We start from the raw sequence: 112072 nt of genomic DNA on the forward strand, positions 1-112072 counted from the left end.
GGCATACGGCGGGCCGATGACGACCGGCGGTTGGCCGAGGAAATTCATGATCCGGGCATTCGGTGTGCCGAACAGGACGACCGCCGCGACATGGGCAGCAATCTCGGGTGGCAGTGAATCGGGCACGGTCGCGGGATCGACACCGTCGGGAATCTGACCCGAGGTGAGGTAGCCCATCAGGGTGGCGCCCTGGGAATAACCGCTCAGCACCATTCTGGTGTCCGGGCACTCCGCCGCCATGGAGGCCACGTGAGCGGCTCCGTCCCTGATGCCGTCGATCCCGGTGGGCCAATCGCCGCTGGCGGGATAGCTGACGGCGTACACCCCGACCGAACTCTCGTCGAGGCGCGACCGAAGGCTGTCGACGAACGGCGCCCCGACGCCGCCGAGCCCGGGCGCCTCGCCGGTACCGCGGGCGAACACCACCTGGGCAAAGGGGCACGAGCCGGCGGTTGCGGACGGGATCGGCGCGGCGAGCGGGGGGCCGATGGTTACGACCCCAGCCGCCATTATTCGCACGATGCGCGACGCACCCACGTCGGGAACATGCCCCCGGCGAGACGTCGCCAACCTTAGAGCTCTCTGTGGGTATCGCTGCGGCCGCACGTTCGTTCCACCGAGCTTCCCGGCGATCTCGTTGAGTCGGAAGGCAATAAACGCGGCGGTATGGCGTTGCCACCGACCACTGCGTCCCTCACATCGTTGCCGACTAGACTGACCGGGCTGCTCAGGATGTCGGGACCGCTTGATGGGAGTGTGCGCTTTGCAGACGGCCTACCGTTGCTACATGGCGGCGATGGTAGCCGTGCTCGTGGCGCTCATCAGCGTCCCAGCCACTGCTCTCGCCGATGCCCGGGTCCCGCTGGGCGGCGGTGCGGGCATCGTCATCAACGGCGACACCATGTGCACCCTGACCACCATCGGTGGCGACGCCGCGGGCGAACTCATCGGATTCACCTCCGCGCATTGCGGGGGGCCCGGCGCTCAGGTCGCCGCCGAGGGCGCCGAAAACGCGGGCGTGTTGGGCACCATGGTCGCCGGCAACGACAACCTCGACTACGCGGTGATCAAGTTCGATCCGGCCAAGGTGACCCCGGTGGCGAACTTCAACGGCTTCTTGATCAGCGGCATCGGTCCGGACCCGGCCTTCGGCGAGATCGCCTGCAAACAGGGCCGCACGACCGGGAATTCGTGCGGGGTCACCTGGGGGGCGGGGCAGAATCCCGGCACCATCGTGATGCAGGTCTGTGGTCAACCCGGTGATTCCGGGGCGCCGGTCACCGTCAACAACGAGCTGGTCGGGATGATTCACGGCGCGTTCAGCGACAACCTGCCGACCTGCATCGTCAAGTACATCCCGTTGCACACGCCGGCCGTCGTTCAGTCCTTCAACGCGATCCTGGGCGACATCAACGACAAGCACCGCCCCGGTGCGGGGTTCAGCCCGCTGCCGGCCTGAACGCCACCGGCTACTTGGCCGCCCTGATCGCGTCGAACACGCCGGGATCGAGCAGCGTTGACGTGTCGCCCAATTCGCGGTTTTCGGCGATGTCCCGCAACAGCCTGCGCATGATCTTGCCGCTGCGGGTCTTGGGTAGCTCTGGCACCACGTGCACCTCGCGCGGGCGGGCGATGGGGGAGATCTCCCGGGCCACCTCGACGCGCAGGTCGTCGACGATCCCGTCGTGCACCTCGAAGTCCGCGCACAAGACGACGAACGCGCAGATGGCCTGACCGGTCGTCTCGTCGGTCGCGCCCACCACCGCCGCCTCGGCCACCGCGATGTGGCCGACCAGCGCTGACTCCACCTCGGCCGTGGAGAGCCGATGTCCGGACACGTTCATGACGTCGTCAATGCGGCCGACGACCCAGATGGCGCCGTCGGCGTCGTAATAGGCGCTGTCACCGGCGAAATACCAGCCCTGCTCGGCGAATCTGGACCAGTAGGTCTCGACATAGCGTTGCGGATCGCCCCAAATGCCGCGCAGCATCGACGGCCACGGTTGGTCCAGCACCAGGTAGCCGGTGACGTGCTCGCCCTTGTTGTCGCCCGGCGGCGGCAGCTCCTCGCCGTGGTCGTCGACGATCTTCGCCGACACCCCGGGCAGCGGCCGCATCGCCGAACCCGGTTTGGCCGCAGCGACTCCCGGCAACGGGGAGATCATCGTGGCGCCCGTCTCGGTCTGCCACCAGGTGTCGACGATCGGAAGGCGCTCGGCGCCGATCACCTTGCGGTACCAGCGCCACGCTTCGGGATTGATCGGTTCGCCGACCGACCCCAGCAGCCGCAGGCTGGACAGGTCGTGCGCGTCGGGGATCTCGCGTCCCCACTTCATGAGCGTGCGAATCAGTGTGGGAGCGGTGTAATAGATTGTGACGCCGTATTTTTCGATGATCTCGAAATGGCGGTGTTGCGACGGGCTGTCGGGTGTGCCCTCGTAGAGCACCTCGGTCACCCCGTTGGCCAGCGGAGCGTAGACGCCATAGGTGTGCCCGGTGACCCAGCCGATGTCGGCGGTGCACCAGAACACGTCGGTGTCGGCCTTGATGTCGAAGACGTAGTAGTGCGTGTAGGCGGCGTGCGTCAGGTAACCGCCGCTGGTGTGCACGATGCCCTTGGGCTTGCCGGTGGTTCCCGAGGTGTACAGCAGGAACAATGGCTGTTCGGCGTCGAACGGTTGTGGGGTGTGTTCGGCCGACGCGGCGTCGACGACGTCGTGCCACCACAGGTCGCGGTCATCGTTCCAGGACACGTCAATTCCGGTGCGCCGCACCACCACAACGTGTTCGACGGGGCTGTTCGGGTCCGAGACCGCCTCGTCGGCGGCGTCCTTGAGGGGCGCGGGCTTACCGCGGCGGAACTGCCCGTCGCTGGTGATCAGCAGCTTGGCGTCCGCGTCGGCGATGCGGGCCTGCAACGCTTTGGCGGTGAAGCCGGCGAACACGACGCTGTGCATGATGCCCAGCCGCGCGCAGGCCAGCATCGCGATCACCGCCTCGGGGATCAGCGGCAGGTAGATCGCGACGCGGTCACCGGCCACCAGGCCGAGGTCGGTCAGCGCGTTGGCGGCCTTGCAGACTTCGGCGTGCAGCTGCGAGTAGGTCAGGCTCCGCTGGTCGCCGACGGGCTCGCCTTCCCAGTGGATGGCGACCCGATCCCCGTGGCCGGCCTCCACGTGGCGGTCGACGCAGTTGTACGCGACGTTGAGCTTGCCGTCGGCGAACCACTTGGCGAACGGCGCGTCGGACCAGTCCAGCACCTCGGTGAACGGCGTCGCCCACGCCAACCGCTTGGCCTGCTTGGCCCAGAAGGCCAGCCGGTCCTGCTCGGCTTCGCGGTACAGCTCCTCGCCCGCGTTGGCCTGTTCGACGAATTGCGCCGACGGGGGATACGACGAGGGGCCCGCGGGGTGGGTTGCGGTCACTGGCTTCTCCTGTGTCGAGACTTCGCCGTGGGGCGGCCGACTGCGAGCCTAGCTGTGTGGGGCGTGGCTCTGCGAGCGGTAGCTGTGCGCCCGAATCCGGGGTCAAAGTGTGCCCCCAGGGCGGATAATCACCGTGTGCCGGGTCATGGGCGGAGCATCCGCCGACTAGTCCCCAGCCTTGCCGTGGCCGCAACGAGTTACGCCGCCGCCACGGTGCTGGGGTGGCCCGCAGCGGCCATGCCGGCCGACACCATCGACGCGCCGACGCCGTGCTGGTCGGATCAGATCGCCGTGTCCGCCGCGCCCACCGTGGGCGCGATGGGGCATCGCGCGGTGACCCTGATCTTCACCCTCGCCGGCGGCGCGGAGCCCTGCACCATCGCCGGATACGCCGGCGTCGACTCGGGCGCGGGCGGCCCGTTGGTGCACGCGCGGCCCACCCTGCGCGGGTACCTCGGCGGCCTGCCGGCCGGCGACACCGTCCCGCCCGCCGTCGTCCTGTCCATCTCGACCCAGGGCCAGGCGATCGTCGAGGGCGTCGCCGTCGACGGCGAGGGAAAGCCGTGCCCCACCTACACGGACCTGCTCGTCAATCCGCCCGGCACCACCAACGTCGTGACGGTGTCGGCCACCATCGAGGCGTGCGAGTTACAGGTGCACCCCGTCACCGCGGTCTGAGGGTGTCAGTCGGCTCTGGCCACGCAGTAGACCCGCGCGGGGACGGGGTAGGCGATGCCTTTGCTGTCCGGCGGGCACCGAGTTTTGTCCGAGCTGCCGTCGATGCGCTGACTGACTCTCACGTGCATCGGGCTTGATTTGTTGCAGTCGTCCGGTTTCATACTCACGGCTTTGCCGTCGCGGATCACCTGGTAGCACTGGTCTTGCCGCAGGTTGATCATGAAGCACAGGAGCGTCGAGTGGTTGCTGGTGCGCTCATAGATCGAGTGCTCTCGTTTGCCGTCGGGGCAGCTCTCCGAGGCGCCCCCCTTGAACGCGAGTTCGTAGGTGTTCGCCGGGTTGGCGCAGCCGCCGTTCGCGGGGACATCGAAATGGTCTGCTGCATAATCACTTTCGGTGATGCATTGGCCTACCCTCAGCAGGGCATCGGCGCGATGGCCGATCAGGACGCGCGCTGCGTTGCCGAAGATGCCCAGCACAAGCAGCACGGCACCGATAGTGATGAGGATGGTGGCCGACTTCGGCGTGCGCGGTCGCGGCGCAGAACCGGGTGCGTAGCCCGGATAAGCCGGATAGGGCGGAGCGCGATAGCCCGGCGGCGGGAAGGGGTAGCCGGGGTTGACGGGGAAGCTCGGTGGGTACTGCGGGTACGCCAGCGGCCGTCGCCGGCTGCGCGCGCGCTCCACTAGACCAACGACCAGGCAGACCAAACCGATTGCGGGCCCACCCAACGAGAACAGCAAACGGCCCGCCTCATAGGCGGCCCCCTCGGCGGCGAGGTGGGCGACGGTCACAGCCCGAGTTTAAGTCGGCATGCCTGGCCCGGGCACTTCACCACTTCGCCGCCACAGGCCCTAGGGTCGGTTGTCATGCGTCGGATGCGGACCCTGTCGGCCTCGCTGGTGCCGCTCGCCGTCGCAATGCTCACGGTCGCTTCGCTGGCGGGTTGCGGCGGCGGTGTGCTGAGCCCAGACCTGGTGGTGGTCAACGGCGGGGAACCACCGAACCCGTTGATCCCGACCGGTACCAACGACAGCCAGGGCGGCCGCATCCTCGACCGGCTCTTCGCCGGGCTGATGTCCTACGACGCCGCCGGGCACCCGTCGTTCGAGGTCGCCCAGTCGATCGACACCGTCGACAACGTCAACTACCGCGTCGTCCTCAAGCCCGGGTGGACGTTCACCGACGGCTCACCGGTGACGGCGCATTCGTTCGTCGACGCGTGGAATTATGGGGCGTTGAGCACCAATGCCCAACTGCAGCAGAGCTTTTTCAGTCCGATCGATGGCTTCGACGCGGTCGCCGGCCTCACCGGCGACGGCAAGCCGACCGCGGCCACCATGTCCGGGCTGCGGGTGGTCAACGACCTGGAGTTCAACGTCCGGCTCAAGGCGCCGACCATCGACTTCACGTTGCGGTTGGGGCACAGCGCCTTCTATCCGCTGCCGGAGGCCGCCTTTCGGGACATGGGCGCGTTCGGGCAGCACCCGATCGGCAACGGGCCGTACCAACTCGCCGAGGGCCCCGACGGGCTCGCGTGGGAGCACAACGTCCGAATCGACTTGCGGCCCAACCCCGCATACCACGGCAATCGCAAGCCTCACAACAAAGGGTTGAGGTTCGAGTTCTACGCGAACCTGGACACCGCCTACGCCGACCTGTTGTCGGGCAACCTCGACGTGCTGGACACCGTCCCGCCCAGCGCCCTTCCGGTCTACAAGCGCGACCTCGGCGACAAGGTCACCAGCGGTGCGGCCGCGATAAACCAGAGCCTGGACACCCCGTTGCGGCTGCCGCATTTCGGTGGCGAGGAGGGCCGGCTGCGCCGCCTGGCGCTGTCGGCCGCCGTCAACCGGCCACAGATCTCGCGACAGATATTCGTCGATACCCGCAGTCCCGCACGCGATTTCACCGCTCGATCCCTGCCCGGGTTCGACCCGGACATCACCGGCAGTGACGCGCTGGACTTCAATCCCGAGCGGGCGCGGCAACTCTGGGCGCAGGCCGATGCGATCTCGGCGTGGAGCGGGCGTTACGCGATCGCCTACAACGCCGATGCGGGACACCAGGACTGGGTCGACGCCGTGGCCAACAGCATCAAGAACGTGCTGGGCATCGACGCGGCCGGAGCGCCGCAACCCACCTTCGCAAGCTTTCGCACCCAGATCACCAGCCGCACCATCGCCACCGCGTTTCGCGCCGGATGGCAAGGCGACTACCCGTCGATGATCGAATTCCTCGCGCCGCTGTTCGCCACCGGCGCCGGATCCAACGACGTCGGCTATTCCAGCCAGGAGTTCGACGCCGCGCTGGCGACCGCCGAAGCCGCGCCCGACATGGCGCAGGCCACCAAACTGTCCAACGACGCCCAGCGAATCCTGTTCCACGACATGCCCGTTGTCCCGCTATGGAACTACATCAGCGTGGTCGGATGGTCGGCTGAGGTCAGCCACGTCACCGTCACCTGGAACGGGCTGCCCGACTACGAGAACATCGTGAAGGCCTGAGATGGGTTGGTATATCGCGCGGCGGATCGCCGTCATGGTGCCCGTGTTCCTGGGCGCCACGTTGCTGATCTACGGCATGGTCTTTCTGCTGCCCGGCGACCCGCTGGCCGCGATCGCCGGCGATCGCCCCCTGACACCGGCCGTCGCTGCGCAACTGCGCGCCCGCTATCACCTCGATGACCCGTTCATCGTGCAGTACCTGCGCTACCTCGGCGGTGTTCTGCATGGCGACCTCGGCCGCGCCTATTCTGGGCTGCCCGTCAGTGACGTTCTCGCACACGCGTTTCCGGTCACCCTGCGGCTGTCGTTGATCGCGCTCGCGGTCGAGGCGGTGCTGGGCATCGGGTTCGGACTGATCGCGGGCCTGCGGGCGGGCGGCCTTTTCGATTCCACGGTGTTGATCACCGGTCTGGTCATCATCGCGATCCCCATCTTTGTGCTGGGCTTCCTGGCGCAGTTCGTGTTCGGCGTCCGGCTGGGCATCGCCCCCGTGACCGTGGGGCACCGAGCCACCTTCACCCGCCTGCTGCTACCCGGAATCGTGCTGGGTTCGGTGTCTTTCGCCTATGTGGTGCGGTTGACCCGGTCGGCGGTGGCCGCCAACGCGCACGCCGACTACGTGCGCACCGCCACGGCCAAAGGTTTGTCGCGGCCCCGCGTCGTGACGGTGCACATCCTGCGCAACTCGCTGATCCCGGTGGTGACGTTCCTCGGAGCGGACCTGGGCGCGCTGATGGGCGGCGCCATCGTGACCGAAGGCATCTTCAACATTCACGGGATCGGCGGCGTGCTCTATCAGGCCGTCACTCGCCAAGAGGCCCCCACCGTGGTCTCGATCGTGACCGTCCTGGTGCTGATCTACCTACTCACCAATCTGATGGTCGACCTGCTGTATGCCGCGCTCGATCCCCGGATCCGTTATGGCTGAGCGGATCACCGCGCGGGGCGGATTCTGGCGCGACACCTGGCGTCGGCTGCACCGACGCCCGAAGTTCATCGGTGCGGTCCTGCTGATCGCGTTCGTCGTGGCCGTCGCGCTGTTTCCGGCGCTGTTCACCACAGTCGATCCGACCTACGCCGATCCCAGCCAGAGCCTGCTGCCCGCCTCGCGCGCGCACTGGTTCGGCACCGACTTGCAGGGCCACGACGTGTACGCCCGCACGGTGTACGGCGCGCGCGCCTCGGTCACGGTCGGCCTCGGGGCCGCCGCGATCGTGTTCGTCGTGGGCGGTGCGCTGGGTGCGTTGGCCGGCTTCTACGGCGGCTGGATCGACGCGGTGGTCTCCCGCGTCACCGACGTGTTCTTCGGGTTGCCGTTGCTGCTTGCCGCCATCGTCCTCATGCAGGTCCTGCACCATCGCACCGTGTGGACGGTGATCGCGATCCTCGCGTTGTTCGGCTGGCCCCAGGTGGCCCGGATCGCGCGCGGTGCGGTGCTCGCGGTGCGCGGCAGCGATTACGTCCTCGCCGCTAAGGCATTGGGGATGAGCAGGTTTCAGATCCTGCTCCGGCACGCGCTCCCCAACGCCCTGGGGCCGGTCATCGCGGTGGCCACCATCGCCCTCGGCCTTTTCATCGTCACCGAGGCCACACTGTCCTACCTCGGGGTGGGATTGCCGACGTCGGTGGTGTCGTGGGGCGGCGACATCAACCTCGCCCAGGCAAGGCTGCGGGCGGGCTCACCCATCCTCTTCTATCCCGCCGGCGCCCTGGCTCTGACCGTGCTGGCCTTCATGATGATGGGCGACGCGTTGCGCGACGCGCTGGATCCGGCATCGAGGGCGTGGCGGGCATGAGCTCCACCGCCGAGCCGCTGCTGTCGGTGGAGGGCCTGGAAGTCAGCTTCGGCGAGCAGGCCGCGGTGTGCGGCCTGGACCTGTCCGTGTTGCCCGGTCAGACCGTCGCCGTCGTGGGCGAATCGGGATCGGGGAAATCCACCACCGCCGCCGCGATCCTCGGGCTCCTTCCGCCCGGCGGGCGAATCACCGGCGGGCGCATCATGTTCGACGGCGCCGACATCTCGGCCGCCGACCGCCGGGCGATGCGTGCGATTCGGGGCCGAGAGATCGGCTACATTCCGCAGGACCCGATGACCAACCTGAACCCGGTGTGGAAGATCGGCTTTCAGATCAGGGAAGCGTTGCGGGCCAACACCTCTGACCGTCGCACCCGGGAGCGTGCGGTGGAGCTGCTCGCCGCGGCGGGGATGCCGGACCCGGCGAAACAAGCCGGGCGCTACCCGCATCAGCTCTCCGGCGGCATGTGCCAGCGTGCGCTGATCGCGATCGGGTTGGCGGGCCGGCCGCGACTGTTGATCGCCGACGAGCCAACGTCCGCGCTGGACGTCACGGTGCAGCGGCAAGTGCTCGATCACCTGCAGCGGCTTACCACCGAACTGGGCACCGCGCTGCTGCTCATCACGCACGATCTGGCGCTGGCCGCGGAACGGGCCGAGACCGTGGTCGTCGTCCATCGCGGTGTTGTCGTGGAATCCGGTGCAGCACCGGCGATCTTGCGGAACCCGCAACATGAATACACGCGGCGGCTGGTCGCCGCGGCGCCGGCGCTGGCGGTGCGGGGCGCTGCACGGTCGCGTCCGAGAGCGGTCCGGCCGGACGAGGGGGCCGACGATATCCTCGTCGCCTCCGCGTTGACCAAGGTCTACCGCGAATCCCACGGTGTTCCCTGGCGCCGCAGCGAATTTCGTGCGGTCGACGCGGTGTCGTTTCGGCTGCGCCGGGCGAGCACGCTGGCGATCGCCGGGGAATCGGGATCGGGAAAATCGACCCTGGCGCGGATGGTGCTCGGCCTCCTGCCGCCCACCTCGGGCGCGGTGGTCTTCGACGGCACCCGGATCGACGACGCGACGCCCCGGGACGCACAGCTGGCGTTCCGCCGGCGGGTGCAGCCGGTGTTTCAAAATCCCTACAGCAGCCTGGATCCCATGTACTCGGTGTTTCGCGCCATCGAGGAACCGTTGCGGATTCACCGGGTCGGTGATCGCAGGCAGCGCGCACAAGCGGTGCACGACCTGGTCGACCAGGTGGCGCTGCCGTCGTCGGTGTTGGACCGCCTACCCCGCGAACTGTCCGGCGGCCAACGCCAACGCGTGGCGATCGCCCGCGCGCTGGCGCTGCGCCCCGAGGTGCTGATCTGCGACGAGGCGGTGTCGGCGCTCGACGTCCTGGTTCAGGCGCAGATCCTGGATCTGCTGGCCGATCTGCAGGCCGAACTGGGCCTGGCCTACTTGTTCATCAGCCATGACCTCGCGGTGATCCGGCAGATCGCCGACGACGTCTTGGTCATGCGCGCGGGCCGCGTGGTAGAGCACGCGCCCGCCGACGAGCTGTTCACTCGTCCCGGTCACGAGTACACGCGGCAGCTGTTGGACGCCATCCCGCGCGCGGGGAGAATCCGACGGAGATAGGTTGTCAAGCTGTGACGGCTGACCCTCTGGCCCCCCTGATGGAACTGCCCGGCGTCGCCGAGGCCAGTGACCGCGCCCGCGAGGCGCTGGGGCGCGCCCATCGCCACCGCGCCAACCTGCGCGGCTGGCCCGTGACCGCCGCCGAGGCCGCGCTGCGGGCGGCGCGCGCGTCGTCGGTCCTCGACGGTGGGCCCATCCGGCTCGAGGACCTCGCCGACGCCGGAAAGGTCAGCGATCCGGTGTTCGCGGGCGCACTCCGGGTGGCGCAGGCGCTCGAGGGGGGCGAGGGTCCCGTCGTCGGCATCTGGCGGCGCGCACCCCTGCAGGCGCTTGCCCGTTTGCACATGCTGGCCGCGGCCGACCAGGCCGACGCCGAGCATCTGGGTCGCCCCCGCGCCGATGCCGGGGTAGGTCCGCGGCTGGAGGTGTTGGCGGAGCTGGTGAACGGCCGCACCCAGGCGCCGGCCCCGGTGATCGCGGCGGTCGCGCACGGGGAGTTGTTGACACTGAAGCCATTCGGTAGTTCCGACGGCGTGGTCGCGCGCGCGGTGTCGAGGTTGGTGACCATCGCCAGCGGGCTAGACCCACACGGGTTGGGCGTGCCCGAGGTCAGCTGGATGCGCCAACCCGCGGCGTATCGCGACGCGGCTCAGGGGTTCGCCGACGGCACCTCTGAGGGCGTGGGCGCGTGGCTGATGCTGTGTTGTCGGGCGATGCAGGCCGGCGCGAAAGAGGCTTTGGCGATCGCCGACTCGATGTCGAATCGGTAGCTGAACCAGTGGCCGAAAGTCCGGGAAATCGGCACCGGATGGGGGCCGGAAAAATGTAGAGCGGGCGACGTTCCGAATGATCGGTCCGCCGCCCGCTAGCACGGGACTCGGTTACCAAGCGTGCATTTCTGGGCTGCGTGGGTTGGCCTCGGCGATCTTGCGACGCTTCTGGTTGCAGCCCCACCCAAAGGGCCGTCGACACTTCCGCTCTTCGCAATTACGCAGGCCCGCAACACTTCTGCCATTTTCGCGGCTATGACTCCGCGTGGGTGCCGGGCACCGTGCTGGGCGCCCGGATCGGGAGATCGAACCTTCTCTTCCGGATCGACCTAGGCCTCACCGGGCTTCCGTGGTTCCTTTGTACTACTAGACCCTTAGCACAGCAAGAGCCAATTCGCGAAATGGCGCCGAATCCGTTGTGGAATGCGCGTATAACGAGTTTGCTGACTGGTCGCCCTGGCCTAGAACGCGTAGCGGCGCAACAGCGAATAGGTGACCGCGCCGGCGGCCAGCGCGCTGATGCCCACCGCGGCGGTGGTGGCGATCGCCGCGCCGGACGGCGCCGGGATCCGGTCGCGCAAGGACACCGGCCGGGAGAACGACATCACCGGCCAGCCGCGCTCGACGGCCTCCCTGCGCAACCCGCGATCGGGATTGACGACGCTGGGGTGGCCGACCGATTCCAGCATCGGCAGGTCGGTGATCGAGTCGGAGTAGGCGTAGCAATGTTCCAACGGATAGCCTTCGCGAGCGGCCAGCTCGCGGATCGCCTGGACCTTGCCCTCGCCGTAGCAGTAGAACGCGATCTCTCCGGTGTACCGGCCGTCCTCGACGACCATGCGGGTCGCCATCGCATGGGTGGCGCCCAGGGCGCGGGCGATCGGAGCGACGATTTCCTCGCCCGAGGCCGACACGACCACGACGTCGCGCCCGCACAATTTGTGGGCGGCGATCAGATCGGCGGCTTCGGCGAACACCAGTGGGGTCACGATGTCGTGCAGCGTCTCGTTGACGATCGACTTGACCTGTTCCACGTCCCAGCCGGTGCACATGTTGGTCATGTGGGCCCGCATCCGATCCATCTGGTCATGATCGGCACCGGAGAGCAAATAGATGAACTGTGCGTAGCTGGACTTGAGCACGGCGCGGCGATTGAGCAGGCCCTGTGCGAAAAACGGTTTGCTGAACGCCAGCGTGCTGGACTTGGCAATGATCGTCTTGTCCAGATCGAAGAAGGCCGCCGTGCGAGCGTGGGGAGTGGTGCTTGCCGCTGAATGCCCCGCGGCTGACTGCTCCGCAGCCGGGTCGAAGACGGTCACCGACCCAGCATAGGTCGGCGGTGCCGTCGGGCCGCGATCCCGCACCGGAAATGGCCGCTCAGGGCCATGCGGGGGGTCGGTGACACAGTGTTTTCGCGGCTCAAGGTCATTTTTCAAAAAATGATCTCTTGCGTTATTGCGGACTGTCATGTGTATAGTAAGCATTACTCGGCCTGAGCCGAGGGTGTATCAGCCCGACCCCCCGGGGCTGATGCACGACGACCCTCGCCTCCTCCCCCCCTGGCGGGGGTCGTCCCTTTTCTCGGGTCTTTTTGGGCCATTTCCTCCCGTTTTCGCGCGCTCGGACCGCCCCTCGACGCGTTGCGGGAGCGTCGTCCGTCGTCGCTGGCGCCACCCGTTCGAAACCGCTTTGTGCACAGTCGCGTCTCTATCCCCAAATCGGCGTTTGGGACTGGTGTGCCAAGGTTGGGGCCCTGCACAGTGGGCGGATGACTGGCGCATCCGGAGCACATCCCTCCCCTGGCGCGGGTGTGTTGGCGCTGCTGGCGGAGCCCGAACTGCGCGCCGAGGTGGAGCGGGTGGCGGCGGCGGCCGGCGTTCGTGTGGTGCATGCCGGCGACGTGGCGCCGGTGAGTCGCAAGACCTGGGTGGCGGCCGCGGCCGTCGTGCTGGACGCGCGGGCCGCCGCGCGCTGCGAGCGCTCGGCGCTGCCACGCCGCGATCACGTGACCGTGCTGACAATGGGCGAGCCCGAGCCGACGACGTGGGCGGCTGCCGTCGGCGTCGGCGCCGAGCACGTGCTGCGACTGCCCGGGCAAGCGGCCGACCTGGTTGGTGAACTCGCCGACGCCGCCGAGTCGTCGCGCGACGACGGGTCGCGCGGCCACGCGGTCGCCGTGATCGGGGGCTGCGGCGGCGCCGGCGCCTCGTTGCTCGCGGTCGCTCTGGCTCAGGCCGCCGCCGACGCGCTGCTGGTGGACCTCGACCCGTGGGGTGGCGGCATCGATCTGTTGCTCGGCGGTGAGAACGCGCCGGGGTTGCGCTGGCCGGACCTTGCGCTGCAGGGCGGGCGGCTCACCTGGCCGGCGGTGCGCGACGCGTTGCCGCGGCACCGCGGAATCAGCGTGCTGTCCGGAACCCGGCGCGGGTACGAGCTGGACGCCGGCCCGGTGCACGCCATCGTCGAGGCGGGCCGCCGCGGGGCGGTCAGCGTGATCTGCGACCTGCCCCGCCGCTTCACCGACGCGACCCAGGCCGCGCTGAGCGCCGCCGATCTCGTCGTGGTCGTCAGCCGTTGTGATGTGCGCGCGTGCGCGGCGACCACGGCGATGGCGCCGGCCCTGGCCGCCATCAATCCCAACGTGGGCCTGGTGGTGCGGGGTCCGTCGCCGGGAGGACTGCGGGCGGTCGAGATCGCCGAGATCGCCGGCGTGCCATTGCTGGCCGCGGTCAGAGCGCAGCCGCAACTCGGCGAGCAAATCGAACGTGGCGGCCTGCGGTTGGGCCGGCGGTCTGCGCTGGCGGTCGCGGCCCGCTCGGTGCTCGGGGTGCTGCCGCCCACCGGCGCATCGACGGCGCGGAACGGGCGTGCGGCGTGAGCGGTTCGCTGATCGAACGTGTCCGCGAGCGTCTGGCCGCCGAAGCCGGCCCGCTGGGTCCTTCGGTGGTGGCCGCCGCGATCCGGGCCGAGTCCGGCGGGATGCTCGGCGACACCGAGGTGCTGGCCAATCTCCGCGTGCTGCAGACCGAACTGACCGGGGCCGGCATTCTCGAACCGCTGCTCTGCGCGGACGGCACGACGGACGTCTTGGTGACGGCACCGGACGCGGTGTGGGTCGACGACGGCAACGGTTTGCGGCGCACCGGGCTTCGCTTCCCTGACGACGCGGCGGTGCGACGGTTGGCCCAGCGGCTGGCGCTGGCGGCCGGCCGGCGGCTGGACGACGCGCAGCCATGGGTGGACGGCGAGCTGAGCGGTTTCGGCGGCGGGGGGTTCGCGGTGCGACTCCATGCGGTGCTGCCGCCGGTGGCCGCCGCGGGCACCTGTTTGTCGCTGCGGGTGCTGCGGCCGGCCAGCCAGGACTTGGCGGCCCTGATCGCCGCGGGTGCGATCGAGCCCGCGGCCGCCGCGCTGGTCGCCGACATCATCGCCGCCCGACTGGCGTTTTTGGTGAGCGGCGGAACCGGCGCGGGCAAGACGACTCTGCTGGCCGCGATGTTGGGCGCCGTGCCGGCCGCCGAACGGATCGTCTGCGTCGAGGACGCCGCCGAATTGGCGCCGCGGCACCCGCATCTGGTGAAGCTCGTCGCGCGGTGCGCCAACGTCGAGGGCGTCGGCGAAGTGCCGTTGCGTCAACTGGTCCGGCAGGCGCTGCGGATGCGCCCCGACCGGATCGTGGTCGGCGAGGTCAGGGGCGCCGAAGTGGTGGATCTGCTGGCCGCGTTGAACACCGGGCACGACGGGGGAGCGGGCACCGTGCACGCCAACAGCCCGGGCGAGGTTCCCGCCCGCCTCGAGGCGCTCGGCGCGCTCGGCGGTCTCGATCGTGCGGCGCTGCACAGCCAACTCGCCGCCGCCGTGCAGGTGCTGCTGCACGTCGAACGCGACCGCACGGGCCGGCGCCGGCTCGGTGAGATCGCGGTGCTGCAACCGGTCCGAGGGGAGGTCCGGGCGGTCACGGTGTGGCAGGCGGATCGGGGGATGACGGACGGCGCCCCGCAACTGCGGCGCGTCCTGGAACGTCGGATGCCGACGTGAACGGCCCGCAGATCGGCGCGCTGCTGTTGTCGCTCGCGCTGGTGATCGGTCGCCCCGCGCCGCGGCGCCGGCTCCGCCCGCCGGCGTCACCGGGGTGGCGGCTCCCGTCGCGCGGGCTCCGGTCGGCGGGCTGGGTGGCTGGGGGTGTCGGCTGCGCGGCCGTGGTCTTGCTGCCGCTGGCGACCGTGCTGTGCGTCGCGGTCGTGGGCGCGACCGTGAGTCTGCGTTATCGCCGTCGCCGGCGCATCCGGCGCGCGACCGGTGAGGGCCACGCGCTGGAAACCGCGCTCGACGTGCTCGTCGGTGAGCTGCGGGCGGGCTCGCATCCGGTGCGCGCGTTCGGCGTCGCCGCCGACGAGTCCGCCGACGAGTCCGCCGGCGCGGTCGCGGCCTCGCTGCGTGCGGTGGCGGCGCGGGCCCGCCTGGGCGCCGATGTCGCCGCCGGGCTGGCCGCCGCGTCGCGCAACTCGGCGCTCCCCGCGCATTGGGAGCGACTCGCGCTGTGCTGGCGGCTGGCCAGTGACAACGGGTTGGGGATAGCGACCCTGATGCGCGCCGCCCAGCGCGACATTGCTGAGCGGCAACGATTCTCGTCGCGCGTCGCGTCGAGCCTGGCCGGTGCGCGCGCGACCGCGACGATACTGGCCGCCTTGCCGGTACTCGGTGTGCTGCTGGGCCAACTGGTCGGGGCCCAACCGCTGGCCTTCCTGCTGGGTGGACAGGTGGGCGGGTGGCTCTTGCTGATCGGGTCAACGCTGGCCTGCGGCGGGCTGCTGTGGTCGGACCGCATCGCCGATCGGGTGGTGCCATGGAACTAGCAGCGGTGCTGCTGGCCGCGGCGCTGTGGATCGCTCCCGGCCCGTCGCTGACGCGACGCCGTGCCGGGATGCCGGTGGGCGGCCGGTCACGGGGGACGGCCACGCCGACGGATGGCCCGGATCCGATGGCGGTCGCGTCCTGTCTCGATGTGCTGGCCGTGTGCCTGCGGGCGGGCATGGCGGTGTCGGGCGCCGCGGCGGCCGCCGCGCCGTCCGCGCCACCGCAGCTGGCCCGCGTCCTGCGCCGCGCCGCCGACCTGCTGGCACTGGGCGCCGATCCCGCTGTCGCGTGGGCAATTCCGTCGGACCGACCCGCGCGCCCGGTCGACACGCACATCGAGGCGCTGCTGCGGTTGGCCCGGCGTTCGGCGTCCTCGGGCGCGGCGCTGGCCGGCGGTGTGGCCGAGCTGGCCGACGAGTCCCGCCACGACGCCGCGCATGCGGCCAGCGCCGCCGCCGAGCGGGCGGGGGTGCTCATCGCCGGGCCGCTGGGCCTGTGCTTCTTGCCGGCGTTCGTCTGCCTGGGCATCGTCCCGGTGGTGGCCGGTCTGGCCGGTGATGTGCTGCAGTCGGGCCTGCTGTGAAACGAAAGGAAATCCTTGATGATCAACATGTTTCGCGAACTCGCCGCGCGCGCGGCCGTGCTGGCGACCGACGAGTCGGGTATGTCGACGGTCGAATACGCCATCGGTACCATCGCGGCGGCGGCGTTCGGCGCGGTGCTGTACGCGGTGGTGACCGGCGATTCCATCGTGTCGGCGCTGACCAACATCATCGGCCGCGCCCTCAACACCAAGGTCTAGCCGGCAGTGCGGGCGCGAGCACTGTCGAGGCGGCGCTGGGCATCGCCTCGCTCGTCGTCGTGCTGGTGCTGTGCCTGGCCGGAGTCAGCGCCGTTTCGCTGCAGGTGCGCTGCATCGACGCCGCCCGCGAGGCCGCCCGGCTGGCCGCCCGCGGCGACGAACGCTCCGCGATGGCCGCCGCCGCCCGGCTCGCCCCCGCCGGGTCACGAGTCGACCTGCACCGCGACGGTGAATTCCTGGTCGCCACCGTGGCCGCGCATTCGAAGTTCTTGCCCGCCTTGGATATTGGCGCGAAAGCAGTCGCCGCGGCGGAGCCGCCGCGATGAGCGCGGTTCGGCCACGCTGGTCGCCGCCTGGATGGTCGTGGTGCTGCTCTGGGCGACGGGTGTCGCCGCCTACCTCGGCTCGGCGGTGGTGGCCCGTCACCGCGCGCAGGCGGCGGCCGACCTGGCCGCCCTGGCCGCGGCGGGCCGCCTGCCCTCCGGATCCGACACGGCCTGCCTCAGGGCCGCGGCCGTCGCCCGCGAGATGCGGGTCGACGACATCGACTGTGCGGTCGAAGGTCTCGATGTGCTCATCACGGCGCGAGTGGCGGTCGTCGTCGTCGGTACGGCGCGGGCCACCGCGCGGGCGGGGCCCGCGGTCGCCTAGAAGTGGCTAGGGCGCTTCCGGCAGCCCCGCGGCCACCAGCTCGTCATCGGTGGGCAACCGCAGGGAGACCAGCCCCGCGTACGTATCCGGCTCCAGCTCCACCCGGTTGACGGTCACGTGCACCGGCACCCAGTCCCCGTCGTGGCCGGGCATACGTAACACCCTGCTGGTGGCTCCTCCGCCGAATTCCGTTGTCATGGTGGACATCACATCGTGATCATCGGGATGAACACGCGGCTTTCCCGTCTCACTGCTGCGCCAGTCATAGAAGGTGCAGGGCTCGTCCAGCCATTTCAGCAGGGTCCAGTTGTTGAGGTCGATCAGCGCGCGGTGCACTCCGGCCTGGGCGAGGCCGCTGAGGATCCGTTGCGCCAGATCGTCGGTCGACACCGCCGGGCCTTTGAGTTCGGACTGCCAATTGATCGCCCGCGCCACCAAGTGCTCCCGGCCGTCGGGCCCCGGCTCCAAAATCGTGCGCGCGACAAAACCTATCCGAATGGACTTTCCCCGCCAGTCAGTGAGATCCCAGGTGCTGCACAATGTTTGGTCGGGCTTGGCCTTGACCGCCATCGCGAGCACCTTGGTTTCGTTCGGGTTGAGTTCGCGCGACGGAAGGTCTTCGGCGAAAGCCCTGCCGAAGGTCACTTCGACTTCGGGATTCTTGCCGCTGTTGATCAGCGATTCGCGGGTGTCGGTCGCCACCCCCAGGGTCAGGTCCCACTTCAGCGGCCCCGGAATCGGGCGCTCGGGCGGGTCGATGTCGGAGGGCCCGGTCCACACGTGCACGCCGTGGATGAGACCGTCGGACATCACCACCGGTTCGGTGCGAATGATGCGATCGCGCTTGGGCGTGATGCTGGTCAGGGCCTGCCCGGTCTGCACCGATTCGGAGATCGCCGTTCGCACCGCGGCGAGATAGGGGCTGCGGCGCAGGAAGGTGGTGATCGGGACCAGATTCTTCAGTTGGCGCCCCTGCGCCACAACGGTGGGATCACCCCCGAGCGTCTCCACGAGCAACCAGTCGTGGGCCATGCGGCTGATTTTACGGCGACGCGATGGGTCGGTGGGAGCGGGTGAACCGACGGGCGGCTCGCCGGTTTGCTCAGCGTGACCGTCGCCCGAGCTCCGCGAGGACCAGCCGCAGCACCAGCACCGCGCCGGCCTTGTCGAGCGGATCGTTACCGTTGCCGCACTTGGGCGACTGCACGCACGACGGGCACCCCCGGGGGCATTCGCACGCCTCGATGGCGGCGGCCGTCGCGGCGAGCCACGTGCGGGCCTGACGAAAGCCCCGTTCGGCGAATCCCGCGCCGCCCGGATACCCGTCGTAGACGAAGACGCTGGGCAGCCCGTCGGGCCCGGGTCCCACCGCGGTGGACAACCCGCCGATGTCGCCGCGGTCGCAGCTGGCGACCAACGGCAGCAGCCCGATCGCGGCATGTTCGGCCGCATGCAACGACCCGGGAATCCGCGTGCCGTCAATGCCGTTGCGCAGCAAGGCATCTTCGGTGATGGTGTACATCGCCGCAGTGGTGGCCAGCGTGTGCTCCGGCATGTCCAACTCGATGAAGTCGATCACCTCCCCGGAGAGCCGGCGGCGCAGATACCCCACCACCTGGTGCGTGACCCGCACCGGGACGAGCCCCAGCGTGACCGGCCCGAAGGCCAGGCGCTCACCGGTGCCGGTGATGGCGATGTCGGTGATCTCACGCGCGAACGTCGCATAACCGGGGTCCTCGGCGTGGACGAAGGCGATGCCCTCCTCGGTGTCCAGCGAGTCCACCACGTAGCTGTCGCCCTGGTGCAGATACACCGCTCCCGGGTGCACCGAAACCGGTGCCTGGCCGACGTCGGCGCTGCCCAGCAGCCGCCCGGTGTCGGCCTCCACGATGACGATCTGCCCGCCCGTCGAGCCCCGGATGTCCACCGCGCCATGCGGTTCCAGGCCGGGCACGGGAAAGTACTTTCCGCTTCGCCGTCGTAGCAGCCCGTCATCGACCAGTCCGTCCGCCACGTCGGTGGCGCCGAGTTCGCGCACCTCCGCCTCGTCAAGGGGCAGTTCGGTTGCCGCGCAGAGCAGTTGGGGCCCCAGGATGTAGGGGTTCCCCGGGTCGATGACGACCCGCTCGACCGGCTTGTCCAGCAGCGCGGCCGGGTTGTGCACCAGATACGTATCCAGCGGGTCGTCGCGGGCGATCAACACCACCAGCGCGCCCTGGCCGCGCCGCCCGGAGCGGCCGGCCTGCTGCCAGAACGAGGCGACGGTGCCGGGGAAACCCGCGAGCACCACCGCGTCCAATCCGGCGATGTCGACGCCCAACTCCAGCGCATTGGTGGTGGCCAGCCCGCGCAACCGGCCCTCGGCCAGGGCACGCTCCAGCGCGGTGCGGTCCTCGGCGAGATACCCGGCCCGATACGACGCCACCGTCCGGGATAGCTCTGGGGCGATGTCTTCCAACCTCGCCTGGGCGCCCAGCGCGGTCAATTCCGCGGCGCGGCGCGACCGCACGAAGGTCAGCGCCTGGGCGCCCTCGGCGATGAGGTCGGCCATGACGCGCGCCGCCTCCGCGCCCGCCGAGCGGCGCACCGGTGCGCCGTTCTCGCCGACCAGGTCGGCCCGCAGCGCCGGTTCCCACAACGCCACGGTCCGCGCCCCCTGAGGGGACCCGTCTTCGGTGACCTCCTGAACGGGAAGCCCGATGAGCTCGGCGGCCGTCGCGCCCGGGGAATCCGTTGTCGCGCTGGCGAAGATCACCGTCGGCGCGCTCGAATAGCGGGCGCACAACCGCAACAGGCGACGCAGCACCATCGCCACATTCGAGCCGAACACCCCACGGTAGTAATGACATTCGTCGACAACCACGAAGCGAAGGCCCCGCAGCAGGACCGCCCAGCGGGCATGGTTGCGCAGGATCGACAAGTGGATCATGTCGGGGTTGGAGAACAACCAGCGGGAGCGTTCCCGCGCGAAGCGGCGCACCTCGTCGGGGCTGTCGCCGTCGTAGGCGGTGGGAGCGACGTCGTGCAGCCGGGGAATCGCCGCGGTCAATGCGTGCGCGGCCCGCAGCTGGTCGTGTCCCAGGGCCTTGGTCGGGGACAGGTAGAGCACCCGGGCCCGCGGGTCGGTCGCCAGCGCATTGAGGACGGGCAGCTGATAGGCCAGCGACTTGCCCGACGCGGTGCCGGTGCTCACCACCACATGCCGGCCCGCGTAGGCCAACTCCGCGGCCGCGAACTGATGCGACCACGGTGAGTCGATCCCGCGGTCGGCGAACGCCTTGACCACGTCGGCCTCGGCCCACGACGGCCAATCGTGCGGCCGGCCGGTGCGCGGCGGCAGCTCGGCGACGTGGCGCAGCGGGTGTTCGTCCGTCGCGGTTCCGGCGAGCGCGGCGGCCAGCAGCTCACTGCCGAAGCTCGCCATCTCACCCCGCTCGGAATCGCTGTTCGAATCGGGCAAACACACAAGTCTGTCGCCGACGCGATGAACATGGTTGACTAATTGCGGTCGCAGCTTCTGTGTTCGTGTCAAACTTTCGCAGGATCGACGTTGCGGCCGCGGTTCCTGCGAGGTTAATCGGTCGGGTGAAGTTCCGGCGACTCAGCGAGGTATGGCGGTCGTACCAGGCCCGGGGCATCGAAAGGCGATGCCCCGCACCCAGAAGAAAAGGAAAGATCGAGAGATGCCACAGGGAACTGTGAAGTGGTTCAACGCGGAGAAGGGCTTCGGGTTCATTGCCCCCGAAGACGGTTCCGCGGATGTGTTTGTCCACTACACGGAGATCCAGGGTTCGGGCTTCCGCACCCTCGAAGAGAACCAGAAGGTCGAGTTCGAAATCGGCCACAGCCCGAAGGGCCCCCAGGCCACCGGAGTCCGCTCCCTGTAGAGAAGAGCAGACCTTAACGGATACCCCCCGTGCAGCCCCGCCCCGCGGGCGCAGCCGGGGGGTTTCCTCTTTCTCCCGGTTTTCGTCTGCTTCTTGCGCCACGCCGGTGGACGCCCCCGCCGCGCCGATTGCCTCAAGACGCGGATGGGCGAGAGGGCCTACTGTCGGATGGCGTGAGCCAGCTTTCCTTCTTTACAGCGGAGTCGGTGCCGCCCGCGGTCACCGATCTTTCCGGGGTGCTGGCGACATCCGGGCAGATCGTCACCGTCGGGGGTCCGGAGGCCCACGGCGCTCGGCTCTCGGTGGTCGTGGACGCCCCGTGGCGGGCCTCGGCGCTGGCGGAGATGATCCGCGAGGCCGGTCTGGTGGCCGAGATCGGCCGGACCGACGAAGACACCCCGCTGGTGCGGACGGCCGTGGACCCGTCGTTGAGCACGCTGGCCGCCGAATGGACGCGCGGTGCGGTCAAGACCGTGCCGCCGCGCTGGCTGCCCGGGCCGCGCGAGCTGCGGGCGTGGACGCTGGCGGCCGGCAACCCCGAGGGAGAGCACTACCTGCTGGCGCTGGACCCGCACGCGCCCGACACTCACTCGCCGCTGGCGTCGGCGTTGATGCGCGTCGGGATCGCGCCCACCTTGATTGGCACCCGCGGCGGCCGGCCGGCCCTGCGCATCACCGGTCGCCGCAGGCTATCGCGCCTGGTAGAGAACGTGGGGGAGCCGCCAGACTGCGCCGAGGCGCTGTCGCGGTGGCCGCGGGTTTAGGCGGCGGACAAGGGACAAACTTGCGTGGCGTTCTCGAGCGTCGGTTTGCGCAGGCCCGCCCGAGGGTGCGAAATTGTCAGGTGCCGCAGGGCGAAGGAACGGTCGCGTACCTGAATTTCACCGGAATTTTCGAAGCCGACCTGTCATTCTTCCTGCAGGTGGTCTCGCAGGGGGGACCAATCACGGATGGAGCGTAAGGGCAGTTGGCTGACCCGAAACTGAAGGACAGCGCCGGCGGCGGCAACGGAAGCCGCCGGCGACTCGTGATTGTCGAGTCGCCGACCAAGGCGCGCAAACTGGCCGGCTACCTGGGCTCCAGCTACATCGTCGAGTCGTCGCGCGGCCACATCCGCGACCTGCCCCGGGCCGCGGCCGACGTGCCCGCGAAATTCAAGTCCGAGCCGTGGGCGCGGCTCGGCGTCAACGTGGACGCGGACTTCGAGCCGCTCTACATCATCAGCCCCGAGAAGAAGAGCACCGTCAGCGAACTCAAGGGCTTGCTCAAGGATGTCGACGAGCTCTATCTCGCCACCGATGGTGACCGCGAGGGCGAAGCCATCGCCTGGCACCTGCTGGAAACCCTCAAGCCCAACATCCCGGTCAAGCGGATGGTGTTCCACGAGATCACCGAGCCGGCGATCCTCGAAGCCGCCGAAAACCCCCGCGACCTGGACATCGATCTGGTCGACGCCCAGGAGACCCGCCGCATCCTGGACCGCCTGTACGGCTACGAGGTCAGCCCGGTGCTGTGGAAGAAGGTCGCGCCCAAGCTGTCGGCGGGCCGGGTCCAGTCGGTGGCCACCCGGATCATCGTGCAGCGCGAACGCGACCGCATGGCGTTTCGCAGCGCGTCCTACTGGGACATCGTGGCCCAGCTGGACGCCAGCGTCTCCGACCCGCAGGCGTCGCCGCCCACCTTCACCGCGCGGCTGTCCGGCGTCGACGGCCTGCGGGTGGCCGCGGGCCGCGACTTCGACTCGCTGGGCCAGCTGCGCAAGGCCGACGAGGTCGTCATCCTCGACGAGGCGCAAGCGACCGAGTTGGCCGCCGGGCTGCGCGGCGCCCAGCTGTCCGTCGCCTCGGTCGAGGAAAAGCCCTACACGCGGCGGCCGTACGCGCCGTTCATGACGTCGACGCTGCAGCAGGAGGCCGGCCGCAAGTTGCGCTTCTCCTCCGAGCGCACCATGAGCATCGCCCAGCGGCTCTACGAGAACGGCTACATCACCTATATGCGTACCGACTCGACCACGCTGTCGCAGTCGGCGATCAACGCCGCGCGCAACCAGGCGCGTCAGCTCTACGGTGAGGAGTACGTCTCGCCGTCCCCGCGTCAGTACACCCGCAAGGTGAAGAACGCCCAGGAAGCGCACGAGGCGATCCGGCCCGCCGGCGAGACGTTCGCGACCCCGGACGCGGTGCGCCGCGAGCTCGACGGCGACGAGTTCCGGCTCTACGAGCTGATCTGGCAACGCACGGTGGCCTCGCAGATGGCCGACGCGCGCGGCACCACGCTGAGCCTGCGGATCGGTGGCCGCTCCGGAGAAAGGCAAGTCGTGTTCTCCGCCAGCGGTCGCACCATCACGTTCGCGGGCTTCCTGAAGGCCTACGTGGAGACGGTGGATGAGCTGGCCGGCGGCGAGGCCGACGACGCCGAGAGCCGGCTGCCGCAGCTCACCCAGGGCCAGCGGCTCGATGCCATCGCACTCACGCCCGACGGTCACGCCACCAACCCGCCGGCGCGCTACACCGAGGCGTCGTTGGTCAAGGCGCTCGAGGAGCTGGGCATCGGGCGGCCGTCGACGTATTCGTCGATCATCAAGACCATCCAGGACCGCGGCTACGTGCACAAGAAGGGCAGCGCCCTGGTGCCCTCCTGGGTCGCGTTCGCCGTAACCGGTTTGTTGGAACAGCATTTCGGCCGGCTGGTCGACTACGACTTCACCGCCGCGATGGAGGACGAGCTCGATGCGATCGCCTCCGGCCAGGAACGGCGCACCGACTGGCTCAACAACTTCTACTTCGGCGGCGAGCACGGGGTGGCCGACTCGATAGCCCGTTCCGGTGGGCTCAAGAAGCTGGTGGGCGTGAATCTCGAGGGCATCGACGCCCGAGAAGTCAACTCCATCAGGCTCTTTGACGACGACCAGGGCCGCCCCGTCTACGTCCGGGTGGGCAAGAACGGGCCGTACCTGGAGCGCATGGTGACCGGCGAGGACGGCGAGCGCACGCCACAGCGGGCCAACCTCAACGACTCGCTGACCCCCGACGAATTGACCCTCGAGCTGGCCGAGCAGTTGTTCGCCACGCCGCAGGAGGGCCGGGTGCTGGGTGTCGATCCCGCGACCGGTCACGAAATCGTCGCCAAGGACGGGAGATACGGCCCGTACGTGGCCGAAATCCTCCCGGAGCCGCCGCCCGGGGACGACGACGGCGGCGCCGCGCCGGCGAAGAAGGGTAAGAAGCCCACCGGCCCCAAGCCGCGCACCGGTTCGCTGCTGCGCACCATGGATCTGCAGACGGTCACGCTCGAGGACGCCCTGCGGCTGCTCTCGCTGCCGCGGGTGGTCGGCGTCGACCCCGAATCCGGCGAGGAGATCACCGCGCAGAACGGCCGCTACGGCCCATACCTCAAGCGCGGCACCGATTCTCGTTCGCTGGCCACCGAGGAGCAGATGTTCGACATCACCCTCGAGGACGCGCTGAAGATCTACGCCGAGCCCAAACGCCGCGGCCGCCAGGGCGCCGCCGCGCCGCCGCTGCGTGAGCTGGGCGCCGACCCGGCGACCGGCAAGCCGATGGTGATCAAGGACGGCCGATTCGGGCCGTACGTCACCGACGGCGAGACGAACGCCAGCCTGCGCAAGGGCGACGACGTGCTGTCGATCACCGACGAGCGCGCCGCCGAACTGCTGGCCGACCGCCGGGCCCGTGGTCCGGTAAAGCGTCCCGCCAAGAAGGCCGCCCGCAAGTCACCGGCCAAGAAGTCGGCGGCCAAGAAGACCGCCAAGCGCAGTTAACTGCGTGCGTCGCTGGAAACCTCTTGCGGCGCAACCTCTTCCAGGGCGGCCAGCTTCACCGGGCGGGCCAGCTGGGTGGGCGCTCGGCGGCCGCGCAGCTCGACCACCTCGCCGACATCCCAGCACAGGGCCTCGGCGTCCAACGCGCCGCTGACGGCGATCGCCGACGCGAGCACGTGGCCGGGCTCGAGCTTGGCCAGTTCCGTCAGCCGGGCGGCCTCGTTGACCGGGTCGCCGATCACCGTGTACTCGAAGCGCGCCTGCGCGCCGATGTGGCCGGCGATGGCCCGGCCGGACGACACCCCGATGCCGAACTCCGCCGAACCGATCACCGGGAGCAACTCGTCGTGCAATTCCCGGGCGGCGGCCAGCGCCCCGCCGGGTGAGTCGGGGTGCTCGATCGGCGCGCCGAAGATGGCCAGCGCGGCGTCACCCTGGAACTTGTTGACGAAACCGCCATGGCGGCCCACGGTTTCCACCACCACCCGGAAGAACTCGTTGAGCAGGTGGACCACCTCGGCGGGCGGACGGGTCGAGGCCAGCTGGGTCGAGCCGACCAGGTCCACGAACAGCACCGCGACGTCGCGCTCCTGGCCGCCCAGCTCGGTGCCGCGCTCGAGCGCCCGCCGGGCGACGTCCTCCCCGACGTAGCGGCCGAACAGGTCGCGCAGCCGCTGCCGCTCGGACAGGTCGCGCACCATGTCGTTGAAGCCCGCCTGCAGCAAGCCCAGCTCGCTGGCGTCGTAGATCTGCATGTGCGCGTTGTAGTTTCCGCGCTGCACCTCGCTCAAAGCCCAGCGCAGCTGGCGCAGCGGGTCGGCGATCGACATGGCCACCAGCAGCGTGCTGATCAGCCCGACGCCCAGCGCGGTCAGCGCCAGCAACAGGATGGGGTTGAACAAGCTCTCCGGTGCGGCATGCAGCAGCGAAGCCTTGTCGGCCACCACGGCCAGCACGATCGCCATCAGCGGCACCGCCGTGGACAGCATCCAGGTCAGGATCTGGCGCAGGATGACGCCGGGCGCCTTGACGTTCTCCGGCACCCCGCTGCGCAGGGCGGCGACCGCCACCGGCCGCAGCACCCGTTCGGATTGCAGGTAACCGATGATCGCGGTGGCCGCGGCCCCCAGCGCGGTGGCGACCGTGACGACGGGCGCGGCGAACTTGGCCACCGACCAGCTGGCCACGATGAACACCACGCCGCCGATGCACCAGTACACGACGGTGCTCAGGGTGCGGTAGTACGGCATGCGCAGGGCGCGGCTGCGGGCGAGTTCGGTGGCGGCCGGATCGGTCTCGGCGAGCATGTTGTCGCGGCGCTGCCAGCGGAAAACCGGCATCAACAGCTTGAGGTTGACCACGACGCCGACCAGGAACAAGACGACCAAGGAGCACGCGAAGATCGCCAGGTTCAGCGTCGGCAGGTCCTGCAATTGGATGCGGTCCTGCGGCGGCAGGCCGTAGCGAAGGAAGCCGAGCACGAACAGCGCGCCGATGATGTCGGCCTGCAGCATGCTCAGCGAGAACAGCGGCCAAGGGGTGCGCACCACCCAGCGGACGAATGCGCTGATCCGCCCCGGTAGGCCCGCCGCCGTAGTCACCAACCCACCGTATCGGGCGGCGGCGACGTCCCGGAAACTTAATAGCGATCTCGGCAGGTCACTCGCGGGGCTCCCGTGACCGCAAAGATCACGGAATGGTCGCGGTACGGTAGCCGATCGGTATCCGTCGGCCCCGCTGTCTACTGTTACCGATGATGTCCGGGGTGTTTGCGCGGCTGGTAGGCCAAGACGCGGTGACGGCCGAGCTGCTCGCCGCCGCCAGAGCCTCCCGCGGTGACCCAGCCCACAGCGAGGCGGGCGCCGGGACTATGACACATGCCTGGCTGATCACCGGGCCGCCGGGTTCCGGGCGCTCGGTGGCGGCGCTGTGCTTCGCCGCCGCACTCCAATGCACCTCGACGGTTGCCGACGGGGGCCCGGGCTGCGGGCGCTGCCACGCGTGCACGACGACCATGGCCGGCACCCACGCCGACGTGCGCCGCGTGATCCCCGAAGGCCTGTCCATCGGCGTCGACGACATGCGCGCGATCGTGCAGATCGCGTCGCGGCGCCCGGCCACCGGGCATCGGCAGATCGTGGTGATCGAGGACGCCGACCGGCTGACCGAGGGCGCGGCCAACGCGCTGCTGAAGGTCGTCGAGGAACCGCCGCCGTCGACGGTGTTCTTGCTGTGCGCGCCGTCGGTGGACCCCGAGGACATCGCCATCACGTTGCGGTCGCGGTGCCGGCACGTGGCGTTGGTGACGCCGTCGACCGAGGCGATCGCGCACGTGCTCGTGGACAGCGACGGCCTGAGCGCCGAAACCGCGGACTGGGCGGCGTCGGTCAGCGGTGGCCACGTGGGGCGGGCGCGCCGGCTGGCCACCGACCCGGAGGCGCGGGCGCGCCGCGAGCGGGCGCTGGGACTCGTGCGCGACGCCGCGACCCCGTCGCGGGCCTACGCCGCCGCCGAGGAGTTGGTGGCCGCGGCCGAGGCCGAGGCGGTGGTGCTGACCGCGGACCGCGCCGAGGCCGAGACCGAGGAGCTGCGCACGGCCCTCGGCGCCGGCGGCACCGGCAAGGGCACCGCGGGCGCGATGCGCGGCGCGGCCGGGGCGATCAAAGACCTTGAGCGGCGGCAGAAGTCGCGCCAGACGCGGGCCTCGCGCGACGCGCTGGACCGGGCACTGATCGACCTGGCGACCTATTTCCGTGATGCGCTCCTGGCCTCCGCGAACGCCGGGGCGGTGCGGGCCAACCATCCGGACATGGCTGAGAAGGTCGCGGCGCTGGCCGCCCACGCCCCGCCCGACCGGCTGCTGCGCTGCATTGAGGCGGTCCTGGAATGCCGCGAGGCGCTGGCGATCAACGTCAAGCCGAAGTTCGCCGTCGACGCCATGGTCGCCACGATCGGTCAGGAACTGCGTGCCCAGGAACCGCGCGACTGATTTCGTGGTGCCCGCCCGCCTGCCGTAGACTCGTGCCGCCCGGGAGAGGGCACGCCGCCTTAGCTCAGTCGGTAGAGCGATTCACTCGTAATGAATAGGTCAGGAGTTCGATTCTCCTAGGCGGCTCCATGTTTCTGGCCTCAGGCTGGTGGCCTCAGGCCGGGGCCAGGAATCCCACCGGACCCGACGCGATGCACAACGCCAGCGCGGCGGTGTTGGCCCGCACGGTGATCGCGTCACCGGCGCCCGGCAGGCGAGCGAAGACCCGGTTGAGTCCGGGATGCACCGGCACTTTGACCTCGGGCCCCTGCGTCATCGACAGCATCATCGACCCGTCGCTGTTGGCCAGGTAGTTCAGTTCGACCGTCCAGTCGGCGGGGAGCAGCGGCCCGTCGAGCACCAGGCGCGCGGGTTTGTCCGGCTGCGCGAAATAGCCGCACTGCGGCATCGGGCCCGGCGCGATGGTGCGGATCCAGGTCACCCGCGCCCTGATCAGGTGACCGGAGCTGTCCAGCATGCGCAATTGCGTTGTCGCGGGCGCGAATTCGGGCCTGTCCCGCAGCAGGGCGAACAGGTGGCTGGCCAGATTCTCCGGTGCGGCCACCCGTTGCAGCACCAGCGGATCGACCTCCTGATCGAGCAGCGGTGCGTCGGAGGCGGCGTGGGCCGCGGCCAGCGAGGCCTGGGCGGTCCGCAGATAGGGCTGGGCCGGGTTGTCGCGCCAGCTGGTCAAAAACGTGGCAGTCGAGTACAGGCTGCTGGCCACGAACAACGTCGCCAAACCCGCGGTCACCGCGGCGCGTTTCGGCGACGCGTCGAGCCAGCCCGGCCCGGCCGGCCGGTTCGGGGCGCACAGCGCGACGGCGGCCAGCAGCGCCAGCACGACGACGAGGTCCGGGAAATACCGCAGTGTCTGCGCGAGTTCGAGCGCGGTCTGCTTCGACGAGCGCATCAGGTAGATCGGCACCTGGCACGCCACGGCGTAGCCGGCGGCGGTCAGCCACACCGGACCGATGCGCCGCTTGCGCGCCAGCGACACCGCCAGCGCGCCGCCCAGCACCAGCCAGCCCAGCGCCATCGCCGACGCCGGCGGCGTGGCCCACGGTGATGCCGGCGCCCACCGGTCCCAGTGCCAGGGTCCGCCGGCCAGCCCCGGCACGATGCCGTGCGTGATCGATCGGACCAGCAACCGCCCCGTCATCGACAGGTCGGAGCTCCACCGCTGCTGATTCACCACCCCGAGATAGAGCGCGACCCAGGCGGCGGTGAGCGCCAGCGCCGCCACCCACAACCGCGCCCCGGCCCGCCACGCCGTCGCGAGCGCCGATCCCAGGCCCCCGTCACCGGTGACGTGGCACAGCAGTGCGGCGACCGCGAACGCGACGAACGGGATCACCGCGGCCTTCTCGAAGAACAGCAGCCCGCCGAAGTAGACCAGCACACCGGTCACCGCGTAGCGAGGATTGCCGGTGCGCACCAGCAGGACGGCGTCGGCGCACACCCAGGCCAGCGCCGCCAGCATCGGCAGCGAGTTCAACGCGGCCGCCCACCACGCGAACCCGGGCACGGCGAGCGGGGTGAACAACGCGAACGTCAACGGGATCAGCAGCACCGGCCGCCAGCCTCCGATGACGTGCAGCGCGCGCAACAACGCCAGCGACGCCAGCAGCTGCAGTACCACCAGGCTGAGCGCCGGCCAGGTCCAGTCCAGCGGCGCCAGCCGGATGATGGTGCCCGCGAGCAGAAATGCGCCCGGCATGACGTGGCCGTCGTGATCGTGGAACAGGTACGACGGCGCGAGCAGGTTATGCGTGCCGGCCTTGCCGATCAGAATCAGGTCGTCCCAATAGAAGTAGCCCCCGAACGCCAACGCCGCACGGACCGCCAGCTGCACGGCGATGAGCGCCGCGGCCGCCGACGCTATGTATGGTGGGCCGGTGCGTGCACTGGTTACCGGGGCAGCCGGATTCATCGGCTCGACGCTAGTCGACCGTCTGTTGGCCGACGGCCACGCGGTCGTGGGGCTGGACAACTTCGCGTCCGGCCGCGCGAGCAACCTCGAGCACCTGGCCGACAACCCGGCCCACGTCTTCGTCGAGGCCGACATCGTGACCGCCGACCTGGAGGCCATCCTCGATGAGCACCGCCCGGAGGTGGTGTTTCACCTGGCCGCCCAGATCGACGTGCGGCACTCGGTGGCCGACCCGCAGTTCGACGCCTCGGTCAACGTGATCGGCACCGTGCGCCTGGCCGAAGCCGCGCGCCGGGCGGGGGTGCGCAAGGTCGTGCACACCTCGTCGGGGGGTTCGATCTACGGCGTCCCGCCGCGGTACCCAACGCCCGAGAGCGTGCCGACCGACCCGGCGTCGCCGTACGCCGCGGGCAAGGTGGCCGGCGAGATCTATCTGAACACCTTCCGCCATCTCTACGGCCTGGACTGCTCGCACATCGCGCCGGCCAATGTCTATGGCCCCCGCCAGGATCCGCACGGGGAGGCCGGTGTGGTGGCGATTTTCGCCCAGGCACTGCTATCGGGTAAGCCCACCAGGGTTTTCGGCGACGGCGGCAACACCCGCGACTACGTTTTCGTCGACGATGTGGTGGACGCGTTCGTCAAGGCGTCCGGGGACGCCGGCGGCGGGCAGCGCTTCAACATCGGCACCGGCGTCGAAACCTCGGACCGCCAATTGCATTCGGCGGTGGCCGCCGCCGTCGGGGGGCCCGACGATCCGGAGTTCGCGCCGCCGAGGCTCGGTGACCTCAAGCGATCCTGTCTCGACATCGGTTCGGCCGCACAGGTTTTGGGCTGGCGGCCGAAGGTCGAGCTGGCCGAGGGTGTGCGCCGCACCGTGGACTACTTCCGGGGGACGCACGCCGGTTAACCGGCCTCGGGCGCCTGGGCGGAATCCATCGCGATCGCCCGGGCCAGCCGCGCGTAGCGCAGCTCCAAGTCCTTGAACCGCATGTAGGTGCTGAGGGTGGTGAAACAGAACGCCATGACCAGCGCGTAGAGCATCAGGTCGGTGCCCCGGCGTACCCCGAACCACTGCGCCACGACGGTGGTGTCGTCGGGCCGCAGCACGGCGTAGATGCCGGCCAGCACGAACACCACATAGCCGACCTTGACCCAGGCCCGGGACCGCGCGTTGCGGCGCGACCGCAGCAGATAGACCAACAGCGCGACGATCGACCCGATCAGCAGCACCTGGATCCAGTTCATGGTGTCCTCCCTCGCAGGAACCCGTCGAAAATGATGTTCACGCCGTTGAGCAGGGGCTGCCCCTTCGACTTCGAGTAGTCGGTGTAGAGCACCTCTATCGGTTCTTCGGTGACGCGCCAATGGTTTTCGTCGATCAGCATGACGAACTCGTTGGCGTGGCTCATGCCGCTCATCGTGATGTCCAGCCCGTCGGCAACCTTCTTGTTGAACACCCGCAGCCCGTTGTTGGTGTCGGTCAGGCCAAGCCGGCGACCGCGCCGGCTCAGCCGCGCCGCGGTCTGCAGCACGATCCGTTTCAACAGCGGCGGCCGCGCGACCTGCTGGGTGCCGAACCGGGTCCCGATGACGACGTCGACGTCCCCGGCGCGCAGCCGGTCGACCATCGCGGCGAGGTCTTTGACGCGATGCTGGCCGTCGGCGTCGAACGTGGCGAAAACCTCGGCCCCGGGCTGCTTACGGGCGTACTCGACGCCGGTCTGGATGGCCGCGCCCTGCCCGAGGTTGATGGGATGGCGAACCAGGTGAGCGCCCGCGCGCCGGGCGATCTCACCGGTGCCGTCGGCGCTGCCGTCGTCCACGCAGACGACGTGGTCGAATACCGAGCGCACGTCGGCTATCACCTCGGCGATGACAGCTGCTTCGTTGAAGGCGGGAATGACGACCCAGACGACCGAATAATGCGTTTCCGTACCCATCTAAGCCCACAAGGTACACGCTGGTGCAGGGCGGATCAGCCCGATCAGCGCGTGGCGCGCGACAGCGCCACCAGATGGACGCCGATGCCCACCAACGGCCCGCACAGCAACCCGACCACGGTGCGCGTCTGCAGCGACAGCGGGAGCAACAGCAGCAAACCCGACGCGACCGTGGCGCCGACCCAGCCCAGCGAGTAGGCGCGGTGCAGCGCGGCGGCCACCGCCGCGGCGCCGGTCAGCGTCAGCATGGCGATCGCCACCGCGGCCGCGGTCAGCCACGCCAGCAGGGCGCTGCTGGCCTGGTACTGCGGCCCGAAGGCGATCCGCAACAGCCAGGGGCCCACCGCGCCCGCGGCGGCCACCCCGACCGCGCCGATGCCCGCGACGATCCCGGCCGGGGCGATGAGCGCGCGCAGCCGGTCGCTGCGCTGGTCGACGAAATGCGCAATCAGGTTGCCCTGCATGGCCGTCAATGGCACCAGCAGTGGCGCGCGGGTCAACGTGACGGCCAGGATGATCACCCCGCCCTCGGCGCCGAGCTCGGCGCTGGTCAGCTTCAGCAGCACCGGAAAACCCATTACCAGGATGGCGCTGGCGCCGGCCGCGGTGATCGAATGCGCGGCGCCCCGCAGGAAGGTCGCGGTGCCGCCCGGGGTGAGCAGGCGCGCGGCGGCGCGGGTGGCGGGCGAGGCCACCAGCAGGATCAGCCAGGCGATCGCGCCGCCGACCGTCGCCCACAGGAAGCCGGTGAGGTGCCAGCCCAGCACCACGGTGGCCGCCGCGATCGCGACGCGGATGACCGCGTCGGTCACCATCAGCGCCCCGTACTGGGTCCACTGATTGATGCCGGCCAGCATGCCCAGCAGGGTGGTGTGCACACAGAAGCCGGCCAGCCCCGCGCACAGCAGCGCCACCGACAGCCAGCGTGACTCGACGAAGACCCGCCCGCTCCACAGGGGCGCGGTCCCCGCGATCACGACGGCCGCGGCCACGCCGATCAGCGCGGCGACCCGCAGCGGGTGGGTGCGCTTGGTCGGCGCGACTTCCAGGTAGGGCCCCCCGACCGAGCAGGCGCGGACCTCACGAGTGGTCTCTTGCAGCAGCCCGAATGCGGCGCCGCTGACCAGCCCGAACGCGCCCCAGAACACCCCGAACACCGAGAAGCCGCTGGGCGCCAGGTCGCGGGCCGCCAGGTAGATCACGCCGTAACCGCACAGGGCGGTCACGGCGGTCGCGGTGCCGACGCGGGCCATGCTGCCGCGCGCCACCGGCCCCTGTGAGGCGCTGATTTCGGTCACCGGGGCAGCGCTTTCAGCGGACCGCACCGATGTATCGCCACAATTTGAAAATAGTAAGTGTCCGCACCGATCGCCCGGCGCGGCGATCGGGTTCGCTAATGTGAGCGGCTGTCGGAAAGGACCCATGGCCGCCTACCGCATCTTCGGCATTTCGCTGTTGCTCTCCGTGGTGGCCCTCGTGCTGGGGTATCTCCACGGTGGCCCCAAAGACCTTTTCCTGCTGCTGGTCCTGGCCGTCCTCGAGGTGTCGCTGTCGTTCGACAACGCCATCATCAACGCCTCGATCCTGAAGCGGATGAGTCCCTTTTGGCGGCAGATGTTCTTGACCGTCGGGATCCTCATCGCGGTGTTCGGGATGCGCCTGTTGTTCCCGTTGGTCATCGTGTGGGCGACCGCGGGGATCGGCCCCGTGCGCGCGCTCGAACTGGCGCTGCACCCGCCGCCGAACGGCGCGCTGGAGTTTCCCGACGGCTCGCCGAGCTACGAGAAGATGATCCTGTCCGCCCATCCCCAGATCGCGGCGTTCGGCGGGATGTTCCTGTTGATGCTGTTCCTGGATTTCGTCTTCCACGACCGAGACCTCAAGTGGCTCAAGTGGATTGAGGTCCCCTTCGCCCGCATCGGGCGGCTCGGTCAGGTGTCGGTGGTGGTGGCCGGCGCCGCGCTGGTGCTGGTCGGCTCACAGTTGACGCATTCGGCCGACGAGCGTGCCACGGTGCTGACCGCCGGGGTGCTGGGCCTGGTGACCTACCTGGTGGTCAACGGGTTGAGCCGCGCGTTCCGGCCGGAAATCGTCGAGGGCATGTCGGTCGGCGAGGCGGTCGGCAGGGCGGGTTTCACGCTGTTCCTCTATCTCGAGGTTCTCGACGCCGCGTTCTCGTTCGACGGGGTCACCGGCGCCTTCGCGATCACCTCGGACCCGATCGTCATCGCGCTGGGGCTCGGGTTGATCGGCTCGATGTTCGTGCGGTCCATCACCATCTACCTGGTCAAGCAGGAAACCCTGGACCGGTACGTGTACCTGGAGCACGGCGCGCACTGGGCGATCGGCGCGCTTGCCGTGATCATGCTGGGATCCATCGATCCCGGTTTGCAGGTGCCCGAGGCGGTCACCGCCTCGGTGGGGGTGGTCTTCATCGGGGCGGCGCTGGGCTGGAGCCTGCTGCGCAACCGGCGCAGGGCCAGTGGCGGGTCGCCACCATCGGGCTAGTGCCCCTCAGCCTTGAACCGTTCTACCGAGCGCTGAATCTCGGCCTCGGCCTCCGCGCGGCCGACCCAGTCCGCCGCCTTGACGAACTTGCCCGGCTCCAGGTCCTTGTAGTGCACGAAGAAGTGCTTGATCACGTCGAGCTCGAACTCCGGCACGTCGCCGATGTCCTGGATGTGGTCCCAGCGGTGGTCGCCGGCCGGCACGCACAAAACCTTGTCGTCGCCGCCCTTTTCGTCGGTCATCCGGAACATGCCGACCGGACGAGACTCCACGATCACCCCGGGAAACACCGACTGGTGCAGCAGCACCATCGCGTCCAGCGGGTCACCGTCCTCGCCGAGGGTGTCCTCGATGAAGCCGTAGTCGGTCGGGTAGGCCATGGCGGTGTACAGGTAGCGGTCCAGACGCAACCGTCCGGTCTCGTGATCGACCTCGTATTTGTTGCGCTGGCCTTTGAGGATCTCGATCGTCACGTCGAATTCCACCGCGTCGGCTCCTTGTCTGGGTGTCTGCCTGGGCAGGCCAATTTTGCTCTGCTACACCCTAGTCGAGCCCATCGGCGCCGATTCGGCAGAATGGGTTCGGAAACAGTCAGGAGAGTCATGGCCCGTACTCGCTGGCAAAAATCCACCCCAGTGTTCATCGGGTTGGGCGTGCTGGCGTTCGTCGCTGCCGTGGTGGTGGCGGCGACGTTTTTCACCACGACCGGGCACGGCGCGGGCAGCGCGCGCGCCCCGATCCCGCCTCCGCATGCGCCCACGGTCAAGCCCGGCATGGTCCCGGTGAGCGACTCCGCCGAGTTACCCAGCGGCCCCGGCGTCAGCGCCGCGCTGGCACCGGTGGCGGGCGATCCCAACCTGGGCAGGCTGGGCGGCCGGATCACCGACGCCCTCACCGGAAAAGAGCTGTGGCAGGTCGCCGACGACATGCCGCTGGTGCCGGCGTCGACCAACAAAGTGCTGACGGCCGCCGCCGCCCTGCTGACGCTGGACCGCCAGGCCCGGATCAGCACCCGGGTGGTGGCTGGCAGCCAAAACGCCCAGGGCCCCGTCGTGCTGGTGGGCGCCGGCGATCCGGTGCTGTCCGCTGCGCCGCCCGGGCAGGACACCTGGTACCGGGGCGCGGCCCGCATCAGCGACCTCGTCGAACAGATCCGGCGCAGCGGCGTGACCCCGACCGCGGTGCAGGTGGACACCTCGGCGTTCAGCGGCCCGACGATGGCGCAGGGCTGGGATCCCGCCGACGTCGACAACGGCGACATCGCGCCGATCGAGTCGGTGATGATCGACGCCGGACGCATCCAGCCGACCACGGTCAACTCCCGGCGGTCCCGGACGCCGGCGCTGGATGCCGGCCGCGAGCTGGCCAAGGCGCTCAACCTCGATCCCGCCGCGGTGACGATCGCGACCGCGCCGTCCGGGGCGCGGCAGCTGGCCGTCGTGCAGTCGGCGCCGTTGGTCCAGCGGCTGTCCGAGATGATGGACCACTCCGACAACGTGCTGGCCGAGTGCATCGCCCGCGAGGTGGCGGCCGCGATCAACCGGCCACGCAGCTTCGCCGGCGCGGCCGACGCGGTCACCAACCGGCTGAGCACCGCCCACGTCGACACCGCGGGCGCCGCGCTGCTGGACTCCAGCGGCCTTTCGGTCGACGACCGGCTGACGGCCAAGACGCTCGACGGGGTGCTGCAGGCCGCCGCCGGGCCGGACCAGCCCGCGCTGCGGGCGCTGCTGGATCTGCTTCCGATCGCCGCCGGCAGCGGGACGCTGGGCGACCGGTTCATGGACGCATCGACCAGCCAGGGCCCCGCCGGCTGGTTGCGGGCCAAGACCGGCTCGCTGACCAACATCAACGCGCTGGCCGGGGTGCTCACCGACCGCAGCGGCCGGGTGCTCACCTTCGCGTTCATCTCCAATGACGCGGGGCCGACCGGCCGCAACGTGATGGACGCGCTGGCGACCAAGCTCTGGTTCTGCGGGTGCTCATGACGCCGTCGCCGGAGCTGACGCTGGGCACCGCGGTCGACTGGCAATTCGCGGCCACGGTCGGCCGGCGGCTGGCCCGGCCAGGACCGCCGTCCAGCGACTACACCCGGCGCCAGGTGTTCGACGAACTCGTCGGCTCGGCCGCCAAAGCCGAACCCCTGGTCCGCGACGTCACCGGCCTGGTCACCGGCGGCGCCGTGCCCGCCGCCCGCATCGTCGACCGCCCGGAATGGATCGCCGCGGCGGCCGAGTCGATGCGGGTGATGATGAACGGCGCCGAGAAGCCGCGCGGGTTTCTTACGGGCCGGATCACCGGCGCGCAGACCGGCGCCGTCCTGGCCTACGTCTCGTCGGGGATTCTCGGCCAATACGACCCGTTCGCTGCTGCCAAGGCTGGCTGCTTGCTGCTCGTGTACCCGAACGTTCTCGCCGTCGAGCGGCAGCTTCGGATCGAGCCGACCGATTTCCGGCTGTGGGTGTGCCTGCACGAGGTCACCCACCGGGTGCAGTTCACCGCGAATCCTTGGCTGCCCGACTACATGTCGCAGGCACTGGGCCTGCTGACCCGCGACGCCGGTGACGACGTGGGGGAGGTGGTGAGCCGGCTCGCCGACTACGCCCGCAACCGCGGCAATGCGGCCTCGGACGCCAACTCGGCGGGGATCCTCGGCCTGGTGCGGGCGGTGCAGTCCGAGCCCCAGCGCCAAGCCCTGGATCAGCTGCTGGTGCTGGGCACGCTGCTGGAGGGCCACGCCGACCACGTGATGGATGCCGTCGGGCCGATGGCCGTGCCGTCGGTGGCCACCATCCGCCGCCGCTTCGACGAGCGTCGCCACCGCAAACAACCACCACTGCAGCGCCTGCTGCGCGCACTGCTGGGACTTGACGCCAAGCTCAGCCAATACACCCGCGGCAAGGCGTTCGTCGACCACGTCGTGGGCCAGGTGGGCATGGCGCGGTTCAACACCATCTGGACCGGGCCCGAAACGCTGCCGCTGCCCATCGAGATCGAAGAGCCCCAGCGATGGATCGACAGGGTGCTGTAGGCCGGCTGCGTGCGGCGGTCGAGGCGTTCATCAAGACGCACCTCGCCGCCGTCGACCAATGGTGCGTGGCGCTCTCGGGTGGCCCGGATTCGTTGGCGCTCACCGCTGTGGCGGCTCAGCTGCGGCCCACCACCGCGGTGGTGGTGGACCACGGCCTGCAATCCCACTCGGCCGACATCGCCGAAGCCGCCCGGGCGCAAGCGGCTGCGCTGGGATGTGTTGCGGCGCAAGTGATTCGGGTGCAAGTCGGCACCCAAGGCGGTCCCGAAGCGGCGGCGCGCGCTGCTCGCTATGCCGCGCTGGCCGCCTACCACGACGGCCCGGTGCTGCTGGGTCACACGCTCGACGACCAGGCCGAGACGGTGCTGCTGGGGCTGGGGCGGGGGTCCGGCGCGCGCTCGATCGCGGGGATGCGCCCCTACGATCCGCCGTGGTGTCGGCCGTTGTTGGGGGTCCGCCGTGCGGTGACGCATGACGCGTGCCGGGAACTGGGCCTGACCGCCTGGCGCGATCCGCACAACAGCGACCGCCGCTTCACCCGCGCCCGGCTGCGCGCCGACGTGTTGCCGCTGCTCGAAGACGTGCTCGGTGGCGGCGTCGCCGAGGCGCTGGCCCGCACCGCGACCGCGTTGCGCGAGGACGGCGAATTGATCGACGCACTGGCCGCCCGGGCGCTGCCCGACGCCAAGGCGGGCCCGGGGCTGCGGGTCTCGGCCCTCGCGCCGCTGGAGGCGCCCATCCGGCGCCGCGTGATCCGGGCCTGGCTGTTGACCGGCGGCGCGACGGGCCTGACCGACAAGCAGATTCGGGCGGTCGACACCCTGGTGACCGCGTGGCGCGGCCAGGGCGGGGTGGCGGTGGGGTCGTCGGTGGCTGATGAGCGGTTGTTCGCGGGCCGGCGCGACGGCGTTTTGACCCTGTGGCGCGAACAGGTTCAGTAACCGCAATATCGGGGCCGCCGTTGGTTATCCGCCCGCCGGCGTGGCACTCTGTGGTCGTGGCCCAGATCTCCTCGGCGATCACCCCCGCTCAGCCCGCGGAGCTCTACCCCGGGGATATCAAGTCTGTCCTGCTGACGGCGGAGCAAATTCAGGCGCGCATCGCCGAACTGGGCCGCGAAATCGGGGAGAACTACCGCGACGCCGCGAGCCAGACCGGCCAGGACCTGCTGTTGATCACCGTGCTCAAGGGCGCTGTGATCTTCGTCACCGACCTGGCCCGCGCGATCCCGGTGCCGACCCAGTTCGAATTCATGGCCGTCAGCTCGTATGGGTCATCGACGTCCTCATCGGGCGTGGTGCGGATCCTCAAGGACCTGGACCGCGACATCGAGGGGCGCGACGTCCTGATCGTCGAGGACGTCGTGGACTCGGGCCTGACCCTGTCCTGGCTGCTGCGCAACCTCAAAACGCGGCACCCGCGGTCGCTGGGGGTGTGCACGCTGCTGCGCAAGCCCGACGCCAAGGGTGCCCACGTCGACATCGCCTACGTGGGCTTCGACATCCCGAACGACTTCGTCGTCGGTTATGGCCTCGATTACGACGAGCGCTACCGCGACCTGTCTTACATCGGCACCCTGGACCCCCGGGTCTACCAGCAGTAGCTCGCGGCGATCGCAAGCGCGGCGAAGCCGGGCGCGGCGGGTCGCCGCCATCCGGCTGCGTCAGTCCAGTTCCCACACCGCGGTGACCGAGAAGTTCACGGTCTGCTGGCCGGGCTCGAGCGGGACCATCGACGGCATGGCCCGCGGTGTCGGCGCCCCGACCGGCGGGGGGCTACCGGTCGCCTCCGAGATGGACAGCACCCGGCCCAGCCGAAGCCCGGACAGCTGGGCGTATTGTTCGGCGCGGCTCTTGGCGTCGTTGAACGCCCGCGCCCGGGCATCCTTGACCAGCTGCGAATCATCGGCGATCGAATAGCGGACCGACCTGATCCGGGTGGCGTCGCCGCCCGTGCCGACGATGAGCGCCAGCAGCCGCGACGCGGCGTCGGGCGGGTGGATCTTGACGGCCACGGCGTTGGTGGCGCGGTACCCGGTGATGTCGGCCGTGCCGGTGGGTCCGGGGTTGGTGTATTGCGGCGCCAGGGTGACCTCGGTGGTGCTGATGTCCTTGCGGTCGACGCCGGCGCCGAGCAACGCGTTGATGACCGCCTGCTGGCGGTCGTTGGTCTGGTTCATGGCGGTGGTGACGTCGGGAGCGGTGAACTCGATACCGACGTCGGCGGTCAGCGTGTCCGGCACTCCTTGCACTTGCCCGGTACCCAATACCGTTACCTGCCGGGGATTGGCGCCCGGATGTGACGGGCTGGTCTCGTCGCACGCCGACGCCGCCGCGACGGTCAGGCCGGCCGCGGCCAGCGCGATCGATCGGCGGACAAAACTCGAGGCGTTGGTTGCGACCGGCATGCCTGGCACCCTAGCCGCTGGCTCGGCGGCCGTGTTGGGGATTTCTGTGTCAGTGTGCCGCCGCTTGGTCGACCCCGTGGGCACGGTTCCCGTATCGGTGTAGTTCGTGGATGCGAATAATGATGCGCGAGAGCCAATTTGACACCAGCACCATGACGATGAGCAGGACGATGATCACCGCCAGCGGCAGCTCCAGGACAAGGCTGAGCCAGATCAGGGCGGGCGTTGCGACCGGACCGGCCATGAAGCCGACCAGCAGAGCAACCAATTGGATTGCACCGGAGTGTGTTTCGCGTGTCGCGTGTGTCATGTCAGGACGGCCGAACGGGAATGATGGGACGGTCCGGCTCAGCGATCGTCGTGTGGCTCATGCATCGAATGCTGCGCCGACCGAGCGCCGGCATCCAGGACGCGTCGTTCCTGGTTGTACGACACCCAGGCTCAGCGGGCGCCCAGCCGCAGCATGCCGGCCTCCGACGGCGACCCGGCGTCGGCCCAGTACGTGACCAGCACGTGACCGGTCCCCGGCAGCACCAGTTGCTGATAGTTGAGCCGCAGCGCACCGACCTCCGGGTGATTGACGCCCAGCCCTCCGGCGACTTCGTGCTTGACGTCGTGGCGGTCCCAGAGCTGGCGAAACCGCGGACTGTGCTCGATCAACTCGTCGACCAGGTTGATCAAAGCCGGATCGGGACGTTGACCGTACGTCGCGCGAAGCAGCCGGACCGCCCACGCGGTCAGCAGTTTCCAGTCGCGATACAACTCCGGCGAACGCGGATCGAGAAACAGTTCCCGCAGCGCGTTACCGCCGACCCGCAGGTGCGGTGACAACGCCTCCGCCACCCGGTTCGCGACTACGACGGTCATCCCGGGGTCGACGACGAACGCAGCCGCCCGGTCAAAGCCGTCAAGAAGATCGCGAATGCCCGGGTTCACTTGCTGCAGCGGCGCAGTGCGCTCGGCCGATCGATGACGCATGAGGTTTCGCATGTACACCACGGCGTCGTCGTCCAGTCGCAGAGCGCGGGCAATCGACGTGAGCACCTGATCGGAGGGATTGGTTTCGCGGCCCTGTTCGAGGCGGAGGTAGTAGTCGGTGCTGATGCCGGCGAGGACGGCGACCTCCTCGCGGCGCAGGCCGTCGACCCTGCGGCGTTCGCCCGCCGGCAGGCCGACGTCGGCGGGCCGGACCAGGCTGCGGCGCGCGCGCAGGAACTGCGCCAGAGCGGATCCTTTGGCGGCCAAGGCGAATCAACCCGTCAATGCGTCGCGCGGCAGCATCGGTGTTCCATCCCGTCAAGCTGCGGATACCTGCTTAGGCAGCATAGCCAGCCGGTGGATCGTGTCAGTACGCGATACGGTTCCAGCCCGTGCCGGCCATCGCTATGGCCGGTTAGAAAGGCGGATCGTCGGGCAAGGGCTGCAGGGCGGGTCGGTCGGGCGCCCAATCCGGCGGCAGCTCCTCCGGTTCCCTCGGATCGTTCACCCACGTGCAGAACGGGCTTGTACTCGGCGTCCCCTTGAAGAGGAAAAGCATGTCGCGCATGTGGTTTCGGAACTTGCGCGCCGCGATTTCGTCGTTGCGGTCCTGCTCCAGCTGGCGTCGGGCGGCGTTGATGGGCCGCTGCTCGCGGTTGTGTTTGCGCGCCTGCGTGATTCGTCCGCTTCGTTGTCGGGATCGGCTTCGTCGGTTGGGCGGTGGTGCCGCGCACGCCGGACCGCGCGGCTGGGGAAACAGATCCGCTCCCGCGGGGGAAGTCCGATAGGTGTTGCCGGTCGGCGAAGTCCAGATGACGGTGCCGTCGGGCAATTGTCTGTCGCACCATCCGCCGAATGTCTTGAGCCGATGATGTTGGCGGCACAGGCATTTGAGGTTCTCCGCTACGGTCCGTCCGCCCGCCGCCGGATCCTGGTGGTTGAACGGGACGGTGTGGTCGAGATCGCATACCATCGCCGGGCGGCTACACCCGGGGAAGCGGCAGGTGAGGTCGCGGCACCGGACGGCCCGTTCCAGTGCCGCCGACGGTTGGTAGCGCAGCGCCTCGACCGGACTTGTCACCGGGTTGGCGACGAGCAACGATGCGGCGGCGGCCAACTGGCGCACCTGTTCGGCGTCGATGACGCCATAGCCCTCCAGGTAACCGGGCCCGGCGCCATCGGCGTAGACGGTTTGGTCGCTGGCCACCACAGTGACGATCACCTGCGCCCCGGATCGATCGCGCTTGTCGTCGTCCCCCCGCGTCGGGCACTCGGGTTGTCCACAGGCGCAGGCCAACCCGCGGTTCTCGGCCAGCGCGGCCAATGCGTCGGCGCGGCGCTGATCCATTGTTCGCGGGTCAGCGGGGCACACCTGCTTGGCGAGTTGGGAGAGTCGGCGATCGAAGGCCGTCGCGGCGGCGGCGGCCACCGAACCGTTGAGCTCGGCCATCCCGTTGTCCGTGGCCGTGATCGCGATGTGGCGCTCGTTTTCGGCTTCGAGGCGGCGTTCACGGACGGCGTCGGGATCGGTGACCCGTACGGCGGCGTCGACCGCGTTGACAATCCGCTGCTTCGACCAACCGTGCCAATTACCGATCCGCGCGGCGAGCGACTGATCGATCTTGGCGATCAACTCCCCGTCGGTGATCAGGTCGGTGCGGGTGATGATCAGGCGCACGGTGCGCCAGTCCGTTCTCCCCTCGGCCAGCAGGGCCGCAATCCTGGGCAACCGGGTGTCCAGCGCTTCAGCGTGCGACACCAGGTAGCTGGCGCCCATCGCCGAGAGGTTCATCGCGGCGGCGACCTCGGCGGCGGTCTGCTCGAAGCCGTCGATCGCCGCGTACTCCTGATCGGCCTGCTCGGAGTTCGCCACGCGATGGCGAAGCAAGGCCGCCACCGCCGCCAGCCGGCGCGCCACGAGCATCGATTCCTCCCGATGGGTGGACTCGATCTCCGCGACCAGAGCGGCGGGATCCGACGGTACATCGAACATACATTCGACTGTAGACGGACCCTCTGACAAGTTTCAGGGCGTGACGAGAACCTTGCAGTGCCGCTCGGGGTCGGCCAGGTCGTCGAACGCCGCGCCGACCGCATCCAGCCCCACCTCGCCGGTGATCAGCGGGCTGACGTCGATGTCACCCTCCGCCAGTGCGCGCAGCGAGTCGCCGAACTCGTCGGGGGTGTAGGCGAGCACGAACTGCACGTTGATCTCTTTGGCGATCGCGAAGAAGGGATGCACGGTGTCGGGTTGCATGCACACCCCGGCGACCACCAGGCGGGTGCCGGGTCGCGCCCGAAGCATCACGTCGTCGATGATGCCGGGCACCCCGACGGCCTCGAACACCACCGCGGGCTTGACACTGTCGAAGGGTGATCCCTGCGCCGGATCCAGCGTCTGGTGGGCACCCATCGCGGTCGCGAGCTCCCGCCGCTTCGGCGAAAAGTCGGACGCCACAATGGTTTCAATGCCCTTGGACCGAAGGGCGGCGACGATCGCGATCCCGATCGGGCCGCAGCCCAAAACCAACGCCGTCTCGCCGGGTGTGATGCTGGACTTGTTGACGGCGTGCAGTCCCACCGCCATGGGTTCGGTCAGGGCCGCGTGCCTGAAATCCAAGCCGTTGGGGATGGGCAGCAGCAGCGGCGCCGACAACAGCATCCGCTCGGCGTAGCCGCCGATTGTGCTGTTGCTGTACACAATTGGATCGACGCCTTTGGCGGACAAGAGTACCGGCAGCGACGTGACCAAGGTTCCCGGCGGATGGGTCTCGGTGTCGGGGCCGGCTTCGAGTATCTCGGCGCTGAATTCGTGGCCCATGAAGATGTCGTGGTCCAGGTCGACGTGCATGCCCCCGCCGCCGCCCGCCGCGCGAGCGGTCATTTCCAGTACCTGGGCGCCGTGGGCGGCGAAATGCAGGTCGGAGCCGCAGATTCCGCATGCCCGCACGCCGACGAGCACCTGCCCGGCTTCGGGTACCGGCTCGGGCACGTCGTCGCGGTAGACCATACGACCGTCACGCAACACCGAGGCGCGCATCAGTGCACCGCATCTTTCTGTTCGTCCACGTGCTCGGTGATGGCTTTGACCACCGCCTCGCCGGCCCTTCCGATCAACTGGTCACGTTTGCCTTTGGCCCATTCATGGGATGCGCGCGACGCTTCGAGTTGCCGTTTGAAGTGAGGAATCACCTTGCGCGCCATCAGGTCATAGCAGCGGTGCGTCGCCTCCGGGGAGGCCCAGTCGTGGCCGAGCATCAGCAGGGTGCCGAAGCCACCGGAGCGGTCGAGCAGGTCTTCGATGTGCGCAATGGCGTCCTCGGGCGTGCCGATGCAGCAATTGCCCTTGGCCGCGTAGTCCGCGACGAACTCATGTGGCGTCTGGGTGCCTTCGACGCTGTTGGCCAGCGGGACGAACCCGGCCGCACCGAAGTAATTCGCGAAATCCTGCAGCCCGTAGGTGCAATCATCGATCGCCTGCTCGCGGCTGTCTGCGATGTGCATGATGCTCAGGACGCGCCAGTCGCCCCGGTCCGGCTCATCCCGGCCGACTTTCGCGGCCTGTTCGCGAACCACGTCCCAGGTGGTTTCCAGCGCCGCATAGCCGCCGGGCACCGACATCGACAGCGACAGCAGCGAGGTGCCCAGCGCCCCGGCCAACCGCGGCCCCGACGGAGAAATCATTGCTGCCGTGGAGATTTCGGGGTAGGGCCAGGTGTAGGGCCGGATGTGCAACTGCGCGTCGCGCAGCGTGAACCAATCGGAGTGCCGGTCGATTCGTTCGGTGGGCGCGGCGCGGAACAGCGCCAGGATGGCCTCGAGGGATTCCTGCATCATGCGCCGCTGCTCGACGGGGTCGATGCCCATCATGTAGGCGTCCGAGGGCAGTGCGCCGGGTCCGGTGCCGAACATGACGCGGCCGCGGGTCAGGTGATCCAGCAGCACCCAGCGATCGGCGACCATGAGCGGATGGTGATAGGGCAGTGACACCACTCCCGTGCCCAGTCGGATGTGTTTGGTCCGTTCGGCGGCCGCAGCGATGAACACCTCAGGACAGGCGATCAGCTCGTAGCCGCCGGAGTGGTGTTCGCCGAACCACGCTTCGTCGAACCCGAGCCGATCCAGCGCGACGACGCGTTCCATGTCGTATTCCAGTGCGACCGTCGGGGATTGGCCGACTGGGTGAAACGGGGTGATAAAGACACCGAAACGCAGGGGCGCGCTCATCAAAGCTCCAATCCGTTGAGGAATTCCAGCAAGGCCGCATTCACCTCGTCGGGGCGCTCCTGCTGCAGCCAATGCCCGGCGCCGTCGATCATCACCTGTTGGTACGGACCGGAAATCGCCTCCGCGGCGCGATCGGGCCGGGTGAACGACAGGACGGGATCGGCCGTCCCGCCGATGAACAAACACGGCACCGAGATCTTGGCGCCGTCGAGTTGGGGGGTGGTCTCCCAGTTGCGATCGAAATTGCGGTACCAGTTCAGGCCACCGGTGAAGCCCGTCCGCGAGAATTCGGCGACGTACTGGTCGATCTCGTCCTGGTTGATCCAGTCCGGCAGACCATCCGGCTCGGGAAGGCGGTCGACGAAACCTTCCGGACCGGGGGTAGCCATCCGCACCAGCGCATCCTTGCCGTCGGTTCGTAGGCTGCCCATCATGCGACGGATCACCCGGGCGGGATCGGCGTTCAATTCGGCGTCGGCGACGCCGGGCTCCTGGAAGTAGAGGATGTAGAAGAAGTTCTCGCCGAACATCTTTCGCCACGCCTTCGTCGGCGCCACGTGCGGGCGCGGCGTCACCGGCACGCTCAGCGCGGCGACAGCCGCGACCCGGTCGGGGTGCAGCAGCGGGGCGTTCCACACCACGGCCGCGCCCCAGTCGTGACCAATCCACACGGCACGCTCGGCGCCGACGTCGTCGAGCAGGCCGACCAGGTCTCCGGTCAACTGGTGAATGTCGTAGGCGTCGACGGCATCCGGGCGATCCGACCCGCCGTAGCCGCGCTGATCGGGCGCCAGCACGTGGTAGCCGGCTTGCGCGAGGACGTCTATCTGGTGGCGCCAGGAGTAGGCCAGTTCGGGAAAGCCGTGGGCCAGGATCACCACGGGCGCGCCGCGGTCGCCCGCTTCCGTCACCCGTAGCCGCACACCATTGGTATCTACTAACCGTTCGGTTGGGGGCACCGTCTCACCAAAGCACAACGGTTGCGCACTGAGAAGGGTCTCTTTGGCTCCGCGCAGCATAATTTGTGCATGCGATTGGACCACGTAGTTCTGTGGACGAAGGATCCGCGCGCGGCGATGGACTTCTATTCGAAGGTCGTCGGGCTGGCGCCGGTGCGGTTCGCCGAGTTCGAGGCCGGCCAGGCGCCGTTCCCGAGCGTGCGGGTGTCCGAGGACTCCATCATCGACCTGATGCCACTCGAGATGGCTTCCGGCGCGGCGTCGTCCGCGGTGGCCGAAGGAAGCGCCGGCCGACCGGTCAACCACGTCTGCCTTGCCCTGTCGAAAGCCGACTACGACGCGCTCGAGGAGCGCCTGCAGGCGGCAGGTGTGGACACCAGCGTCCGGCTGCACCACAGTTTCGGCGCGCGGGGATGGTCGCCGCACACGTACTACTTCGCCGATCCGGACGGCAATGTCCTCGAGGCCCGCTACTACGAGTGAGCCGGCCGTCCCGGGAACTGCCGGTCGTTAACTGGGCAGGCGCGGCTTTGTCGGAGCTAGCGACGACCACTGAGCAAATGGTGGCGACCCGCTGCGCCCCGGCTCTGCCGGAGCTAGCGATCACCACAGGCGGTAGCCTGGACTTTTCCAGCTGCGTGTATATCGGGGAAGGACCTGGCCGACAAGGCCGATGATTGATGAACCGGAAAAACGTTATTCGCACCATCACGGCGATTGCTGTCGTGGTGCTGCTCGGCTGGTCGTTCTTCTATTTCAGCGACGACACTCGCGGCTATAAGCCCGTCGATACGTCCGTGGCGATGTCCCAAATCAACGGCGACAACGTCAAAAGCGCACAAATCGACGACCGTGAGCAGCAGCTGCGCTTGACCCTGAAGAAGGGCAACGGCGATACGGACAATTCCGACAAGGTCATCACCAAATATCCCAGCGGCTATGCGGTCGACCTGTTCAACGCGCTCACCGCCAAGAACGCGAAGGTCAGCACCGTCGTCAACCAGGGCAGCATCCTGGGCGAGCTGCTGGTCTACGTCCTGCCGCTGCTGCTTTTGGTGGGGCTGTTCGTGATGTTCTCCCGCATGCAGGGCGGCGCCCGGATGGGCTTCGGATTCGGCAAATCGCGCGCCAAGCAGCTCTCCAAGGACATGCCCAAGACCACGTTCGCCGACGTCGCCGGCGTCGACGAGGCGGTCGAGGAGCTCTACGAGATCAAGGACTTCCTGCAGAACCCCGGTCGCTATCAGGCACTGGGCGCCAAGATCCCCCGGGGCGTGCTGCTCTACGGCCCGCCCGGCACCGGTAAGACGCTGCTCGCCCGCGCGGTGGCCGGCGAGGCCGGTGTTCCGTTCTTCACCATCTCCGGCTCCGACTTCGTCGAGATGTTCGTCGGTGTCGGTGCGTCCCGGGTCCGCGACCTGTTCGACCAGGCCAAACAGAACAACCCGTGCATCATCTTCGTCGACGAGATCGACGCCGTGGGCCGCCAGCGCGGCGCGGGCCTGGGCGGCGGGCACGACGAGCGCGAGCAGACGCTGAACCAGTTGCTGGTCGAAATGGACGGGTTCGACCCGCGGGCCGGCGTCATTCTGATCGCCGCCACCAACCGGCCGGACATCCTGGACCCGGCGCTGCTGCGGCCCGGCCGCTTCGACCGGCAGATTCCGGTGTCCAATCCGGACCTGGCGGGCCGCAAGGCGGTGCTGGAGGTGCACTCCAAGGGCAAGCCGATCGGCCCGGACGCCGACCTCGCCGGGCTGGCCAAGCGGACCGTCGGCATGACGGGCGCCGACCTGGCCAACGTCATCAACGAGGCGGCGCTGCTCACCGCCCGCGAGAACGGCACCGTCATCACCAGCGCCGCCCTGGAAGAGGCGGTGGACCGGGTAATCGGCGGACCCCGTCGCAAGGGCCGCATCATCAGCGAGCAGGAAAAGAAGATCACCGCCTATCACGAGGGCGGCCACACCCTGGCGGCCTGGGCGATGCCCGACATCGAGCCGATCTACAAGGTGACGATCCTGGCGCGCGGCCGCACGGGCGGGCACGCGGTGGCGGTGCCGGAAGAGGACAAGGGACTGCGGACCCGCTCGGAGATGATCGCGCAGTTGGTGTTCGCGATGGGCGGGCGCGCCGCCGAGGAGCTGGTCTTCCGGGAGCCGACGACGGGCGCGGTGTCCGACATCGAGCAGGCCACCAAGATCGCGCGCGCCATGGTCACCGAATTCGGGATGAGCTCCAAACTCGGTGCGGTCAAGTACGGTTCGGAACACGGCGACCCATTCCTGGGCCGCACCATGGGAACGCAGGCGGACTATTCGCACGAGGTCGCCCGCGACATCGACGACGAGATCCGCAAGCTGATCGAGGCCGCGCACACCGAGGCGTGGGAAATCCTCACCGAATACCGCGACATCCTCGACACCCTCGCGGGCGAGCTGCTGGAAAAGGAAACCCTGCACCGGGCCGAGCTGGAAAGCATCTTCTCCGGCGTCGAAAAGCGGCCGCGCCTCACCATGTTCGACGATTTCGGTGGCCGCATCCCGTCGGACAAGCCGCCGATCAAAACCCCCGGCGAGCTGGCCATCGAGCGCGGCGAACCCTGGCCGCCGCCCACCCCCGAGCCGGCCTTCAAGGCGGCCATCGCACGGGCCAGCGAAGCGGCACGGCTGGAGGCCGACCGAAACGCCAACGGCGGCAATGGTTCTCACGGAAACCAGGGCGGTGGTAAGGACTCGCCGCACCCCACCCAACCCGACTACGGCGCACCGGCCGGCTGGCGCGCGCCGGGCTGGCCGCCGCAGCAAGCGCCGCAGCCCCAACAGCAGCCGAACTACTGGAACCCGCCGGCGCAGCCGCCACAGCAGCCCTATTGGCAGCAACCGGCGCCCAGTTACCCGGGCCCGCAACCGTATCCCGGACAGCAGGGCCACGCCGGCCATCAGCAGGGCTACCCGGGCGGGCCGGGTCGCTCCGGTCAGCCGGGTCAGGCGTACCCGCCGTATCCGCCGTATCCCCCGCCGGGCCAGCCCGCCCAGGAGGGTGGCTCACCCGAGCGGCAGGATGACGACGTAAGCCGGTCCAATCCGCCGGCCCACGGCTGAGCAAACGGAGGATTCGATGGCACTGCCGGACACCGCGATGTCCCAGATGCGGGTCTTCGACCAGGACCGTGCCGAGGCCGCGGTCCGCGAATTGCTGTGCGCGATCGGCGAAGACCCGGACCGGCACGGCCTGCGGGAAACCCCGGCCCGCGTCGCCCGCGCCTATCGGGAGATGTTCGCCGGGCTCTACACCGATCCGGACAGCGTGTTGAACACCATGTTCGACGAGGATCACGACGAACTGGTGCTGGTCAAGGAGATCCCGCTGTACTCCACGTGCGAACACCACCTGGTGTCGTTCCACGGGGTGGCCCACGTCGGTTACATCCCGGGCAACGACGGCAGGGTCACCGGCCTGTCGAAGATCGCGCGACTGGTCGATCTGTACGCCAAGCGGCCTCAGGTGCAGGAACGGCTCACCAGCCAAATCGCCGACGCCCTGGTGAAAAAGCTCAATCCGCGCGGGGTGATCGTCGTGGTCGAGGCCGAGCACCTGTGCATGGCGATGCGCGGTGTCCGCAAGCCCGGAGCGACGACCACGACCTCGGCGGTGCGCGGCATATTCAAAACCAACGCCGCTTCTCGAGCCGAGGCGCTCGACCTCATCCTGCGGAAGTGAGCCTGGCGCCTGTGCAGGTAATGGGAGTTCTGAACGTCACTGACGATTCGTTCTCCGATGGCGGCCGCTATCTCGACCCCGACAAAGCCGTGGCACAGGGACTGGCGCTGGCCGCCGACGGCGCCGACATCGTCGACGTCGGCGGAGAATCGACCCGCCCCGGCGCCACGCGCGTCGACGCCCGCGTCGAGACCTCCCGGGTCGTCCCTGTCGTCAAAGAGCTTGCCTCACAAGGCATTACAGTCAGCATCGATACCATGCACGCCGACGTCGCGCGGGCGGCGCTGTGCAGCGGCGCGCGGATCGTCAACGACGTGTCCGGCGGCCGGGCCGATCCCGGCATGGCGCCGCTGCTGGCCGAGGCGAAAGTGCCTTGGGTGCTGATGCATTGGCGCTCCGTTGCGGCCGAACGACCGCACGCGGCCCCGCAATACCACGACGTGGTCGCCGAAGTGCGCACCGAGTTGCTGGCCAGTGTCGACGCCGCGGTGTCCGCCGGTGTCGACCCCGCTCAGCTGATGCTCGACCCGGGGCTGGGATTCGCCAAGACGGGACAACACAATTGGGCGCTGCTGCATGCGTTGCCGCAATTGGTCGCCACCGGGATCCCGGTGCTCCTGGGCGCGTCGCGCAAGCGGTTCCTCGGTACGTTGTTGGCCGGGCCCGACGGCTCAGCGCGGCCTCCGGACGGGCGTGAGACGGCGACCGCGGTGATTTCCGCGCTGGCCGCCCTGCACGGGGCCTGGGGGGTGCGCGTGCACGATGTGCGCGCCACGGTCGATGCGCTCAAGGTCGTGGCGGCATGGAACGACGAGACGCACACTGGGCTGGCTGGAGACGATGGCTGATCGAATCGAGTTGCGCGGGTTGAAGGTTCGCGGACAACACGGGGTATTCGACCACGAACGCGCGAACGGGCAGGACTTCATCATCGACGTCACGGTGTGGATCGACCTGGCGTCGGCCGCCGCTACCGATGAGCTCTCCGACACCTACGACTACGGCGCGCTGGCCCGGCTGGCGGCCGACGTGGTGGCGGGACCGGCGCGCAACCTGATCGAAACCGTCGGCGCCCAGATCGCCGATGAGGTGATGGACGACGAACGCGTGCACGCCGTCGAGGTGGTGGTGCACAAGCCGCAGGCACCGATCCCGCAGCAGTTCGCCGACGTCTCGGTGGTGGTGCGGCGGTCCCGGCGCGGCCGAGGCTCGGTGGTGCCGTTATGACCACAGTGGTGTTGTCCGTCGGCTCCAACCTGGGTGACCGGCTGGCGAGGTTGCAGTCGGTGGTCGACGGGCTGGGAGACGCGGTGCGCGCCGTGTCACCGGTGTACGAGACCGACCCCTGGGGCCGGCTGGATCAGGCACCGTTTCTCAACGCGGTGCTGATCGCCGACGACCCGGCCTGCGACGGGCCGGGCTGGCTCGCCCGGGCTCAGGAGTTCGAGCGTGCGGCGGGCCGGGTTCGCGGCGAGCGCTGGGGGCCGCGGACCCTCGACGTCGACCTCATCGCCTGTTACGGGCAGACCGAGGTGACCTCCCGGGAGAACAACCTGACGCTGCCGCATCCGCTGGCCCATTTGCGGGCCTTCGTGTTGATCCCCTGGTTGGCCGTCGACCCGGACGCCCGGCTGACGGTGGCCGAAGGGCCGCGCCCCGTCGCGCAGCTGCTGGCCGAGCTCGAAGACGCCGACCGTGCCGCCGTCCGGCTGTCCGACCTGACGCTCGAGCTCAAGACCTGATGGGACCCACTCGCAAGCGTGAGCTGACGGTCGCGGTGGTCGGCGCCGCCGTGGTGGGCTACCTGCTGATCAAGGGCCTGTACCGGTGGTTTCCCCCGATCACGGTGTGGACGGGCCTGTCGCTACTGGCGGTGGCCGTCGCCGAGGCGCTGTGGGCGCGCTACGTGCGAGCCAAGATCACCGACGGCGAAATCGGCTCCGGTGCGGGCCGATTGCATCCACTCGCGGTGGCCCGCAGCCTGATGGTCGCCAAGGCCTCGGCGTGGGTGGGGGCGTTGATGCTGGGCTGGTGGGTCGGGGTGCTGGTGTACTTCCTGCCGCGCCGGTCCTGGCTGCGGGCCGCCGCCGAGGACACCTCCGGGACGGTGGTGGCGGCCGTCAGCGCGCTGGCGCTGGTCGTCGCCGCGCTGTGGCTGCAACATTGCTGCAAGTCCCCGCACGACCCGACCGAGCACGGCGACGGCGCCGAAACCTAGCCGCCGGCCAATTCGCGGATCAACCCAGGTGAGAATCGCCGGAGTCGGGCGACACGCTGAATGACCTCGCGCAGGTACAGTCAGGCCATGACCGTTCTGTCCCGCGGCGCCCGGGTCCGGCGCGGCGGCCGCAGGCCGGGGTGGGTGCTCTTGACCGCGTTGCTGGTCCTCGCGATAGGTGCCAGTTCCGCATTGGTTTTCACCAATCGGGTGGAACTCCTCAAGCTCGCTGTAATCCTGGCGCTGTGGGCCGCAGTCGCCGGCGCCTTCGTTTCTGTGCTCTATCGGCGCCAGAGCGACGCCGACCAGGCCCGCGTGCGCGACCTCAAGCTGGTCTACGACCTCCAGCTCGACCGGGAGATTTCGGCCCGGCGTGAATACGAATTGACCGTGGAGTCCCAGCTGCGTCGCGAGCTGGCCTCGGAGCTGCGCGCCCAGGCCGCCGACGATCTGGCCGAGCTGCGCGCGGAACTGAGCTCATTGCGCACCAGCCTGGAAATCCTGTTCGACACCGACCTCGCACACCGCCCGGCCCTCGGGACGGTCGAGACCGAGCCGCAACCGGAGCGCGCGTACAGCGAGTGGGACCGCAACGGCCAGGGCGCCCGCGACAACCCCGTCGACTGGGTGCCCAGCGATCGGGTCACGTCGGTGCCCCAGGACAGCCCGCGCGGCCGTGCCGACGAGACGGCCATCATCGACGTGCCCGAAGAGCCCCTGGTGCCGCCGCGTCAGCCGGCGCCACCCCGCCGGGAACGGGCCCCCTACCAGTACGAACCGGCCCAAGAACCCGCATATCCGGCGCCGGAGCCGGCCTACGCCCCACCGCCGCCGGAGCCGCGGTTCGAACCCCGTCAGCAACCGCCGCCGCAACCCGAGCCCGAACCGCAGGCCCCGCCGCCAGCGGAACCGCAACCGCAACCCCGGGCCGACGGGCAACGCCAGGAATGGCAGCCGGCGGCCGCCCACGGACAGTGGTTGCCGGCCGGGACACCGGGCAGCAACTGGGCCGGCGCCGACGCCCCCGCCGAATCGGCGGGCGGGCGGCGACGCGCGCGGCATTCGGGCCCCGACGAATCCCGAGACGAGGCCCCGGACGAAGCCTGGGACGGCCTGCCCGTCGAGCCGCTACCCCCAACGCCCTACGCCGAGTCCGGCCGGCGGGCACGCTCACGCCACTCGGCGGAGTACCGCGACTACGGGGTGCGCAATTTCGCTCCCGGCAGCGAGGCCCCCGCCCCGGCGCCGCCCCCGCCGGCCGCGCCCCCGGTGCAGCAGGGACCGCCCGCCGGCGCGCCCCCGCCACCGCGACTCGCCCCGCCGCCGGCTCCGGAGCAGGCACCCCGGCACGGCGGTGAAGCGCCGCGGGAGGACGCCGAGGCCGCCGGAGAGACCACCTCCACGGGCGGCCAGTCGGTGGCCGACCTGCTGGCCCGCCTACAGGTGCAGCCCTCCGAGGGCGGCCGGCGTCGCAGACGGGAATAGCCGCGAAGGCTGAGCTGGGAGCTTCCTCACATTGGGAAACGCCTGGTGATCGACTAGAGTCTCAGTGACCGAACGGTACCCACCCGGTGGGACCGGAACGAACCAAGAAATCTGTGAGGTCGTCTGCGATGGTGCAGTTCGACGGTCTGCGCCCGGCCAGGCTCAAGGTGGGAATCATCTCGGCCGGTCGGGTGGGCACCGCGCTCGGTGTCGCGCTGGAGCGCGCGGACCATGTCGTGGTGGCGTGCAGCGCCATCTCCCATGCGTCGCGGCAGCGGGCCCAGAGCCGCCTGCCCGACACCCCGGTGGCGACGCCACCCGACGTCGCCGCCGGCGCCGAACTGTTGCTGCTCGCGGTTCCCGACAGCGAACTGGCCGGTCTGGTGTCCGGTCTCGCCGCGACATCGGCGGTGCGGCCCGGAACCATCGTGGTCCACACGTCCGGCGCCAACGGGGTAAGCGTTTTGGCGCCGCTGGCCGAGCAGGGCTGCATCCCGCTGGCGATCCACCCGGCCATGACGTTCACCGGTTCCGACGAGGACATCAGCAGGCTGCCGGACACGTGCTTCGGCATCACGGCGGCCGGCGAGGTCGGATACGCGATCGGTCAATCGCTCGTCCTGGAGATGGGCGGAGAGCCGTTCTGCGTCGCCGGGGACGCCCGCATTCTCTACCACGCCGCGCTGGCCCATGCGGGCAACCACATCGTGACCGTGCTGGCCGACGCCCTGGATGCGCTGCGCGCCGCGCTGCGCGGCAGCGAGCTGCTCGGCCAGCAGTCCGTCGACGACCAGCCGGGCGGCATCGCCGAGCGCATCGTCGGGCCGCTGGCCCGGGCGGCGCTGGAGAACACCCTGCAACGCGGGCAAGCCGCGCTCACCGGCCCGGTCGCGCGCGGCGACGCCGCCGCGGTCGCCGCGCATCTGGCGGCGCTGGCCGGGGTGGGACCCGAACTGGCGCAGGCGTATCGGGTGAACGCCCTGCGGACCGCCCAGCGCGCGCACGCTCCCCAAGACGTCGTCGAGGTGCTGGCGCGATGAGCACCGGCAAGCCTCCGGCCTTCAAGGCGGGCGAACTCAACCTGTACCCGAACCCGCGCGACGTCACCGACGTCAGCCGCGCCCTGCGCCACACCGGCCGCCGGGTGATGCTGGTGCCCACCATGGGCGCGCTGCACGACGGCCATCTGGCGTTGGTGCGCGCGGCCAAGCGGGTGCCCGGGTCGGTGGTCGTGGTCTCGATCTTCGTCAACCCGCTGCAATTCGGCGCCGGTGAGGATCTCGACGCCTATCCGCGGACCATGGACGACGACCTCGCGCTGCTGCGCGAAGAAGGCGTCGAAATCGTCTTCGCCCCAACGGCCACGGCGATGTACCCGAACGGTCTGCGCACCACCGTGCAGCCCGGGCCGCTGGCCGCCGAACTCGAGGGCGCTGTCCGACCGACCCATTTCGCCGGGATGCTCACCGTCGTGTGCAAGCTGCTGCAGATCGTGCGGCCGGACCGGATCTTCTTCGGGGAGAAGGACTACCAGCAGCTGGTCATGGTCCGCCAGATGGTCGCCGACCTCGACATCGACGCGCAGGTCGTCGGGGTGCCGACGGTCCGCGAATCCGACGGTTTGGCGATGTCGTCGCGCAACCGCTACCTGGATCCCACGCAACGCGAACTGGCCGTGACGCTTTCGGCCGCGCTGACCGCGGCCGCCCACGCCGCGCACCACGGCGGTGCGGCCGCGCTGGACGCGGCGCGCGCGGTGCTCGACGCCGTCCCCGCGCTCACCGTCGACTACCTCGAGCTGCGCGACGCGGCGCTCGGACCGGCGCCCGCCCACGGTTCGGCCCGGCTGCTGGTCGCCGCCCGGCTGGGCACCACCCGGCTGCTGGACAACGTCGAAATGCAGATCGAAACACCCGCCGGCACCTCAGGGCCGGACGGCAATCACGAATACGCCCAATCACCTTGGAGGAATTGATGCTACGGACGATGCTCAGGTCGAAGATCCACCGGGCCACCGTCACGCAGGCCGACCTGCACTACGTGGGCTCGGTGACCATCGACGCCGATCTGATGGACGCCGCGGATCTGCTCGAAGGCGAACAGGTGACCATCGTCGACATCGACAACGGCGCCCGGCTCGTCACCTACGCCATCACCGGCGAGCGCGGCAGCGGCGTGATCGGAATCAACGGTGCGGCGGCACATCTCGTCCACCCGGGTGACCTGGTGATTCTGATCGCCTACGGCACCATGGAAGAGGCGGAGGCCCGGACCTATCAGCCGCGGATCGTCTTCGTCGACGCCGACAACAAACCGATCGACCTCGGCCATGACCCGGCGTTCGTGCCCGAAGACGCGGCCGAGCTGCTGGATCCCCGGATCGTTGCGCGGTAGCCGTGCTGCTGGCGATCGACGTCCGTAACACCCACACCGTCGTCGGGCTGATATCGGGCGCCAAGGAGCACGCAAACGTCGTGCAGCAGTGGCGGATTCGCACCGAATCGGAGATCACCGCGGACGAATTGGCGCTGACCATCGACGGCTTGATCGGCGACGATTCCGAGCGGCTGACCGGCGCCGCCGCGCTGTCGACCGTCCCCTCGGTGCTGCACGAGGTGCGGCTCATGCTCGACCAGTACTGGCCGTCGGTGCCCCACGTGCTGATCGAGCCCGGGGTGCGCACCGGCATTCCGCTGTTGGTGGACAACCCCAAAGAGGTGGGTGCCGACCGAATAGTCAACTGCCTGGCGGCCTTTCACAAGTTCGGCACGGCGGCCATCGTCATCGACTTCGGATCCTCGATCTGCGTGGACGTCGTGTCGGCCAAGGGTGAATTCCTCGGTGGCGCGATCGCGCCCGGGCTGCAGGTGTCCTCCGACGCCGCCGCCGCCCGCTCGGCCGCGCTGCGCCGCGTCGAGCTGACCCGGCCCCGTTCGGTGATCGGCAAGAACACCGTCGAGTGCATGCAGGCCGGGGCGGTCTTCGGATTCGCCGGGCTGGTCGACGGCCTGGTCGGGCGCATTCGTGAGGATGTGGACGGGTTCGCCGGCGACGACATCGCGATCGTGGCCACCGGGCACACCGCGCCCCTGCTGCTGCCCGAGTTGCAAACCGTCAGCCACTACGAACAGCACCTGACCCTGCACGGCCTGCGGCTGGTCTTCGAACGCAACCGCGACGCCCAGCGCGGCCGGCTCAAGACGGCGCGCTGACGTCACCGCGCCCTCAAAGACCGGTCCTTTAAGCTGGCACGTCGTGAGTGCCGACGACTTAGACATCCCCGAGCAGTACCGGATCCGCCGGGACAAGCGCGCTCGGCTGCTCGCGCAGGGGCGCGATCCCTACCCGGTCGCCGTCGAACGCACCCACACGCTGGCTCAGGTCCGCGCCGCCCACCCCGACCTGCCGGTCGACACCGCGACCGACGACCTCGTCGGCGTCGCAGGTCGGGTGATCTTCGCCCGCAACTCGGGCAAGCTCTGCTTCGCCACGCTGCAGGAGGGCGACGGCGCCACCCTGCAGGTGATGATCAGCCTCGACAAGGTGGGCCAGGAAGCGCTCGATGCCTGGAAAACCGACGTCGATCTGGGCGACATCGTCTACGTGCACGGCAACGTGATCAGCTCGCGGCGCGGCGAATTGTCCGTGCTGGCCGACTCGTGGCAAATGGCGTCCAAGTCGTTGCGCCCGCTGCCTGTCGCGCACAAGGAGATGAGCGAAGAGGCGCGGGTGCGGCAGCGCTACGTCGACCTGATCGTCCGCCCGCAGGCGCGCACGGTGGCCCGGCAGCGCATCGCGGTGATCCGCGCCATCCGTAACGCATTGGACCGGCGCGGTTTTCTCGAAGTCGAAACCCCAATGTTGCAGACGCTGGCCGGTGGCGCGGCCGCGCGGCCGTTCATCACACATTCCAATGCGCTGGACATCGATCTCTACCTGAGGATCGCACCGGAACTGTTCCTCAAGCGCTGTGTCGTCGGTGGTTTCGACAGAGTTTTCGAACTAAATCGCGTCTTTCGAAACGAAGGTGCGGATTCCACGCATTCTCCGGAATTTTCGATGCTCGAGACCTACCAGGCCTACGGAACGTATGACGATTCGGCGGTAGTGACGCGCGAGCTTATTCAAGAGGTCGCCGACGAGGCGATCGGAACCAGACAACTACCGCTGCCCGACGGCAGTGTCTACGACATAGACGGAGAATGGGCTTCTATAGAAATGTACCCGTCGTTGTCGTCGGCGCTCGGTGAAGAGATCACGCCGGAGGCGACGGTGGAAATGCTGCTCGCCATCGCCGATCGGCTCGGCGTCGAGATTCCGCGCGACCGGGGCTACGGGCACGGAAAGATCGTCGAGGAGCTGTGGGAGCACACGGTGGGCAACTCGCTCGTCGCCCCCACATTCGTGCGGGATTTTCCGGTTGAGACAACGCCTTTGACGCGCCAGCACCGCAGCATCGCGGGCGTCACCGAGAAGTGGGACCTGTACGTGCGTGGGGTCGAGCTGGCCACCGGTTACTCGGAATTGAACGACCCGGTGGTGCAGCGGGAGAGGTTCGCCGCGCAAGCGCGTGCCGCGGCCGCCGGCGACGACGAGGCGATGGTGCTCGACGAAGATTTTCTTGCCGCGCTCGAGTATGCGATGCCGCCATGTACCGGAACGGGAATGGGTATCGACCGGTTGTTGATGACATTGACCGGACTGTCAATTCGGGAGACAGTTTTGTTCCCCATTGTTCGGCCACACTCGTAGTCGAAAAGCTCAACCCTGCAGCGTCCGTACAGATTGAGTATGCTGCGTTGTTATGGCACATTGGTGACCGGGGAGGTCCTTCCAATCTGCTCAGCAACTGCTCAGGATGAAATGCGAGGGTAAGCCAATGGCAAAAAAAGTGACCGTCACCTTGGTCGATGATTTCGACGGTGCCGGCGCAGCCGACGAAACGGTCGAATTCGGGCTTGACGGGGTGACCTATGAGATTGATCTTTCGTCCAAGAATGCCGCGAAACTTCGCGGAGATCTGAAGCAGTGGGTGGAAGCCGGTCGGCGCGTCGGCGGCCGGCGGCGCGGGCGTTCCGGTTCGGGTCGCGGTCGCGGGGCCATCGACCGTGAGCAGAGCGCGGCGATCCGCGAATGGGCCCGCCGCAACGGGCACAACGTGTCGACGCGCGGCCGCATCCCGGCCGACGTCATCGACGCCTTCCACGCGGCAACCTGACAGTCTTCGAACCGGCGCCCGGGTCCCAGGCCCGGGCGCCGGTTTGTCATTTCGCTCGGCGCGAAATGATGGTCGGGCGACCCGGGAAACGAATTGGGACTTTGCAACGTTGCTTCTCCATACGGCGGCCAACGCCGCAGGCAGTCGCAGGTGAGATTGGGGCCGAAACGACCAAGTTGCGTCCGCAGCGAACGAGGCCGCACAAGGTTAGGCCCGCTGGCAAGCCGACCATTACAGTGGATGGCAGGTACGCGATTCCGGCCACAGGGACCGGCAGGGTTGCTAACAGGGCCGCTAACCAGTTTGTACCGATGTTGAGGGAGAGCAGGTAACCCGATGTTTGAAAGATTCACCGACCGAGCACGGCGGGTCGTCGTCCTGGCGCAAGAAGAGGCCCGGATGCTCAACCACAACTACATCGGCACCGAGCACATCCTGCTGGGTTTGATCCACGAGGGCGAAGGGGTCGCCGCGAAGTCGCTGGAGTCGCTGGGCATCTCGCTCGAGGGCGTCCGCAGCCAGGTCGAGGAGATCATCGGCCAGGGCCAGCAGGCGCCGTCGGGCCACATCCCGTTCACCCCGCGCGCCAAGAAGGTTCTCGAGCTGAGCCTGCGCGAGGCGCTGCAGCTCGGCCACAACTACATCGGCACCGAGCACATCCTGCTGGGCCTGATCCGCGAGGGTGAGGGCGTGGCGGCGCAGGTGCTGGTGAAGCTGGGCGCGGAGCTGACCCGGGTGCGCCAGCAGGTCATCCAGCTGCTGAGCGGCTACCAGGGCAAGGAGGCCGCCGAGGCGGGCACCGGTGGCCGTGGCGGCGAGTCCGGCAGCCCGTCGACGTCGTTGGTGCTCGACCAGTTCGGCCGCAACCTGACGGCCGCCGCGATGGAAGGCAAGCTGGACCCGGTCATCGGCCGCGAGAAGGAAATCGAGCGGGTGATGCAGGTGCTCTCCCGTCGCACCAAGAACAACCCGGTGCTGATCGGCGAGCCCGGCGTCGGCAAGACCGCCGTCGTCGAGGGCCTGGCGCAGGCCATCGTGCACGGCGAGGTCCCCGAGACGCTGAAGGACAAGCAGCTTTACACGCTGGACCTGGGTTCGCTGGTCGCGGGCAGCCGCTACCGCGGTGACTTCGAGGAGCGCCTGAAGAAGGTGCTCAAGGAGATCAACACCCGCGGCGACATCATCCTGTTCATCGACGAGCTGCACACCCTGGTGGGTGCCGGTGCCGCCGAGGGCGCGATCGACGCCGCGTCGATCCTCAAGCCCAAGCTGGCCCGCGGCGAGTTGCAGACGATCGGCGCCACCACGCTCGACGAGTACCGCAAGTACATCGAGAAGGACGCCGCCCTGGAGCGCCGCTTCCAGCCGGTGCAGGTCGGGGAGCCGACGGTGGAGCACACCATCGAGATCCTCAAGGGCCTGCGCGACCGTTACGAGGCGCACCACCGGGTTTCGATCACCGACCCGGCGCTGGTCGCGGCGGCCACCCTGGCCGACCGCTACATCAACGACCGGTTCCTGCCGGACAAGGCGATCGACCTGATCGACGAGGCCGGCGCCCGGATGCGGATCCGCCGGATGACCGCTCCGCCAGACCTGCGCGAGTTCGACGAGAAGATCGCCGACGCGCGCCGCGAGAAGGAATCGGCGATCGACGCCCAGGACTTCGAGAAGGCGGCCAGCCTGCGGGATCGGGAGAAGCAGCTGGTGGCCCAGCGTGCCGAGCGCGAAAAGCAGTGGCGCTCAGGCGATCTCGACGTGGTCGCCGAGGTCGACGACGAGCAGATCGCCGAGGTGCTGGGCAACTGGACCGGCATCCCGGTGTTCAAGCTGACCGAGGCCGAGACGACCCGGTTGCTGCGCATGGAGGACGAGCTGCACAAGCGGATCATCGGCCAGGAGGACGCCGTCAAGGCCGTCTCCAAGGCGATCCGCCGCACCCGCGCCGGGCTGAAGGACCCCAAGCGCCCGTCGGGTTCGTTCATCTTCGCCGGCCCTTCCGGTGTCGGTAAGACCGAGCTGTCCAAGGCGCTGGCCAACTTCCTGTTCGGCGACGACGACGCGCTCATCCAGATCGACATGGGCGAGTTCCACGACCGGTTCACCGCGTCGCGGTTGTTCGGCGCCCCGCCGGGATACGTCGGCTACGAGGAGGGCGGCCAGCTCACCGAGAAGGTGCGCCGCAAGCCGTTCTCCGTGGTGCTGTTCGACGAGATCGAGAAGGCACACCAGGAGATCTACAACAGCCTGTTGCAGGTCCTCGAGGACGGTCGGCTCACCGACGGTCAGGGCCGCACGGTGGACTTCAAGAACACCGTGCTGATCTTCACCTCGAACCTCGGCACGTCGGATATCTCCAAGCCGGTCGGCCTGGGCTTCACCCAGGGTGGCGGTGAGAACAACTACGAGCGGATGAAGCAGAAGGTCAACGACGAGCTGAAGAAGCACTTCCGCCCGGAGTTCCTCAACCGCATCGACGACATCATCGTCTTCCACCAGCTGACCAAGGACGAGATCATCCGGATGGTCGACCTGATGATCACCCGGGTTGCCACCCAGCTCAAGAGCAAGGACATGGCGCTCGAGCTGACCGACAAGGCCAAGGCATTGCTGGCCAAGCGCGGCTTCGACCCCGTGCTGGGTGCCCGTCCGCTGCGGCGCACCATCCAGCGCGAGATCGAGGACCAGCTCTCGGAGAAGATCCTCTTCGAGGAGGTCGGACCCGGCCAGGTCGTCACGGTCGATGTAGACAACTGGGACGGCGAGAGCGCCGGCGAGGACGCGAAGTTCACCTTCACCGGCACCCGCAAGCCGCCGGCCGAGCCGGACCTGGCCAAGGCCGGGGCGCACGCCGCACCGCAGGCACCGGACGCGCAGTAGGGTGAACCCGGCGGCGCGCGGATTGCGTGCCGCGTCGCAGGGTTCACACTCGCGCGTCGACAACGGCGTGCACCGCAGAAGGAGGCTCTCGTGGCGAACTCCCAGATAGCCCGCACCCGTCCGCTCGACCTGTCGGCGGCAAGCGCCGCGCTCTGGTTGGCGGCGACCGTCTTTCTCGCGTTGTTGGCGCTGTATTTCGTCGGCGTCGACCAGGGCGCGGTGTCGCTGTTCGGCAGCGACTCGCACGTGCACGAGTTCGTGCACGACGCGCGACACCTCCTCGGCTTTCCCTGCCACTGAGCAGGGCTCGTGGAGAAACGCCTGATCGGAGGCGGCCTGCTGGCCGGTGCCCTCGGCGCGGTGCTGGCGTTCGTCTTCGCGCGCCTGTTCGCCGAGCCCGTCATCGCCCGCGCGATCGCATTTGAGGACGGCCGCACCGACGCCGAGAACGCGCACGGCGTGCACGAGCACGGCGCCGAGCTGTTCACCCGCGGCGTGCAGGCCAACGCCGGGCTGGGATTCGGCGTGCTGATCTTCGGCCTCGCCATGGGCGCGTTGTTCGCGGTGCTGTTCACCGTCGTCTATGCGCGCACGAAAGACGCTGGACCGCAGACGCTTTCGTGGCTGCTGGCGGCGGGGGCGTTCTGGGCGGTGTACGTGGTGCCGTTTCTGAAGTATCCGCCGAACCCGCCGGCGGTCGGCCAGTCCGACACGATCGGCGCGCGCACCGGCTGGTATCTGGTGATGGTGCTGGCGTCGGTGGTGGCGGCGATCGGCGCGGTATGGCTGGCACGCCGGCTCACCGGCCGGTTCGGCGTGGGGAACGCGAGGCTGCTGGCGGCCGGGTCCTATCTGGTGGCGATCGTCGTGGTGGCGGTGCTACTGCCGAGCGTGGACGAGACGCCGGGACCGCTGCGCGACGCGGCGGGCGCCATCATCTATCCGGGTTTTCCGGCCGATGTCCTCTACGAGTTCAGGCTCGTATCGCTGGCGACTCAACTGGTTTTGTGGGCGGGCATCGGCCTGGTCTTCTCCGCGGTGGCGTCGCGGCTGCTGAGCGATCGCGCCCCGAGCACCGCGGCGTGACGGAGGTCGTCCGGCTGACGCTCGTATCGCATGCGATGACCGATGCGATGGCGGCCGGGCGTTTTCCCGCCGACGAGCCGCTCAACGACGTCGGGCGCCGGCAGGCTCAAGCCGCGGCCGACGAAATCGGCAGTGGGAAAAGGCTTTTCGCCGGACCCGAACGGCGCACCCGGGAGACGGCGACGCTGCTGGGCCTGCAAGCCATCGCCGAGCCACGGTTGGCCGACCTCGATGCCGGACGGTGGCGCGGCGCGGCGCTCGGGGACCTGCCTCCCGAGGAACTCGAAACTTGGCTGACCGATCCCACCCGGGCGCCGCACGGCGGCGAGTCGATCACGGGCCTCGTCGACCGGGTGGCCGGATGGTTGAAGTCGTTGACCGACAACACTTTACCCACGGTAGCGGTGACGCACCCCGCGGTGGTCCGGGCGGCGATCCTGGCGGGGCTGGGCATCCCGTCGGCCGCGTTCTGGCGCATCGACGTCGCGCCGGCCGGCCGCGTCGTCCTGCATTTCCGCGGGGGAAGCTGGACGCTGCGGCTCTGAGAGCTATTTCGGCGCGATCAACGCGAACGCCTGCTTGGCGACCTGCAGCATCCAGCCGGTCACGGTCGGCCCGTGATCGCGCGGCCAGTTCAGCTGGAAGCTGACCACCCAGGGCTGGCGTGTCTTGTCGACGGCATACCAGCTGAACGTCAGGTCACCCGGCAGGCCACCGGCTTTAGCGCCGATGTAGGGCCACACGTTGCGGTCCAGCTGGATACCCGCAACCGCCGACAGGATCTCGCGCACCGGCGCCGCCGCGCCGACCGCGTCGGCCTGCAGCGCCGCGTGGACCCGGCAGATGTCCTCGGCGTTGCCGTACCACTCGGCGCCGTATGAGGACGCGGGTGAGTGGGCGCGCATCGGATCCGGGTCGTACGGCGTGGAATTCGCTTGTTCGAGCAGCCGGGCCCGGACTTCCGGGGATCCGTGCTCCCATTGGCCGCGCAGGTCGGGTCTGCCCCAGCCGACCGAGAAAAGCTCGTACATGGTGGGAAAGGGAGTCATGCTGGCCGGGTCGTGATGGCCGGCCGTGGCGAGCGCCTCGGAGATGGCCCGCGTGCCCATCTTTCCGATCAGCAGATCGGTGGCCATGTTGTCGCTGGTGGCGATCATCTTCTCGGCGGCCTTGCGGACCGAGACATGGGCCCCGGCGGGCAGCGCCAATCCCGACGAGCCGACGGCCCGGCTCTTGTCGGTGACGGTCAGCTGGTCATCCCAGGACACCGTTCCGTTCTTGATGGCGCCGGCCAGGGCGTGCAACACGTACAGCTTGAAAATCGATGCCAGGGGCAGGGATTGGTGGGTGTTGGTGCCCGCCACCGGGTTGCAGTGGCCGTCATCGACCTTGGCGACCTGATAGGAGTAGCGCGCGCCGGTCTTGCCCAGCACCGCGTCGATGTCCTGCCACGACTTCACCGCGGGCGCCCGGGTGTCCAGGTCGAACCGGTCCACCCACCCGCCGTCGTCGGTGTGGATCCGGATGTGTTGGCGGGCACCGTAGGACGATGTCAGGTGCAGCGTGGCCACGCTCGCACCGATGTCCACGCCGTCAAGGGTGAACGGACGATCCCACCACAGCGCCTCCATGGTGGTTTCCACCGACTCGACCTTGTCGGCAGCGGCGAGTGTGCCGACCCCGACCGGTCCGATGGGCCAGTCCGAGTTGAGCATGTCCAGCGTCTGCTGGGCCCGAATGCCGGGCGGGGTCCGGGTGTCGATCTGCCGTCCCGGGTTTGCCGCGTTCGCCTGCGGTGAGGGGGAGGGGGCGCAACCGGGCGCCGAGGTCACGATCAGTGCGGTGGCGGCGCTCAGCGCCAGTGCGCGGCGCCAGGCCGACCGCCCGCTAGCCAGCCTGCTTGTTTGCGGCAACGTCCAGCACAACCTCGAATTCCAGCAGAGACGCCCCGGTCGCCACCGGGTTGGCCCGATGGCCGGCGTGGGCCTCGATGGCGGGACCCTTCGCCCACGCCTGGAACGCCTCATCGGACTCCCAGTGCGTCACCACGAAATAGCGGTCCTCGCCCTGGACCGGACGCAGCAACTGGAAGCCGAGGAAGCCGGGCTGATTCTCCACCGCATGCGCGCGGTGGGCGAACCGCTTCTCCAGTTCGGGGCCGGCGTCGGCGGGAACTTCGATTGCGTTGATCTTCACCACTGGCGGCATGCCGCTAGGCTACCCCGCCCCCCGTACCGTTCAACTAGGGCGGTCCACGCAAGATGGGGGCATGCCCAGCGATCTGTTGACTCCTCAGGGGGGACGCGGCGAGCCGTTGGTGCTGGTGCACGGCCTGATGGGGCGCGGGACCACCTGGACGCGTCAACTGCCGTGGCTGACCCGCCTGGGATCCGTCTACAGCTACGACGCGCCATGGCACCGGGGGCGCGACGTCGACGATCCGCACCCGATCAGCACCGAGCGGTTCGTGGCCGACCTGGGTGATGCGGTGAGCGCGTTGGGCGCGCGGGTCAGGATCGTCGGGCATTCGATGGGCGCCCTGCACGCGTGGTGCCTGGCCGCCGAGCGCCCCGAACTGGTTTCCGCGCTGGTGCTCGAGGACATGGCGCCCGATTTCCGCGGCCGCACCACCGGCCCGTGGGAGCCGTGGCTGCACGCGCTCCCGGTCGAATTCGATTCCGCGGAACAGGTATTCGCCGAATTCGGGCCCGTCGCCGGGCAGTATTTCCTGGAGGCGTTCGACCGCACCGAAACCGGGTGGCGGCTGCACGGTCACACCGCGCGATGGATCGAGATCGCCGCCGAATGGGGCACCCGGGACTATTGGGCGCAGTGGCGGGCGGTGCGCGCCCCGTCGCTGCTCATCGAGGCCGGCAACTCGGTCACACCGCCGGGACAGATGCGGCAGATGGCCGAAAGCGACCATGCGACAACGTATTTGCGCGTTCCACAGGCTGGACACCTGATCCACGACGAGGCGCCCGAGGAATACCGCGAAGCCGTGGAGTCCTTCCTGGCCGCCGTGCGTCCGCGCGCCTGACGCGCTACTCCTCGCCGGCCAACGCGAACCGGCCGTCGCGGGTCTGTATCACCAGGCCGTCGGCGAGCAGCGAATACAGCGCCCGGTCGCGCTGCGCGGTGTCGGTCAGCCACGCCACGTCCAGCTCGGCCCTGGTGGCCGGAGAATCCTTGGCGCGCAACACATCCAGCAAGCGTCCCCGAACCTGACGGTCGGTGCCGGCGTAGGCCTGGACGCGTCGCGGCGGTCCCTGCGCGGCGGGAAAGCCCGCGTGCCGCCAGGCACAGCGGCCCAGCGGGCACAGTCCGCATCGGGGGGCGCGCGCGGTGCACACCGTCGCTCCCAGCTCCATCAGCGCGACGGAGAACTGCGGCGCGGTTGCGTCGTCGGGCAGCAACGCCGAAACGTCGGCGTGGTCGCGGGTCGCGGACGGCGCGCCCGCGTCGGCCAGGCCGTGCACGACGCGCGCCACCACCCGGCGCACGTTGGTGTCGACCACCGGGACCCGTTGGCGGTAGGCGAAACAGGCGATGGCGCGCGCGGTGTAGCTGCCGACGCCGGGCAGCGTCAGCAGGGTGTCGACGTCATCGGGAACGACGTCGTCGTGATCGCGCGCGATCACGGTGGCGCACTCGTGTAACCGCTTGGCCCGCCGCGGATAACCGAGCTTGCCCCACGCCCGCAACACATCCGCGGCGCTGGCGGCGGCCGTCGCAGACGGGGTCGGCCAGCGTCGCACCCAGTCCGACCAGATCGGCAACACCCGGGCCACCGGCGTCTGCTGCAACATGAACTCGCTGACCAGGATTTGCCACGCGCTCACCCCGGGCTCGCGCCAGGGCAGGTCGCGGCGCGAGGCGTCGTACCAGTCGAGCAATTCCTTGGCGGGCACGCTCACCGGTGGATGCGGCATGATGGCAGCCATGCCTAACACGAGTCCGGTAACCGCTTGGAAGTCACTCAAAGAGGGTAACGAGCGATTCGTCGCCGGGAAGCCGCAGCATCCCAGCCAAAGTGTTGAGCATCGCGCCAGCCTGGCCGCCGGTCAGAGCCCCACCGCGGTCGTGTTCGGCTGCTCGGACAGCCGGGTCGCCGCCGAGCTGATCTTCGATCAGGGCCTGGGCGACATGTTCGTGGTGCGCACCGCCGGGCAGGCCATCGACACCGCGGTCTTGGGTTCCATCGAGTTCGCGGTGAGCGTGCTCAACGTGCCCCTCGTCGTCGTCCTCGGGCATGACAGTTGTGGCGCGATCAAGGCCGCCCTGGGCGCGATCGACGAGGGATCCATCCCCGGCGGTTTCGTGCGCGACGTGGTGGAGCGGGTGGCGCCGTCGATCCTGATGGGCCGCCGCGACGGCCTGAGCCGCGTCGAGGAGTTCGTGGAACGACACGTCCGCGAAACCGTCGCGCAGCTCGTGTCGCGGTCCACGGCGATCGCCGAGCGGATCGCCGACGGCACGGTAGGCGTGGCCGGTGTCACCTATCACCTTGCCGACGGCCGGGCGGCGTTGTGCGACCACGTCGGCGACATCGGCGAATAGTCGGCGAATCGCGAGGCGAATCGCGAGGCGAATAGCCACGCTTTCGGCCGCCACTAACACGGCGATTGGCCGGCAAACCTAGCGACACGCCGAGGCGGCTCAGCCAAATCGGCGTGACCTGGGCCTACGCTGCGTACGTGCTCGATCTGGAACCGCATGGCCCGCTACCCACCGAGATCTATTGGCGGCGCAGGGGCTTGGCCGTGGGCATCGCGGTCGTCGTGATCGGGATCGTGGCCGCCGTCGTCATCGCGTTCATGGGGCACAGTTCGGGAGCTAAGCCCGCCAGCGCCGACAAGCCGAACTCCGCGCAAAGCAAGCCCGGATCACCCGCGCCCCAGGCGCCGCCACCGGCCGGACCCGAGAGCCCGGCCCCGGGTGCGCCGCCGGCGCAGGGCCAGAACCCCGAGACCCCCACCCCCACCGCCGCGGTGCAGCCGCCGCCGGTGCTCAAGGAGGGCGACGACTGCCCGGACTCGACGCTGGCGGTCAAGGGCCTTACCAACGCGCCCCAGTACTTCATCGGCGACCAGCCGAAGTTCACCATGGTCGTCACCAACATCGGGCTGGTCGCCTGCAAGCGCGACGTCGGGGCCGCGGTGCTGGCGGCCTACGTCTACTCGCTGGACAACAAGCGGCTGTGGTCGAACCTGGACTGCGCGCCGTCCAACGAGACGCTGATCAAGACCTTCACACCGGGCGAGCAGGTGACCACCGCGGTGACGTGGACGGGCATGGGCTCGGCGCCGCACTGCCCGCTGCCGCGACCGGCGATCGGGCCGGGCACCTACAACCTGGTCGTGCAGCTGGGCAATCTGCGCTCGATGCCGGTGCCGTTCATCATGAATCAGCCGCCACCGCCGCCGGGCCCGGTGCCCGGGCCGGGTCAGCCGGGCGCCGTGCCTCAGCCCGAGGCGCCGCCGATGCCCCCGCCGGCCGGCTGAATCCGACACACCGTTAGCTCAGCGAGTCGGTGATCGTCGACTCCGCGAGTTGCGACAGTCCTTCCCGCACGTGGCGGGCCCACATCGCGCCGATGCCGTCGACCGATTGCAAGTCGCTGGCGCTGGCCGCCAGCACGTTCTGCAGCGTCCCGAACGAGCGGACCAATAGGTCGGCGTGGGCGAACTGCAGCCGGGGGATGCCGGCCAGTGCGCGGTAGCCGCGCGGGCTGACCGCCGAATCCTGCGCCTCCGTCGTCGTCGGGTAGCCGAAAACCTTTGCCAGGATGGTGAAGTCGAGCAGCTCGGTGTCCGAGAGCGCGTCCAGCTCGTCCAGCGTCGCGGCCAGCTGCGCTCCGGACAGCGGCTCTGGGCTGGCGTGGTAGTCCCGCACGATCAGCTCCCGGGCGATGTCGTTGCCGCCCAGCAGTTCGTCGAGTTGCAGCCGCAGCTGGCGCCCGTCGGTGCCGAGTTCGACCACGTCGTTGTCGATCACCTGGCCGATCCGCCGGACCAGCTCGAGGCGCTGCACCACCGTCAGGACGTCGCGCAGGGTGACGAAGTCCTCGATCTCGGCCCGCGACAGCTGCCGGCTGACCTCGTCGAGCCTGGTCTTGTAGCGCTCCAGGGTGGCGATGGCCTGATTGGCCCGCGACAGGATGGTCGCGGAATCGGCGACCACGTGGCGCTCCCCGCCCACGTAGACGGTCACGATGTTCATCGAGTGGCTCACCGAGATCACCGGGTAGCCGGTCTGGATCGCCGCCCGCTCGGCCGATCGATGCCGAGTCCCCGACTCGTCGGTGGCGATCGACGGGTCCGGCACCAACTGCACGTTGGCCCGCACGATGCGGCTGCCGTCGGTGGACAGCACGACGGCGCCGTCCATCTTCGCCAGCTCGCGCAGGCGGGTCGGCGCGTAGCGCACGTCCAGGGCGAAGCCGCCGTCGCAGATGGCTTCGACGTTTTCGTCGTTGCCGAGCACGATCAGTGCGCCGGTGCGGCCGCGCAGGATGCGTTCCAGGCCGTCGCGCAGGCCGGTCCCCGGTGCCAGGCGGGCAACGGTGTCACGCAAGGTCGGACGGGTCACAGCGTGCATTCTGCGGCCCATCGCGTCACGCGTCCAGCCGGTACGGCTTTGCGGGGCCGTTACGGCGGTCGGCGATGTTGATCATGTGCTCGAGCGCCGCGACGATCGTGGGCGCCCGCAGCGCGCGCATGCCGCGCGGCACTATTTCGCGGCGGGGGTCGTCGCCATCCGGGATGAGCGCGACGGTGAACCCCTGGCGCGCGGCCTCGGTCAGCCGCCGCTCCATGCCACTGACCCGCCGCAGGTCCCCGGCCAGTCCCACCTCGCCGATCATCACCGCCGTCGTGGGCAGCGGCAGGTCGCCCAGCGCGGAAGCCAGCGCGACCGCGACCGCCAGGTCCGATGACGGGTCCGTCAGCCGCATGCCGCCGACGGTGGACAGGTAGATGTCGTGGGCGGCGATGGGCAACTTGCCGTGCTTTTCCAGCACTGCGGTGATCATCGCGGCCCGCGAATGGTCGATGCCGCTGACGGCGCGGCGCGGCGAGCCGCCCGACGGCGTGGCCAGCAGCGCCTGCACCTCGCCGATGAGCGGGCGTTTGCCGTCGAGGGTCACCGTGATCGCGGTGCCGGGTACCGGTGCCGGGCGCTGATCCAGGAACAGGTTCGACGGATCGGCGACGCCTTCGATCCCGCTGTCGTGCAACAGGAAACAGCCGACCTCGTCGGCTGCGCCGAATCGGTTCTTGATGCCCCGGACCATCCGCAGCGAGCCGTTGCGGTCACCTTCGAAGTGCAGGACCACGTCGACGAGGTGCTCGAGGGACCGCGGCCCCGCGATGGCCCCGTCCTTGGTGACGTGCCCGACCAGGATCAGCGCGACCCCGTTGGTTTTGGCCGCGGCGGTCAGCGCCGACGTCACCGCGCGCACCTGCGTGACGCCGCCGGCGACGCCGTCGGCCTCGGTGGTGGACATGGTTTGCACCGAGTCCACGATCACCAGCGCGGGCTTGACCGTGGCGATGTGCTCGAGCACCGTGTGCAGGTCGGACTCGGCGGCCAGGTACAGCTCGTCGCCGCCGCAGCCGGTGCGATCGGCGCGCAACCGAATCTGGCCGGCGGACTCTTCGCCGGAGATGTACAGCGCGCGGCGGCCGGATTCCGCCCAGCGATGGGCGACCTCGAGCAACAGCGTCGACTTGCCCACGCCGGGATCGCCCGCCAGCAGTGTGACCGAACCGGGCACCACGCCGCCGCCGAGCACCCGGTCGAGTTCGCTTACTCCCGTCGTGCGGTGCTGGCTGGCGTGGGGCTCGATGGACGTGATCGGCACGGCCTGCGACGCCGCCCCCCGGACGGCGCGGCGCCCGGCGACGGTACTGAGCACCGGGACCTCGTCAACGGTGCCCCAGGTGCCGCACTCGAGGCAGCGGCCGACCCACTTCGCGGTGACGTGCTGGCATTCCGAACAGCGATATTGCGAGCGCGCGGTTGCCACGTGATGACGGTATCGAGCCGCTACGACAAGCCCCCGTCACGACAGGCGGTTACCCCGCGTGATTTTGGTGCGGCGGGGTCAGCCCCGCCGAGATCGGGACCAGCACGCTGGCCTGCCCGGCCTTCTCGAAATTGAAGGTGAAGTTGTAGGTGAGGCCGTTCGAGATGGGCTTGGCCAACGTGACGGTCGCCTTGGCCGCGGTGCTGGAATCGATCGGGCCCGGCGCCACCTTCTCGCCCTCGGGCGTGCCGATGAACAGCATCCCGCCGGCGGGGAGCCGGGTGTCGCCGCTCAGCGCCACGGTGCCGACGTCGCTGGTGATACCGACCAGCCTGTCGGGGGCGCTCGGCGACTGGTTGACCGCCACCAGCACCAGGTCCACCGCCCGGCCCGGCTGCAGGAAGTCACCCGTCTGCGTGGCCTGGATGTGGATGTTGCGCAACGCCACGTTGTTGAAGGTGACCTTGTTGCCATTGATGGCGGGCTCCTGCACCGCCATCTGCGAGACCTGACCGGCGCCGCAACCGCTGAGCAGCGCGGCCGCGACGGCCACCACGGCGGCGATAGCGACTCGGGTCGCGAACGCGGGAAGACCGAGGCGGATCTTGAAGCGGTTCACTCTCTACAGCCTCCTGCTCGGCCGGTTCGACTAATGCAACTATGCACAGTAGTAGGGACGCTGTGCGCGCGGTAGCGCGGGGCGCGGGACCAGCGCGGGAGCGCGGTGCGCGGCCTTGCACGGTGCCGCCGCAACAACTTTCAAGCCGCTTCCGAGGCCGAACGAGGGCGTTGGTAATGTGCTCCATTGCACGACTTGCTCCCCATGTCAACCCCTAATCTGCGCGTGTTGTGCCCCTGACCTGCATCGTTGCTTCGCGCGTGGTTAGGCGGCCGTGTTAGGATGAAGTAACGAAAGGGGCTCGAATCAGATGATCTTCAAGGTCGGCGACACCGTTGTTTACCCGCATCACGGTGCTGCGTTAGTCGAGGCGATCGAAACCCGGACGATCAAAGGGGAACAAAAAGAATATCTCGTCTTGAAGGTGGCGCAGGGAGACCTGACCGTTCGAGTTCCCGCGGAGAACGCCGAGTACGTCGGTGTCCGCGACGTCGTCGGACAAGAAGGTCTCGACAAGGTGTTCCAGGTGCTGCGCGCCCCGCACACCGAGGAGCCGACGAACTGGTCGCGCCGCTACAAGGCCAATCTGGAAAAGCTTGCCTCCGGCGACGTCAACAAGGTGGCCGAGGTGGTACGCGACCTGTGGCGTCGCGACCAGGAGCGTGGCCTGTCGGCCGGCGAGAAGCGCATGCTGGCCAAGGCCCGTCAGATTCTCGTTGGTGAATTGGCGTTGGCGGAGAGCACCGACGACGCCAAGGCGGAGACCATCCTCGACGAGGTTCTGGCCGCCGCTTCCTGAAGGTCCTGACGCTTCGGTGGCCCGACACACGGGCACCTCAGGCAACGTAATCGCCGTCGTCCCGGCCGCGGGCTCGGGCGAACGGCTGGCAGCGGGAATTCCCAAGGCATTCTGCGAGGTCGTCGGCCGCACGCTGCTGGAGCGCGCCGTCGCCGGTTTGCTGGAATCCGGCGTGGTCGATCACGTCGTGGTGGCGGTCCCCGTCGACCGGATCGACGAGGCCAAGCGCGTCCTAGCCGATCGGGCCACTGTCGTGGCCGGCGGTCCCGACCGCACCCAGTCCGTCGACCTGGCGCTGGCGGCCCTGCCCGTGGCCGCCGGCTTCGTGCTGGTGCACGACGCCGCGCGCGCGCTGACGCCCCCGAGCCTGATCACCCGCGTGGTCGACGCCCTGCGGGCCGGCCACGACGCCGTCGTGCCCGCGTTGCGGCTGCACGACACCATCAAGGCCGTGGACGCCAACGGTGTGGTCCTCGGGACGCCGGAGCGCGACGGGCTGCGCGCGGTGCAGACGCCCCAGGGGTTCGCCACCGATCTGCTGCTGCGCGCCTACCGGGCCGGCGCCGGCGCGGCCGGCTTCACCGATGACGCGTCGCTGGTCGAACACGTCGGCGGGCAGGTCCAGGTGGTCGACGGCGACCCGCTGGCGTTCAAGATCACCACCCAGCTCGATCTGCTGCTGGCCGAAGCGATCGTCCGCCGGTGAGCGCGCCCCTTCCCCTTCCCAGGGTCGGCCTGGGCGTCGACGTGCACCCGATCGAGCCCGGGCGGCCGTGCTGGCTGCTGGGTCTGCTGTTCGCCGACGCCGACGGCTGCGCCGGCCATTCCGACGGCGACGTGGGGGCGCACGCGCTGTGCGACGCCGTGCTGTCGGCGGCGGGACTCGGCGACGTGGGCGCCGTGTTCGGGGTCGACGATCCACGCTTCGCGGGCATCAGTGGCGCGGACATGCTGCGCCACGTCGCCGGCCTGGCGTCGGGCGAAGGCTTCCGGGTCTCCAACGCCGCCGTGCAGGTCATCGGCAACCGGCCGAAGGTCGGTCCACGCCGCGCCGAGGCGCAGCGCGTGCTGTCGGAGTTGTTGGGCGCGCCGGTGTCGGTGTCGGCGACGACGACCGACGGGTTAGGGCTGACCGGACGCGGTGAGGGGCTGGCCGCCATCGCCACCGCGCTGGTGGTCCCCACCGGCTAAGCCCGCGCAGCGCCGGGCGCTGGGGAACTACCCGGTAAGCTGGCACGTCGTGACCGATCGCGCCCCCTTGCGGCTACACGACACGGCAGCCGGTGCTGTGCGTGATTTCGTTCCGCTGCGCGAGGGCCACGTCTCCATCTACCTGTGTGGCGCCACCGTGCAGGGCCTGCCGCACATCGGCCACGTCCGCAGCGGGGTGGCCTTCGACATCCTGCGCCGCTGGCTGATCGCCCGCGGCTGCGACGTCGCCTTCATCCGCAACGTCACCGACATCGACGACAAGATCCTCAACAAGGCCGCCGCGGCGGGCAGGCCGTGGTGGGAGTGGGCGGCCACCTACGAACGCGCGTTCTCCGCCGCCTACGACGCCCTGGACGTGCTGCCGCCCTCGGCCGAGCCGCGGGCCACCGGCCACATCACCCAGATGATCGAGTTGATGGAACGCCTGGTCGACACCGAGCATGCGTACGCCGCCGGCGGCGACGTCTACTTCGACGTGCTCAGCTACCCGGAGTACGGGCAACTGTCCGGCCACAAGATCGACGACGTCCATCAGGGCGAGGGCGCGGCCACCTGCAAACGCGACCAGCGCGACTTCACGCTGTGGAAGGCCGCCAAGCCCGGCGAGCCGTCCTGGCCCACCCCGTGGGGCCGCGGCCGGCCGGGCTGGCACCTGGAATGCTCCGCGATGGCGCGCACCTACCTGGGTGCGGAATTCGACATCCATTGCGGTGGAATGGATTTGGTCTTCCCGCATCACGAGAACGAGATCGCTCAGAGCCGTGCCGCCGGCGACGGGTTCGCCCGCTACTGGCTGCACAACGGCTGGGTGACCATGGGCGGCGAGAAGATGAGCAAGTCGCTGGGCAACGTGCTGGCCATCCCGGCGCTGCTGCAGCGGGTGCGGCCCGCCGAGTTGCGCTACTACCTGGGTAGCGCCCACTACCGGTCGATGCTGGAATTCTCCGAGACCGCCCTGCAGGACGCGGTGAAAGCCTATGTGGGCGTTGAGGAATTCCTGCACCGGGTGCGGGTGCGGGTGGGCGCCGTCGAACCCGGCGATCCGACGCCGCGCTTCGCCGAGGCCCTCAACGACGACCTCGCGGTGCCGGCCGCGCTCGCCGAGGTGCACGCCGCGCGCGCCGAGGGCAACCGCGCCCTGGACAGCGGCGATCACGACGGCGCGCTGCGTCATGCCCGGGCCATCCGCGCGATGATGGGCATCCTGGGCTGCGACCCCCTCGACGAGCGCTGGGAATCCCGTGACGAGACATCGGCGGCGCTGGCCGCCGTCGACGTGCTGGTCCACGCGGAGCTGGAGAATCGGGAGAAGGCGCGCGAGCAGCGCAACTGGGCGCTCGCCGACGAGATCCGGGACCGACTCAAGCACGCCGGCATCGAGGTCACCGACACCGCCGACGGGCCGCAGTGGTCGCTGCAGGCCGGTCCGGAACAGTAGGGCCGCGGACATGGCCGGCAATTCACGCCGCCGCGGGGCAATCCGCAAGGCGGGTACCAAGAAAGGCCCCACCGTCGGTTCGGGCGGCCAGCGTCGCCGCGGGCTGGAGGGCCGCGGCCCCACGCCGCCCGCGCACCTGCGCCCCAACCACCCCGCCGCCAAGCGCGCCCAGTCGCCGTCGCGCCGCCCCGCGCGCGGTAGGACTGACGAGACCGAGACGGTGCTGGGCCGCAACCCGGTGCTGGAATGCCTGCGCGCCGGCGTGCCGGCGACCGCGCTGTACGTGGCGCTGGGCAGCGAAGCCGACGAGCGGCTGACCGAATCCGTCTCCCGCGCAGCCGATTTGGGCATCGCGATTCTGGAGGTGCCGCGCACCGACCTGGACCGGATGACCAGCAACCATCTGCACCAGGGCATCGCGTTGCAGGTGCCGCCGTACAACTACGCCCACCCCGACGACCTGCTGGAGGCGGCGACCGGTTCGCCCCCGGCGCTGCTGGTCGCGCTGGACAACATCTCCGACCCCCGCAACCTGGGCGCCATCGTGCGTTCGGTGGCCGCGTTCGGCGGCCATGGCGTGCTGATCCCACAGCGGCGGTCGGCCTCGGTGACGGCGGTGGCCTGGCGCACCAGCGCCGGCGCCGCGGCCCGCCTACCGGTGGCCCGGGCCACCAATCTCACCAGGACACTGACGGATTGGGCGAACCGCGGCCTGCGGGTGATCGGGCTGGACGCCGGCGGCGACACCACGCTGGACGACCTGGACGGCACCGACCCGATCGTGGTCGTCGTCGGGTCGGAAGGCAAAGGTCTGTCGCGGTTGGTGCGGCAGAACTGCGACGAGGTCGTGTCGATTCCGATGGCCGGCAATGCCGAATCGCTGAACGCCTCGGTGGCCGCCGGGGTGGTGCTCGCCGAGATCTCCCGTCAGCGCAGGGGCTAGGTGATCGCCCGCCTCGTTGCCGCCCTGCTGGCATCGACGGTGCTCCTGGCCCCACCGGCCGCCGCGCAGGCGCCCGACTTCGATCTGCAGGCCCACCGCGGCGGGCGCGGGGAGGCCACCGAGCAGTCACTGCGGGCCTTCGCCAGGTCACTCGAATTGGGCGTCAGCACACTGGAATTCGACGTCGTGCTCACCCGGGACCGGCGACCGTTGGTGTGGCACGATCCGACGATCGCGGCCGAGAAATGCGCCGACACCGCGCCCGCGGCCGCCGGGGACCCGCAGTATCCCTATGTCGGCAAACTCGTGCACGAGCTCACGTTGGCGCAGATCCGCACCCTGGACTGCGGCCGACGGCTGGACGGATTCCCGCATGCCGAAGTGGTGCGGGGCAACAAGATCGCCACGTTGCCTGAGGTTTTCGCGCTCGCCGACTCCTACCGCGCCGACACCGTGCGCTACAACATCGAAACCAAGGTGGAGGCCGATGCGCCCGGCGCGTCGGCCGAGCCGCAGGAGTTCGTCGACGTGATACTGGCCGCGGTCCGGGCCGCGGGCAAGCTCGAGCGCGTGGAGATACAGAGCTTCGACTGGCGCACGCTGCCGCTGGTGCGCCGGGCCGAACCGTCGATCCCGTTGGTGGCCCTGTATGACGAGCAGGCGCCCGGGGATCCGCTGATCGGCGCGCTGACAGTGGGCGCCGACGCCGTCGCACCGGACTACCGGCTGGTCACCGGCACGCCGTACGTCGACCGCGCGCATGCGTTGGGCCTCAAGGTCATTCCGTGGACGGTCAACACGGCCGACGACATGCGCGAGCAGATCGGGTACGGGGTCGACGGCATCATCACCGACTATCCGACGGCGCTGCGCGGCGTGCTCGCCGAGCTGTCCATGCCGCTGCCGCCGGCATACCGGCGGGGCTAGACGCCCAACGCCCGCGCCGACGCCCACAGCGCGAGCACCGCCACCACGACCGACGCGGGCACGGTGCACACCCCGAGGCGGGTGTACTCGCCGACCCCGGCATCGACGTCGTGCTTGCGAAGCACGCGTCGCCACAACAGGTTCGACAGCGACCCGACGTAGGTCAGGTTGGGGCCGATGTTGACCCCGATCAGTACCGCGAGCACCGCCACCGGCCCGGCCGGCGCGACCAGCGGCAGCAGCACCAGCGTGGCGGGCAGGTTGTTGACGACGTTGGCCAGCGCGGCCGCGATCGCGGCGATCGCCAGCAGGGCGGGCAGGCCCGAGCCCGACGGCAGCACCGCCGACATCGCCCGGTCCATCCCGCCCAGCATGACCGCCTGCACCACGACGCCCAGCGCCAGCACGAACACCAAGAACGACACATTGACCGAGCGCACGATCTCTGGCACCGACGTGTGCCGGCGGCGCAGGCTGCGCGCCGCCAGCACCGTGGCGCCGCACAGCGCCACCCAGGCCGGCGCCACCCCCACCGACTGGGCGACCGCGAAGCCGGCGAGCGTCAGGGCGACGACCACCAACACGAACACCGGCGGGCGTGGTGGCGCACCGAGTTCCTCCGGGTTCGGCTGCACCCGCAGGTCCTCGGCGAAGAACCACCGGAAAATCACGTAGAGGGTGCCCACCGCGCCGAGCCAAGGCAGCGCCATCACCAGCGTGAATTTCGTGAACGAGATGTTGGCCGTGTGGAAGGCCAGCAGGTTGGTCAGGTTGGACACCGGCAGCAGCAGCGAGGCGCCGTTGGCCAGGTGGGCGGTGGCGTAGGCGTAGGGCCGTACCCGGGTGCGCTGCCGCCGCACGGCGGCGAGCACCACTGGGGTCAGCAGCACCACGGCGGCGTCCAGGCTCAGCACGGCGGTGATCACCGAGGCGATCACGAAGACCCGTCGCAGCAGGGTGCCCGACCCGACGCGCCCCCGCGCGATCGCCGCGCCGGCGGCTTCGAACAGGCCCTCGTCGTCGCACAGCTTGGCCAGCACCAGCACCGCGCCCAGGAACGCGACGACCCCGGACAGGTCGGCGATCTCCTTGGCCGCCTGCTGGACCGAGATCGCGCCGACCGCGATCAGGATGAGGGCGGCCGGAACCGCCGCCAGCGCCTCCGGCCAACCCCGCGGGCGAGCAACGGCGAACGCCAGGACAACGGCAAGCAGCAACAGCGCAAGGGTCAGTGCCAAGGTCTGGACCGCATCACTGAAACGGGTCCTCGCGCCGCCACACTGTCGGCAGGTGCAGCGCGACACCGTCGGCGGCGGCGAGCTCATCGAGGATGCGGATGGAGACGTCGAGGTCGTCGCCCGCATAGGGCAAGGCGCGCAACGGCTTTGTCAGCGGGCGGAAGAAGTCGTCCCAGTGGATGAGGGTCACCCGGCGCGCCCCGACCGCGCGCACGGTCTCGGCCCAGTAGTCGACCAGATACGACCGCGGCTGCAGCCCGAGTTGCCCGACGGACAGGTAGACGGCATCGGCGCGGTGGCCGGCCAGCGCCCCCTTGACGAAACCGGCACTGCCCTGGATCAGCAGCCGCCGGCCCGTCGGCCGGTGGTGCACCAGCGTCGACCACGACTCCCCGCAGCGGTACGCCGAGGCCTTCACCGGGGTGATCAGCGGCTCATCGATCACCCCGGGATACCGGTCGGGCGGGCAGTGGTGGGACTCTACCAGCGTTATCTCATAGGCGCCCAACTGAATTGGCTGGCCGTCGACCGCGACGACAATCCGATTTTCCGGCAGCCCGTAGCCGCGCCCGACGTTGGCCGCCGACTGGCCGCCGATCAGCTGCGCTCCGGTGCGATCGGCGACCAGCGCGGAGTCCAGCACGTGGTCGATGTGGGTGTGCACCGGGATGACGGCGGCCAGTCGCGACACCTTGGCCCGGGCCAGGCATCCGTCGACGCGCGCCGGTGACGGCGCCACCTTGCCCGCCGCGACCTTGGCCAGGCTCGGTCGGGAGAAGTAGCCGTCGGTCAGCACCGCCGACGAGCCGTCGTCGATCAGCAGCGTCGCCACGCCCATCCAGGTCACCGACAGCGCGTCGGGCGCGGCCGCGGGGGCGTCGAATCGGTCCGCGTACCGTGCGATGTCGGGACGCCCGAGTTTGAGCCGCATCAGCAGAAGGCCCGCAGGTCGGTGCCCGCCGCCCTGAGGCGATCGCGGACCGCGGTGGCGATCTGCACCGCTCCCGGCGAATCACCGTGCACGCAAACCGATTCCACGCTCACGCCGATATCGCTCCCGTCGATCGCGGTGACCTGACCCGAGGTCACCATGGTCGCGACGCGCTCGGCGATCACCGCCGGATCGTGCAGTACCGCGCCGGGTTCGCGGCGGGAGACCAGCCGCCCGTCCGGCCGGTAGGCCCGATCGGCGAAGGCTTCGGCCACGGTGCGCAGCCCGCGGCTGGCGGCCTCGTCGAAGAAGGCCGAACCGGCCATGCCCAGCACGGGCAGGCCGTCGTCCACCAGGCGCACCGCCTCGGCGACCGCGGCGGCCTGCTCGGCGTTGGTCACGATCGTGTTGTACAGCGCCCCATGCGGTTTCACGTAGGACACGACGGAACCCGACGCGCGGGCGATCGCCTGCAGCGCGCCGATCTGATACACCACGTCGGCGATGAGATCCTCGGCGGCGACGTCGATGAAGCGCCTGCCGAACCCGGCCAGGTCGCGATAGCTCACCTGCGCCCCGATGCGCACCCCGCGCGCGGCGGCCGACCGGCACACCCGCAGCAGGCCCGCCGGGTCGCCGGCATGGAAACCGCACGCCACGTTGGCACTGGTGACGATCTCGAGCATGGCGTCGTCGTCACCCAGGCGCCAGACGCCGAATCCCTCGCCCAGGTCGGCGTTGAGGTCGATACCGGCCACCCGCCCAGCTTATGGGGGCCGGCTATTGGCGGGCGACCTTGGCCGCGATCTGCTGGGCGATGTCGACCGCGGACCCGCCCGCCAGGAAGGAGCCGCAGGTGGCGACGTCGATGGCGACGTTGTTGCGCACGGTCAGCGCCCGCTGGCACGTCCAGCCGTCAGTGGACTCCTGAACTTTCGACGTGCTGAGGGTCCCGCCGACTTTGTGAGCCTCGCCCGCGGTCCACACGACTTCGGGCTTGCCCGTGGGATGTTCGAAAAACTTGCGATCGGCGCAGGCGAACCATCGTCGCACCGAGGCGTCGTAGAAGGCGTTCGCCTGGCGCGCCGAGGGGTAGGCGATCACCGCCTCGGCGGCGGAAGCATTCCGGACCCTGGGATCGTCGAAGCTGTCGTCGAAGCGTTGGCCGCGCATCGCGGTCCATCCGCTGTCCGCGTAGACGGCTTCTTGAGCGGGGCCGTCCATTGCCAGGCAGTTCTTGTCGCTGAAAATCGGGCTCGCATCCCACATCGCCGTCGCGCTGTCGCGAAGCCGCATCCCCGCGGAGAGCACGGAGTTGATCGTGTCCGCGCCGAGCAGCAGACCGTCCAGGGCCGCGACGGCCACCGGGGTGTGCGGCAGCGGGCCCGAGGTGTCTGCGGGCATGGCGCTGCCGGCGACCACGGTGGTGCAGCCGGCCGCGAGGGTGCACAGCGCCGCCTGCACCAAAACAGCGATGTGCCGGCGCGCCATGGCCTTTCCCAGCCCTTCCCGACGTAAGCCGATATGTGCGATCAGCTTAGGCGGCCGCCTCACGCCGCCGCCCCACCAGCCAGCAGACCAGGTAGATCAGAAACGAGATGCTCGCGACGAACACCGAGACCGGCACGCCCGGCGCCAGCGACAACACGATCCCGCCCACCGCGGCCACCTCGGCGAACACCACCGAGGTCAGCATGGCCGCCGCCGGGGAGGTGACCACCCGGGCCGCCGCGGCCGCCGGCGTGATCAGCAGCGACATCACCAGCAGCGCCCCCACGATCTGCACCGCCTGGGCCGCCACCACCCCGACCAGCGCGGCGAACACGATCCCCAGCGCGTGGACCGGCACGCCGCGGGCGGCGGCGACGTCGGGGTCCACGGTGGCGAACAGCAGTGGGCGGTAACAGGTTGCCAGCACGGCGATGACGAGCAGGCAGACCAGCGCCAGCATCGTCAACCCCGTGTAGCCGACTCCGACGATCTGACCGGTCAGCAGGGCGAAACTGGTCGCCGTCCGGCCCGGGTAGAGATGGATGAACAACACCGCCAGGCCCAGGCCGAACGCCAGCACCACCCCGATCACCGAATCGCGTTCCCGGGCGCGCCGCCCGAGGACGCCGAACAACGCCGCCGCCAGCGCGCTGCCGATCAGGGCGCCCACGCCCACCCCGAATCCGACCAGCAACGCGAAAGCGGCTCCGGTCAACGACAATTCGCTGGACCCGTGCACGGCGAACGACATTTGCCGCATCACGATGAACGGCCCGATCAGCCCGGCCACCAGCCCCAGCAGCGCGGCCGCCACCAGTGCCTGCTGCACGAAGTCGTGGCCGAGGAGGTGGGCGGTGATGTCGAAGGAGAACAGGTGGTTGCCCACGTCGGCGAGCCGATGTTCCATCAGCCGTGCCCGTCGGTGTGCTCGCCGGCCACCACGTAGCCGTCCTTGACCTTCACCACCTGGATGTCGGACCGATACAGCGCCGACAGCGTCTGGCTGGTAATCACCTCTTCGACGGTGCCGATCCGGAATCGGCCATCGACCAGGTACAGCACGCGGTCCACATACGGCAGGATCGGGTTGATCTCGTGGGTGACGACGATGACCGTGGTCCCCGCCTCCTGGCGGCGCCGCTCGATCAGCGCCGACACCCGCTTCGCGTTCGCCGGGTCCAGCGTGAGCAGCGGCTCGTCGCAGAGCAGCAGCGTCGGGTCGCTGACGAGTGCCTGGGCGATGCGCACCCGCTGCAACTCGCCGCCCGACATCACGCCGACCCGGACATCCGCCAGGCGGTCGCCGTTGACCTGGCTCAGCGCGTAAGCGACGGCCTCGCGCCGCCGGGCCCGGTCGCGCGACCGCAGCGGGACGGCGCCCCAGCGCCGGCCGTCGATACCTAGCCGAACCAGGTCTCGTCCCCGCAGCATCACGTCGTGGTCCAGTGGGTGGTGTTGCGGCACATAGCCGATGCGCCCGCTGCCCGAGGTGATCGGCTTTCCGTTCACCAACCCGACGCCGGCGCTCAGCGACAGCTGTCCGAGGAGCACGTTGAGCAGCGACGTCTTGCCGCTGCCGTTGGGGCCGAGCACCGCGATGAACTCACCGCGCGACACCGACAGGTCCAGGTGGTCCCATAACACCCGGTCGCCGAACGCCAGGCGGGCCCCGCGCAGCGACACGGTGTCCGCGTGCCGGTCGACGGCCGGGGGCGTTTCGATCCTCATGGCTGGACGGGCCGGCCCGACTGCAGCGCAGCCAGCAGGTGCTCGACCGTATTGCGTTGCCAGCTGAGGTAATCCGCGCCGTCCGGGAGGGTCTCGGCCACCTCGGTGACCGGCACACCCGCGCGCCGTGCGGTGTCGCGCAGGCTGCTGATCGCGGCGGTGGAGGTCTGCGGGTTGACCATCAGCGCCGACACCTGACGCCGGTCGATCAGGTCGAGGACCGTCGCCAGATCGGCCGGCGCCGGGTCGGTTTCGTTCTCGATGGCCGCCGCGAAGGCGGGTGGGGTCCGGTTCACCAGCCCCGTCGCCTTCAGCAGGTAGAAGGTGACCGGCTCGGTCGCCACGACCGAGGTGTGGGGATAGGTGGCGGCGACGCCGCGTTCGGTGCCGGCGACGGCGTCGGCGTCGCGTTCGAACGCGGCGGCGTTGGCCCGGTAGTCGGCGGCGTTGCCCGGGTCGACGGTCGCGAGCCGGTCGGCGATCGCGGCCGCCACCGCCTTCGCGACGCTCAGGTCGTAGAAGACGTGCTCGTTGCGTGGTTGCCCGTCGTTCTCGAGGAACGAGTAGGCGTTGACCGGCTTGGCGCCGGGCTGGCGGGCCAGCACGTCGTCGACCCAGCCGTCGTAGCCGCCGCCGTTGTAGACGACCAGCGCGGCGTCGGCGATGGCGGCGGCGTCCGAGGGGCTGGCCTCATAGGAATGCGGGTCGGTTTCCGCGCCGCTCAGGATGGACTTGACCGCCACATGGGTGCCGGCGACGGCGCGCGCGACGCTGCCCCACACGTCGGTGGAGGCGACGACGGCGGACGCGTGCGGGTGTGCCGGGTGGCCGCCGCAGCCGGCCAGCACCGCTGAGCCGGCCACGGCCAGTACGGCCGCCAGCCCACGCGTCAGTGCCATGCGCACGTCCGATTTCCTCCCGACCGCCAGCAAGCCGATGCACAATACTAATGAAAATCGTTTCCATTACAAAGCGGCGGTCGGAAGCGCATGGGCCGCGCGCCAATCCGCTGTAGCGTCACCGAACGTGAGCCCCCCACCGCGCCGGCGTGCGACCCTGGCGTCGGTGGCGGACGAGCTCAACGTATCGCGCACGACGATCTCGAACGCGTTCAACCGTCCCGATCAACTCTCCGCCGACCTGCGTGAACGCGTGCTCGCGACGGCCAAGCGGCTGGGCTACGCCGGCCCCGACCCGGTGGCGCGATCGTTGCGGACCCGCAAAGCCGGGGCGGTCGGCCTGGTGATGGCCGAGCCGCTGACCTATTTCTTCAGCGACCCGGCCGCACGGGATTTCGTCACCGGGGTGGCGCAGTCCTGCGAGGCGGCCGGACAGGGGCTGCTGCTGGTGGCCGTGGGGCCCAGCCGCAGCCTGAAAGAGGGAACGGACGCCGTGCTGTCGGCCGGCGTGGACGGCTTCGTGGTGTATTCGGTGTGCGACGACGATCCCTACCTGCAGGTGGTGTTGCAGCGGCGGCTGCCGGTCGTGGTCGTCGATCAGCCCAAGGATCTCGCCGGCGCCTCGCGGGTGGGCATCGACGACCGCGCGGCAATGCGTGAGCTCGCCGACTACGTGCTCGGCCTGGGTCATCGCGAGATCGGGCTGTTGACCATGCGGCTCGGCCGGGACCGGCGCCAGGGTCTGGTGGACGCCGAGCGGTTGCGTTCTCCCGCCTTCGACGTGCAACGCGAGCGCATCATCGGCGTGTGGGAGGCGATGACGGCCGCCGGCATCGACCCGGATTCGCTGACCGTGGTGGAAAGCTACGAGCATCTGGCCGAATCGGGCGGCGCGGCCGCCAAGGTGGCGTTGGAGACCAATCCGCGCATCACCGCGTTGCTGTGCACCGCGGACATCCTGGCGTTGTCCGCCATGGATTACCTACGGGCGCATGGCATTTACGTGCCCGGCCAGCTGACCGTCACCGGATTCGACGGCGTGCCCGAGGCCATCAACCGCGGCCTGACCACGGTGTCGCAGTCGAGCCTGCACAAGGGGCGCCGCGCCGGTGAACTGTTGCTGAAGCCACCGCGCTCGGGACTGCCGGTCACGGAAAGTTCAGAACTCCTCGAGACCGAGCTGATTCGCGGCCGCACCGCCGGCCCGCCGGCGTGAGCGCCGCTACTTGGAGTCTTGGTCGCCGATCAGCAACCGCACGGCCAGATCCAGCCGCTTGCTGACGTCGGTGGCCGAGGCGCGGCGGGTGAGCCAGGCGAGCAGGTTCGACAGCCACACGTCGGAGATCACCCGGGCGATGTGGTACTGGTCCTCGGTCGGTTCGCCGTCGGCCATCGCGCGCGCGAACATCGAGTCGATGAGCTTTTCGACCTGGTCGACCTCGCTGGCCGCCGACGCGTCGGCGAAAACGTAGGCGCGCGTCATCGCCTCGGTCAGCAGCGGATTGCGTTGCATCGCACGGTTGAGCTTGCCCACCATGAAGTTCAGCCGCTGAAACGGCGTGCCCCCGGTCATCGCCGAGCGGTCCGTCTTGGCGTCGATGCGGCCGAACTCGCGGCCCAGCGCCGACACCAGCAGGTGCACCTTCGACGGGAAATACCGGTACAGCGTCCCCACCGCCACGTCGGCGCGATCCGCCACCGCGCGCATCTGAACCGCCTCGTAGCCGCCCTTGGACGCGATGGCCATGGTGGCATCGAGGATGCGCTTGCGGCGTTCCCGCTGCGCCTCCGACCCGAGTTCGGACTCCGCCAGAACCGCCACGTTTATGACCTCGCGCGGCTGCGAGTCGGAAACGCGGCTCGAACTAGCCTTCGAGTTGGCGCTGGCTGGCATGTGACGGTTTGCTCCTGTTCCGGGCGGTTCGTTTGCAAACGATACGCATTGTGCGTGTGAATTTCCCACCTCCATACCGCCGGGGACAAGCGCATGTGCTGCTGCGATGGCGTTCGACTTGACGGTCGATCACTGGCACTATTAGAACACGTTCTAGTCTTCGGTGAGCGGGTTGCGCGCCAACTCGTGGTGGAGATGTCCCCGCTTGCGGAAAGATCGGACAATCAGGACACGGGTGCCAGCCAGCCCCTTGTCACGTCGAGTCAAGGACGCGGAGGTCCTCTCAGGTGGTAGCGACCGTCACCGATGAGCAGTTTGCCGCGCGCGCCCTGGTGCGCGACTGGGCCCGCAACGCGACGTCGGGACCGGGCGGCACCACGGCGATCCGCGACGTCGAGCAGGGCACGCCCGACGCGTGGCGGCCGGTGTTCTCCCGGCTGGCCGAACTGGGGATCTTCGGCGTCGCGATTCCGGAGGAAACCGGCGGGGCGGGCGGGTCCATCGAAGACCTGTGCGCGATGGTCGAGGAAGCCGCCAAAGCGCTGATCCCCGGGCCGGTCGCGACCACCGCGCTCGCGACCCTCGTCGTCACCGATCCCGAACTGCTCGAGGCGCTGGCCGCCGGGGAGCGCTTCGCCGGGCTCGCGCTCGAAGGCGACGTGCGGTTCGACGCCGCGACGTCGACGGCGTCGGGCACGCTGTCGTACGCGCTGGGGGTCGCCGACGGCGCCGTCCTGCTGGCCCCGGCCGACGGGAAGTGGCTGCTGATCGATGCCGGCGGCGAGGGCGTGCTGCTCGAACCGCTGCAGGCCGCCGACTTCTCCCGCCCGTTGGCCCGGGTGGTGCTCAGCTCGGCCCCGGCCACTGTCGTGTCGGAAAACGGCGGGCGCGTCGAGGAACTGGCCGCGACGGTCCTGTCGGCCGAGGCGGCCGGCATCACCCGATGGGCGCTGGAGACCGCCGTCGACTACGCCAAGGTGCGCGAGCAGTTCGGCAAGCCGATCGGCAGCTTCCAGGCCATCAAGCACCTGTGCGCCGAGATGCTGTGCCGCGCCGAGCAGGCCGAGGTGGCCGCCTCGGACGCGGCGCGGGCCGCCGCCGACGGCGACGAATCCCAGTTCTCCATCGCGGCGGCGCTGGCCGCGAGCACCTGCATCACCGCGGTGAAGGCCAACGTCAAGGACTGCATCCAGGTGCTCGGCGGCATCGGCTGCACCTGGGAGCACGACGCGCACCTGTACCTGCGCCGGGCGCATGCCATCGGCCGGTTCCTGGGCGGGCCCGAGCGCTGGCTGCGGCGCATCACCGCGCTCACCCAGGACGGCGTGCGCCGGCGCCTGAGCATCGACCTCACCGAGGTCGAGAGCAGCCGCGCCGAGATCGCCGCGGCCGTCGCCGAGATCGCCGAGCTGCCCGCCGAAAAGCGGCAGGTGGGTCTGGCCGAGGCCGGCCTGCAGGCGCCGCACTGGCCGAAGCCGTATGGACGGGCCGCGTCCCCGGCCGAGCAGCTGCTGATCGATCAGGAGCTGGCCGCGGCCGGCGTCGAACGGCCGGACCTGGTGATCGGCTGGTGGGCGGCGCCGACCATCCTCGAGCACGGCACACCGGAGCAGATCGAGCAATTCGTGCCCGGCACGTTGCGCGGCGAATTCCTGTGGTGCCAACTGTTTTCCGAGCCCGGCGCGGGCTCCGACCTGGCGTCGCTGCGCACCAAAGCGGTTCGCGGCGAGGGCGGTTGGCTGCTGACCGGGCAGAAGGTGTGGACGTCCGCGGCGCACAAGGCGCGCTGGGGCGTGTGCCTGGCGCGCACCGACCCCGATGCCCCGAAACACAAAGGCATCACCTACTTCCTGGTCGACATGAAATCGCCCGGCATCGACATCCGGCCGCTGCGCGAGATCACCGGCGACTCGCTGTTCAACGAGGTGTTCCTGGACAACGTGTTCGTGCCCGACGAGATGGTGGTCGGTGAGGTCAACGACGGGTGGCGGCTGGCCCGCACCACGCTGGCCAACGAGCGGGTGGCGATGGCCAACGGCACCGCGCTGGGCAACCCGATGGAAGAGCTGTTAGCGCTTTTGGCGGCAAGGGATCTCGACGTCGCCGAGCAGGACCGCCTGGCGCGGCTGATCATCCTGGCGCAGACCGGCGCGCTGCTGGACCAGCGCATCGCTCAGCTCGCGGTGGGTGGTCAGGACCCCGGCGCGCAATCGAGCGTGCGCAAACTCATTGGCGTCCGCTACCGCCAGGCGCTGGCCGAATTCACGATGGATGCCGCGCCAGGTGGCGGCCTCGTCGACCGCCGGGCCGACGACGACCGGGCGGTATTCGACTTCCTCAACACCCGCTGCCTCACGATCGCCGGCGGCACCGAGCAGATCCTGTTGACCGTGGCGGCCGAACGCCTGCTCGGTCTGCCGCGCTAGCCGAGATCGGCTGCGGCGGCGTGTAATTCGTGCAGCGCGTCGCACGCCATGGCGCCCAGGTCTCGGTCGTCGTCCGGTTCGCCCCAGCGCGCGTAGGCCGTCTTGAACGCCAGCGCACCGAGTTCGGCGGCCAACACCGCCGTCGGTTCGGGTATGCCGCGAGCCTGGAGCGCCTCGGCCACCGCGCGCGCCAGCCCGATCTGTTTGAGCGCGTTGCGCTCTTGAAGTTCGGTGCTGGCGGCGATCGCGGCCTTGAGCCTGGGCGCGAGGTCCCGGTTGAACGACGTGAACGCCGCCGCGGCCGACTTCAGGCCGGCGCACACGGCGGCCAGCGGTGTCGCGTCGGCGGGCGCGCCGGCGATGCCCTCGCGCAGTAGTTGCGCGATCGCGTCCTGGCCGGCCGCCAGCACGTCCCGCTTGTCCGGGAAGTGCCGAAAGAACGTGCTTTTCGTCAGGCCGGCGCGCTCGGCGATTTGCGTGACCGTCGTCTCGTCGTAACCCCGTTCGTTGAACAGGTCGAGTGCGGCCGCGACCAGGCGTTCGCGCGCATCGGGTTCCCACCGGGCCATGGCACCACCATAGTGATGCGACCATTGTCCCGTCACGGGTGTAGGGTGATGGGACAAATGTCTCATCACACGGAAGGAGCTGCTCGTGCGCGTATTCGTCACCGGCGCCAGCGGAGGGATCGGCTCGGCCGTCGTCACGGAACTGCTCGCCGCCGGCCATCAGGTCGTGGGCCTGGCCCGCTCGGAGGCCGCGGCGGCGACCATCGGCGGACTCGGCGGCGAGCCGCTGCGCGGCGACGTCACCGACCTTGACGTGTTGCGTCAGGCTGCCGTCGACGCCGACGGCGTCGCCTACCTGGCGTTCTCGCACGATTTCGGCGGTACCGGTGACGTGATCGCAGACGCGATCGGGGACGAGGCCCGGGCGGTCGCAGCCCTCGGGGCCGCGCTCGTCGATACCGGTAAGCCACTGGTGCTCGCGAGCGGCACCCCCGCGGTGGCCGGTCGCTCCAGCACCGAGGACGACCCGTTCAACGCCGAGGGGCCGATGGCCGGTCGTGGCCGCACCGGACAAGCCGTGATCGACCTGGCCGAGCGCGGCGTCCGATCGGCCGTGGTGCGGCTGCCGCGGTCGGTCCATGACGCCGGCGGGCGCTACGGCTTCGCCGGCATGCTGATTCAGCTCGCGCGCCGGCGCGGGGTGTCGGCCTTCGTGGGCGACGGCGCGCAACGCTGGCCCGCGGTGCACCGGGACGACGCGGCGTCGTTGTTCCGGCTGGCCCTCGAGCAGGCCCCGCCCGGCTCGATACTGCACGCCGTAGGTGACGAAGGCGACCCGATGCGGGCTATCGCCGAGGTGGTCGGCCGTCGGCTCGGGGTGCCCGTCGACTCCGCACCGGCCGAGGGCTTCGGCCCGCTCGGCGCCCTGTTCGCCGTCGACCAGCCCTCGTCGAGCGCGCTGACCCGCCAACGATTCGGCTGGAAACCCACGGGCCCAAGCCTTCTCGACGACCTGGAAACCGGCGCCTATCCGGACTGAGAACCAGGGGAACTCAAGAGAACGTGGTCTGCGCGCAGGTGCTGGGGGAGGTGATGTTGACCCCGGAGTAGACGACCTGGATGTGGGTGCAGGCGATGACGTTGTTGTCGGTCTTGGGTTGTCCCGTCTGCCAATCGGTGGAGTCGATGCGCCCGTTCGTCTGGTACTTCTCCGGGGGGCCTTCACCCATGTAGATCGTGGTGATCTCGTCGGAACCCATCGACTTGTGCACCCGCTCGTACTGGCCGTCGGCGTGCGCGTCGAGGTAGGCCAGCCGGTTCGAGGAGCGGATCTCGGTGGTCTGCCGCGCCCACAGACCGGGCGGGAAGCCGGTTACCCCGTCGGGCGTGAGCATGTCCGCGCCGGCGGTGAAGTCGCAGTGGCCGTCGGCTTTGAAGCAGTTGAGGATCACCCGTGTCTCGAGCTGGTTGGGTCCGTCCAGCGGGAACAGCGTGGTGGCGGTGTTGCTCGCCGCCGCGCACACCCCGGTGGGCAGCAACATCGGCAGCGCCGCGGCGACCGCGAATCCCGATACCAGCCGCATCATCGCCGCCATCCCTCCCGGTGTGCTGACTTTCAGGGTGAACCTAACCCCGCGACTACTCGTCGTAGGTCACTTCTACCGAATCAGATTCGGGGTGGGATTGACAGGCCAGGATGAGGCCCTCGTCGAGGTCCTGCTGCTCGAGGACGTCGTTGACCTCCATGTTGACCTTGCCGCTGCGCAGGGTGCAGGCGCACGCGCCGCAGTGACCCTCGCGGCAGGAGAACGGTGCGTCGAGGCCCTTGGCCAGCAGCACGTCGAGCAACTTGGCGTTGCGTGGCCACGACACGGTGTGGGTCTCGCCGTCGAGCTCCACCACCGCGGTGGCGGGGGGCTGGTCGCCTTCGGGAGTGTCCTCGATCTTCACCGCCGCGAACGGATCCGATTCCAGCGACTTGAACACTTCGATATGTATCTGCGGCGCAGGGACTTTCAGCGACTCCAGCGCCTCATTGGCGGAATCCATGAACGCGCCCGGCCCGCAGATGTAGACGGGCCGGTCCGTGTAGGGGGCCGCCAGCTTGGCCAGCGCGGCGACGCTGGGCAGGCCTTGTAGCGATTCCAGCCAGTGCACGACGGTGAGCCGGTCGGGGTATTTGGCGGACAGGTCGCGCAGCGCCTCGGCGAAGATCACCGAATCTTCGTCGCGGTTGGCGTAGACCAGCGTCACCTGCCCGCCGCCGTCGGCCAGCGCCGACTTGCAGATCGACATGATCGGGGTGATCCCGCTGCCCGCGGCCATCAGCAGGAAGTCGTCGCCCAGCGTCTTGGGCACGAAGTTGCCCGACGGGGCCAGCACGTGGATGCGCATGCCCGCGCGCGCGTTGTCGCACAGCCAGTTGGAGGCGTATCCGTCGGCGGTTCGTTTGACCGTGACGGCCAGGGCGTCGTCGGTGAACGGCGAGCTGCACAACGAATAGCAACGCGCCACCGACCCGGTGCGCTCGCTGGGAACGCGCAGCGTCAGGAACTGGCCCGGTGAGTAGCGCAGCCGCTCGGGTGGGATGTCGGGGTCGCCTTCGTCGTCGGGCACCGCGAACACCAGCGACCGCGCGTCGTCGGTCTCGGCGATGACCTCGGCGATCTGCAGTTCCAGGACGTGGTCACCGAGTGGCTCGTCGAGCGCTTGGTCCAGATCAGCCTCGGTCAAGGCCCGTGCCTTCCTGTTGTCGCAACTAGAACATGTTACAGAAAAGTGGATTCGTATCGCTACCAGCCGCAGGAATACCCTGCTCGACACAAATCGGAACGTGTTCTAGTCTCTGGTGTAAGTCCGCTGTGTAAGTCTGGCCCAGGAGGCAAACTTAAGTGACGTCCATTCAACAGCGTGATGCGCAGTCGGTTCTGGCTGGCATCGATGATCTGCTTCCGCAGATCCGGGAACGCGCTCAGGCGACGGAGGATCTGCGGCGGCTGCCCGACGAGACCGTTCAGGATCTCCAAGACGTGGGCTTCTTCACCCTGTTGCAGCCCGAGCAGTGGGGCGGCCTGCAGTGCGATCCGACGCTGTTCTACGAGGCGGTCCGGCGGCTGGCCAGCGCCTGCGGCTCCACCGGCTGGGTGAGCTCGATCATCGGCGTGCACAACTGGCACCTGGCGCTGTTCGACCAGCAGGCCCAGGAGGAGGTCTGGGGCGACGACCCCAAGACCCGGGTGTCCTCGTCGTACGCACCGATGGGCGCCGGCGTGGTGACCGACGGCGGCTACCTGGTCAACGGCGCGTGGAACTGGTCCTCGGGCTGTGACCACGCGACGTGGGCGTTCCTGGGTGGCCCGGTGATCAAGGACGGCCGCCCGGTCGACTTCGGTAGCTTCCTGATCCCGCGCAGCGAGTACCGCATCGACGACGTGTGGCACGTCGTCGGCCTGCGCGGCACCGGCAGCAACACCGTCGTCGTCAAGGACGTCTTCGTGCCGCGGCACCGGTTCTTGTCCTACAAGGCGATGAACGACGGCACCGCCGGCGGGTATGAGACCAACACCGCTGCGGTCTACAAGATGCCTTGGGGCACAATGCATCCCACCACCATTTCGGCGCCGATCGTCGGCATGGCCTACGGCGCCTACGACGCGCACGTCGAGCACCAGGGCAAGCGGGTGCGTGCGGCGTTCGCGGGCGAGAAGGCCAAGGACGACCCGTTCGCCAAGGTCCGCATCGCCGAGGCGGCCAGCGACATCGACGCGGCGTGGCGCCAGCTGAGCGGCAACGTCGCCGACGAGTACGCGCTCCTGTCGGCCGGCAAGGAGATCCCGTTCAACCTGCGCGCCCGCGCCCGCCGCGACCAGGTGCGCGCCACCGGCAGGGCGATCGCTTCCATCGACCGGTTGTTCGAGGCCTCCGGGGCCACCGCCCTGGCCAATGACCAACCGGTGCAACGGTTCTGGCGCGACGCGCACGCGGGCCGGGTGCACGCGGCCAACGACCCCGAGCGGGCCTACCAGATCTTCGGGAACAACGAGTTCGGGTTGCCGCCCGGCGACACGATGGTCTAGCGCATGACCGCGACAGAGGAACTCACTTTCGAGTCGACCTCGCGGTTCATCGAGGTCGACGTCGACGGGCCGCTGAAGCTGCACTACCACGAGGCGGGTGTCGGCAACGACCAGACGATCGTGCTGTTGCACGGCGGCGGTCCCGGGGCGGCGAGCTGGACCAACTGGTCGCGCAACATCGGAGTGCTGGCCGAGCGGTTTCACGTGCTGGCCGTCGATCAGCCCGGCTACGGCCATTCCGACAAGCGCGCCGAGCACGGGCAGTTCAACCACTACGCGGCCAGGGCCCTGGCGGGCCTTTTCGACCAGCTCGGCCTGGGACGCGTTCCGCTGGTGGGCAATTCGTTAGGCGGGGGCACCGCGGTGCGGTTCGCCCTGGACTACCCCGACCTGGCCGGCCGCCTGGTGCTGATGGGTCCCGGCGGGTTGAGCATCAACCTGTTCGCACCGGACCCCACCGAGGGCGTCAAGCGGCTGGGCAAGTTCTCGGCCGAGCCCACCCGCGACAACCTCGAGGCGTTCCTGCGGGTGATGGTCTACGACCAGAAGTTGATCACCGACGACTTGATCGACGAGCGGTTCGCGCTGGCGAGCACGCCCGAATCGCTGACGGCGACGCGGGCGATGGGAATGTCGTTCGCGGGCGCCGATTTCGAGCTCGGCATGATGTGGCGCGAGGTGCACCGGCTGCGCCAGCCGGTGCTGCTGATCTGGGGGCGTGAGGACCGGGTCAACCCCCTGGACGGGTCGCTGGTCGCGCTCAAGACCATCAAGCGTGCGCAGCTTCACGTTTTCGGGCAATGTGGGCACTGGGCGCAGGTGGAGAAGTTCGACGAGTTCAACAAGCTCACCATCGATTTCCTGGGAGGTGCGTGATGAGCATCCGTTCGCTGGGCTACCTGCGCATCGAGGCCACCGACATGGCGGCCTGGCGCGAGTACGGGTGCAAGGTTCTCGGCATGGTCGAGGGCAGCGGGAACACCGAGGGCGCGCTGTATCTGCGGATGGACGATTTCCCGGCCCGGCTGGTGATCGTGCCCGGTGAGCGCGACCACCTCATGGAAGCCGGCTGGGAGTGCGCGAACGCCGAAGGCTTGCAAGAGATCCGGGACCGGCTCGACCTGGAGGGCGTCCCCTACAAGGAAGCCACCGCCGCGCAACTGGCCGATCGCCGGGTCGTCGAGATGATCCGGTTCTCCGACCCCTCGGGCAACTGCCTGGAGGTCTTCCACGGTGTCGCCCTCGAGCACCGCCGTGTGGTCAGCCCCTACGGGCACAAGTTCGTCACCGGTGAGCAGGGCCTGGGACACGTGGTGTTGTCGACCCGCGACGACGACGAGGCGCTGCACTTCTACCGCGACGTCCTCGGGTTCAAGCTGCGCGACTCGATGCGGATGCCGCCGCAGGTGGTGGGACGGCCCGCCGACGGGGCGCCCGCCTGGTTGCGCTTCTTCGGCTGCAACCCGCGCCACCACAGCCTGGCCTTCCTGCCGCTGCCGACGCCCAGCGGCATCGTGCACCTGATGATGGAGGTCGAGAACGCCGACGACGTGGGGCTGTGCCTGGACCGGGCGCTGCGCCGCAAGGTGCCCATGTCGGCCACCCTGGGCCGTCACGTCAACGACCTGATGCTGTCCTTCTACATGAAGACGCCCGGCGGATTTGACATCGAGTTCGGTTGTGAGGGAAGGCAAGTCGAAGACAACGACTGGGTCGCCCGGGAGAGCACCGCCGTCAGCCTGTGGGGCCACGACTTCACCGTCGGCATGCGCGGCTGACCATGTCAGCGCCCATCGATCCGCGGACCTTCCGGCAGGTGCTGGGCCAGTTCTGCACCGGCATCACGATCATCACCACCGTGCACGACGACGTGCCCGTCGGCTTCGCCTGCCAGTCCTTCGCGGCGCTGTCGCTGGACCCGCCGCTGGTGCTGTTCTGCCCCACCAAGGTGTCGCGGTCCTGGAAGGCCATCGAGGCCTCCGGCCGGTTCTGCGTCAACATGCTGACCGAGAGCCAGAAGCACGTCTCGGCCCGCTTCGGCTCCAAGGAGCCCGACAAGTTCTCCGGCATCGACTGGCACCCTTCCGATCTCGGTTCCCCGATCATCGACGGGTCGCTGGCCTACATCGACTGCACGGTCTCCTCCGCGCACGACGGTGGAGACCACTTCGTGGTGTTCGGTGCGGTGCAATCGCTTTCGGAGGCCCCCAAGATCAAGCCGCGCCCGCTGCTGTTCTATCGCGGCGAATACACCGGCATCGAACCGGACAAGACCACGCCGGCGCAGTGGCGCGACGACCTGGAAGCGTTCCTCACCACCACCACCCAGGACACCTGGCTGTAGCGGCGTCCTATCGGCGGTGACGCTCGGCCGTCATGTCCATGGTGGGGGAGTTGTCCGGTACCGGCTGGTCCTGGCTCCACGCGGAGTCGCGGTCGGCCGGGGCGTTGTCCCCGGTCTCGGTCCTCGCCTTCGGGTCGAGGCGCTCGGCGCGCTTCCACTGTTCGTCCAACTGTTCGCGTGAGGACGCCGCCTCGGTTTGATGGGTTGACGCCCGATCCTGCAACCGGGCGGCTTCTGCCGCCTTGGCCTCGGCTTCGGCCTGTGCGGCACGGGCTTTCGCGGCCGTCTCAGCGGCTAGCGCCTCGCGGCGCTCGACCTTGGCGGTCTCCAACGTGGCTTGTTCGCGAATGCCCTCGGCTTCCCTTTCGCGGCGGCGCATGCGCGCTCTGCGGGCGGCGACGGCGAGGGCGACGATCACGAGGACCGCCGCAACTGCGGCGATGACGATCCAGACGGTGTTGCTGTTCATGATGGGCTCCGGTTCGAAGGTGTGGCGGTGCTGCAGCCCGTCCCCACCGGGATCCCCATATCCGGCAGAAATGAAACGACCCGAACAGCGCGGTCCTATCGCGCGTAACTGGTCTCGGGGTTGGCGTCTTGAAACATTTCCGAAACGATGAGCCAGGATCCATCGCCTTGCCGTTGGAGCGCACGCAGCGAAAAATTGTCGCGATCGATCGTCCCGCCGCCGACGAGCCCCTGCCCCTTGACCTGTAAGTGTGCGGAGACCAGCACTACGTCCGGGGTCAGCACCCGAAAGCTCGTTTCCGGCGGGCCGCGCAGTTCGCCGCGGTTGAAATTGTCGTCGGCGAAGAGTCCGCGCAGGTAGTCGACGATGTCGTCACGTCCACGCTTGACGGTCCCGAACGCGTTGACCCAGTCGGCGTCGTCGGCGTACACGCGTCGCAAGGGCTCGGCGTCGCGGTCGTCGAACGCTTTCAGCAGGGTCAGCAGCGTCCTGCCGATGGCTTCCTGGTCCGCGGCCGGCAGCTCCGAAAAGTCGGTCATGCCCGAGATGCTAAGGCGTTGCGCCAGAATAGCGATATGGCATTGGACCTGACCGGATACTTCGAGCGGGTCGGTTACGACGGCCCCACCGCACCGACGCGCGACGTTCTGCAAGGACTCGTGACCGCGCACACCGGATCGATCCCGTTCGAGAACCTCGATCCGCTGATGGGGGTGCCGGTCGACGACCTGAGTCCGGAGGCCCTCACCGACAAGCTGGTGTACCGGCGACGTGGTGGCTACTGCTACGAGCAGAACGGTCTGATGGGTTACGTGCTGGCCGAGATCGGGTTCCGGGTGCGCCGCCTGGCCGGGCGGGTGGTCTGGATGTTGCCGCCCGACGCGCCGCCCAGCGCCCAGACCCACACGGTGCTGGCGGTGACGTTCCCGGGCTCGCAGGGTTCGTACCTGGTCGACGTCGGCTTCGGCGGCCAGACACCGACGTCCCCCATCCGCTTCGAGACCGGAAACGCCCAGCAGACCACGCACGAGCCGTACCGGCTCAACGACCGCGGCGAGGGCCTGGTGCTGCAAGCCCTGGTCCGCGACGAGTGGAAGTCGCTGTACGTGTTCGGCACCCAGACCGCGCCGCAGGTCGATCTGAGGGTGGGCAGCTGGTACGTCTCCACGCACCCCGAATCGATCTTCGTGACCGGGCTGACGGCCGCGCTGACGACCGACGACGCCCGCTACAACCTGGCCGGTCGCAACCTGACCATCCACCGCGCCGAGGGCAGCGAGAAGATCCGGCTGGACGACGCGGCGGCGGTCGTCGATGTGCTCGCAGAGCGATTCGGCATCGACGTGGCCGGCATCGGCGAGCGCAGCGCGCTCGAGGAACGCATCGGGCAGGTGCTCGACGCCTAGGCGCATCGCCCGCTTCCGCTAGCGGGCCGACAGCCACGGTCCGAGCCGTCGCAGCGCTTCCTCGATGTCGGCGGTGGGCCCGGCGAAGGACAGCCGGACGAACGAGTTGCCGTGGGTGGTGTCGAAGTCGATGCCGGGCGCGATGGCGATGCCGGTCTCCGCCAACAGTTTTGAGCAGAACTCCATCGAGTCGTCGGTGAAATCAGAGACGTCGGCGTAGACGTAGAAGGCGCCGTCGGTGGGGGCGAGGCGCTCGACGCCGATGCCGCGCAGCCCGTCGAGCAGCAGCGAGCGGTTGGACGCGTAGTGGTGCAGGTGGCCGTCGGCCTCCGCGGTGGCTTCCGGGGTGAAGGCGGCCACCGCGGCCAGTTGCGACAGCACGGGCGGGCAGATGGTGAAGTTCCCGGTGAGCCGATCGACCGCCCGGCGTAGCTCCGCCGGCACTAGCAGCCAACCCAGACGCCAACCCGTCATCGCGTAGTACTTTGAAAAGCTGTTGACCACCACGGCATTTCGCGATGTCTGCCACGCGCAGCTGGTCTGCGGCGCGCCCTCGTAGACCAGTCCGTGGTAGACCTCGTCGCTGATCAGCCGCGCCCCGGACGCATCACACCAGGAGGCGATCGCGGCCAGCTCCTCGGGCGCGATGACGGTTCCGGTGGGGTTGGCGGGGCTCGCCACGATGACGCCCTGCACCGGTGGGTCGAGCTCGGCGAGCATCCGCGCGGTGGGCTGGAAGCGGGTCTGGGGCCCGCAGGGGATCTCCACCACCTCGCATCCCAACGCCGACAAGATGTTTCGATAGCACGGGTAACCGGGGCTGGCCAGCGCCACCCGGTCGCCGACGTCGAAGCAGGCCAGGAAGGTCAGCAGGAAACCACCCGAGGAGCCCGTGGTGATCACCACCGCGTCGGGTTCGACGTCGAGCCCGTGCTGGCGCCCGTAATCCGCGGCGATCGCGGCGCGCAGCTCGGGAATGCCCAGCGACACCGAATAACCCAGCTCGTTGGAATGCACGGCCGTCGCGGCGGCCGCCCGCACCGGCTCGGGCGCTCCCACGCTGGGCTGACCGGCCGACAGGTTGACCAGATCGCCGTGGCTGCGCTGTCGTTCGGCGGCCGCCAGCCAGACATCCATCACGTAGAACGGTGGGATGCCCGCGCGCAGCGAGACACGGTCGGTCACGGCGTCTTGAGTACCTCGGATTCCAACCGGCTAAGCAACCGTTGCGGCGAATCCAGCAGATGCGTGCTGCCGTGGGCGCGTTTGAAGTACAGGTGCATGTCGTGTTCCCAGGTGATCGCGATGCCGCCGTGCAGCTGGATGCCTTCGGCGGCCACGGTGTTCAGCGCCTCGGTGGCGGCCAGCCGGGCGGCGGCGGCGTTGGTGGGGGTGGGGTCCTCACACGCGTCGGACACGACCGCCTTCGCCGCGGCGATCGTGACATACAGGTCGGCCATCCGATGCTTGAGCGCCTGAAAGCTGCCGATCGGCCGGCCGAATTGCACTCGGTCCTTGGCGTATTCGACGGTCAGTTCCAGACAGCGTTCGGCGGCGCCGATCTGTTCGGCGGCCAGCAGGACGGCGGCTTTGTCCGCCAGGCCCGGGTCCGTGCCGATCGCCTCGGCCTCCTGCTGTTGCACCCGAGCCAGGCGCCGGGTCGGGTCCATGGCGGTGAGGGGCTGCGCGTTGAATCGGGTCCACCTGCTGAGCCGGTCTTGTTCTACGGCGACCACCACGTCGGCGATGTTGCCGTTGACCACGTAGTCGGGATCGAGCACCAGCGCCCCGATCGCGGTCCCCTCGGCCAGGGCTTCCAGCGCCGCGGCGTCCGGCTCGGTGGCGCTCAGCAGCGCCAGCTCGGCCAGCGTGGTGCCCAGCAGCGGGGAGGGCACCAGGGCGCGGCCCAGCTCCTGCAAAACCGCTGCGGCGTCAGCCAATTCGCCGCCGGCGCCGCCCAGCTCCTCGGGTATCACCAGGGCGGCGGCGCCGACCTGCTCGCACAACAGCTGCCAGAGCGATTCGTCGTAGCCACGCTCGGACTCCATGGCGGCGCGCACCGCCGCCGGACCGGCGTGCTTGGCCACCAGGGCGGCGACCGTCTCGCGGAGTAGCTCGCGTTCTTCAGTCATGGGCGCCGCTCCTCCTCATCGCTACGCTCTGCATCGTCTCGGCGCGGGTAGTGGTCACAGCGCCTCCAGCACTCGCCGCCGATGTTCTTCCGGTGTGCCCCAGGCGGATCGCAGCGCCTGCACCCGCAGCAGCAACAGCGACAGGTCGTGTTCCTGGGTGAACCCGATCGCGCCGTGGGTCTGCAGCGCCGACCGCGCGGCCAGCAGCCCCGCGTCGGAGGCCGCCGCTTTGGCCGCGCTCACGTCGCGGGGGTCCAGCGTCAATGCCGCGCCGTGCACCAGCGGCCGGGCCAGTTCGATGGCGATGTGCACATCGGCGAGCTTGTGCTTGATCGCCTGATACGAGCCGATCACCCGGCCGAACTGGGTGCGTTGCTTGGCGTAGTCGACGGCAGCGTCGCGCAGCGCCTCTGCGGCGCCGACCAGTTGGGCCGCGGTGCCCAGTGCGCCGAACTCGTAGGCGCGCTTGATGTCCGCCTGCCACGCCTCGCCGGTGGGGGCCACGTCGTACAGGCGGCGGCTGGGGTCGACGGACTCGTACTGGTCGCCGGCGGTGGCTTCGGCGACCCCGTCAGTCTCGTTCAAGCCGGCCAGTAGCACCAGGCCGGCCGTGTCGGCGTCGACGGCGCGCGGCACCCGCGGCGGCAGCGCGACCGTGGCGATCAGCTCGCCGGTCGCGAGTCCGGCGCACCGCTCGGCGTGCTCATCGGAGGCGAGCAATACCGGTGCCACGGCGATGGATTCGACCACCGGACCGGGCACGCACCAGCGCCCGAGGCGCTCGAGGGCGACGACCACATCGATCGGGTCGGCCTCGATGCCGTCGAACTTCTCGGGCACGGCCAGCGCGGTGACACCCAGGTTGGCCAGCTGTTCCCACACCTTGCGGCCCGGGGCGGTGTCGCCCGCGGCCCACGCGCGCACGGCGCCGGGCAGATCCGCCGCGCCGAGCGCGGCGTCGATGCTGGCCGCGAAGTCACGCTGCTGTTCGTCTAGCGCAAATTTCACTTCTTGCCCCCGGACTTCTCGCGCGGCAGGCCCAGCAACCGCTCGGAGATGATGTTGCGCTGAATTTCGTTGGTGCCGGCGTAGATCGGGCCGCCCAGCGCGAACAGCAGACCTTCGGTCCACGCGCCGGCGAGTTCCCCGTCCGCGGCGAGGAGGTCGAGCGCGGTCTGGTGCAGTTCGACGTCGAGGTCAGACCAGAACACTTTGGTCACCGACGATTCGGCGCCCAGCTCGCCACCCAGGCCCAGCCTGGTCACGGTGCCGAAGGTCTGCAGCCGGTAGGCCTGCGCCTTGATCCAGCCGTCGGCGACCCGGTCGGCGAACGCCGCCGGTGCGCCGGCTTCCTTCCACAGCTGCACCAACCGTTCGGCCGTGGCCAGGAAGCGGGCCGGGCTGCGCAGCGACATGCCGCGTTCGTTGCTCGACGTGCTCATGGCCGCCCGCCAGCCCTCGTGCGGGGTGCCGATCACGTCCTCGTCGGGGACGAAGACGTCGTCGAGGAAGATCTCGCCGAACCCGGTGTCGCCGCCGAGTTGGACGATCGGCCGCACCGTGACGCCCTTGGCCTTGAGGTCGAACATGAAGTAGGTCAGCCCATTGTGGCGCTCGGCGCCGGGGTCGGACCGAAACAGCCCGAATCCGCGCTCGGCGAACGGCGCCCGTGAGCTCCAGATCTTCTGCCCGTTGAGCAGCCAGCCGCCGTCGGTCGCCGTCGCGGTGGACCGCAGTGAGGCCAGGTCGCTGCCGGACTCCGGTTCGGACCACGCCTGTGCCCAGATCTCTTCGCCGCTGGCCATTTTCGGCAGGATCCGGTCCTGTTGCTCTTGGGTCCCGTGCGCGAACAGCGTCGGGGCCAGCATCGAGGTGCCGTTGGCGCTGGCCCGGCCGGGGGCCCCGGCACGGAAGTACTCCTCTTCGAACACCACCCAGTGCAGCAGCGGCGCGTCGCGGCCGCCGTATTTCTTCGGCCAGGTGATCACCGAAAGCCCCGCGTCGAAGAGCACCCGATCCCAATGCCGGTGCTCGTCGAAGCCTTCGGCGTTGTCGTATGACTTCGTCGGGATCGACTCGGCATTGGCCGACAAGAATTCCCGGACTTCGGCTTGGAAGGCCAAGGTGTCGTCGTCTAGATCCAGATCCATCAGTCCAGCTCTCGCAGTTGTGGTTTGACCACCTTGCCGCCTGCATTGCGCGGCAACGCGTCGACGAACCGCACCGACCTCGGTGCCTTGAAGTTCGCCAAATGCTCACGGGTGTAAGCGATCACAGATTGTTCGTCGAGGTGTACGCCGGGCCGGGTGACCAGGAACGCCCGGCCGACTTCGCCGAGCCGCTCGTCGGGAACCCCGATCACCGCGGCGTCGGCCACGCCGTCGAGCCGGGCCAGCACCTGCTCGATCTCGGCGGGGTATACGTTGAATCCCCCGCAGATGTACATGTCTTTGAGCCGGTCGGTGATGCGCAGGTTGCCGGCCGCGTCCAGCACTCCGATGTCACCGGTGTGCAGCCAGCCGTCGCCGTCGATGGCGGCCGCGGTGGCCGCCGGGTCGTCGAGGTAACCCAGCATCACATTGGGCCCGCGCAACAACACCTCTCCCGATTCGCCGGATTCCCCCGAGTCGATGCGCAATTCGAAGTCGGCGAACGGGCGCCCGCAGGTGGTGGCGACGGTGACCGCGTCGTCGTCGGCGCGGCACATGGTTCCCATGCCGTTGGCCTCGGTGAGCCCGTAGGCGGTCAGCACGATGTCGATGTCGAGTTCGGATTGCATGCGCTCGACCAACACGACCGGCACGGTGGCCGCCCCCGTCACCGCGAAGCGCAGCGAGCCCAGGTCGTAGTCGTCACGAGCCGGATGATCCAGCAGCGTCTGGTAAATCGTTGGCGGGCCGGGCAATACGGTGATGCGGTGCTGCTCGATCGCCTGCAGCGCGCGCAGCGGGTCGAAGGTGAGGTGGGGGATCAGTGTCGCGCCCGTCTGCAGGCAGGCCAGGATGCCGGCCTTGTAGCCGAAGTTGTGAAAGAACGGGTTGATGCACAGGTAGCGGTCGTCGTCGGTGATCTTGCCGTTGGCCGCCCACGACGCCGAGGCCGACAGCGACTGCCGGTGCGCGCACAGCACTCCTTTGCTGCGACCGGTGGTGCCCGACGTGAACAGGATGTCGCTGACGTCGTCGGGCGTGACCGCCCCGGCTCGGGCGGCCACCGCATCGAGATCGGTGCCGCCGGCGATGAATTCGTCCCACGTCCCAGGCCCCGTTTCGCGGGCGTCGATCGGTATCCGCACGACGTGCCGCAACGCGGGCAGCGCCGCCCGATCCAGTTCGGCGACGCGGTCGTGGCCCAGGAACTCGCCCATGCCGAACAGCACCGGCGCCTCGACGCGGGCCAGGATGTCGCCGGCCTCCGCGGCGGTGTAGCGGGTGTTCAGCGGAACCATCGCGGCGCCGGCGTGGTGGATCGCCAGGCAGGCCACCACCCAATGCCAAGTGTTGGGCGACCAGATCGCCACCCGGTCGCCGGCCTGCACGCCCAGCGCGATCAGCGCCGCCGCCGCCCGGTGCACCTCGGCGCGCAACGCCGCGGCCGTGAAGGACCGTTCCCCGGTGACCAACGCGTCGTGATCGGGGTGCTGGCGCGCGAAACGATCCAGCGCCGCGGGCACGGTGCGGGGATCCGTGGTCATCGGCGACGCTCCTCGAATGCTCTGAGTGAGATCGCTCGGCTCCTCGTCATGCCGTCACATGGCATGCCTCGTGACCGAGCTACAAAGCAAGTGCTTGGTAGGTTAGCCTACAAGGCATGCAGGACGTCGAGGAGTTCCGGGCCGAGGTCCGCTCTTGGCTCGCCGACAATCTGGTCGGTGAATTCGCAGCTCTCAGGGGTCTCGGCGGCCCGGGCCGCGAGCACGAGGCCTTCGAGGAACGCCGGGCTTGGAACCAGCATCTCGCCAAGGCCGGACTGACCTGCCTGGGCTGGCCGGTCGAACACGGCGGCCGCGGCCTGTCCACCGCGCACCGGGTGGCGTTCTACGAGGAGTACGCGCGCGCCGATGCCCCGGACAAGGTCAATCACTTCGGCGAGGAGCTGCTGGGGCCGACGCTGATCGCGTTCGGGACGCCCGAGCAGCAGCAGCGTTTCCTGCCCAAGATCCTCGACGTCACCGAGCTGTGGTGCCAGGGCTATTCGGAGCCCGGGGCCGGCAGCGACTTGGCCAACGTCGCGACCACCGCCGAACTCGACGGCGACCACTGGGTGATCAACGGCCAGAAGGTGTGGACGTCGTTGGCGCACTGGGCGCAGTGGTGCTTCGTGGTTGCTCGCACCGAAAAGGGCTCCAAGCGGCACGCGGGGCTGTCGTATTTGCTGGTGCCGCTGGACCAGCCGGGCGTGGAAGTGCGGCCGATCATCCAGCTGACCGGTGACTCGGAATTCAACGAGGTGTTCTTCGACGACGCGCGCACCGACGCGAACCTGGTGGTCGGCCAGCCCGGTGACGGCTGGCGGGTCGCGATGGGCACGCTGACCTTCGAGCGCGGCGTCTCGACGCTTGGGCAACAAATCCGTTACGCCCGTGAGCTTTCCAACCTCGCCGAGCTCGCGCAGCGGACCGGCGCGGCCGACGACCCGTTCATCCGCGAGCGGCTGACCCGGGCGTGGACCGGGCTGCGGGCCATGCGTTCGTACGCGCTGGCCACCATGGACGTCGAGCAGCCGGGCCAGGACAACGTGTCGAAGCTGTTGTGGGCCAACTGGCATCGCGATCTGGGCGAGCTGGCGATGGACGTCGTCGGCAGGCCGGGCCTGGCTCTGGCCGACGGTGAGTTCGACGAATGGCAGCGGCTGTTCCTGTTCACCCGCGCCGACACCATCTACGGCGGGTCCAACGAGATCCAGCGCAACATCATCGCCGAGCGGGTGCTCGGCCTACCCCGAGAGGCTAAGGGATGAGTCTGTCCGAAGCTCCCAAAGAGATTGCCGGACACGGACTTCTGCAGGGCAAGGTGGTGGTCGTGACCGCCGCCGCCGGCACCGGGATCGGCGCGGCGACCGCGCGGCGGGCGCTGGCCGAGGGGGCCGACGTGCTGATCTCCGACCACCACGAACGGCGCTTGGGGGAGACGGCCGAGGAGCTGTCCGCGCTGGGCCAGGGCCGCGTCGAGCACGTGGTCTGCGACGTGACCTCGACCGCTCAGGTCGACGCCCTGATCGCTTCGACCACCGCCCGGATGGGTCGGCTCGACGTGCTGGTCAACAACGCCGGGCTCGGCGGACAGACACCGGTCGTCGACATGACCGACGAGGAATGGGACCGCGTCCTCAACGTGACGCTGACGTCGGTGCTGCGTGCCACGCGCGCGGCGCTGCGCTACTTCCGCGAGGCACCACACGGCGGCGTCATCGTCAACAACGCCAGCGTCCTGGGCTGGCGAGCCCAGCACTCGCAGTCGCACTACGCCGCCGCCAAGGCGGGCGTGATGGCCCTAACCCGGTGCAGCGCAATCGAAGCCGCCGAGTACGGGGTACGGATCAACGCGGTCTCGCCGAGCATCGCGCGGCACAAGTTCCTCGAGAAGACGTCCTCGTCGGAGTTACTCGATCGGCTCTCGGCCGGCGAAGCCTTCGGCCGGGCCGCCGAGCCGTGGGAGGTCGCGGCCACCATCGCCTTCCTCGCCAGCGAGTACTCGAGCTACCTGACCGGCGAGGTCATCTCGGTATCCAGTCAGCACCCGTGAGGGTCGGCCCGCTAGCCAAGCAAGCGCTTGGTTGATACTCTGGTCGGGTGGACCGAGTGACCGGTCAGGCAAACAGCCGGCGAGACGAGTTGCTGGAGCTTGCGGCGACCATGTTCGCCGAGCGTGGGCTGCGCGCCACCACCGTGCGCGACATCGCCGACAGCGCCGGCATCCTCTCCGGCAGTCTGTATCACCACTTCTCGTCCAAAGAGGAGATGGTCGACGAGCTGTTGCGCAGTTTCCTGGACTGGCTGTTCGCGCGCTACCGCGAGATCGTCGACAGCGAGGCCAACCCGCTGGAGCGACTCAAGGGCCTGTTCATGGCGTCCTTCGAGGCGATCGAGCACCGGCACGCGCAGGTCGTCATCTACCAGGACGAAGCCCAGCGGTTGTTGTCCCAACCCCGGTTCTCCTACATCGAGGACATGAACCGGCAGCAGCGCAAGATGTGGCTCGAGTTGCTCAATCAGGGCGTCGAACAGGGCTACTTTCGCCCCGACCTCGACGTCGACCTGATCTACCGCTTCATCCGTGACACCACCTGGGTGTCGGTGCGCTGGTATCAACCCGGCGGACCGCTCACCGCGGAACAGGTGGGCCAGCAATATCTCGCCATCGTGCTCGGCGGGATCACCAAAGAAGGAGTCTGAAATGCCAGAGGCGTACGTCATCGACGCTGTGCGTACCGCGGTCGGCAAGCGCGGCGGATCGCTGGCCGGGGTTCATCCGGTCGATCTGGGTGCCCTGGGCTGGCGCGGGCTGCTCGACCGGGTGGACGTCGATCCCGCCGCCGTCGACGACGTGATCGCCGGCTGTGTCGATGCCATCGGCGCCCAGGCGGGCAACATCGCGCGGCTCTCGTGGCTGGCCGCCGGCTATCCCGAAGAGGTGCCCGGCGTCACCGTCGACCGCCAGTGCGGATCCAGCCAGCAGGCCATTTCCTTTGGCGCGCAGGCGGTTATGTCCGGCACCGCCGACCTCATCGTCGCCGGGGGCGTGCAGAACATGAGCCAGATCCCGATCTCGTCGGCCATGACCGTGGGCGAACAGTTCGGCTTCACCTCGCCGACGAACGAGTCCAAGCAGTGGCTGCATCGCTATGGCGACCAGGAGATCTCGCAATTCCGTGGTTCGGAGCTGATCGCCGAGAAGTGGAACCTGTCGCGCGAAGAGATGGAGCGGTACGCGCTGACCAGTCACGAGCGCGCCTTCGCGGCGATCCGTGGCGGCCACTTCGACAACGAAATCATCACCGTCGAAACCGAATCCGGGCCGTTCCGGTTCGACGAGGGGCCGCGCGAGTCGTCGCTGGAGAAAATGGCCGGCCTCAAGCCGCTGGTCGAGGGCGGCCGGCTGACGGCGGCCATGGCCAGCCAGATCTCCGACGGCGCCAGCGCCGTGCTGCTGGCGTCCGAGCAGGCCGTCAAGGAGCACGGGCTCAAGCCGCGGGCCCGCATCCACCACATCAGCGCTCGCGCCGCCGACCCGGTGTTCATGCTGACCGGCCCGATTCCCGCGACCCGCTACGCGCTGGACAAGACCGGACTGTCGATCGACGACATCGACACCGTCGAAATCAATGAGGCCTTCGCACCGGTGGTTTTGGCGTGGCTCAAGGAGGTCAAGGCCGACCCGGAGAAGGTCAACCCCAACGGCGGGGCGATCGCGCTCGGACACCCGCTGGGCGCCACCGGTGCCAAGCTGTTCACCACCATGCTCAACGAGCTCGAGCGCACCGGCGGCCGCTACGGCCTGCAGACGATGTGCGAGGGCGGGGGCACGGCCAACGTCACCATCATCGAGCGCCTGTAACTCAGTCGATATGCCCGGGTGGGTCGGCCATACCGGGTCCGATCGTGCCGCGGCTCTTCTCGGGAATCAGGAACGAGCTGGCGCCCTGGTAAGACAGGTGAGTCGTCATCACGCAACGCTGCCAGGTGCCGTCGGGTTGGACGGGCCCGTCGCACTTGTTGATCACGCCGGGGCTAGATATGCACCCGGCGCGGGCCGGTGGCGCGGAATGGATCAGTCCGAAGCCCAGCAGCAGGGCCGCTAGTGCTCCGACGACGCAGCGCGCTTCATGGTTGCCTCCTGCCCAGCCGCTACTGCTTGCGTGACCGGTGCATTGCCGCATTCCGGCAGATCAGTCCCGCGATGATGTCGTCGACGGTGCGGGCCGCCAGCGCTTCGACCTCGCGGCGGCTGGCGTGCCGCAGCGGCCCGCGCAGCGCGAGTTCGGCGAACCCGTGCACCGCCGACCAGCACGGCCACTCGGCGCCCGCACGGCGATCGGGCGACAGGGTGCCGTCGCGCACCATCTCATCGAGCACGTCGACCAAGGCCAGATACGGTGGCGCGGTGGCCGTCTCCTCGCTCAGCGCGACGGGATCGGCGCTGAAGAACGCCACCGTGAACCACCCGGGTTCGTCGAGGGCGAACTTGATATAGCCCAAGCCGACAGCGCGTAGCCGTTCGGTGCCATCCGTCGCATGTCTGCGAGCCATTCGCGCCGCCATCCGGTGCTGAATCTCCGTGGCGACGGCGCTCAGCAGCGCTTCACGATCGACGAAGTGTCGGTAGGCGGCGTTAGGCGAAACCCCAACGCGCCGAGTCGCTTCCCGGATCGTCAACGCATCCGGCCCTCCGCTCTGGGTGAGATGCAGGCCGGCATCGATCAGTGCCGTGCGCAGATCCCCGTGGTGGTAGCCGGTCTTCAAGGTGGTCAACGCTTGACCCCTCTCGGGATTGAAGTGTACGGTGTGAACATTAACATGTGTACGGCGTGAACATATAGCTGGAGGGGATTTGTTGTGAGTACCGCAGGACTGCCACCCGTCGTGGACCAGGAGGTCTGGCAGCGCGAGCTGGACGCGCTACGCGTTCGCGAAAAGGCGGCCACCCGTGAGCTGGATTCGATTGCCGCGCAGCGACGCCGCCTCCCGATGGTCGCGATGTCGGACTACACATTGGAGGGTGAGAACGGGCCGGTGCGGCTGGTCGACATCTTCGAGGGCAAACCACAACTGATCGTCTACAACCACATGTGGTTTCCGGGCGAGGAGTGGCAGTGCCCGGGTTGCACCGGTCTGACGTCGCAGTACACCCGGCTGGATTTCCTGGACAACTACGACGCCCGGTTCGTCATCGTCACGCAGGGCCCGATCGACGAGGCGTTGGCCTACAAGCGGCGGGTCGGCAATCGGATGACCTGGTACTCGACGGCCAACAGCTCGTTCGGCGCCGATGTCGGCGCCCCGCCGGAGGGCGGCTTCGGGGTCAATGTCTTTCTGCGCGACGGCGATAACGTCTACCGGACCTGGCACACCAACGGCCGCGGCACCGAACAGCTGAGCCACACGTTCCCGCTGATCGACCTGTTGCCGTATGGCCGGCAGGAGGAGTGGCAGGACTCGCCGGACGGCTGGCCGCAGTCGCCGACGTATAGCCGCTGGGGTGGCTCGCAAGACATCGCCCGGGCCTACGGAGAACCTCAACCAGAAGGAGCACGATGATGACTGGCCTGACGACGATGAGCTTGGTGTGCGTGCCGACGATTGAGCAGGACAGGGCGGTTGCGTTCTACGAGTCGCTCGGATTCGAGAAGCGAACCGACACACCGTTCCACGGAAACTACCGCTGGATCGAGGTGTACCCACCCGAGGGCACGACCGGCATTGCGCTGGCCCCACCCCCGCCGGACAGCGGACCCGTCGAACCGGCCAACACCGGTATCACGTTGACCACCAATGACATCGACGCCACCCACGCGGCGATGAAGGAGCTCGGCGTCGACGTCGACGCGGAGGTGGCGCGACCGGGCGAGCCGGTTCCACCGCTGTTCTGGTTCCGCGACCCGACGGGCCACACGCTGATGGTGGTGGAAGGCTAGCTACTCCACGTAGGCGGTGGCGGCCTGCAGGTGCTTGACGGCGTCGGAGACGATCGAGTCGATCAGCTCCGCGCACGACGGCAGGTCGTCGAGAATGCCGGCGACCTGCCCGGATGCCAGCACCCCGGCATCGGTATTGCCCTCAACGAGCCCGGCTTTCAACAGCATCGGGGTGTTGGCCGCCATCACCACCTGCGACCAGGTCAGCTCCTTGCCGTGCCGCATCGCTAGGCCGTCGCTGATCATCGACCGCCACGTCATTCGTGACATGTGCTTGAACTTGGCCGCATTGCGCACCGCCGCGGTGAGACCCCGCACCGGCGAGCCGTTTTCCAGCTTCTCGACCAGGCCGGTGCGCAGCACCCGGTGCGGCATGCCGTCAACGCGGGTGGTGACGACGGTGCCGTCCAGCGCCGATTCCAGGTAGCGCCGCTTGACCGCGTCGGGCACGGTCGAATCCGAGGTCAGCAGGAAACGCGTGCCCATGGCGACCCCGGCCGCGCCGTAGCTCAATGCCGCGGCCAGCCCGCGCCCGTCGAAGAATCCGCCCGCCGCGATGACGGGGATGTTGGTGCCCCGCACGGCGTCCAGCACCGAGGGCAAAAGCAGCGTCGTGGCGACCGGCCCCGTGTGCCCGCCGCCCTCACCGCCCTGCACGATCATCGCGTCCGCGCCCCACCCGGCGACCTTGCGGGCGTGCTTGGCCGCACCGATCGACGGAATCACCACCGCGCCGGCCTCTTTGAGCCGGACGATGAGCTCCTGCTTGGGCGCCAACGCAAACGACGCCACCTTGACACCTTCCCGGATCATCAGATCGACCCGGTCGCCGGCGTCGGCCGCGTCGGCGCGGATGTTCACGCCGAACGGCTTGTCCGTCGTCGCCTTGACCTTGGCGATGGACGTCGCCAACTCGTCCAGCGTCATAGTGGCCGAGGCCAAAATGCCGAGCCCGCCCGCGTTCGCGGTGGCCGACACCAGGCGGGCACCGGCCACCCAGCCCATCCCGGTCTGCACCACCGGGTGCTCGACGCCGACCAGCTCGGTCAGCGGCGTGCGCAGCTTGGTCATACCCACCGCCGACGATAAACGGAGCAGTGCGATGGGAAAAAGGGAGGGGAAGGCGGAGTAATCATCAACGTATCTCTCGGTCGCGCAACGACTTCGGGTCGATCGTTTCGCGGATGAGGCGCAGTTCTTCCTCGGTGGGCAACCGGGTCTCGTCGGCGTCCTCGAGGCCATGGATGTCGAACGAGGTGGCTTCGCGGACCTCGTCCGGCGTGACGCCGGGATGCAGGCTCAGCGCCCGCATGGTCCGGTCGGGGCCGCCGAAGTCGAACACGCCGAGGTTCGAGACGATCCGGTAGGTGTTGGCGAAGCGAAACGCCGGATTGTCGGCATCGACGTTGTCCCAACCGATCCCGCAGACCACGTCCACCTTTTCGCTGAACACCCGCTTGGAGTGGTTGCCCACCCAGTAGCTGGTGGCGTGGTTGATGGCGTTACCGGGGGCACCGCGGACGCCGAACATCTGACGCTTGGGTTGCTGCAACGGGCCGAACGCCGAGATGTTCTGATTGCCAAACCGGTCAACCTGATTGGCACCCATCACCACGTGGCGGCGCCCCCAGGCCAGCGTCTCGAACACCCGGCCGAACGGCATCCAGCCCTCGACCGCCCCGGTCGCGCCGAGCGCCGGGGTGTCGGCCAGCAGTTGGGCCTCGCCGTCGGTCAGCAGGATGTCGGGGGAGAAGGTCAAGCGGGCCAGCCGCGCACCGACGGAGGCCATGTTGGTCATCGGGCTGACCATGATCTCGCCCGCTTCCCTGAACAATTCGGCGCAGGCGACTGCGCACACTTCGGCGCGGGTGCTGCTCACTTTCCGGCCTCCTCTGCGAACGCGCGAACCGCCGCCTGGTAGTCGTCTTCGGTGCCCGACAGGTAGGTCTGGGTGAACTTCTGCCAGCCCTCGTCAGTCGAGGCCGCCTCGGCATAGTGCCGCTGGAACTTCTCGTCGCGACCGTAATCCGGTGCGGCGGTGGTGAAATGCGCCCCGTTCGGCGCCTCCACGACGCTGTCGACCATCATCCGGTTGATGAGCAGCGCCTGCGGCGGCACCGCCTTGACCAGCTCCTCGGTGGATACGACGCGCTCCACCGACAGGTGGCGCTTATCGGCGGCCATCAGGAACAGATCGTCGAAGTAGGGGTCGATGCCGGTGTAGGCGGCGTTGCCCTGGCTGTCGCCGATGTTGAGATGCACGAACGCGGCGTCCAGACGCAGCGCCGGCATGGCGATCAGCGTTTCGTGGCCGCCATCCGTGGCGTACGGCGAAGTGACGGTTTGCAACTCGCCCTCCCAGAAGTCGGGCACCGAACTGCCCAGCCCGGCCCGGATCGGCAGGAACGGCAATCGTTGCGCGGCGGCCTGCAACCCGCAGCGCAGCATCCCCTCGTCCATCTCACGGGCCTCGATGGTCCCGGCCGCGCGGGCCTTGGCGAACCACGGGTCGTAGAACGGCGGGGAGTCCAGCGAGACGAACCCGTAGTAGACGCGCTTCACCTTGCCCGCCGAGCACAGCAGGCCCAGGTCGGGCCCGCCGTAGGTGACCACGGTCAGGTCGGTGACATCGGTGCGCAGCAGGGCGCGCACGAATGCCATTGGCTTGCGCCGCGATCCCCATCCGCCGATCCCGATGGTCATGCCGCTGCGTACGTGCGCGACAGCCTCGTCGAGGGTGGTGCGCTTGTCGGCCATTACTTCTCGCCCTTCGTCGTACCGGCAAACGCGTCGCGGTGCTCATCGGACACCCCGGCGAGATTGAGCTCGAAGGTAAAGCCTTGCTCCATGCGGTAACTCGAGTTCACCCGTTGCACGTCGATGAGGTTCAGCGCTTCCTTGGCCGCCCGGATGACCCGGGTGTCCTTGGCGGCGATGTCGCGCGCGACCCGCAATGCGGCCTCATCGAGCTCGTCCCGCGGCACCACCTCGTGCACCGAACCGAAGTGGTGCAGCGTGGCGGCGTCGACGGTGGCGGCGGTGAAGAACAGCCGCCGCATCAGGTGCTGGGGCACCAGCCGGGAGAGATGGGTGGCCGCGCCGAGCGCGCCGCGCTCCACCTCCGGCAGCCCGAACGTGGCGTCCTCGGAGGCGACGATGACGTCGGAGTTGCCGACCAGGCCGATGCCGCCGCCGACGCAGAATCCGTTCACGGCCGCGACGACGGGTACCGCGCACTCATAGACCGCACGGAAGGCGGCGAAGCAGCCGCGGTTGGCGTCGATCAGCGCGGTGAATCCCTCGGTGCGCTGCATCTCCTTGATATCGACCCCGGCGTTGAAGCCGCGGCCCTCGGCACGCAGGATGACCACGTGGGTTTGCGGGTCCTGGCCGGCCGCGGTGATGGTGTCGGCCAGGTCGAACCAGCCGCGTGACGGGATGGCGTTGACGGGCGGGAAGTCGACGGTAACCGCGACGATGCCCGGTTCGGTGGTTTGGGATGTGATGGGCAAGGTGCCACTTCCTTGTGGGGTAACTACCTAAGCAAGCACTTGCTTGGTACGCTAGCACAGTGACTGGCGCCGGAGCATGCCCCCCATTTGAAGAAGTCATGAACTTGGGGCTGGCCGGGCGGGTCGTTCTCGTCACGGGCGGCGTCCGCGGGGTGGGTGCGGGCATCAGCGCGGTCTTCGCCGCCCAGGGCGCCACCGTCGTTACCTGCGCGCGACGCTCGGTCGAGGGATCGCCGTATGAGTTCCACTCCTGCGACGTCCGCGATGACGAGGCCGTCAAGGACTTGATCGACACCGTCGCGGACCGCCACGGCAGCCTCGACGTCGTCGTCAACAACGCCGGGGGATCGCCCTACGTGCTCACCGCGGAATCCAGCGCCAAGTTCAACCGCAAGATCATCGAACTCAATCTGATTGGCGCGCTGTCGGTTTCGCAGCACGCGAACGACAAGATGCAAACCCAGCAGCGCGGCGGGTCGATCATCAACATCTGCAGCCTGTCCGGCCGTCGGCCCTCCCCGGGCACCGGCGCGTACGGGGCGGCCAAGGCGGGCCTGGAGAGCCTGACCCAGACGTTGGCCGTCGAATGGGGGCCGAAGGTCCGGGTCAATGCCTGTGTGGTCGGCATGGTGGAGACCGAACAGTCGGAACTATTCTACGGCGACGCCGATTCGATCGCCGCGATCTCGAAGAACGTGCCACTCGGCCGGCTGGCCAAGCCGGACGACATCGGCTGGGCCGCAGCGTTTCTAGCCTCGGACGCGGCCTCTTACATCAGCGGCGCCTCGTTAGAGGTGCACGGCGGCGGCGAGCCGCCGCACTATCTGGCCACCACGAACGCGAACGCGATCAAGTAGAGGAGACAACAACTATGGGAGTGGTTGACGGCCGCGTCGTCATCGTCACGGGAGCCGGCGGCGGTATCGGGCGCGCACACGCGCTGGCCTTTGCCGCCGAGGGTGCGCGGGTGGTAGTCAACGACATCGGGGTGGGCCTGGACGGTTCACC

Annotated in this window: 116 protein-coding genes and 1 tRNA gene (2 of these 117 only partly in view); 68 read left to right on the top strand and 49 right to left on the bottom strand. The window is 69.1% G+C overall.

Annotated features, from left to right (window positions below):
- Nucleotides 1–510: the 5' portion of a cutinase family protein gene (locus G6N26_RS19815; RefSeq protein ID WP_083019082.1), read on the bottom strand. Its footprint begins 135 nt before the window's first position; 510 of the gene's 645 nt are visible here — the first part of the coding sequence; it begins with the start codon at nt 508–510; its stop codon lies beyond the left edge, outside the window.
- Nucleotides 511–763: 253 nt separating this feature from the next.
- Here G6N26_RS19815 and G6N26_RS19820 point away from each other — a divergent pair, with 253 nt between their 5' ends.
- Nucleotides 764–1459, top strand: coding sequence for a chymotrypsin family serine protease (locus tag G6N26_RS19820; protein ID WP_095576412.1), 696 nt, complete (start codon nt 764–766; stop codon nt 1457–1459).
- Between the two features lie 10 nt (nt 1460–1469).
- Here G6N26_RS19820 and acs read toward each other — a convergent pair whose 3' ends face one another.
- Nucleotides 1470–3425: an acetate--CoA ligase gene (gene acs / locus G6N26_RS19825; protein WP_067172186.1), complete on the bottom strand. Its 1956-nt coding sequence runs from the start codon at nt 3423–3425 to the stop codon at nt 1470–1472.
- 135 nt (nt 3426–3560) lie between these two features.
- Here acs and G6N26_RS19830 point away from each other — a divergent pair, with 135 nt between their 5' ends.
- Entirely contained in the window at nt 3561–4103 is a 543-nt protein-coding gene (locus G6N26_RS19830) for a DUF4232 domain-containing protein (RefSeq protein ID WP_179960237.1), read from the top strand.
- Nucleotides 4104–4108: 5 nt separating this feature from the next.
- Here G6N26_RS19830 and G6N26_RS25935 read toward each other — a convergent pair whose 3' ends face one another.
- On the bottom strand, nt 4109–4897 hold the full coding sequence (locus tag G6N26_RS25935; RefSeq protein WP_067172184.1) for a hypothetical protein: 789 nt from the start codon (nt 4895–4897) through the stop codon (nt 4109–4111).
- A gap of 84 nt (nt 4898–4981) precedes the next feature.
- On the opposite strand from G6N26_RS25935, the gene G6N26_RS19840 reads away from it, so the two are divergent.
- From G6N26_RS19840 to G6N26_RS19860, 5 genes are read left to right on the top strand one after another with little or no spacing between them, the layout of a single operon-like run.
- Nucleotides 4982–6610 (top strand): peptide ABC transporter substrate-binding protein, encoded by a 1629-nt coding sequence (locus G6N26_RS19840; protein ID WP_120312723.1) that lies wholly within the window; start codon nt 4982–4984, stop codon nt 6608–6610.
- Between the two features lies 1 nt (nt 6611).
- Entirely contained in the window at nt 6612–7538 is a 927-nt protein-coding gene (locus G6N26_RS19845) for an ABC transporter permease (protein ID WP_067172181.1), read from the top strand.
- Nucleotides 7531–8406 carry an ABC transporter permease gene (locus G6N26_RS19850; RefSeq protein ID WP_067172179.1) on the top strand — a complete coding sequence of 292 codons (876 nt, stop codon included), beginning with the start codon at nt 7531–7533 and terminating at the stop codon, nt 8404–8406. The genes G6N26_RS19845 and G6N26_RS19850 overlap by 8 nt, the downstream gene beginning before the upstream one ends.
- Complete coding sequence (locus G6N26_RS19855; RefSeq protein ID WP_067172245.1) at nt 8403–10037, top strand: dipeptide ABC transporter ATP-binding protein; 1635 nt, start codon at nt 8403–8405, stop codon at nt 10035–10037. Before G6N26_RS19850 ends, G6N26_RS19855 begins: the two co-directional genes overlap by 4 nt.
- Before the next feature lie 11 nt (nt 10038–10048).
- Nucleotides 10049–10807, top strand: a complete 759-nt coding sequence (locus G6N26_RS19860; protein WP_067172178.1) for an oxidoreductase — start codon at nt 10049–10051, stop codon at nt 10805–10807.
- A 461-nt stretch (nt 10808–11268) separates the two neighbouring features.
- On the opposite strand, the gene G6N26_RS19865 is transcribed toward G6N26_RS19860, so the two are convergent.
- Nucleotides 11269–12126, bottom strand: coding sequence for an HAD-IB family hydrolase (locus G6N26_RS19865; RefSeq protein WP_067172243.1), 858 nt, complete (start codon nt 12124–12126; stop codon nt 11269–11271).
- Nucleotides 12127–12626: 500 nt separating this feature from the next.
- Between G6N26_RS19865 and ssd the strand changes: the two genes are divergently transcribed.
- From ssd to G6N26_RS19900, 7 genes are read left to right on the top strand one after another with little or no spacing between them, the layout of a single operon-like run.
- A complete protein-coding gene (gene ssd / locus G6N26_RS19870; protein WP_139799172.1) occupies nt 12627–13685 on the top strand; it encodes a septum site-determining protein Ssd in 1059 nt (352 codons plus the stop codon).
- Nucleotides 13682–14845, top strand: a complete 1164-nt coding sequence (locus G6N26_RS19875) for a TadA family conjugal transfer-associated ATPase (protein ID WP_083019078.1) — start codon at nt 13682–13684, stop codon at nt 14843–14845. The genes ssd and G6N26_RS19875 overlap by 4 nt, the downstream gene beginning before the upstream one ends.
- On the top strand, nt 14842–15663 hold the full coding sequence (locus tag G6N26_RS19880; RefSeq protein WP_083019076.1) for a type II secretion system F family protein: 822 nt from the start codon (nt 14842–14844) through the stop codon (nt 15661–15663). The genes G6N26_RS19875 and G6N26_RS19880 overlap by 4 nt, the downstream gene beginning before the upstream one ends.
- Nucleotides 15654–16247 (top strand): type II secretion system F family protein, encoded by a 594-nt coding sequence (locus tag G6N26_RS19885; protein ID WP_179960238.1) that lies wholly within the window; start codon nt 15654–15656, stop codon nt 16245–16247. The genes G6N26_RS19880 and G6N26_RS19885 overlap by 10 nt, the downstream gene beginning before the upstream one ends.
- A gap of 18 nt (nt 16248–16265) precedes the next feature.
- A complete protein-coding gene (locus G6N26_RS19890; protein ID WP_067172170.1) occupies nt 16266–16466 on the top strand; it encodes a DUF4244 domain-containing protein in 201 nt (66 codons plus the stop codon).
- A gap of 35 nt (nt 16467–16501) precedes the next feature.
- A complete protein-coding gene (locus G6N26_RS19895; RefSeq protein ID WP_120312725.1) occupies nt 16502–16792 on the top strand; it encodes a TadE family type IV pilus minor pilin in 291 nt (96 codons plus the stop codon).
- Between the two features lie 31 nt (nt 16793–16823).
- On the top strand, nt 16824–17117 hold the full coding sequence (locus G6N26_RS19900; RefSeq protein ID WP_332107715.1) for an Rv3654c family TadE-like protein: 294 nt from the start codon (nt 16824–16826) through the stop codon (nt 17115–17117).
- Nucleotides 17118–17123: 6 nt separating this feature from the next.
- On the opposite strand, the gene G6N26_RS19905 is transcribed toward G6N26_RS19900, so the two are convergent.
- Together G6N26_RS19905 and G6N26_RS19910 are read right to left on the bottom strand one after the other, a co-directional pair.
- Nucleotides 17124–18149 carry a PAS domain-containing protein gene (locus tag G6N26_RS19905; RefSeq protein ID WP_083019070.1) on the bottom strand — a complete coding sequence of 342 codons (1026 nt, stop codon included), beginning with the start codon at nt 18147–18149 and terminating at the stop codon, nt 17124–17126.
- Nucleotides 18150–18219: 70 nt separating this feature from the next.
- The gene (locus G6N26_RS19910; RefSeq protein ID WP_083019101.1) at nt 18220–20541 is read right to left on the bottom strand and encodes a DEAD/DEAH box helicase; all 2322 of its coding nucleotides are present in this window, start codon (nt 20539–20541) and stop codon (nt 18220–18222) included.
- 259 nt (nt 20542–20800) lie between these two features.
- On the opposite strand from G6N26_RS19910, the gene cspA reads away from it, so the two are divergent.
- The 3 genes from cspA to topA all read left to right on the top strand — a co-directional run bounded on the left by cspA (nt 20801) and on the right by topA (nt 24785).
- Nucleotides 20801–21004: a cold shock protein CspA gene (cspA, locus tag G6N26_RS19915; RefSeq protein WP_007772268.1), complete on the top strand. Its 204-nt coding sequence runs from the start codon at nt 20801–20803 to the stop codon at nt 21002–21004.
- Nucleotides 21005–21177: 173 nt separating this feature from the next.
- Nucleotides 21178–21768 carry a hypothetical protein gene (locus G6N26_RS19920; RefSeq protein WP_067172165.1) on the top strand — a complete coding sequence of 197 codons (591 nt, stop codon included), beginning with the start codon at nt 21178–21180 and terminating at the stop codon, nt 21766–21768.
- Nucleotides 21769–21971: 203 nt separating this feature from the next.
- Nucleotides 21972–24785, top strand: a complete 2814-nt coding sequence (topA, locus tag G6N26_RS19925; protein WP_083019068.1) for a type I DNA topoisomerase — start codon at nt 21972–21974, stop codon at nt 24783–24785.
- On the opposite strand, the gene G6N26_RS19930 is transcribed toward topA, so the two are convergent.
- Nucleotides 24782–26443 carry an adenylate/guanylate cyclase domain-containing protein gene (locus tag G6N26_RS19930; protein WP_095576422.1) on the bottom strand — a complete coding sequence of 554 codons (1662 nt, stop codon included), beginning with the start codon at nt 26441–26443 and terminating at the stop codon, nt 24782–24784. The two genes, topA and G6N26_RS19930, sit on opposite strands and share 4 nt — an antisense overlap.
- A 98-nt stretch (nt 26444–26541) precedes the next feature.
- Between G6N26_RS19930 and G6N26_RS19935 the strand changes: the two genes are divergently transcribed.
- The gene (locus G6N26_RS19935; RefSeq protein ID WP_095578083.1) at nt 26542–27774 is read left to right on the top strand and encodes a DNA polymerase III subunit delta'; all 1233 of its coding nucleotides are present in this window, start codon (nt 26542–26544) and stop codon (nt 27772–27774) included.
- A 53-nt stretch (nt 27775–27827) separates the two neighbouring features.
- Nucleotides 27828–27903: transfer RNA gene (locus G6N26_RS19940), tRNA-Thr, on the top strand.
- A gap of 25 nt (nt 27904–27928) precedes the next feature.
- On the opposite strand, the gene G6N26_RS19945 is transcribed toward G6N26_RS19940, so the two are convergent.
- A complete protein-coding gene (locus G6N26_RS19945; RefSeq protein ID WP_232067489.1) occupies nt 27929–29746 on the bottom strand; it encodes a hypothetical protein in 1818 nt (605 codons plus the stop codon).
- Between G6N26_RS19945 and G6N26_RS19950 the strand changes: the two genes are divergently transcribed.
- Complete coding sequence (locus G6N26_RS19950; RefSeq protein ID WP_095578084.1) at nt 29712–30656, top strand: NAD-dependent epimerase/dehydratase family protein; 945 nt, start codon at nt 29712–29714, stop codon at nt 30654–30656. The two genes, G6N26_RS19945 and G6N26_RS19950, sit on opposite strands and share 35 nt — an antisense overlap.
- On the opposite strand, the gene G6N26_RS19955 is transcribed toward G6N26_RS19950, so the two are convergent.
- The 3 genes from G6N26_RS19955 to G6N26_RS19965 are packed head-to-tail and all read right to left on the bottom strand — an operon-like array spanning nt 30653 to nt 32942.
- The gene (locus tag G6N26_RS19955; RefSeq protein ID WP_064938674.1) at nt 30653–30994 is read right to left on the bottom strand and encodes a DUF2304 domain-containing protein; all 342 of its coding nucleotides are present in this window, start codon (nt 30992–30994) and stop codon (nt 30653–30655) included. The genes G6N26_RS19950 and G6N26_RS19955 overlap by 4 nt on opposite strands.
- Nucleotides 30991–31689: a glycosyltransferase family 2 protein gene (locus G6N26_RS19960; protein ID WP_067172153.1), complete on the bottom strand. Its 699-nt coding sequence runs from the start codon at nt 31687–31689 to the stop codon at nt 30991–30993. The genes G6N26_RS19955 and G6N26_RS19960 overlap by 4 nt, the downstream gene beginning before the upstream one ends.
- A gap of 44 nt (nt 31690–31733) precedes the next feature.
- Nucleotides 31734–32942 (bottom strand): hypothetical protein, encoded by a 1209-nt coding sequence (locus G6N26_RS19965; protein WP_232067618.1) that lies wholly within the window; start codon nt 32940–32942, stop codon nt 31734–31736.
- A 169-nt stretch (nt 32943–33111) separates the two neighbouring features.
- Between G6N26_RS19965 and G6N26_RS19970 the strand changes: the two genes are divergently transcribed.
- Complete coding sequence (locus G6N26_RS19970; protein WP_067172149.1) at nt 33112–34197, top strand: DUF475 domain-containing protein; 1086 nt, start codon at nt 33112–33114, stop codon at nt 34195–34197.
- On the opposite strand, the gene G6N26_RS19975 is transcribed toward G6N26_RS19970, so the two are convergent.
- Nucleotides 34194–34682 carry an inorganic diphosphatase gene (locus G6N26_RS19975; protein ID WP_067172147.1) on the bottom strand — a complete coding sequence of 163 codons (489 nt, stop codon included), beginning with the start codon at nt 34680–34682 and terminating at the stop codon, nt 34194–34196. The genes G6N26_RS19970 and G6N26_RS19975 overlap by 4 nt on opposite strands.
- 117 nt (nt 34683–34799) lie before the next feature.
- Here G6N26_RS19975 and dacB point away from each other — a divergent pair, with 117 nt between their 5' ends.
- Genes dacB through hpt form a run of 4 tightly spaced genes read left to right on the top strand, consistent with a single transcriptional unit; the run spans nt 34800 to nt 38831 of the window.
- Entirely contained in the window at nt 34800–36185 is a 1386-nt protein-coding gene (gene dacB / locus G6N26_RS19980) for a D-alanyl-D-alanine carboxypeptidase/D-alanyl-D-alanine endopeptidase (RefSeq protein ID WP_120312721.1), read from the top strand.
- A complete protein-coding gene (locus G6N26_RS19985) occupies nt 36182–37228 on the top strand; it encodes a zinc-dependent metalloprotease (protein ID WP_067172143.1) in 1047 nt (348 codons plus the stop codon). The genes dacB and G6N26_RS19985 overlap by 4 nt, the downstream gene beginning before the upstream one ends.
- Complete coding sequence (gene tilS / locus G6N26_RS19990) at nt 37207–38169, top strand: tRNA lysidine(34) synthetase TilS (protein ID WP_083019062.1); 963 nt, start codon at nt 37207–37209, stop codon at nt 38167–38169. Before G6N26_RS19985 ends, tilS begins: the two co-directional genes overlap by 22 nt.
- 50 nt (nt 38170–38219) lie before the next feature.
- Complete coding sequence (hpt, locus tag G6N26_RS19995) at nt 38220–38831, top strand: hypoxanthine phosphoribosyltransferase (RefSeq protein WP_067172139.1); 612 nt, start codon at nt 38220–38222, stop codon at nt 38829–38831.
- A gap of 60 nt (nt 38832–38891) precedes the next feature.
- Here hpt and G6N26_RS20000 read toward each other — a convergent pair whose 3' ends face one another.
- The 7 genes from G6N26_RS20000 to G6N26_RS20030 form a co-directional block, all read right to left on the bottom strand.
- The gene (locus tag G6N26_RS20000) at nt 38892–39635 is read right to left on the bottom strand and encodes an SIMPL domain-containing protein (protein WP_083019060.1); all 744 of its coding nucleotides are present in this window, start codon (nt 39633–39635) and stop codon (nt 38892–38894) included.
- 49 nt (nt 39636–39684) lie between these two features.
- On the bottom strand, nt 39685–39945 hold the full coding sequence (locus G6N26_RS20005) for a hypothetical protein (protein WP_083019058.1): 261 nt from the start codon (nt 39943–39945) through the stop codon (nt 39685–39687).
- A 131-nt stretch (nt 39946–40076) separates the two neighbouring features.
- A complete protein-coding gene (locus G6N26_RS20010; RefSeq protein WP_083019056.1) occupies nt 40077–40880 on the bottom strand; it encodes a helix-turn-helix domain-containing protein in 804 nt (267 codons plus the stop codon).
- A gap of 148 nt (nt 40881–41028) precedes the next feature.
- A complete protein-coding gene (locus G6N26_RS20015) occupies nt 41029–42606 on the bottom strand; it encodes an HNH endonuclease signature motif containing protein (protein WP_083019054.1) in 1578 nt (525 codons plus the stop codon).
- A gap of 33 nt (nt 42607–42639) precedes the next feature.
- A complete protein-coding gene (locus G6N26_RS20020; RefSeq protein WP_067172132.1) occupies nt 42640–43653 on the bottom strand; it encodes a zinc-binding dehydrogenase in 1014 nt (337 codons plus the stop codon).
- Complete coding sequence (locus G6N26_RS20025) at nt 43653–44840, bottom strand: LLM class flavin-dependent oxidoreductase (protein ID WP_083019052.1); 1188 nt, start codon at nt 44838–44840, stop codon at nt 43653–43655. The genes G6N26_RS20020 and G6N26_RS20025 overlap by 1 nt, the downstream gene beginning before the upstream one ends.
- Nucleotides 44840–45817 carry an alpha/beta fold hydrolase gene (locus G6N26_RS20030; protein ID WP_232067619.1) on the bottom strand — a complete coding sequence of 326 codons (978 nt, stop codon included), beginning with the start codon at nt 45815–45817 and terminating at the stop codon, nt 44840–44842. The genes G6N26_RS20025 and G6N26_RS20030 overlap by 1 nt, the downstream gene beginning before the upstream one ends.
- A gap of 51 nt (nt 45818–45868) precedes the next feature.
- Here G6N26_RS20030 and G6N26_RS20035 point away from each other — a divergent pair, with 51 nt between their 5' ends.
- From G6N26_RS20035 to G6N26_RS20120, 18 genes are all read left to right on the top strand, one after another.
- Complete coding sequence (locus G6N26_RS20035; RefSeq protein ID WP_067172126.1) at nt 45869–46282, top strand: VOC family protein; 414 nt, start codon at nt 45869–45871, stop codon at nt 46280–46282.
- Between the two features lie 197 nt (nt 46283–46479).
- Nucleotides 46480–48903, top strand: coding sequence for an ATP-dependent zinc metalloprotease FtsH (ftsH, locus tag G6N26_RS20040; protein WP_083019048.1), 2424 nt, complete (start codon nt 46480–46482; stop codon nt 48901–48903).
- A 16-nt stretch (nt 48904–48919) separates the two neighbouring features.
- Nucleotides 48920–49522, top strand: coding sequence for a GTP cyclohydrolase I FolE (gene folE / locus G6N26_RS20045; RefSeq protein WP_067172122.1), 603 nt, complete (start codon nt 48920–48922; stop codon nt 49520–49522).
- Nucleotides 49519–50370 carry a dihydropteroate synthase gene (gene folP, locus G6N26_RS20050; RefSeq protein WP_095576434.1) on the top strand — a complete coding sequence of 284 codons (852 nt, stop codon included), beginning with the start codon at nt 49519–49521 and terminating at the stop codon, nt 50368–50370. The genes folE and folP overlap by 4 nt, the downstream gene beginning before the upstream one ends.
- Entirely contained in the window at nt 50363–50749 is a 387-nt protein-coding gene (gene folB, locus G6N26_RS20055; protein ID WP_083019046.1) for a dihydroneopterin aldolase, read from the top strand. Before folP ends, folB begins: the two co-directional genes overlap by 8 nt.
- A complete protein-coding gene (folK, locus tag G6N26_RS20060; RefSeq protein WP_083019044.1) occupies nt 50746–51264 on the top strand; it encodes a 2-amino-4-hydroxy-6-hydroxymethyldihydropteridine diphosphokinase in 519 nt (172 codons plus the stop codon). Before folB ends, folK begins: the two co-directional genes overlap by 4 nt.
- Nucleotides 51264–51740, top strand: coding sequence for a DUF3180 domain-containing protein (locus tag G6N26_RS20065; RefSeq protein WP_083019042.1), 477 nt, complete (start codon nt 51264–51266; stop codon nt 51738–51740). The genes folK and G6N26_RS20065 overlap by 1 nt, the downstream gene beginning before the upstream one ends.
- Before the next feature lie 87 nt (nt 51741–51827).
- Nucleotides 51828–53225, top strand: a complete 1398-nt coding sequence (locus G6N26_RS20070; RefSeq protein ID WP_095576437.1) for a DUF6779 domain-containing protein — start codon at nt 51828–51830, stop codon at nt 53223–53225.
- Between the two features lie 128 nt (nt 53226–53353).
- Complete coding sequence (locus tag G6N26_RS20075; protein ID WP_083019797.1) at nt 53354–54265, top strand: Rossmann-like and DUF2520 domain-containing protein; 912 nt, start codon at nt 53354–53356, stop codon at nt 54263–54265.
- Nucleotides 54262–55200 (top strand): pantoate--beta-alanine ligase, encoded by a 939-nt coding sequence (panC, locus tag G6N26_RS20080; RefSeq protein ID WP_083019798.1) that lies wholly within the window; start codon nt 54262–54264, stop codon nt 55198–55200. Before G6N26_RS20075 ends, panC begins: the two co-directional genes overlap by 4 nt.
- Nucleotides 55200–55619, top strand: a complete 420-nt coding sequence (gene panD, locus G6N26_RS20085) for an aspartate 1-decarboxylase (protein ID WP_067174892.1) — start codon at nt 55200–55202, stop codon at nt 55617–55619. Before panC ends, panD begins: the two co-directional genes overlap by 1 nt.
- Nucleotides 55620–55621: 2 nt before the next feature.
- Complete coding sequence (locus G6N26_RS20090) at nt 55622–56437, top strand: type III pantothenate kinase (RefSeq protein WP_083019799.1); 816 nt, start codon at nt 55622–55624, stop codon at nt 56435–56437.
- A gap of 43 nt (nt 56438–56480) precedes the next feature.
- Nucleotides 56481–57977 carry a lysine--tRNA ligase gene (gene lysS / locus G6N26_RS20095; RefSeq protein ID WP_067174886.1) on the top strand — a complete coding sequence of 499 codons (1497 nt, stop codon included), beginning with the start codon at nt 56481–56483 and terminating at the stop codon, nt 57975–57977.
- 127 nt (nt 57978–58104) lie between these two features.
- Nucleotides 58105–58443, top strand: coding sequence for a histone-like nucleoid-structuring protein Lsr2 (lsr2, locus tag G6N26_RS20100; RefSeq protein WP_008263502.1), 339 nt, complete (start codon nt 58105–58107; stop codon nt 58441–58443).
- Between the two features lie 336 nt (nt 58444–58779).
- Nucleotides 58780–61323 (top strand): ATP-dependent protease ATP-binding subunit ClpC, encoded by a 2544-nt coding sequence (gene clpC1 / locus G6N26_RS20105; RefSeq protein WP_067174883.1) that lies wholly within the window; start codon nt 58780–58782, stop codon nt 61321–61323.
- Nucleotides 61324–61413: 90 nt separating this feature from the next.
- Entirely contained in the window at nt 61414–61623 is a 210-nt protein-coding gene (locus G6N26_RS20110) for a CbtB domain-containing protein (protein ID WP_067174880.1), read from the top strand.
- Nucleotides 61624–61632: 9 nt separating this feature from the next.
- The gene (locus G6N26_RS20115; RefSeq protein ID WP_067174874.1) at nt 61633–62409 is read left to right on the top strand and encodes a CbtA family protein; all 777 of its coding nucleotides are present in this window, start codon (nt 61633–61635) and stop codon (nt 62407–62409) included.
- A complete protein-coding gene (locus G6N26_RS20120; protein ID WP_083019800.1) occupies nt 62406–62954 on the top strand; it encodes a histidine phosphatase family protein in 549 nt (182 codons plus the stop codon). The genes G6N26_RS20115 and G6N26_RS20120 overlap by 4 nt, the downstream gene beginning before the upstream one ends.
- A 3-nt stretch (nt 62955–62957) precedes the next feature.
- Here G6N26_RS20120 and G6N26_RS20125 read toward each other — a convergent pair whose 3' ends face one another.
- Together G6N26_RS20125 and mhuD are read right to left on the bottom strand one after the other, a co-directional pair.
- On the bottom strand, nt 62958–64322 hold the full coding sequence (locus G6N26_RS20125; protein ID WP_083019802.1) for a serine hydrolase: 1365 nt from the start codon (nt 64320–64322) through the stop codon (nt 62958–62960).
- Nucleotides 64297–64617: a mycobilin-forming heme oxygenase MhuD gene (gene mhuD, locus G6N26_RS20130; protein WP_003875625.1), complete on the bottom strand. Its 321-nt coding sequence runs from the start codon at nt 64615–64617 to the stop codon at nt 64297–64299. Before mhuD ends, G6N26_RS20125 begins: the two co-directional genes overlap by 26 nt.
- A gap of 61 nt (nt 64618–64678) precedes the next feature.
- Here mhuD and G6N26_RS20135 point away from each other — a divergent pair, with 61 nt between their 5' ends.
- Nucleotides 64679–65449, top strand: a complete 771-nt coding sequence (locus tag G6N26_RS20135) for an alpha/beta fold hydrolase (RefSeq protein ID WP_083019804.1) — start codon at nt 64679–64681, stop codon at nt 65447–65449.
- Between the two features lie 4 nt (nt 65450–65453).
- On the opposite strand, the gene G6N26_RS20140 is transcribed toward G6N26_RS20135, so the two are convergent.
- Nucleotides 65454–66353 carry an HhH-GPD family protein gene (locus G6N26_RS20140; RefSeq protein WP_083019806.1) on the bottom strand — a complete coding sequence of 300 codons (900 nt, stop codon included), beginning with the start codon at nt 66351–66353 and terminating at the stop codon, nt 65454–65456.
- On the opposite strand from G6N26_RS20140, the gene G6N26_RS20145 reads away from it, so the two are divergent.
- Nucleotides 66352–66969, top strand: coding sequence for a carbonic anhydrase (locus G6N26_RS20145; protein ID WP_067174833.1), 618 nt, complete (start codon nt 66352–66354; stop codon nt 66967–66969). The two genes, G6N26_RS20140 and G6N26_RS20145, sit on opposite strands and share 2 nt — an antisense overlap.
- Nucleotides 66970–67106: 137 nt before the next feature.
- Nucleotides 67107–67913 (top strand): hypothetical protein, encoded by an 807-nt coding sequence (locus G6N26_RS20150; RefSeq protein WP_095578085.1) that lies wholly within the window; start codon nt 67107–67109, stop codon nt 67911–67913.
- A 13-nt stretch (nt 67914–67926) separates the two neighbouring features.
- Here G6N26_RS20150 and disA read toward each other — a convergent pair whose 3' ends face one another.
- Genes disA through G6N26_RS20165 form a run of 3 tightly spaced genes read right to left on the bottom strand, consistent with a single transcriptional unit; the run spans nt 67927 to nt 71057 of the window.
- On the bottom strand, nt 67927–69009 hold the full coding sequence (disA, locus tag G6N26_RS20155) for a DNA integrity scanning diadenylate cyclase DisA (RefSeq protein WP_095576440.1): 1083 nt from the start codon (nt 69007–69009) through the stop codon (nt 67927–67929).
- Nucleotides 69010–69025: 16 nt separating this feature from the next.
- Nucleotides 69026–70438, bottom strand: coding sequence for a DNA repair protein RadA (gene radA / locus G6N26_RS20160; protein WP_083019809.1), 1413 nt, complete (start codon nt 70436–70438; stop codon nt 69026–69028).
- 49 nt (nt 70439–70487) lie between these two features.
- Entirely contained in the window at nt 70488–71057 is a 570-nt protein-coding gene (locus G6N26_RS20165; protein ID WP_067171511.1) for a hypothetical protein, read from the bottom strand.
- A 310-nt stretch (nt 71058–71367) separates the two neighbouring features.
- Here G6N26_RS20165 and carD point away from each other — a divergent pair, with 310 nt between their 5' ends.
- Genes carD through G6N26_RS20195 form a run of 6 tightly spaced genes read left to right on the top strand, consistent with a single transcriptional unit; the run spans nt 71368 to nt 76376 of the window.
- Entirely contained in the window at nt 71368–71856 is a 489-nt protein-coding gene (gene carD, locus G6N26_RS20170; RefSeq protein ID WP_003419482.1) for an RNA polymerase-binding transcription factor CarD, read from the top strand.
- A 16-nt stretch (nt 71857–71872) separates the two neighbouring features.
- The gene (gene ispD / locus G6N26_RS20175; RefSeq protein ID WP_083019811.1) at nt 71873–72562 is read left to right on the top strand and encodes a 2-C-methyl-D-erythritol 4-phosphate cytidylyltransferase; all 690 of its coding nucleotides are present in this window, start codon (nt 71873–71875) and stop codon (nt 72560–72562) included.
- Complete coding sequence (gene ispF, locus G6N26_RS20180; protein ID WP_067171507.1) at nt 72559–73047, top strand: 2-C-methyl-D-erythritol 2,4-cyclodiphosphate synthase; 489 nt, start codon at nt 72559–72561, stop codon at nt 73045–73047. Before ispD ends, ispF begins: the two co-directional genes overlap by 4 nt.
- A 49-nt stretch (nt 73048–73096) precedes the next feature.
- Nucleotides 73097–74506, top strand: a complete 1410-nt coding sequence (gene cysS / locus G6N26_RS20185) for a cysteine--tRNA ligase (RefSeq protein ID WP_083019813.1) — start codon at nt 73097–73099, stop codon at nt 74504–74506.
- A 10-nt stretch (nt 74507–74516) separates the two neighbouring features.
- Complete coding sequence (gene rlmB, locus G6N26_RS20190) at nt 74517–75449, top strand: 23S rRNA (guanosine(2251)-2'-O)-methyltransferase RlmB (protein WP_067171503.1); 933 nt, start codon at nt 74517–74519, stop codon at nt 75447–75449.
- Nucleotides 75450–76376: a glycerophosphodiester phosphodiesterase gene (locus tag G6N26_RS20195; protein ID WP_083019814.1), complete on the top strand. Its 927-nt coding sequence runs from the start codon at nt 75450–75452 to the stop codon at nt 76374–76376.
- Here the strand turns inward: G6N26_RS20195 and G6N26_RS20200 are convergent.
- From G6N26_RS20200 to G6N26_RS20230, 7 genes are read right to left on the bottom strand one after another with little or no spacing between them, the layout of a single operon-like run.
- Nucleotides 76373–77614, bottom strand: a complete 1242-nt coding sequence (locus G6N26_RS20200) for an SLC13 family permease (RefSeq protein ID WP_083019816.1) — start codon at nt 77612–77614, stop codon at nt 76373–76375. The two genes, G6N26_RS20195 and G6N26_RS20200, sit on opposite strands and share 4 nt — an antisense overlap.
- A 13-nt stretch (nt 77615–77627) precedes the next feature.
- Nucleotides 77628–78545: an MBL fold metallo-hydrolase gene (locus G6N26_RS20205; protein WP_083019818.1), complete on the bottom strand. Its 918-nt coding sequence runs from the start codon at nt 78543–78545 to the stop codon at nt 77628–77630.
- Nucleotides 78545–79303, bottom strand: a complete 759-nt coding sequence (locus G6N26_RS20210) for a LamB/YcsF family protein (protein WP_067171495.1) — start codon at nt 79301–79303, stop codon at nt 78545–78547. The genes G6N26_RS20205 and G6N26_RS20210 overlap by 1 nt, the downstream gene beginning before the upstream one ends.
- Nucleotides 79304–79325: 22 nt before the next feature.
- A complete protein-coding gene (locus G6N26_RS20215; RefSeq protein WP_067171493.1) occupies nt 79326–80036 on the bottom strand; it encodes a sensor domain-containing protein in 711 nt (236 codons plus the stop codon).
- Nucleotides 80037–80082: 46 nt separating this feature from the next.
- Entirely contained in the window at nt 80083–80943 is an 861-nt protein-coding gene (locus G6N26_RS20220; RefSeq protein WP_067171491.1) for a metal ABC transporter permease, read from the bottom strand.
- Nucleotides 80943–81764, bottom strand: a complete 822-nt coding sequence (locus G6N26_RS20225; RefSeq protein ID WP_083019820.1) for a metal ABC transporter ATP-binding protein — start codon at nt 81762–81764, stop codon at nt 80943–80945. Before G6N26_RS20225 ends, G6N26_RS20220 begins: the two co-directional genes overlap by 1 nt.
- Nucleotides 81761–82663: a metal ABC transporter solute-binding protein, Zn/Mn family gene (locus G6N26_RS20230; protein ID WP_083019822.1), complete on the bottom strand. Its 903-nt coding sequence runs from the start codon at nt 82661–82663 to the stop codon at nt 81761–81763. The genes G6N26_RS20225 and G6N26_RS20230 overlap by 4 nt, the downstream gene beginning before the upstream one ends.
- A gap of 127 nt (nt 82664–82790) precedes the next feature.
- Here G6N26_RS20230 and G6N26_RS20235 point away from each other — a divergent pair, with 127 nt between their 5' ends.
- On the top strand, nt 82791–83879 hold the full coding sequence (locus G6N26_RS20235; RefSeq protein ID WP_067171486.1) for a LacI family DNA-binding transcriptional regulator: 1089 nt from the start codon (nt 82791–82793) through the stop codon (nt 83877–83879).
- A 6-nt stretch (nt 83880–83885) separates the two neighbouring features.
- On the opposite strand, the gene kstR is transcribed toward G6N26_RS20235, so the two are convergent.
- Nucleotides 83886–84485, bottom strand: coding sequence for a cholesterol catabolism transcriptional regulator KstR (kstR, locus tag G6N26_RS20240; RefSeq protein ID WP_008263559.1), 600 nt, complete (start codon nt 84483–84485; stop codon nt 83886–83888).
- 359 nt (nt 84486–84844) lie between these two features.
- Here kstR and G6N26_RS20245 point away from each other — a divergent pair, with 359 nt between their 5' ends.
- Nucleotides 84845–86983 (top strand): acyl-CoA dehydrogenase, encoded by a 2139-nt coding sequence (locus G6N26_RS20245; RefSeq protein WP_083019823.1) that lies wholly within the window; start codon nt 84845–84847, stop codon nt 86981–86983.
- Here G6N26_RS20245 and G6N26_RS20250 read toward each other — a convergent pair.
- Entirely contained in the window at nt 86980–87552 is a 573-nt protein-coding gene (locus G6N26_RS20250; protein ID WP_067171482.1) for a TetR/AcrR family transcriptional regulator, read from the bottom strand. The genes G6N26_RS20245 and G6N26_RS20250 overlap by 4 nt on opposite strands.
- A gap of 85 nt (nt 87553–87637) precedes the next feature.
- Between G6N26_RS20250 and G6N26_RS20255 the strand changes: the two genes are divergently transcribed.
- Nucleotides 87638–88531 carry an SDR family oxidoreductase gene (locus tag G6N26_RS20255; protein WP_083019826.1) on the top strand — a complete coding sequence of 298 codons (894 nt, stop codon included), beginning with the start codon at nt 87638–87640 and terminating at the stop codon, nt 88529–88531.
- Between the two features lie 13 nt (nt 88532–88544).
- Here G6N26_RS20255 and G6N26_RS20260 read toward each other — a convergent pair whose 3' ends face one another.
- Together G6N26_RS20260 and G6N26_RS20265 are read right to left on the bottom strand one after the other, a co-directional pair.
- Nucleotides 88545–89078, bottom strand: coding sequence for a hypothetical protein (locus G6N26_RS20260; RefSeq protein WP_083019845.1), 534 nt, complete (start codon nt 89076–89078; stop codon nt 88545–88547).
- 52 nt (nt 89079–89130) lie between these two features.
- The gene (locus tag G6N26_RS20265) at nt 89131–90225 is read right to left on the bottom strand and encodes a ferredoxin--NADP reductase (protein WP_083019828.1); all 1095 of its coding nucleotides are present in this window, start codon (nt 90223–90225) and stop codon (nt 89131–89133) included.
- 158 nt (nt 90226–90383) lie between these two features.
- Between G6N26_RS20265 and hsaA the strand changes: the two genes are divergently transcribed.
- From hsaA to hsaB, 4 genes are read left to right on the top strand one after another with little or no spacing between them, the layout of a single operon-like run.
- Nucleotides 90384–91568 carry a 3-hydroxy-9,10-secoandrosta-1,3,5(10)-triene-9,17-dione monooxygenase oxygenase subunit gene (hsaA, locus tag G6N26_RS20270; RefSeq protein WP_067171476.1) on the top strand — a complete coding sequence of 395 codons (1185 nt, stop codon included), beginning with the start codon at nt 90384–90386 and terminating at the stop codon, nt 91566–91568.
- Nucleotides 91569–91571: 3 nt separating this feature from the next.
- On the top strand, nt 91572–92444 hold the full coding sequence (gene hsaD, locus G6N26_RS20275) for a 4,5:9,10-diseco-3-hydroxy-5,9,17-trioxoandrosta-1(10),2-diene-4-oate hydrolase (protein WP_067171474.1): 873 nt from the start codon (nt 91572–91574) through the stop codon (nt 92442–92444).
- On the top strand, nt 92444–93346 hold the full coding sequence (gene hsaC / locus G6N26_RS20280; RefSeq protein WP_083019830.1) for an iron-dependent extradiol dioxygenase HsaC: 903 nt from the start codon (nt 92444–92446) through the stop codon (nt 93344–93346). The genes hsaD and hsaC overlap by 1 nt, the downstream gene beginning before the upstream one ends.
- A 2-nt stretch (nt 93347–93348) precedes the next feature.
- Nucleotides 93349–93912 carry a 3-hydroxy-9,10-secoandrosta-1,3,5(10)-triene-9,17-dione monooxygenase reductase subunit gene (hsaB, locus tag G6N26_RS20285; protein ID WP_067171471.1) on the top strand — a complete coding sequence of 188 codons (564 nt, stop codon included), beginning with the start codon at nt 93349–93351 and terminating at the stop codon, nt 93910–93912.
- 7 nt (nt 93913–93919) lie between these two features.
- Here the strand turns inward: hsaB and G6N26_RS20290 are convergent, their stop codons facing one another.
- A complete protein-coding gene (locus G6N26_RS20290) occupies nt 93920–94381 on the bottom strand; it encodes a hypothetical protein (protein ID WP_083019832.1) in 462 nt (153 codons plus the stop codon).
- A gap of 95 nt (nt 94382–94476) precedes the next feature.
- Complete coding sequence (locus G6N26_RS20295) at nt 94477–94920, bottom strand: YybH family protein (RefSeq protein ID WP_067171467.1); 444 nt, start codon at nt 94918–94920, stop codon at nt 94477–94479.
- 36 nt (nt 94921–94956) lie between these two features.
- Between G6N26_RS20295 and G6N26_RS20300 the strand changes: the two genes are divergently transcribed.
- Entirely contained in the window at nt 94957–95787 is an 831-nt protein-coding gene (locus tag G6N26_RS20300; protein WP_083019834.1) for an arylamine N-acetyltransferase family protein, read from the top strand.
- An 18-nt stretch (nt 95788–95805) separates the two neighbouring features.
- Here G6N26_RS20300 and G6N26_RS20305 read toward each other — a convergent pair whose 3' ends face one another.
- From G6N26_RS20305 to fadD3, 5 genes are read right to left on the bottom strand one after another with little or no spacing between them, the layout of a single operon-like run.
- Nucleotides 95806–96972, bottom strand: coding sequence for a pyridoxal phosphate-dependent aminotransferase (locus G6N26_RS20305; RefSeq protein ID WP_067171463.1), 1167 nt, complete (start codon nt 96970–96972; stop codon nt 95806–95808).
- Nucleotides 96969–97919, bottom strand: a complete 951-nt coding sequence (ipdE2, locus tag G6N26_RS20310) for an acyl-CoA dehydrogenase IpdE2 (protein ID WP_067171461.1) — start codon at nt 97917–97919, stop codon at nt 96969–96971. The genes G6N26_RS20305 and ipdE2 overlap by 4 nt, the downstream gene beginning before the upstream one ends.
- Nucleotides 97920–97973: 54 nt before the next feature.
- Nucleotides 97974–98927 carry an acyl-CoA dehydrogenase family protein gene (locus tag G6N26_RS20315; RefSeq protein WP_067171459.1) on the bottom strand — a complete coding sequence of 318 codons (954 nt, stop codon included), beginning with the start codon at nt 98925–98927 and terminating at the stop codon, nt 97974–97976.
- Complete coding sequence (locus G6N26_RS20320; protein ID WP_067171457.1) at nt 98924–100069, bottom strand: acyl-CoA dehydrogenase family protein; 1146 nt, start codon at nt 100067–100069, stop codon at nt 98924–98926. Before G6N26_RS20320 ends, G6N26_RS20315 begins: the two co-directional genes overlap by 4 nt.
- On the bottom strand, nt 100069–101613 hold the full coding sequence (gene fadD3, locus G6N26_RS20325; RefSeq protein WP_067171455.1) for a 3-((3aS,4S,7aS)-7a-methyl-1,5-dioxo-octahydro-1H-inden-4-yl)propanoate--CoA ligase FadD3: 1545 nt from the start codon (nt 101611–101613) through the stop codon (nt 100069–100071). The genes G6N26_RS20320 and fadD3 overlap by 1 nt, the downstream gene beginning before the upstream one ends.
- A gap of 116 nt (nt 101614–101729) precedes the next feature.
- On the opposite strand from fadD3, the gene ipdE1 reads away from it, so the two are divergent.
- Genes ipdE1 through fadA6 form a run of 4 tightly spaced genes read left to right on the top strand, consistent with a single transcriptional unit; the run spans nt 101730 to nt 105475 of the window.
- Nucleotides 101730–102878, top strand: a complete 1149-nt coding sequence (ipdE1, locus tag G6N26_RS20330) for an acyl-CoA dehydrogenase IpdE1 (RefSeq protein WP_083019836.1) — start codon at nt 101730–101732, stop codon at nt 102876–102878.
- On the top strand, nt 102875–103663 hold the full coding sequence (gene ipdF, locus G6N26_RS20335) for a (5R,7aS)-5-hydroxy-7a-methyl-1-oxo-2,3,5,6,7,7a-hexahydro-1H-indene-carboxyl-CoA reductase (RefSeq protein WP_067171451.1): 789 nt from the start codon (nt 102875–102877) through the stop codon (nt 103661–103663). The genes ipdE1 and ipdF overlap by 4 nt, the downstream gene beginning before the upstream one ends.
- Before the next feature lie 47 nt (nt 103664–103710).
- On the top strand, nt 103711–104313 hold the full coding sequence (kstR2, locus tag G6N26_RS20340) for a TetR family transcriptional regulator KstR2 (RefSeq protein ID WP_095576452.1): 603 nt from the start codon (nt 103711–103713) through the stop codon (nt 104311–104313).
- A gap of 1 nt (nt 104314) precedes the next feature.
- Entirely contained in the window at nt 104315–105475 is a 1161-nt protein-coding gene (gene fadA6 / locus G6N26_RS20345; RefSeq protein ID WP_083019838.1) for a steroid 3-ketoacyl-CoA thiolase FadA6, read from the top strand.
- A 1-nt stretch (nt 105476) separates the two neighbouring features.
- Here the strand turns inward: fadA6 and G6N26_RS20350 are convergent, their stop codons facing one another.
- Nucleotides 105477–105797, bottom strand: coding sequence for a CDGP domain-containing protein (locus tag G6N26_RS20350; RefSeq protein ID WP_232067490.1), 321 nt, complete (start codon nt 105795–105797; stop codon nt 105477–105479).
- A complete protein-coding gene (locus tag G6N26_RS20355; protein WP_067171443.1) occupies nt 105766–106389 on the bottom strand; it encodes a TetR/AcrR family transcriptional regulator in 624 nt (207 codons plus the stop codon). Before G6N26_RS20355 ends, G6N26_RS20350 begins: the two co-directional genes overlap by 32 nt.
- 84 nt (nt 106390–106473) lie before the next feature.
- Here G6N26_RS20355 and G6N26_RS20360 point away from each other — a divergent pair, with 84 nt between their 5' ends.
- Nucleotides 106474–107175, top strand: coding sequence for a DUF899 domain-containing protein (locus tag G6N26_RS20360; protein ID WP_067171441.1), 702 nt, complete (start codon nt 106474–106476; stop codon nt 107173–107175).
- A complete protein-coding gene (locus tag G6N26_RS20365; RefSeq protein ID WP_120312709.1) occupies nt 107172–107552 on the top strand; it encodes a VOC family protein in 381 nt (126 codons plus the stop codon). Before G6N26_RS20360 ends, G6N26_RS20365 begins: the two co-directional genes overlap by 4 nt.
- On the opposite strand, the gene ipdC is transcribed toward G6N26_RS20365, so the two are convergent.
- The 4 genes from ipdC to echA20 all read right to left on the bottom strand — a co-directional run bounded on the left by ipdC (nt 107553) and on the right by echA20 (nt 111064).
- A complete protein-coding gene (gene ipdC / locus G6N26_RS20370) occupies nt 107553–108623 on the bottom strand; it encodes a (3aS,4S,5R,7aS)-5-hydroxy-7a-methyl-1-oxo-octahydro-1H-indene-4-carboxyl-CoA dehydrogenase (RefSeq protein ID WP_083019840.1) in 1071 nt (356 codons plus the stop codon).
- 64 nt (nt 108624–108687) lie between these two features.
- Complete coding sequence (ipdB, locus tag G6N26_RS20375) at nt 108688–109431, bottom strand: cholesterol ring-cleaving hydrolase subunit IpdB (protein ID WP_083019841.1); 744 nt, start codon at nt 109429–109431, stop codon at nt 108688–108690.
- Nucleotides 109428–110309: a cholesterol ring-cleaving hydrolase subunit IpdA gene (gene ipdA, locus G6N26_RS20380; protein ID WP_083019843.1), complete on the bottom strand. Its 882-nt coding sequence runs from the start codon at nt 110307–110309 to the stop codon at nt 109428–109430. Before ipdA ends, ipdB begins: the two co-directional genes overlap by 4 nt.
- On the bottom strand, nt 110309–111064 hold the full coding sequence (echA20, locus tag G6N26_RS20385) for a (7aS)-7a-methyl-1,5-dioxo-2,3,5,6,7,7a-hexahydro-1H-indene-carboxyl-CoA hydrolase (RefSeq protein ID WP_067171430.1): 756 nt from the start codon (nt 111062–111064) through the stop codon (nt 110309–110311). Before echA20 ends, ipdA begins: the two co-directional genes overlap by 1 nt.
- Nucleotides 111065–111162: 98 nt before the next feature.
- Between echA20 and G6N26_RS20390 the strand changes: the two genes are divergently transcribed.
- Together G6N26_RS20390 and G6N26_RS20395 are read left to right on the top strand one after the other, a co-directional pair.
- Complete coding sequence (locus G6N26_RS20390; RefSeq protein WP_067171428.1) at nt 111163–111921, top strand: SDR family oxidoreductase; 759 nt, start codon at nt 111163–111165, stop codon at nt 111919–111921.
- 14 nt (nt 111922–111935) lie between these two features.
- Nucleotides 111936–112072 carry the beginning of an SDR family oxidoreductase gene (locus G6N26_RS20395; protein ID WP_067171426.1) on the top strand. It continues 769 nt past the right edge of the window, so the window shows 137 of its 906 coding nt (coding positions 1–137); it begins with the start codon at nt 111936–111938; its stop codon lies beyond the right edge, outside the window.

Origin of the sequence: Mycobacterium marseillense (assembly GCF_010731675.1) — a bacterium.
Classification (GTDB): domain Bacteria; phylum Actinomycetota; class Actinomycetes; order Mycobacteriales; family Mycobacteriaceae; genus Mycobacterium; species Mycobacterium marseillense.

Coding starts and splice junctions, on each gene's coding strand:
- G6N26_RS19840 (WP_120312723.1), top strand. CDS start 4,982: ATGCGGACCCTGTCGGCCTCGCTGGTGCCGCTCGCCGTCGCAATGCTC.
- G6N26_RS19845 (WP_067172181.1), top strand. CDS start 6,612: ATGGGTTGGTATATCGCGCGGCGGATCGCCGTCATGGTGCCCGTGTTC.
- G6N26_RS19850 (WP_067172179.1), top strand. CDS start 7,531: ATGGCTGAGCGGATCACCGCGCGGGGCGGATTCTGGCGCGACACCTGG.
- G6N26_RS19855 (WP_067172245.1), top strand. CDS start 8,403: ATGAGCTCCACCGCCGAGCCGCTGCTGTCGGTGGAGGGCCTGGAAGTC.
- G6N26_RS19885 (WP_179960238.1), top strand. CDS start 15,654: ATGGAACTAGCAGCGGTGCTGCTGGCCGCGGCGCTGTGGATCGCTCCC.
- G6N26_RS19890 (WP_067172170.1), top strand. CDS start 16,266: ATGATCAACATGTTTCGCGAACTCGCCGCGCGCGCGGCCGTGCTGGCG.
- G6N26_RS19900 (WP_332107715.1), top strand. CDS start 16,824: ATGGTCGTGGTGCTGCTCTGGGCGACGGGTGTCGCCGCCTACCTCGGC.
- G6N26_RS19905 (WP_083019070.1), bottom strand. CDS start 18,149: ATGGCCCACGACTGGTTGCTCGTGGAGACGCTCGGGGGTGATCCCACC.
- G6N26_RS19910 (WP_083019101.1), bottom strand. CDS start 20,541: ATGGCGAGCTTCGGCAGTGAGCTGCTGGCCGCCGCGCTCGCCGGAACC.
- cspA (WP_007772268.1), top strand. CDS start 20,801: ATGCCACAGGGAACTGTGAAGTGGTTCAACGCGGAGAAGGGCTTCGGG.
- G6N26_RS19935 (WP_095578083.1), top strand. CDS start 26,542: ATGTCCGGGGTGTTTGCGCGGCTGGTAGGCCAAGACGCGGTGACGGCC.
- G6N26_RS19945 (WP_232067489.1), bottom strand. CDS start 29,746: ATGAATCCGGCTGCCCCGGTAACCAGTGCACGCACCGGCCCACCATAC.
- G6N26_RS19955 (WP_064938674.1), bottom strand. CDS start 30,994: ATGAACTGGATCCAGGTGCTGCTGATCGGGTCGATCGTCGCGCTGTTG.
- G6N26_RS19960 (WP_067172153.1), bottom strand. CDS start 31,689: ATGGGTACGGAAACGCATTATTCGGTCGTCTGGGTCGTCATTCCCGCC.
- G6N26_RS19965 (WP_232067618.1), bottom strand. CDS start 32,942: ATGGCCCGCGTCGGCACCGCGACCGCCGTGACCGCCCTGTGCGGTTAC.
- G6N26_RS19970 (WP_067172149.1), top strand. CDS start 33,112: ATGGCCGCCTACCGCATCTTCGGCATTTCGCTGTTGCTCTCCGTGGTG.
- dacB (WP_120312721.1), top strand. CDS start 34,800: ATGGCCCGTACTCGCTGGCAAAAATCCACCCCAGTGTTCATCGGGTTG.
- G6N26_RS19985 (WP_067172143.1), top strand. CDS start 36,182: ATGACGCCGTCGCCGGAGCTGACGCTGGGCACCGCGGTCGACTGGCAA.
- tilS (WP_083019062.1), top strand. CDS start 37,207: ATGGATCGACAGGGTGCTGTAGGCCGGCTGCGTGCGGCGGTCGAGGCG.
- G6N26_RS20000 (WP_083019060.1), bottom strand. CDS start 39,635: ATGCCGGTCGCAACCAACGCCTCGAGTTTTGTCCGCCGATCGATCGCG.
- G6N26_RS20005 (WP_083019058.1), bottom strand. CDS start 39,945: ATGACACACGCGACACGCGAAACACACTCCGGTGCAATCCAATTGGTT.
- G6N26_RS20015 (WP_083019054.1), bottom strand. CDS start 42,606: ATGTTCGATGTACCGTCGGATCCCGCCGCTCTGGTCGCGGAGATCGAG.
- G6N26_RS20020 (WP_067172132.1), bottom strand. CDS start 43,653: ATGCGCGCCTCGGTGTTGCGTGACGGTCGTATGGTCTACCGCGACGAC.
- G6N26_RS20025 (WP_083019052.1), bottom strand. CDS start 44,840: ATGAGCGCGCCCCTGCGTTTCGGTGTCTTTATCACCCCGTTTCACCCA.
- G6N26_RS20035 (WP_067172126.1), top strand. CDS start 45,869: ATGCGATTGGACCACGTAGTTCTGTGGACGAAGGATCCGCGCGCGGCG.
- ftsH (WP_083019048.1), top strand. CDS start 46,480: ATGAACCGGAAAAACGTTATTCGCACCATCACGGCGATTGCTGTCGTG.
- folE (WP_067172122.1), top strand. CDS start 48,920: ATGGCACTGCCGGACACCGCGATGTCCCAGATGCGGGTCTTCGACCAG.
- folB (WP_083019046.1), top strand. CDS start 50,363: ATGGCTGATCGAATCGAGTTGCGCGGGTTGAAGGTTCGCGGACAACAC.
- folK (WP_083019044.1), top strand. CDS start 50,746: ATGACCACAGTGGTGTTGTCCGTCGGCTCCAACCTGGGTGACCGGCTG.
- G6N26_RS20065 (WP_083019042.1), top strand. CDS start 51,264: ATGGGACCCACTCGCAAGCGTGAGCTGACGGTCGCGGTGGTCGGCGCC.
- G6N26_RS20070 (WP_095576437.1), top strand. CDS start 51,828: ATGACCGTTCTGTCCCGCGGCGCCCGGGTCCGGCGCGGCGGCCGCAGG.
- G6N26_RS20075 (WP_083019797.1), top strand. CDS start 53,354: ATGGTGCAGTTCGACGGTCTGCGCCCGGCCAGGCTCAAGGTGGGAATC.
- panC (WP_083019798.1), top strand. CDS start 54,262: ATGAGCACCGGCAAGCCTCCGGCCTTCAAGGCGGGCGAACTCAACCTG.
- panD (WP_067174892.1), top strand. CDS start 55,200: ATGCTACGGACGATGCTCAGGTCGAAGATCCACCGGGCCACCGTCACG.
- lsr2 (WP_008263502.1), top strand. CDS start 58,105: ATGGCAAAAAAAGTGACCGTCACCTTGGTCGATGATTTCGACGGTGCC.
- clpC1 (WP_067174883.1), top strand. CDS start 58,780: ATGTTTGAAAGATTCACCGACCGAGCACGGCGGGTCGTCGTCCTGGCG.
- mhuD (WP_003875625.1), bottom strand. CDS start 64,617: ATGCCGCCAGTGGTGAAGATCAACGCAATCGAAGTTCCCGCCGACGCC.
- G6N26_RS20135 (WP_083019804.1), top strand. CDS start 64,679: ATGCCCAGCGATCTGTTGACTCCTCAGGGGGGACGCGGCGAGCCGTTG.
- G6N26_RS20145 (WP_067174833.1), top strand. CDS start 66,352: ATGCCTAACACGAGTCCGGTAACCGCTTGGAAGTCACTCAAAGAGGGT.
- G6N26_RS20140 (WP_083019806.1), bottom strand. CDS start 66,353: ATGGCTGCCATCATGCCGCATCCACCGGTGAGCGTGCCCGCCAAGGAA.
- disA (WP_095576440.1), bottom strand. CDS start 69,009: ATGCACGCTGTGACCCGTCCGACCTTGCGTGACACCGTTGCCCGCCTG.
- carD (WP_003419482.1), top strand. CDS start 71,368: ATGATCTTCAAGGTCGGCGACACCGTTGTTTACCCGCATCACGGTGCT.
- rlmB (WP_067171503.1), top strand. CDS start 74,517: ATGGCCGGCAATTCACGCCGCCGCGGGGCAATCCGCAAGGCGGGTACC.
- G6N26_RS20205 (WP_083019818.1), bottom strand. CDS start 78,545: ATGCGGCTCAAACTCGGGCGTCCCGACATCGCACGGTACGCGGACCGA.
- G6N26_RS20215 (WP_067171493.1), bottom strand. CDS start 80,036: ATGGCGCGCCGGCACATCGCTGTTTTGGTGCAGGCGGCGCTGTGCACC.
- G6N26_RS20220 (WP_067171491.1), bottom strand. CDS start 80,943: ATGGAACATCGGCTCGCCGACGTGGGCAACCACCTGTTCTCCTTCGAC.
- G6N26_RS20225 (WP_083019820.1), bottom strand. CDS start 81,764: ATGAGGATCGAAACGCCCCCGGCCGTCGACCGGCACGCGGACACCGTG.
- G6N26_RS20230 (WP_083019822.1), bottom strand. CDS start 82,663: ATGGCACTGACGCGTGGGCTGGCGGCCGTACTGGCCGTGGCCGGCTCA.
- G6N26_RS20250 (WP_067171482.1), bottom strand. CDS start 87,552: ATGGCCCGGTGGGAACCCGATGCGCGCGAACGCCTGGTCGCGGCCGCA.
- G6N26_RS20260 (WP_083019845.1), bottom strand. CDS start 89,078: ATGATGCGGCTGGTATCGGGATTCGCGGTCGCCGCGGCGCTGCCGATG.
- hsaD (WP_067171474.1), top strand. CDS start 91,572: ATGACCGCGACAGAGGAACTCACTTTCGAGTCGACCTCGCGGTTCATC.
- hsaC (WP_083019830.1), top strand. CDS start 92,444: ATGAGCATCCGTTCGCTGGGCTACCTGCGCATCGAGGCCACCGACATG.
- hsaB (WP_067171471.1), top strand. CDS start 93,349: ATGTCAGCGCCCATCGATCCGCGGACCTTCCGGCAGGTGCTGGGCCAG.
- G6N26_RS20290 (WP_083019832.1), bottom strand. CDS start 94,381: ATGAACAGCAACACCGTCTGGATCGTCATCGCCGCAGTTGCGGCGGTC.
- G6N26_RS20295 (WP_067171467.1), bottom strand. CDS start 94,920: ATGACCGACTTTTCGGAGCTGCCGGCCGCGGACCAGGAAGCCATCGGC.
- G6N26_RS20300 (WP_083019834.1), top strand. CDS start 94,957: ATGGCATTGGACCTGACCGGATACTTCGAGCGGGTCGGTTACGACGGC.
- ipdE2 (WP_067171461.1), bottom strand. CDS start 97,919: ATGACTGAAGAACGCGAGCTACTCCGCGAGACGGTCGCCGCCCTGGTG.
- G6N26_RS20320 (WP_067171457.1), bottom strand. CDS start 100,069: ATGGATCTGGATCTAGACGACGACACCTTGGCCTTCCAAGCCGAAGTC.
- fadD3 (WP_067171455.1), bottom strand. CDS start 101,613: ATGACCACGGATCCCCGCACCGTGCCCGCGGCGCTGGATCGTTTCGCG.
- ipdE1 (WP_083019836.1), top strand. CDS start 101,730: ATGCAGGACGTCGAGGAGTTCCGGGCCGAGGTCCGCTCTTGGCTCGCC.
- ipdF (WP_067171451.1), top strand. CDS start 102,875: ATGAGTCTGTCCGAAGCTCCCAAAGAGATTGCCGGACACGGACTTCTG.
- fadA6 (WP_083019838.1), top strand. CDS start 104,315: ATGCCAGAGGCGTACGTCATCGACGCTGTGCGTACCGCGGTCGGCAAG.
- G6N26_RS20350 (WP_232067490.1), bottom strand. CDS start 105,797: ATGCGGCAATGCACCGGTCACGCAAGCAGTAGCGGCTGGGCAGGAGGC.
- G6N26_RS20365 (WP_120312709.1), top strand. CDS start 107,172: ATGATGACTGGCCTGACGACGATGAGCTTGGTGTGCGTGCCGACGATT.
- ipdC (WP_083019840.1), bottom strand. CDS start 108,623: ATGACCAAGCTGCGCACGCCGCTGACCGAGCTGGTCGGCGTCGAGCAC.
- ipdA (WP_083019843.1), bottom strand. CDS start 110,309: ATGGCCGACAAGCGCACCACCCTCGACGAGGCTGTCGCGCACGTACGC.
- G6N26_RS20390 (WP_067171428.1), top strand. CDS start 111,163: ATGAACTTGGGGCTGGCCGGGCGGGTCGTTCTCGTCACGGGCGGCGTC.